Raw genomic sequence first — 104,007 nt, 5'->3', positions numbered from 1 at the left:
GTAGCTGCGGTCGTGATAGACGAGGATGTCCGACTTGCCGTCCTCGGAGACCGTGAACTGGTTGTGCCCGGGGCCGTACTGGCTGGTGACGGCGTAGCTGGCGAAGACCGGGCCTGTGCTCTTGGCTCACAACGACGCGCTCAGCAGGTCGGCCGAGGCGGACGCGGTCCGCATGCCCATGCAGTAGTTGGCGTCGGTGGCACTGGCCGAGAAGGTCATGAAGACCTTGCCGCCCCGTTGGATCACGGCCGGGCCCTCATCGACCGTCTCGCCTCCGGCGGTCTCCCACGCGGCGGTCGGCCGGCTGATCATGACCCGGTGTGCCACCTCCGGCAGCAGTAGCCCGTGGGACCTGAAAAGGTGTCGCAGTCGGTCTGGCGTTCCACCGGAGCAGGCGCGCCCCGGCTGCCGAAGCCCCGCTCGACGAAGTTCACGTCGGCCGGCCGCCCACCCGGTGGCGACCGCGCCACCAAAAGGGCGGCGTCAGGATCGGCGGCCGGACGGCCGAGCCGGCCCTGGTCTTCACCACGCTGCCCGGCGACGGCACCGCCTACCGACCTTCACCAACACCGGCGATGGCTACTACAAGATCAGGGGTGTGGGCGGCGGCAAGCTGCTGGAGGTCGCAGTACAGACCGTGGAGATGCCCGCGCCTCCACGGTCTGCCGTGCGCGCTCGAAGTCCCGGTCCCGGTGTAGGAGGGGCAGTCCCCGCAGCTTGGTCCACTGTCGGTGGGACTGCCCTCTTCCGGCCGGACGTCTGCCTGTTACGGGAGCGTGGTCCACTTCTGGTGGTTCTGGCCGTTGCAGGTCCACAGGATGACCGGGGTCCCGTTGGTGGTGCCGGCCCCGTTGACGTCGAGGCACAGCCCGGCATGGACGTTGCGGATCGACCCGTCGGAACCGACGGTCCACTTCTGGTTGTTCTGGCCGTTGCAGGGCCAGATGACGACCGGCGTGCCGTTGGTGGTGCCCTGGCCGGAGGCGTCCAGGCACTTGTCGCCGAAGACGCGGATCTCGCCTCCGGCCCACGTGGTCCACAGCTGGTTGGCGGCCGTGTGGCAGTCCCAGATCAGTGTCTTGGTCCCGGCCGCCGTGGCGGCACCGTCCACGTCCAGGCAACGGCCGGATCCGGTACCGCGCAGGCGTGCGGTGGTGGAGGCCAGCGGGCTGCCGCCGGTCACCTTGAACACGGCGACACCGTGCGCGGGGACGCCGGCCGAGATCTGCCCGGAGGTGCTGGACGTGCCGCCGGTCCACAGGTCGGTGAGGGTGAACGACCCGCCGGACAGGCCCACTTGCGCGGCCGTGGTGGTGACGGTCGCGGTGTTGCTGCCGCGGTTGAACAGGCCGACCGCGACGGAGCCGTCGGACAGGGGCTTGGCGAACACCTCGGTGTTGCCGTCGTCGCGTACCCTGCGTCCGCCCGCGCCCAGCGGGTCCTGGTTGACCGCGAGCAGGCGCGGGTTGCGCAGGATGGCGCTCACGTCGGCGGACATGGTGCGGATGTCGTTGCCGGCCATGAGCGGGGCACTCATGAGTGCCCACAGGGCGAAGTGGGAGCGGGACTCGGTCAGGGACAGGCCGGGGCGGCCGACGACCAGCATGTCGGGGTCGTTCCAGTGTCCGGGACCCGACTGCGCTGCGAGCGGGGCGGTGACGTCGAGGACGTTGCCGACGCCCATCGGGTAGCTGTTGGTGTTGCCGTTCTGCCAGATGTCGAGCAGATCCTCGGTCGTCCGCCACAGGTCGGCGACCTCGCCCCAGTTGTACTTGTCGCCGGTGGGGGAGTGGAAGCTGTTGGGGTTGATGCTGTAGACGATCGGACGGCCGGTGGCGCGCAGGGCGTCACGCATGATGGTGAACTGTGCGATCTGCTCGCTGAGGGTGCCGCTGCCGGAGCACCAGTCGTACTTGAGGTAGTCCACGCCCCAGGAGGCGAACGTGGTGGCGTCCTGGGCCTCGTGGCCCTTGCTGCCCGTGGAGCCGGGGTAGGTGCCCACGCCCTGGGCGCACGTTTTCTCGTTGGGGGCCTGGTAGATGCCGAACTTCAGGCCCTTGCTGTGGATGTAGTCACCGAGCGCCTTCATGCCGCTGGGGAACTTGGTCGGGTTGGCCCGCAGGTTGCCGGCCGCGTCACGCTGCGGGTCGAACCAGCAGTCGTCGACCACCACATACCGGTATCCGGCGTCCCGCATACCCGAGGACACCATCGCGTCGGCGGCCTCGCGGAACTGCGCCTCGGTGATCCCGCACCCGAAGCTGTTCCAGCTGTTCCACCCCAGCGGAGGGGTGAGCGCGGGACTGCCCGGCGCGGCCTCGGCGCTCGTGCCGACGGAGGCGGTGACGGTGGCGGTGAGCGTCAGTGCGGTGGCGGTGAGGAGACGCAGCAGTCGTCTGTGTAGGGGAACCATGGGAGGTCCTTCCTGGGAGGCGAAGCGGAAGCTGCTTTGCCTCCCGCAAGGGGCAAGGTCACGAGCTTGTGATCATGTGCGCGCAGGTCAGCGCTGAAGGGTGAGCAGGCCCGGCCGGTACGGCAGTCGCTGGTAGGGGGTTTCTCTTGGGACGTTGGGGTCGTAGCCCTGGTAGAGGAACTGCAGGTTGCAGGGGTCGATGGTCATGGTCTGGTCGGGGTTGGTGCGGACCAGGTCGCCGTGGCTGATGTCGTTGGTCCAGGTGGCACCGCTGTTGGCCTTGCCCGCGAAGGGGGGGCTGCTCTCGCTGCCGGCCTGGAGGGTCCACGGACCGTTCAGGCTGGAGGCGGTGAACGAGCGGAAGTAGCGGCCGCCCGCGCCCTTCGCCTCAACGATCATGAGGTACTGGTTCTGGCCCTGGACCCTGTAGACCTCCGGCGCCTCGAACAGCTTGTCCTCCGTGTCGCTCATGACCGTCGTGTATGACGAGCCGAAGCTGCTCGGGAAGTTCCCGATCGGCATGGTCGACTTGAAGATGCTGCCCTTGTCATTGGCGAAGAACAGGTACATGTTCTGGTCGTCGGCGATCATGGTCGGGTCGATCGGGCCTCCTGTGGGGAGGCTGCCGGTGAACAGCTGCTGCGGCGCGGACCAGCCGTTGGGGTTGGTGGGGTCGCTGGACGTGCGGTAGGTGAAGGGCCAGGCGGTGCCCCACCCATTGGAGACCAGCACCCATATCTTCTTGGGCGCGAAGTAGAAGAGTTTGGGCGCCACCGCGGCCCCGCTGATCCCGGTCTGGCCGGCCGAGGCCATGTCCGACCAGTTCGTGAAGGGCCGGAACGTCATCGCGCCCCACGACGACCCGTCAGAGGTGGTCGCGTAGACCAGGTGCTGGCCGTTGTACGTCACGGTGGTGAAGTCCTTGAGCGCCACCCAGCCGTTCGCCGGCTGCGCCAGCGGACCGGTCGACGTCCACCGGTATGTCGACGGAAGAGAGCACGAGTTGGGCGTCCCGGACAGGCCGGTCCACTTCTGGTTGCTGCCGCCGGTGCAGTTCCAGAGCTGCACCGCCGTGCCGTTGGCCGTAGCGCCGCCGCTGACGTCCAGACACAGCCCGGACTCCACGGCGACGATCGTGCCGTCGGCGTTCACCCGCCACTGCTGGTTCGTACCGCCGTTGCAGGACCAGATCACCGGCCGGGTACCGGCCGTGGTCGCGTGGCCCGGGACATCCAGGCACTTGTTGCCGTACACGGTCAGCTGGTTGCCGTCCGTCAGCGTCCACTGCTGGTTGGTCCCGCCGTGGCAGTCCCAGATCTGCAGGTTCGTGCCGTCGGTCTGGGCGGCACCCGGTACATCGAGACACCGGTTGGAACCGACACCGCGCACGGCGCCGGTGGTGGCCGCCTGAGCCGGATTGGCGACGAGCGTCGCCGCCGACGCGACCAGGGCCGCGAGCACCACGGACAGATGTCTGCGGCTGAAACGTAGTCTGCGCAATGCGGGCCTCATTCGTTGAGTGAGCGTTTCCGGTTCGGCCCCGTCAGAGGCTGTCCGGACTGTCGATGTGCTGCGCCTCGGCCTCTTTTGTTCTCGATATCGAACGAAGGTCGAAAGGTCGAGCGCGGTGGAGGGTGGAGACCGGCCAGGATGTGCTTCCGGGACGGGCCTCAGTTCCGCACGATGCGCCACCGGTTGTCGGCGGTGCCGTCGTCCGAGTCCTGGACTGCGAACGCGCCGACAGCGGTGGAGTTGTTCGCGATGGCGAGCAGCTTGCCGCTGTTCTCGTTGCGGATCTTGTAGGTTCCGTCTCCCTGGTCGAGCAGCGTCCATCGGTGGTCGGCGGTGCCGTTGTCCGACCACTGCAGGACGGTCGCGTCGTCTGCCGTCGACATGCCCTGGACGCCGAGCACCTTGCCGCTGTGGGCGTTGCGGAAGCGGAATCCGCTTCCATCGCTGATCATGTACCAGTCGTGGTCGGCGGTGCCGTTGTCGGACCACTGCAGAGCGCGGCCACCGTCGGCCGTGGACATGTTCTGGATGCCCAGGAGGAGACCGCTGCCCGCGTTGACGAGACGGACGCTGCCGCCGGCGTTCCAGTAGACGGTGTAGTTGTGGCCGTGCGCGTCGTGGAACGGGCCCAGGTTGACGGTGGCGCCGCCCGCGGTGGCGGTGAAGGCGAGTGAACTGCTGCTGGTCCGTGTGATCGAGGTCGTGTTCAGTGTCGGTAGGGAACTGAGCGCGGTGTCACCGTAGTTTCCGGACAGGACCACCGGGCCGTAGGTGATTGCGGCGACGTTCGGGTTGTCGTTGGCCGCTCGCATGATGACCCGCATGGGCAGGCGGACGGTGACCGTGTCGCCGGAGGTCCAGGAGCGGGTCAGGGTGGCGTAGCTGCCGGGGGTGGTGGTGATGTTCTGCCGCGTGCCGTTGACGCTGATCGTGGCCTCGGCGGTCCAGCTCGGGATGCGGATGCGCATCGCCCACGTGCCGCTGACGTTGCCGGTGACCTGCAGGGTCGTGGTGTCGCTGACGGGGTACGTCGTGGTCTGGGTGACCGTGATTCCGCGCTCCGACCAGTTGAGCACCGAGGGCACGAACAGGTTCACGATCAGCGTGTTGTCACTGCGGAAGTAGATGGAGTCCATCAGCCTGGTGTGCATCTCCAGGCCTGTGCCCTGGCAGCACCAGAAGGTGCCGTAGTCGGTGCTCCAGGTGCCGCCGCCCCACGCCGGGCCCACACCGCGGCGGCCGCCCGGATTGAGCGGGGTGAAGTAGGTGACGTGGCCGTGGTTGTCGGCCGGGTTCTGCTGGCCGATCATCTGGTTGAGCCACGCCCGCTCGTAGTAGTCGAACAGCGCGACCCGGTTCGGGTCCAGCGCGAACAGCTCCCGGGTGAGGCTGAGCATGTTGAAGGTGTTGCAGCTTTCGCACGTGTCCTTGTTCAGGTAGCCGGCGATGGCGTTCGGGGCGCGGAAGTGCTCCGCCTGGCTGTTGCCGCCGATGGCGTAGGTGTGCGCGTTGACGGTGAAGTTCCAGGCGTTGGTGGCGATGTCCCGGTAGCGGGTCGTGCCGGTGGCCTTGTACTCCCGGGCGGCCCCGATCCACTTGGGCACCTGGGTGTTGGCGTGCAGTCCGCTGAGCTGGTCCTGGCCGGACGCCAGGGGGTCGAACACCGCGGCGTGGTCGAACCGCCGGGCGACGGTGAGCCACCGCGCGTCGCCTGTCTGCTGGTAGAGGTCGGTCAGCACGGTGTTCATGCCGCCGAACTCGGTCTGCAGCATGGCCTGCATCTGCTGGCTGCTCAGCCTGCCGGTGCGCCAGTCGACCCATCCGGCCAGGGCGAGCAGCACGTCCCGGGCCTGTGTGCTGCCGATGTGGCGCCACACGTCCAGCAGGCCGGCGAGGGTCTTGTGGATGGTGTAGTACGGCACATTGCCGTTGCTCAGGGTCCGCTGTTCGAGAGCGGTGAAGTCGGACTCGGGGTAGCCCGAGAGGTACCCGGCGTTGAAACCGGCGGCGCTGTTGTTGGCCTGGCACTTGGCCAACTCCGCCACCATGTAGGTGGCCTTGTCCCGGCAGGTGGTGTCGCCGGTCACGGCGTACAGATGTGCCCAGGCCGTGAGGAAGTGCCCTTGGACGTGGGTGCGGAAGGGGAAGTTCGGTGCGTCCCAGCCGCCGGTGGCGGCGGCGCCGTTGGTGGAGAGCCGGTGGTTGGCGCGGAAGTTGTACAGCAGCCGGTTGACATCGACGAACCGCAGGTAGTTCTGCGTTCGGTTCTGGTTGTCCAGCCACCGGCTTGCGGTGAGCCGGACCTGCCCGAGTTCGAAGGGGTGCGCCAAGGCCCCTATGTCGGCCCTTGCGGGAGGAACGGCCGCCCGCGCGGGAGATGCGCCCGTGAAGGATCCCGTGGCAGATGCGGCGACCGTGGCCCCGGCTACTTGCAGCAGGCGCCGTCTGCTGACGATGGAAGACATCTTGCACCTTTCGATGACGAGGAAGCGATTGGTTGGTCGTTGACACCCGGCGAGACTTCCGCCTCCACCCCTCGGAGTCCCTAGCCGGTGACGCGATGGAAGGTCCATCGCTGGTGGGAACTGCCGACGTCGCGGTACTGGATCAGCGCGACACGTCGAGCACCTTGCCGCTGCGGACACAGGCGATCGTGTGGTAGCCGTTCCCCGTGGACTGGAAGGAAGGCCCACCGCTGGTTCGACGCGCCGGTGTCGAGCCACTGGATGACGGCGGCGCCGTCCGCGTTCGACGCACGATAGACGTCGGCGACCTTGCCGCTGCGCACGCTGACGCACGTGTAGACCCTGGTGGGCGCGATGGTGTACCGCACCGAGTCGACGTCGACGTCGACGTAGCCGGTGCCGTTCGGGTTGCAGGTGTAGGGGCCGACCCGGTCACCGCGGAATCCGCCCCAGGCGAGCTGGTAGGTGCCGCCGAACGAGGAAAAGACGTTTCCGTCGAGGCGGTAGGAGAACCGGCTGACTCCGTTGACGTCGCAGGTGGTTCGCATCCACACGGCGTTCTGCGTGATCGCCGACCGTAGGTCAGAGTGCCGCCGGCGTTGTGCGCGATCGTGGTGGTGGTCCCGGAGCGCCGGAAGCCCAACCCGGCGTAGGTGGCGGCGTAGTGGCACAGCCCGGCGTGCTGGCCGCCGGCGAGGCCGGCCAGTTCGAGGCGGACGGTCACCGTCGCGCCGCCCGCCGTGCGCAGCACCCGCTGGGTGAGGGTGTTCCCCACCTTGGCCAGGTTGTCGGCCACCAGCGGGGCGAACGCCTTCAAGCGCAGGTAGCCGGGGCGTCCGGTCAACGACCAGTGGGCCGCGCGCGGCTGGTAGTTCCACTCCCACTGCGACCCCAGGCGGGTGTCGGTGAACAGGTCGCTGGTCACCACGGGGAGACAGCGCGTCGACCGGCATACCGGGCGTGCCGCCGGCGGGCACCCGGCCGGTCCACACCATGGTGCCGATGCCGTCCGCGCCCACCTCGCCCAGGATCGGCCGGCCGTCCACCCAGGTCACCGGCAGCAGGGAGAGCACGCGCCCCTCCCAGCGTCCGGTGCCGTGGTGGGTGATCCAGTACCAGGCGCCGTCCGGAGCCTGCACCAGCCCGCCCTGGTTGGGATCGCGGTCCACCGAGGGGGAGACGTGCTGCAACTGCCGGGTCTCGAACAGGCCGTAGAGGCTGGAGCCTCGGTTCATCATGACCACCCGGCCCTCGGACTTCACCTCGCTGAACAGGTGGTAGTAGGCACCGCTGATCTTGTACAGCGAGCGCCCGAACGTGCTGGTGATGCCGTAGTAGTCGGAGCCGAGCCGGATGCAGTCCCAGTCGCGAAAGCCGCCCGGGAGGATGGGATTGACGTAGGTGCCGTCGCCCTGGTCGCCCCACGTGCCGGTCGGAGGTACGGCCGCCGCCGCCCTGCTCGGGGGCAGCAGGCCCGGCAGCACGAGCGCCCCGGCGCCGACCGCGGCGAGCTGGCCGAGCTGTCGTCTGGTGATGGCCAAGAACCGTCCTTTGTCAGAAGTCATCGCGTGGACGGGCGGTTTTCCCACGCGAAACACCGCCTGGACCTCGAGGGCGTCGAAGTCCGGTGTCCAGGCGGTGGGGTTGGGGAAGGGCTCGCGACTGGAAAGCGTGGTTCGGGGCATGGGGGGTGGGTTCCTTCGAGAGGCGGGACCGCTCTCGCACCGCGAATGGCCGATATTCCGAACGTAGGTCGAATTGCCGGACGGGGTCGGCGCCGAACGTAGAGGGTGTCCCGTACGGAAGTCAACGTGTGTGACGGTGCCGCTTCTTCGATATCCGGGCGACGTGAAATGCACCGAACGGTACTCGTCGGAAACATTGACGGAACCACGGCCCAAACCTATCTTCTGCTCGAAGTTCCGCACGCTGGTCGTTATTTCGAACAATTGCATCCCTCGTCACGGCGATCGGCCCAGCGGACTGGCCGAGCCCGGAGGAAGAGTTGAACAGAACCGTAAGAAAGCTGCTCGCCCTGCTGGGCCCGCTGCTGCTGGTCCTGATGGGCGGCGCCGTCTTTGAGGGCACCGCCTCCGCCGCCGCCCCGCCGGCCGGGCAGGCCACGCGGTACACGATGACCGCGTTCACCAACAGCAGTGAGTCGAACCTGTATGTGTACGACTCGCCGGACGCCACCGGATTCACCCTGCAGAAAGGCCCCGCCTACACCCCGCCGTCCGGGCTGATCCGGGACCCCAGCATCTTCAAGCACACCGACGGCTACTACTACCTCACTTACACCACAAACTGGACGGGGAACACGATCGGTTTCGCCCGGAGCACCGACCGGGTGAACTGGACGTTCCTGTACAACTACACGGTCCCGATCAGCGGGCTGACCCGCACCTGGGCACCTGAGTGGTTCATCGACACCGACGGCAGCGTCAACGTCATCGTGTCCCTGACGGCGGCGAGCACCGCCACCCACTTCACCGCCTACAAGATCACGGCGACCAACGCAGCGCTGACCACCTGGTCCGCACCCACCCAGCTGTCCGGTATCGGCCCGAACTACATCGACACCTTCATCGTCAAGGTCGGCTCCACCTACCACGCGTTCACCAAGAACGAGACGACGAAGTACATCGAGTACGCCACCGCCTCCAGCCTCACCGGCCCCTACACCCTGCGTAAGACGGGCGACTGGGCCGGCTTCGGCGACTGGGTCGAGGGTCCGGCCCTGGTCCAGCTCGACAACGGCGGCTGGCGCATCTACTACGACGGCTACCGCGCCGGGAAGTACTGGTACAGCGACAGCTACGACAACTTCGCCACCTGGTCCGCGCCCACCGAGGTGCCCAGGCTGTCCGGCTTCATCCGCCACGCCACCGTGCTGAAGGAGACAGTCCCCGGCGGTGTCACCCTGCCCACCAACGCCACCAGGTCGCTGCGGTCGGTCAACTACCCCGACCGGTACGCCGTGGTGCGCTCCGACAGCCTCGGCTACATCGACCCGGTGAGCACCTCCAGCAGCACCGCCGTCAAGCAGAGCGCCACCTTCACCGTCGTACCCGGCCTCGCCGACGCCAACTGCTACTCCTTCCGCGACTCCTCCGGCCGCTATCTCCGCCACTGGGACTTCCGGGTCCGCTTCGACAGCAGCAATGGCACCGACACCTTCAAGAAGGACGCCACCTACTGCGCCCGCCCGGGCAGCGCCTCCGGCTCCGTCCGCCTGGAGTCGTACAACTACCCGGGCCGCTACATCCGCCACTACAACTACGCCCTTCGCGTGGACCCTTACCAGAACACCGACACGTTCCGCGCCGACAGCTCCTTCACGGTGGTCAGCCCCTGGGCCTGACCTGTCCGGGACGTTCTCCCGGGATCTGAGCCCGGAGAGGGCTCAGATCCCGAGCTCGGGGTTCATCCGGTGGTCAGAGTGGTCCACTTCTGGTTGGAGCCGCCGTTGCAGTCCCACAGCACGAGCTGTGTGCCGTCGGTCGTGGAGGAGCCCGGAACATCGAGGCAGCGGCCGGAGGCGGGGTTGCGGTAACCGCCGTTGTAGGGCTGCCAGACCTGGTTGGCACCACTGTGGCAGGCCCAGAGCTGCACCTTGGTGCCGTTGGCGGTGGCCCCGCCGGCGGCGTCGAGGCACTTGCCCAGGGAACGCAGGGTGCCGTCGGTGTAGGCGGACCAGTACTGGTTGGCACCGTCGCCGCAGCTCCACGTCTGGACGGCGGTCCCGTCGGCGCTGTTCGCGCCGTTGACGTCCATGCACTTGCCGGCGATGCCGGAGTGCACGCGGGCGGGGGCGGGGGCGGGGTTCTTCAGCCACCCGGCGCTGTCCGCGGACTGGACACCACGGTGGAAGGCGTCGGCCATCTTCTGGTAGCCCGAGTCGTTGGGATGCAGGGGGTCGGCCAGGTCGGCCGTGGTCAGACTGCTCATGTCGACGAACGCGACGTGTTTGCCCGCGGCCTGCGCGTCGCTGACGATGTCCCGGACGGCCTGGTTGTACGTGCCCCGCCACCGCTCCTCCGAGGGGCTGGTGGACACGACCAGGGAGGCGACGAGGACGGTGGCGTCGGGGACGTCGGCGGTGATCCGGTTGACCAGCGACCTCAGCCGGGCGATGGCGCTGTCGACCTCGGAGGCTCCTTGGAGGTCGTTGGTACCGATGTGCAGCGTCACCACGTTGGGCCGGTAGCGGGTCAGCGAGGCGTCGGCGAGCGCGGCGATCTGGTCGATGCGGTACCCGGAGTGGCCTTCGTTGTCCGGATCGGACATCGAACCGTTCCGCACCGTGCCCACGAAGTCCAGCGGATGGCCGTCCGCCGCGAGCCGGTTCCACAACGGCCCCCGGTAGCCGTTGCCCGTACTGCTTCCCACGCCCCAGGTTATCGAGTCGCCCAACGGCATGACCCGCAAAGGCGTGTCGGAGGCGGCGGAGGCAGGGGCCACACCTGTCGCCGTCACCCCGAGCGCGACAGCGACAAGCGTGATCAGGGACTGAGCCCAAGGCTTTCTCATGCAGCGTCCTCTTCTGCGAGTGAGTGCTCAATCAGCGGGGATGATCGCCGTTCGTGTCAGCAGCTCGGCCGCAACGCCTTCCCTTCGGCGTCGGCGGCCGCCTGACCTACTGGCGGAACGGTCGGGTGGGGGAGCGCATACCGAGCGGGTCGGCCCGAACCCGCCGCACAAGCGCACCCGTATAGATACCACGATCCCGGCTGGAACATCCCATGAATGCAGAGAAATTAGTGATCGGTGCACGGGGCGAGTGTCACAGGGTTGGCGCCAAGAATCGCCCTGTCGTGGCCTGTTCACCTGCCGCTCCCATGCCGGTGTCGATGCGTGAACATCCCATGTATGGGCTGCTGGCTGGAGTCCGTTGATCGCACCCAACCTGTGCCTCAACATCCCTGTGACGGCTTGTGGTTAACGCCTTAATCACTCAACCTACGCAGCGACGGCCGCCGGATGAGGTAGTAATACCGCTCGACCAGCGTGCCGACCGGGGTCCTCGCGACCTCGCGGGTACCGGGCGCGACTGCGTCACATGAACAAGAGGGGAAGCGGTGGAGGCGACGATTTCAACGGTGCGGCAAAGCACCATACCTCCGGTCGTTGCGGCGCGGTGGGCGCTGTGGACGTTCGTCATCGTCAACTTGGTGATCGTCGAGGTCTTGTTCCTCGACGCAGGGACCGGCCAGAACGGAGTGCTCACGGTCGCCAAGTTCTTCGGCCTGCACGCCGCCGTGCTGATGCTGTTCCAACTGCTGCTGGTGGCCCGGCTGCCGTGGCTCGACCGCCGTATCGGCATGGACCGGTTGACGGTGTGGCACAGGTGGGTCGGCTTCACCCTGCTGTGGACCATCCTCACCCACGCCGTGCTGGTGGTGCTGGGCTTCGCGAGGCTCGATGACGCGTCGATGACCAAGACGTTCTTCGCGCTGGCCGGAGTGCCGGCCTCCCTGCTCGGGATGCTGGCCGCGGCGATCGTCGTCGCGGTCGCCGCGGTCTCCGCCCGGTATGTGAGACAGCGGCTGCGGTACGAGACCTGGCACGGACTGCACCTGCTGCTGTACCTGGCGTTGGGGCTGGCGTTCGTCCACCAACTGCAGGAGACCACGACCTTCAGCTCTTCCGCGTTCGCGAAGACCTATTGGTGGGCCCTGTGGCTGTTCGCGTTCGGTGCCCTGCTCACGGGCCGGATCATCATGCCTGTGTGGCGCAACGCCTATCACCGGTTCCGGGTCGCGGAGGTGGTGGCGGAGTCGGACGACGTGGTGTCGGTGCGCGTCACCGGCCGCCATCTCGACAGGCTGCCGGCCCGGGCCGGCCAGTTCTGCATCTGGCGGTTCCCCGGGCACGACCACTGGTGGCTGGCGAATCCGTTCTCGCTGTCGGCGGCACCCGACGGCCGTACGCTGCGTCTGACCGCCAAGGCGGTCGGCAGCACCAGCGCCGGCCTGCGACATGTCCCGGTCGGGAGCCGCGCGTTCGTCGAAGGGCCGTACGGGGCGTTCACCTCCATCCATCGAACGCGGCCCGGCGCACTGCTGATCGCCGGAGGAGTGGGGATCACCCCGGTTCGAGCCCTGCTGGAGGAGGAACCGGCCGGCGACATCGTCGTGCTCTACCGGGTGCGCAGCGAGAAGGACGCCGTGCTGATCGACGAGGTACGGGACCTGGTCGCGGACTGCGGTGGGCAGCTGCACCTGCTCACCGGCCGCACGGGGGAGGGGGGCACGTCGTTCGAGCCGGACGGTCTGCGTGCCCTGGTTCCCGACATAGCCGAACGCGACGTGTACGTCTGCGGGCCGCCCTCGATGACCTCGGCCGTGCTCGGCGCCCTGCGCGGCCTGAAGGTTCCCCACCGGCAAGTGCACGCCGAGCGGTTCGGCCTGGCCTGAGTCCCGACCGCGGCAGTATCCGGTGGCACCCGGCGACCACGGCCGACGGCCGTGGTCGCCGGTCCGGGACCACGACACTTCACGGATCATCAGCCTTCTAGCGCGCCCCGCGGCAGGCCGGGGGGCACACGCCGTGATCGATCCGAATAGCCTTCTTCTGAGTACGCCTTGGCCGTGAGTGGGGGGAGGCGGTGTACGGCCTCACTCAAACCGGGGGTGTCCGCAGCGGCAGATGATGCGACAAGGAGACGACAATGAGCGTTCTTGACGGGATCCTCGCGGGAGTTCGCGAGGACTTGGAGGAGCGTAAGCGGGTGACGCCGTTGGCAGAGCTGCGTTCCCGGACGGCGGATACGGCACCCGCGATCGACCCGCTGCCCGCGTTCCGCGCGCCGGGGGTGTCCATCATCGCCGAGGTGAAGCGGAAGAGCCCCAGCAAGGGCGCATTGGCCGACATCCCCGACCCCGCATCCCTCGCGGCCCAGTACGCGGCCGGCGGCGCCGCCGCGATCAGCGTGCTCACCGAGGGCAGGCGTTTCGGGGGCTCCCTCGCCGATCTGGACACCGTGCGTGCCCAGGTCGACGTGCCCGTCCTGCGCAAGGACTTCATCGTCGACCCCTATCAGCTGTGGGAGGCTCGCGCGCACGGCGCCGATCTCGCGCTTCTCATGGTCGTGTCGCTGGACGACGGTCAGCTCGCCGACCTGATGGGGCTGTGCAAGGAGCTGGGTCTCACGCCGCTCGTGGAGGCGCACACGGCCGACGAAGTGCGGCGCGCCGCCGCCGCGGGAGCCGAGCTCCTCGGCATCAACGCGCGGGACCTGACCACGCTGGACGTGGATCGCAAGGTGTTCGCCGACCTCGTGACAGGCATCCCCGAAGGCACAGTCAGGGTCGCGGAATCGGGAGTGGCGGGCCCGGAAGACGTCGCGGAGTACCGCGGTTGGGGAGCCGACGTCGTACTCGTCGGCGAGGCACTGGTCCGCTCGGGGGATCCGCGCGGCGCCGTTCGACAGTTCATCGAGGCCGCCGGGGTGTAACGGCGTACGGCTCGGTCAGCGGCATGTCTGGAAACGCCCGCCCAGGCTTCGGCGGCCCCGCCGCGGTGACTTCACGCCCCGCGGCGGGGCCTCGTGCCCTCGCTCACACGGAGTCGACGTCGGTGGTGGCGAGCCGGGCGTAGACGTCGGGTCGGTGGCGGCGGATCCGCACGGCAAGCGCCGCGCCGGTTGCGAAGACGAGCGGAGTGAGCGCGACCAGCGTCCAGTTGACCGCGGGTGAGGCGCCGGTGAAGAGACTGAGGCGGGTGCAGACCAGCCCGGTGATCACGGCAAGGAGCAGCGCGGCGGCCACCGGTGCGGCGACCGTGCGCAGACGTCCCGCCGAGTCGGCGCCGGGGTTGCGGCGGAAGAACACGGCCACGGCGCATGCCGCGAGTGTCTGCAGCGCCAGGATGCCGACGACACCGGGGGTGTTCACCCACAGCAGGAACTGGTTGTACGGGTGTGCCCCGATCGCGGCGAACACGGCGGTGACCCCGGCCGCCAGCACGGTCTGCGCGATGCCGGAGACCCAGGGCGAGCCGTGCCGGGGGTGGACGCGGCCCAGGCGGGCGGGGGCGGCGCCCTCGGCGGACAGCGCGTAGCCGTAGCGGGTGATGGCGTTGTGGAAGGCGAGCAGGGAGGCCAGGAGGCTGCTGACGATCAGGACGCGCTGGAGGTCGGTGGCCCAGCCGCCCACGTAGCGGGTCATGGCGGTGAAGAACATCTCGGCGGGGTTCTGTGCCGCTGCCCCGACGGCCTGGTCGTCGCCGAAGGCCTGGACGATGACCCACACGACGAACGTGTGGAAGAGGCCGAGGAAGCCGACGGCCAGGTAAGTGGCGCGGGGGACGGTGCGGTTGGGGTCGCGGGCCTCCTCGAGAGGATCGCGAGCGGGGCGATACCGGCCATGACGGTGAGCGGCGCGGCGGCCGCCACGACGAAGAAGACGATGTCGGCGACGCCGAGCGAGGCCCGCTGGAGGCGACCGGTCGGCTCCGACCCGGCGGCCACCGCGGGCTGCTGGGGAGCGGTGGAGGTGTGGGGCTCGGTCATGGAGGTCTCCGCGTGAGGCGTGAGGTCGACGGGGGAGGGGACTGTCCCTGGCACGCGGGCCCGGCCGTGACGACGCCGAGAGGCTACAGCCCTCCGGCCGGCACGGGGACGGCGATGATCCGAATCGCCCAAGGGACACGGACGCCACCGCACCGCGGCCTGACCTACCGCAGCGTCGTCCATGACGTCGGCGAAGGCGACACCCCCGCCACCGGGCGGAGCGCCGAGCGTATCCGGCACGACGTGGTGGTCATCCGCCACACACGACGTGCCCGCGGTAGGCCGACGTCAACGGTGACGCCCCAGGGCTGGGGCGCGGGGTCGGCCGCACCGCGCGAAACGGTTCAGCCGTGGATCCACGCTTCTACTGCCTCGGCCACGTGCGTGAACGACACAATGCCCCCCATGCAGGTAAGAGAGGAATGGCGATCGTCCGGCTCCTGCGCCGCCGCGTCCAGCATCTCCTGGAGGAGCGCGCGCAGCTGAGGGACCGTCACGGTCGCATTGCCGAGCGACCGCTTCAGCGACTGCGTGGCCGCCCCCAGGGGTGCATGGGCCCGCCCTGGAGGCCGGGCGTACCGGCACCAGCCAACCGCCACGGCGCCTGCCCCGGCCGCGCATCTGACATGCCGTCACTCGTCACCCGGCGACCGGTTCCCGCCACCGTCGCCCGGTACGCTGAGTGATCAAGTTCTTGACCACAAGCGGTCAAGCGGCGGTTGGAGCGCGCATGGAGAGCTCACGCGCCTGGCGGCGTCCCACACTCGGCGCCGTGGCCGCCCGGGCAGGCGTGTCCACAGCCACGGTGTCGAACGCGCTCAACGGCACCGGACGGCTCTCCGAGGCGACCAGGCAGATCGTGCTGACCGCGGCACGCGAACTCGGCTACGCCCCGGCCAGCACGGCCCGTGCCCTGGCCCGGGGCGGTACCGGAGTGCTCGGCCTGACCATGACGACGTACGGCGACCTCCCCGTCCCGTACACCGAGATTCCGTACTACGCCGACCTGACGCTGGGCGCCATGGCGGCGGCGCACGAGCGCGGCTATCTGCTGCTGGGGATGCCGAGTTCGATGTCACCGTGGATGTGGCTCAACACACCGATGGACGGCGTCATCCACGTCGCACCGCGCGCCGACGACCCGGTGCGGGCCATCCTGCGGGAGCGTGGCATACCGATGATCAGCGAAGGCCGGCCGCCCGAGCCGCATCCGTGCGACGCATGGGTGGACGCCGACTACGAAGCAGGCCTGCGCCTGCTGCTCGACCACCTGACGGAGCGCGGCGCCCGGCGCATCGGGCTCTCCCTGCCTCTTCACGACGACGCGTACCCGCACCTCATCGAGCGCGCCTACCGGTCCTGGTGCGACGAACACCGCGTGCCTGCCCTCATGGAGGAGTACGCCACGCTGCCCGACTACTTCACGGCCGAACAGGACGCGGTCAGCCGGCTGCTCGCCCGCGACCCGGGACCGGACGCCGTCATCGGCGTCTACTCCGACTCCGGCCACAACATCCTCGCCGCCGCTCGGCACCACGGTCTTCGGGTACCCAGGGATCTGCTGGTGGCGTGCGTCAGCGAGGACCCGCACTACGCGACGACCGCCCCGCCCGTCACCACCCTCAGCCTCCGCCCCGACCAGGTGGGCGCCGAAGCGGTCGACCTGCTGATCGCTGTCATCAACGCCTGCAGCGGCGTGGACCGCCGCCGACTCGTGGCACCGGTGCTGCTCCCTCGACGGTCGACACGGCGCGCGGTGCGACGGCAGAACGGCACACCGTGACCGAGTGGAGTCGGTGTCCGCTGCCCGATTGCGCCGCCGGCGTGCGGGGTGCGGCCGCTCGAGGGCGGTGTGCGGTGGCGGGATGCTGGAGGCAGGGCCCGTGAGGACGACGCGGCCCCCTGCTGAGTGGCTGCACGAACGAGGTCGGGGTGTCTCATGGACAACGATCCCGACACCACCACAGGAACCAGGGGTGCGGGAGCGCCCGAGGACTTCGCCGTCGTCATCGACGCCCGCGGAGCCGTCATGGCGTGGAGCGCGGGAGCGGGGCGCCTGCTCGGATACCGGTCCGAGGAGGTGGTCGGTCGGCCGGCCGCGTACCTGCTCGCCGCGAAGCTGCCCACCGCGCTGCGGCGCCACCTGGTCGCCGGGCAGCCGTGGACGAGCGATGTGTCGCTGCGGAAACGGGACGGAGACCGTGTCAAGGTGCAGCTTCGGGGCATGCCGCTGGCGGACGCCGACGGCGGGACCCCGTGGATTGTCACCCCGGCGGCGACGACATACGCCGCCGCGCCGACCGATACGGGGACGGCGAAGCTGTGGGACCTCACGCTCGCGCAGCTCCCGCTGCCCGTGGCCGTCTACGACGATGAGGCGCGGTTCGTGGCGTGCAACCAGGTGATGAGCCGTGCCATGGGGCTGACCCAGGAGGAGATGCGGGTCCTGACGTTGTGGGGGATCTCTCCTGTCCCGCCTCTGGACGAGATCGACCGCCTCCAGCGGCAGGTGGTGCGCACGGGTGAGATGGTCTTCCGCGAGGAGCAGCCTTTCCGGGCCTCCGGTGAGGTCCGCGATCACGCGTGGTCGGTCTATCTGTCCCCGCTGAAGGACCCGGCGGGCGCGGTGCTGGGACTGTCGGCGCTGGTGATCGACATCACCGGGCAGTACTGGGCCCGGCGCCGCCTGGCCGTGCTCAACGAGGCCGGCACGCGCATCGGCGCAGCAGCACCGCCCCGCACCTGCGGCGGGCCCGCGTCTTCGACGAGGGCGGACGCGGACTGCTGCTCGTCGCCCAGATCGCCGACCGCTGGGGCAGCCGCCACACCGCCACCGGCAAGACGATCTGGGCCGAGCAATCACTGCCCCACTGAGAGTCCCGGCGGCTCGTGCGGCACAACAACCAGTGGCTGACCCTCGCCACCACCGGCGGCCCTTCCGGCTGGGGCCCGGCGCCCCCCTGCTGACCGCCTGAACCTCGACCACCCGCGCATCCCGCCGGGCAACTCGCCCGCCGGGGTCTCGGCGCTGTGTGCCGTGGTGCCTGCCTCCCGGCTGCGCGGCGACCTCAGGCCATCGCCAGGACGGCTGAGATCAGCGCCCGCAGGCAGACACCTTCGGCCTCCTTGTCCGGGCGTGAGAGGTGCTGCATCGTCAGGCCGTCGAAGCCCGCGTGGAAGAACCTCGCGATCGTCTCGGCGGGCTGGGCGAGCTGGTGACCGGTGCGTTCGGCGGCCTCGCTGATCAGTCGCCGTCACCGCCAAGATGCCGCTGTAGTGGCTGTGCAAAGCCTCCTGGAGATGGGGCGTACGCAGGGCGGACATGGAGATCTCAGTGAGGAGCTGGTAGGACGCGGGCTGTTCGAGCATGGTGCGCCAGAGCGCCTCGGCGAGCGCGACGATCGTGTCCTCGAAGCCCGCGTCCGTGGGCGCGGCCTGCTCGACCTGGGCGACCAGGTCCTGGGTGAGCTGCTCCATCGCGGCCCGGTACAGCTCTTCCTTCGTGCCGAAGGTGTAGTGCACGGTCGCCTGGGCCACACCGAGCTCCGTCGCGATGGCGCGGGTGGTGGGCGCCTGACGGGCATTTGCCCGGGTCAGGCGCCCATTTTTTCTGCGCCTAGAAGAAGCCCAGCTTCTTCGGCGAGTACGACACCAGCAGGTTCTTCGTCTGCTGGTAGTGCTCCAGCATCATCTTGTGCGTCTCGCGGCCGATCCCGGACTGCTTGTAGCCCCCGAACGCCGCGTGCGCCGGGTAGGCGTGGTAGCAGTTCGTCCAGACGCGGCCCGCCTGGATCGCCCGGCCCGCGCGGTACGCCGTGTTGATGTCCCGCGTCCACACCCCGGCCCCGAGGCCGTACGACGTGTCGTTGGCGATCTTGATCGCGTCGTCGAAGTCGTCGAACGATGCCACCGAGACGACCGGTCCGAAGATCTCCTCCTGGAAGATCCGCATGCGGTTGTCGCCCTCGAAGATGGTCGGCTGGACGTAGTAGCCGCCCTTCAACTCGCCGTCGTACTCGGCGCGTTCGCCGCCCGTGAGGACCTTGGCGCCCTCCTGCCGGCCGATGTCGATGTAGGAGAGGATCTTCGCGAGCTGGTCGCCGGAGGCCTGGGCGCCGATCATGGTGTCGGTGTCGAGGGGGTGCCCGGGCTTGATCAGCTCGGTGCGGGCGACGGCCGCGGCCAGGAAGTCGGGGTAGTTGCCGCGCTGGATGAGGCCCCTGGACGGGCAGGTGCACACCTCGCCCTGGTTCAGCGCGAACATCGTGAAGCCCTCCAGGGCCTTGTCGCGCAGTTCGTCGTCCTTCTCCCACACGTCGTCGAAGAAGATGTTCGGCGACTTGCCGCCCAGCTCCAGGGTGACCGGCTTCAGGTTCTCCGCGGCGTACTGCATGATCAACCGGCCCGTGGACGTCTCACCCGTGAACGCGATCTTCGCCACCCGCGCGCTCGACGCGAGCGGCTTGCCCGCCTCCTCACCGAAGCCGTTGACGATGTTCACCACGCCCGGCGGCAGCAGGTCCGCCACCAGGCTCATCCAGTAGTGCAGCGAGGCCGGCGTCTGTTCGGCGGGTTTGATGACGACCGCGTTGCCCGCGGCGAGGGCCGGCGCGAGCTTCCACGTGGCCATCAGGATGGGGAAGTTCCACGGGATGATCTGCGCGACGACACCGAGCGGCTCGTGGAAGTGGTACGCCACCGTGTCGTCGTCGACCTCGCTCAGCGAACCCTCCTGCGCGCGGACCGCGCCGGCGAAGTAGCGGAAGTGGTCGATGGCCAGTGGAATGTCCGCCGTCAGCGTCTCGCGGACCGGCTTGCCGTTCTCCCAGCTCTCCGCGACCGCCAGCGGCTCCAGGTGCGCCTCCATCCGGTCCGCGATCTTCAGCAGGATGTCGGAGCGCTCGGTCGCCGACGTCCGGCCCCAGCCCGGGGCGGCCGCGTGCGCCGCGTCCAGCGCCCGCTCCACGTCCTCCGCCGTACCGCGCGCCACCTCCGTGAACGGCTCACCGTTCACCGGTGACGGGTTCTCGAAGTACTGCCCCCGGGCCGGGGGCACGTACTCGCCGCCGATGAAGTGGTCGTAGCGCGCCTGGTAGGAGACGATCGCGCCCTCGGTTCCGGGCGCCGCGTAACGGGTCATGGTGGCCTGCCTCCCTCAGCAGCGCTGCCCGCCGTTGGGCAGCTCTCCGCGGGAGGCTAGGGAAGCGGACGTTGCAGGAACGTTGCGGTGCCTGCCGGGTGCCGCCCTCCCGGCGTTCGGAAGGCGGGGTGCTGGGAGGCCGACGCGTCCATCCGGCCGGGTACCGCCAGTTCCGACTCCAGCGCGGCCAGCCGGGCCCGGACCGCCGCCGTCGGGCGGGCCGTCGCCAGCGCCCGCCACACGTCGAGGTCGTCCTCACCCCAGGGCGCGTGTGCCCAGTCCGCCAGCAGGTCCGGGTCGCCGCGGGCGATCAGCGCGGCGCGCAGGCCGTCGGCCAGGCGGTGCCTGAGCCGCACGACCGCCGGCGCCTGCGACGCCGGCAGCAGCGGTCCGGTGTACGCCGTCACGGCCGCCGTGGTCGCGCCGGCCGCCAGGCGCCGTTCGACCACGGCGACGTCCGACTCGACGGGAACGGTGAGCCGATAGGGACGCGAGGCCAGCAGCCCCGGACCCAGGACCCCGCGGAGCCGGGCGAGTTCGGCCCGCAGCGTCACCGGCGTCACCGACTCGTCCTCGTACAGCGCGCACAGCAGCTCGTCGCCGGTCAGGCCCTCCGGGTGGCGGGCCAGCAGGACCAGGATCTCGCTGTGCCGACGGCTGAGCCGGAGCCCGCGGCCACCGGTGGTCAGGTGCGCCTCGTCCCGGCCCAGCACGGTCAGCTCCGGCGTGACGGTGTCCGGCCGCTCGGGGGAGAGCAGCGCGAGGTGGGACTCGGCGGCCCGCGCGACAGCCTGGACGAATCCCAGGCTGTGCGGATGGGCCAGCCCGTCCCCGCCGGTGATGTCCACCGCGCCCAGCACGCGCCCGGTCCGCGGATCGTGCACCGGGGCCGCCGCGCACGTCCACGGCTGCACCCGACGGATGAAGTGCTCGGCCGCGAACACCTGCACCGGCCGGTCGACGGCGACCGCCGTGCCCGGTGCGTTCGTCCCGACCGCGCTCTCCGCCCACCGCGCGCCCGGCACGAAGTTCATCCGCCCCGCCTTCCGTCGCGTCGCCGGGTGGCCCTCGACCCACAGCAGCCTGCCGTGCGCGTCGCACACCGCGAGGAGATGCTCCCCGTCGGCGGCGAAGGTGCCCATGAGCTCACGGAACAGCGGCATCACCCGCGCCAGCGGATGCTCGGCCCGGTAGGCGCCGAGGTCACCGTCCATCAGCTCCACGCTCGCGGAGCCGTCGGGTCCGACGCCGGCCCGCGCCGAACGCCGCCACGAGTCCGCCACCACCGCCCGCACCGGCCGCGGCACCGTGCCCGCCGCGGTGAACGTCTCGTGCGCCCGCCGCAGTATCCGTACACGCTCGGCAGGGTCGGCCCCCGGCTCCAGGGCCACCCAGGGATCGGTCAACTCGGCCTCCCGAAGGCGATGCGGCTGGGGACATCGTCACTCCGGGTGTGTACGCCGACAACCGTTTGGACCGGAGTCCCCGAAAGGAACGAATCCGTTTGCGCCCACACGTGCGGTCAGGCGGAGGTGACGAGCCTCATGTAGCGGGCCCAGTCCCAGTTCGGGCCGGGATCGGTGTGGTCGGTGCCCGGCACCTCGTGGTGTCCGATGATGTGCGCCCGGTCCTTCGGGATGCCGTACCGGTCGCAGACCGACGCCGTCAGCCGGGCGGATTCCTCGTAGAGGGCGGAGGTGAAGTAGGCCGGCCGGTCCACCCACCCTTCGTGCTCGATGCCGATGCTGTGCCTGTTGTAGTCCCAGTTCCCCGCGTGCCAGGCGATGTCGGACTCGCGCACGCACTGCGCCACATGACCGTCGGCGGAGCGCACGACATAGTGCGCTGACACCTTCTTCCGCGGGTCCTGGAAGATGGACAGGGCCTCGGAGTAGGTGGTCTGTGTGACGTGGATGACGACGCGGTCGACGGTGTGGGTCGAGGGGCGGTTCTCCTTCGTGTAGTTGGAGGGGGTCGCCGGCTGCCAGGCGGCGACCGGATGGTCGACGGGCGCGGTCTGCGCGCCGGCCCGAGCGTCCGGGAGCAGCGCGTAGGGGATGGCGGCGAGGGCCGCGCCCCTCAGGATCCGCCGCCTGCCGGGCAGGGGTCTTGCTCGTTCCACGGGGTGGTGCCTTTCGGAGGACGGCCTTCTGGAGTGGGGCCTGCTGGAATCCGTACCGTCTCGCCGCCGGTCCTCAGCCCCGAGGCAGCGCCGCGGTCTCCCGCAGGCGTGCGTGCAGTCCGCGGTGTGTCGCGTGAGCCGGCAGCCATTCCTCGCGGAGCTTGGCCACGCACGTGTAGTTGGTGTCGTACGCATGGGCCAACGGCGACTCGACCGCCTGGGTTGCGAACTGGTACGCGTCCAGCTCGCCGAGTCCGTAGTCGCGCACCAGCCACCGCACCAGGTCCAGCTGGGATATGCGGAACGCGTCCTCCAACGGCCGGGCCGAACCGGCCGAGACGATGTGCGTGTCGGACTCGATGCGCGGCCAGGGCGTCGCCACCCCCTTGAGCGGTTCGACGTTCACCACGGTGTTCATCGCGCACTCCAGGCGTACTCGCCCGGTTCGGGGCGCACGGTCAGGACCCGGGGGTCGGTCATGCTGCACAGCTCCGTTCTGGGGGGCGGCCGTTGGAGGCGGGGACGCCGAGGCGGACGTGGGCGGTTGCGGGGATGTGTCCGGCACGACGGCGCCGGGCTGCGCCCGCGTGGATCACGTTACGGCGCCCGCCGGTGCCGCAGCAGACGACGACCGGGATCGGTGGACGACGCCGCAACTGTGGACAACTCGCTCACCCGAAGGGGGAGTTCCGGTCCCGATGACGTCCCCAGGACGGTGGTGCACCGAGCCGGACGCTCTTCCCGGCCGCCTCGACCACCACAGCCTCATGCACGACGACCTCGTCCCCGACGACACCCACCCGTCACGGCTTCATCCACGAAGGGCCCACCCCTCAGGACCTCATCCATGCGGCCCCACCCATCACGGCTTCAGTCCACGACGGCCCATCCGCACCACAGCCTCATCCACAACGGCCCGCAGCCATGACAGCTTCATTCACGACGGCCCTCACCCATCCCTCAACCACGACGGCCCTGACCCCCGACGGCCTTCGCCCATCACGGCCTCGTCAACGGCAGATTCCAGCCCCTCCCCGCCGAGGACAGGCCACCGGCAGGGCTCAGCCCCGCCCCGCCACCGCCGCCGGGTCGTCCAGTACGGCCCGCACCACGGAGTGCGCCGCCCCGAGCAACGGCCCCTCGGGGCCCAGCCGTGACACGGACACCGGGCAGGGCGGACCCGCGGTGCGCCGGGCGAGTTCGGTCTCCAGCGACGGCAGCAGCCAGGGCGCGAGGCCGGCCAGGGCGCCGCCGAGCACGACACCCTCGGGGTCCAGCAGATTGAGCGCCCCGGTCAGGGCGATACCGAGCGCCGTCCCCGCTTCGCGCAGGGCCCGACGTACGTCCTCGTCGCCGTCCGCCGCGCGGCCCGCCAGCAGGCCGACGCGGTCCTCACCCAGCTCCAGGCCGGCCGCCCGCAGGACGGCCTCCTCACCGGCGTACTGCTCCAGACAGCCACGCCCTCCGCACACGCAGCGGGGCCCGTCGGGGTGGACCGGCACATGGCCCAGCTCGCCCGCGAAGCCGCGGGTGCCGCGCAGCAGGCTGCCGTCCACGACCAGCGCGGCGCCGATGCCGATCTCCGCCGACACGTGCAGGAAGTCCCGCGGGGTGTCGGCACCGAGCCAGAGTTCGGCCAGTCCGCCGAAGTTGGCCTCGTTGTCGACGGTCAGCGGGAACGCACCGGGCAGCAGCGCACCGAGGTCGACGTCGTGCCAGTCCAGGTTCGGGGCGCGGACGACGGTGCGGGCGTCGCGGGCCACCAGACCGGGGACGGCGACGGCGAGCCCGGCCGGCCACAGCCCTTCCCCCTCCGCCTCCGCGACGACCTCGCGCACCAGGCGGGTGAGTTCCTCGACCACCGGTTCGGGAGAGCGGCCCCGGTTCGTGCCGTGCCGTTCGGCGCGCGCCCGTATCTCGCCCCGCAGGTCGACGGCGCAGACGGCGAGGTGGTCGACCCCGACCTCCGCGCCGATCCCCGCCGGACCGCGTCCGCTCACGGCGAGCGCCGAACCCGGCCGCCCCACCCGGCCGGGCCGCTCGGGGCCCAGCTCCTCCAGCAGACCGGTGCGTATGAGTTCGTCGACGAGGGTCGACACCGCTGCCCGGGTCAGACCGATGCGCGAGGCGACCGCCGCCCGCGAGAGCGGTCCCTCGGCGCTGACGGCGTGCATCACCCGGGCCAGGTTGCGGCGGCGCATGCCCTGCTGGGTGTCGGGCAGCGCCCGTCCCGGCCCGGCCGGGCGCGCCTCGTGCAGCGGTGCGGTCATGCCTCCGTCGATTCTCAGTGGGTGTCCGTGGCCCGGTCCAGGAGCGGGGCCGCGTCGGAGAGTACCCCGGCGATCCGGGCCAGGGCCGCCTCGTCCCGCTCGACGGCGTCGAGCACCGGGCCCCGCGCGGTGTTCCAGCGCCGGGCGACGGCCGCCGGGTCCTCGCCGGTCAGCAGCCCGGCCGCCTGCGCCGCCGCCCCGAGCGCGACCAGCTCCTTGGCCTCCGGGATCTGCACCGGCCGCCCGGACAGCCGGCGTACGGTTTGCTGCCAGGCCGTGCCGCGGGCGCCGCCGCCGATCAGCAGCAGCGGGGCCGAGCGGTCCGCGTCCTCGTCGAGGACGAGGTCGAGCGCGCCGAGCAGGGAGTGGACGGCGCCGTCGTAGGCGGCCTGCAGGAGCTGGCCCGCGGTGGTGTCGTGGCGCAGACCGAGCAGGAGGCCGGAGGCGTTCGGCAGGTTCGGGGTGCGTTCGCCGTCCAGGTAGGGCAGGAGGGTGAGGTCCGCCGCGGGTTCCACGGCCTCGCGGTCCAGGCCCAGCAGGGCCGCGATCCGGTCGACGGCGAGCGTGCAGTTCAGGGTGCAGGCCAGCGGCAGCCAGTCCCCGTGGGCGTCGGCGAAGCCGGCCACCGTGCCGGTCGGATCGGTGGGACGCCGCTTCGACACCGCGTACACCGTGCCCGAGGTGCCGAGGCTCAGCACCGGAGTGCCGGGGCGCAGTCCCAGACCCAGCGCGGCGGCGGCGTTGTCGCCGGTGCCCGCGGCGACCAGGGTGCCCTTGGAGAACGGCAGGTCGTGGCTGTCGCGTACGGTCCCCGCGACCTCGCCGGGCCGCACCACGCGCGGCAGCAGCGCGGGGTCGAGGCCCACATGGGCCAGGATCTCCTGGTCGTACGCCTCGGTGCCGGACGCCCACCAGCCGGTACCGGAGGCGTCACCGCGGTCGGTCGTGCCCTCGCCCGTGAGGCGCTGGGTGAGGTAGTCGTGGGGGAGCCGGACGGCCTTCGTGGCGCGCAGGGCCTCCGGCTCGTTCTCCGCCAGCCAGGCCCACTTCGTGACCGTGAAGGAGGCGGCCGGGACGGACCCGGTGCGCTCCGCCCAGAACTTCGCGCCGCCCAGTTCCCCGGTCAGTCGACGCGCCTGCGGGGCCGAGCGCACGTCGTTCCACAGCAGCGCCGGGCGCACCGGCTCGCCGTGCTCGTCCAGGGTCACGAGCCCGTGCTGCTGTCCGCCGATCGACACCGCGGCGGCCTCGTGCGCCGCGTCACCGCACTGGCGCAGCGCCTCGCACAGGGCGTCCCACCACTGGCGCGGGTCGCTCTCACGGCCGGCGCCCGAGGACACGGTGTGCGGCGCCTGGCCGCCGGCGACCACCTGGCCGGTGGCCGCGTCGACGACCAGCACCTTGGTGGACTGGGTGGACGTGTCCACGCCGACGACGAGCGGACCCTCGGCTGCTGACATCGGGCTCTCCCTAAGTTTTTCCGCGGCTCTGCGGGATCTGTCTTCCCAGAGATGCGTCCGCATACTAATTTGTAAACGGCCATGACGAAATAGTCTGCAAGCAAGGAGCCGCGGCATGAGCTACCAGCCCACCCCAGAGGACAGGTTCACCTTCGGTTTGTGGACCGTCGGCTGGCAGGGACGGGACCCGTTCGGCGACGCCACGCGGCGTGCCCTGGACCCGGTCGAGACCGTGCAGCGCCTGGCCGAGCTAGGCGCCTACGGCGTGACCTTCCACGACGACGACCTGATCCCCTTCGGGTCCTCCGACACCGAGCGCGAGGCGCACATCAAGCGGTTCCGCCAGGCGCTGGACGCCACCGGCATGACCGTGCCGATGGCCACCACCAACCTCTTCACGCACCCCGTCTTCAAGGACGGCGCGTTCACGGCGAACGACCGCGACGTGCGCCGCTACGCCCTGCGCAAGACCATCCGCAACGTCGACCTGGCCGTCGAGCTCGGCGCCAAGGTCTACGTCGCATGGGGCGGCCGTGAGGGCGCGGAGTCCGGTGCCGCCAAGGACGTGCGCGTGGCCCTGGACCGCATGAAGGAGGCCTTCGACCTGCTGGGCGAGTACGTCACCGCCCAGGGCTACGACCTGCGCTTCGCCATCGAGCCCAAGCCGAACGAGCCGCGCGGTGACATCCTGCTGCCCACCGTCGGCCACGCCCTGGCGTTCATCGACCGCCTGGAGCGCCCGGAGCTGTACGGCGTCAACCCGGAGGTCGGCCACGAGCAGATGGCGGGCCTGAACTTCCCGCACGGCATCGCTCAGGCCCTGTGGGCGGACAAGCTCTTCCACATCGATCTCAACGGGCAGTCCGGCATCAAGTACGACCAGGACCTGCGCTTCGGCGCCGGCGACCTGCGTTCGGCGTTCTGGCTGGTCGACCTGCTGGAGAGCGCCGGCTACGCGGGCCCGAAGCACTTCGACTTCAAGCCGCCGCGCACCGAGGACCTCGACGGTGTCTGGGCGTCGGCCGCGGGCTGCATGCGCAACTACCTGATCCTCAAGGAGCGTGCGGCCGCGTTCCGCAACGACCCCGAAGTCCAGGAGGCCCTGCGCGCCTCCCGGCTGGACCAGCTGGCGCAGCCCACCGCCGCCGACGGCCTGCAGGCCCTGCTGGCCGACCGCTCCGCCTTCGAGGACTTCGACGCCGAGGCGGCCGCCGCCCGCGGCATGGCTTTCGAACGCCTCGACCAGCTGGCCATGGACCACCTGCTCGGCGCCCGGGGCTGACCGCACGCGCGCGTGGGTGCGGCCCGGGGACGCGTCCCCGCACGCGCGCACTCACGCGCGCACTCACGCGCGCACTCACGAGCGTGTGAATGTGGCGTCGCGGTCGCGCGCCGTGGAGCACGCACACGCGCGTACCGTCGCTCGCACGTCGTGCCGCGATCTCCGCACCGAATACGCCGGAATCATGCGGGCCATGGCATGAGCCCGTACCGAGTTCCGTGCGGAGGTCGCGCCCCGGCCGGTCCGCGGCGACGCTGGACGGTATGGCCATGCCGCCCGTACCGCCCCAGCCGCCCGGCCCGCCGGGTGACACGCCGCCTCCGGGCGGCTTCGGACCGCCTCCCCCGGGGTTCGGCCCCGATCACGGCGCGGGAGGGGCCGGCCGGCCGCCGTCTCCGCCGCCCTCGTCGCCGTCGGATCCTTCCGGCGGTTCCGGGAGGCGCCGGAACCCCCTCTTCGCCGTGCTCGCGCTGCTGGTCGCCGCCGCAGCCGTCGCCGCCGTCGTGCTGATGGCGTCGGGGAACGACGACTCGCCGGACGAGAACCCGCCGACGGGCACCGGTTCCTCTCCCGCGCCCTCCATCAGCCTTCCGAGTGAGCTGCCCAGTGGCCTGCCGAGCGACCTGCCCTCCCAGCTCCCCAGCGAACTGCCGACCGCACTGCCGACAGAGGTGCCGACCGAGGTGCCGAGCGGCCTCGCGTCGCTTCTGCCGTCCCTGGGCGACCTGGCGCCGTAGCCGGGTTGCACTACGGCACACGCGTGTGAAGGCACGCAACGCCCGGTAGGGCTCTTCGCGCACGCGTGCAAGGGCTTCTCACCCACGCGCGCGTGTGCCGTCACGCCGGGCGGTACGTCCGCCGTGACGGACCGGTGGACGCGGAGCCGACCGGTGGCGTGCGAGGACTCCGGGCCTGCCCACTGGGAGGCAAGTGCGGTGACAGCAGCCCGAGTCGGGCCACCCGTCGAACGTCGCGCGACGGTTGGGGCACTCGTCGAACCCCGCGCCACGCCCCGGTGCACGCGCGGCGTCAACCACCCGACGGAGCGGCCCCGCACCCGACTCCCCTTTGGGGAAGCCCGGACCCGCCGTAGGACGGCCCTGGGCCACGCCCCCGACTCCCCGTTAGCGAAGCCCGGCCCCGCCGTAGGACGGCGCTTCCTCCGTCTCGGAGCGGATCGAGGCCAGGGCCGTCGCCGGGTCCAGTGCCGCGTCCCCGGCAGGCACCCAGCGGCCCCGCTCCTCGCGGTACGGCCACCAGCGCCCGTCCCGTCCCAGGCGCAGTTGGCCGGCCGCCCCGACGACGGTCCAGCGGTTGCCTCTCGCCCGCAGCGCCGGCCGTTCGTCCTCCTCCCAGGCCGAGTCCAGCGCGGCACGCGCGCGGGCGAGGGCCTCGCCCTCCACGGTCCACTCCGCCTCCAGCACGGACAGGGCGGCCGCACCTCCGAGCCGCCAGGCCCGGACGGCCAGCGCCAGCTGCTCCCGGCTGCGCCCCGATCCGGTGGCGAGCCGGTCCACCATGGGCGAGGCCGGCTCGGGGGCGCCCGGACGGCCCGCCGCCAGCCGCACCGCGTCCTCAGCCACCGTCGACCATGGTGCGAGCGGCCACCGTTCCACCCCGGGACGCAGTGCCTCCGCGAGCAGGGCGTGGGCCTCCGCGGCCGTCCGGGCGGCCAAGGCCTCCAGGGCCGTCGGGTCCACGTCCCCGGGAGGCGGGGCGTCCGTGTCCAACGACGGCGGCACGCCGGGTTCCTCCGGGAGTACCGGTACGGCGGGCAGGGGAGGCAGGACGTGCCCGGTCAGGTAGGCCTCCGCCGCGTCCACCCCTTCCTGCCGCGAGGGCGCCGTCCCGGCCGGTTCGGCTCCGCCGCGGGCCTGGAGGTCGTCCAGCAGGGCTTGTTCCGCGCGTCCCCGCAGGAGGAACAGGACGAACGGATCCTGGTCGAGCAGCCGCGCCACCTGGTAGCACAACGCCGCCGTGTGGCCGCAGTGGTCCCAGGCGCCGCAGTCGCACTCCGCCTCCAGGTCGCCCAGACCCGGCAGCAGCTCGATCCCGGCCGTCGCCGCGTCCTCGACCAGATGCGGCGGCATCTCGCGGTCGAGGAGTGCGGCGACGTGTCCGGCCCGCTCCACCGTCAGGTCGAGGAACCGGTCCCACTGCGCGTCCGTCAGGACGTCGAGCAGCACGTCGGCCCGGTGCGCCGTGCGGTCGCGGTCCTGGACGACGGCCGTGAGGCGCCCCGGACGCACCGACACCGCGCCCACGCCTCCCGCGCGCGCGAGCCTGCGGCCCGTGCGCACCTGCCCCGCGTCCAGCGCCCCGTCCTCCAGGGCCGCCAGCCAGGCCCGGCCCCACCAGGTCTGCGCGAACCCCCTCCCACGCTCGGGAGGCAACGCCGCGAACGTCCGTTCCCTGTCGCCGTCGTACCGATTCATCGCGTGCCCCCTCGCAGTTCCACCAGCTCGGCCAGTTCGGCGTCGGAGAGTTCCGTGAACCCGGCCTCACCGGCCCCGAGGACGGCGTCCGCGAGGTCGCGCTTGCGGCGCAGCATGTCGGCGATGCGGTCCTCGATCGTGCCCTCCGCGATCAGCCGGTGCACCTGCACGGGCCGGGTCTGGCCGATGCGGTACGCCCGATCGGTGGCCTGCGCCTCGACGGCCGGGTTCCACCAGCGGTCGTAGTGCACGACGTGCTCCGCGCGCGTGAGGTTGAGCCCGGTGCCGGCCGCCTTCAACGACAGCAGGAACACGGGAACCTCGCCGTCCTGGAAACGCCGGACCATCGCCTCGCGCCCGGGGACGGGCGTCCCGCCGTGCAGGAACTGCGTCGGCACGCCCCGTGCGGCCAGGTGCCGCTCGAGAACCCGCGCCATGCGCACGTACTGCGTGAACACCAGGACGCTCGTCCCCTCCGCCAGGAGGGTGTCGAGGAGTTCGTCCAGGAGCTCCAGCTTTCCGGAGCGCCCGGCGGTCCGCGGCCGCTCCTCCTTGAGGTACTGCGCCGGATGGTTGCAGATCTGCTTGAGGCCGGTCAGGAGCTTCACGACCAGCCCGCGCCGCGCCATGTCGTCGGCCTCGGCGATCGCCGCGAGCGTCTCGCGCACCACCGCCTCGTACAGACCCGCCTGCTCCGCGGTGAGGGACACCGGGCGGTCGGTCTCCGTCTTGGGCGGCAGCTCGGGGGCGATCCCCGGGTCCGACTTGCGGCGGCGCAGCAGGAACGGTCCCACGAGCCGGGCGAGCCGCTCCGCCGCGGCCGGGTCACCGCCGCCCTCGACGGCTCGCGCGTACCGCGTGCGGAAGGTGCCCAGGCGGCCCAGCAGGCCCGGTGTCGTCCAGTCGAGGATCGCCCACAGTTCCGACAGGTTGTTCTCCACCGGGGTGCCCGTGAGCGCCACGCGCGCGCGTGCGCCGATCGTGCGCAGGGCCCGCGCGGTTTCCGAGTACGGGTTCTTCACGTGCTGCGCCTCGTCCGCCACGACCATGCCCCACGGCACCTCGCCGAGCCGGCTGGCGTCCAGCCGCAGGGTGCCGTAGGTCGTGAGGACGAACTCCCCGTCGGCCAGGGTGTCCAGGGCGCGTCGCGGTCCGTGGAAGCGGCGCACGGGCGTGCCCGGTGCGAACCTCTCGATCTCGCGCTGCCAGTTGCCCATCAGGGACGTCGGACAGACCACGAGGGTCGGACCGGCGGCCGAGGGGTCCGTCTGGCGGTGCAGGTGCAGCGCGATCAGCGTGACGGTCTTGCCGAGCCCCATGTCGTCGGCGAGGCAGCAGCCGAGCCCCAGGGCCGTGGTGCGGGCCAGCCAGTCGAGGCCGCGCCGCTGGTAGTCGCGCAGCGTGGCGGCGAGCGCGGCGGGTTGCGCCACCGGCTCCTGCTCCTCGGGGCGCGTCAGACGCTCCCGCAGCGCCGCCAGCCACCCGGTGGGGCGTACGTCGACCCGGCGGCCGTCGACCTCGGTGGAGCCCGTCAGAGCGGCGCTCAGGGCGTCGATCGGCGTCACCTTGCGGTCCTGCTGCGCGCGGGCGCGGCGCAGTTCCCGCGGATCGATCAGGACCCACTGGTCGCGCAGCCGCACGAGGGGGCGGTTGGCCTCGGCGAGCCGGTCCAGCTCCTCACGCGTGAGCTGACGGTCGCCCAGCGCGAACGACCAGGTGAAGGAGAGCAGCGCGTCCGCGGACAGGAACGACGGCGTGTCCGAGGCGGTCCGGTCCGATCCCGCTCCGTCCTCCGGTGGCCCCACCACCGCGCGGGCGGTCAGAGTACGGGCCAGCTCCCTCGGCCAGTGCACCTCGACTCCCGCGCCCGCCAGTGCTCGCCCTCCCTCGCCGAGGAGCTCCGTGACCTCCTCGGCGAGCAGGTCGACGGCTTCCGGGACGGCCGCCGACAGCAAGGGCGTGAGGGCGGGCCAGGCGCGGGCCGCACGGCGCAGGGCGAGCAACGCGTCCATCCGCGCGCGCGGCCCGAACGCCTGTCCCGCGGGTTCGGTGTCCTGCCATACGGCGACGGCGTCCGCGATCAGCGCGGGATCGCTCACGCTGTGCACCTGCGGCACGGCCCGGAACCTCGCCCCCGCCCCGTCGGGAGCCGGGTCGGAGAGCCCGGACACCTCGATCCGCAGCGAGATCCGTACGCCGGCGTCGTGGCCGGCTGCCACGTCGGCGGCCCACGCGCGCAGTTCCGGCACGCGCGAGGGCTGCTGCGCCGCGTACGCCGGGCCGCCCGTCACGAGCGGGGCGGCGGGGGAGCGGGGCAGTGCGTCCGCGACCGCGTCCAGGAAGGCCCGCAGCAGCGGCTCCGGATCGGGCAGGCGCAGCGGCAGGCCGTCGTCCAGCGGCGCGGCGTGTGCCTCCGGGGGCATCGCGGCGGCCAGCCGGCGTACACGATCGACGTCGTCCGGACCCAGCGGGCCCACGCGCCAGGCGTCGTGGTCGTCCGGGGACAGACCGGGCAGCAGCAGGCCGCGCGCGACGAACTCCAGTGCGGTCAGGGCCGCCGCGCCCCAGAAGGCGACGGCCCGGTGCCCGCCGGGGACGGCACGCGCGCGTGTGAGGACGGGCAGGGCGTCGCGCACCGGAAGCTGGACGGCAGGCAGGCGCACGAGCTCCACACCGGTCTCGGTGGGCCGGACGACGGACAGGTCCGTGACGGAACCGGAGGCGAAGCGGGGAGCGTCACCGTCGGGCCGCCAGAAGGCGACGCTGCCGGTACGCGCGGGCGTGCCGGGGAGGAACAGGGCGGGGTGGTGGGCCAGTTCGGAGATCTCGGACGGCGGTTCCGCAGAAACCCTCTGCACAGAGATGAGCCTACTCCTCAAGTTTGACTACTGAGCCGGTCGCCGAGGGTACAGCACTGTCGAGCCGAACGCGCACCCGATTTCAGCGGGCCGTCCGAAGGGGGAGCGGTGGCTTCTCCGGGGCATCTAAGGGGTGTACGTCAGGGACCTCTCAGAGTCGCGGACGGAACCGCGCGCCGCGCTGTCCCGTTCTCAGAGCAGAGAGCGGCAGTGGCCGCGGAGGAGGCGACGCACATGTCGAAGAACGCGAAGATCGCCGCAGGAGGTGTGGCCGTCGGGCTCCTTCTGCTGATCTGGCTGCCCTGGTGGGCGGCTCTGCTGATCATGCTGGGGGTTCCGGCGGCGGCGTACCTCACGCTGGATCCCGCGCAGCGGCGCAGGCTGCGCCGCGTCACCCGCAAGGAACTCGGTCGCTGAAAGGGCGGGGGTCGCGGTGCGGCCCCCGTCGTCCGGCCCGGACCCGGCCGACCACCTCGCCCCCCGGGGAGGCCGGCCGCTGCCCGCGCGGAGGGTCTCAGCTCGGCCGGACCGCCATCTTGTCGAGTGCCTCCAGGAGCCCCGGCAGTTCGGGCCCCCGGCCGACCGGCAGCACCTCGCCGGGCTCGTCGTCGAGCAGCACGAAGGCGATGTCGTCGGTCCTGGCCACCAGCGACCAGCCGGGGCCGTCGGCGCGCAGCGTGCGCGCGTCGCCGGGCGCGAACGACGAGCGCACACGGCCCAGGGGAGGCGGGGAGTCCACGTAGGCGCGTGCCTCCGCGAGGACGCGCCGGATGCCGCCGTGTCCCGTCGGCGCCTGCTTCCCGGCCTCCACCGCGGCATCGGCCCGAGCCCCGTCCTGTGCGGGCGCGAACTCGGCGTCGTCGATCTGTTCGCGCCACAGGGCCCACTGGAGGGCGATCTCGTCGGCTCCCAGCCGCCGCTGGGCGGGGCCCCAGGTACTCGTGTCCGGCGGGCACAGCGCGGGGCCGTCCGCGATCTCGGGGGCGGGGTCGTGCGGAGCGGGCACACCCGGAGCCGCGACGGCCACCTCCAGGGGCCAGCCGGGCAGTGCGGCGACCACCGTGCGCTCGTCGGGCGAGAGGTCGTACTCCATGCCGCAGTCCCACGACGCGATGGCGACGGCCACCAGTGACACGTCGTCGATGACGACCGTCCACCGCGCGCCCTCACCGTCCTGGCCCAGCACCAGGCCGTAACCGTCGGCGAGCGGCGCGAGGCCGAGCGCCGCGCAGGCCTCCGGGTAGTCGTCGCCGAGCACACTCGGGAACTTCGCCGGCGTCAGCAGCACCGCCGTGAGCACATAGAGCGCATCGTCCGCGGCGGCGACGGCGTCCTCGTCCGTCCCGGCCATCCCAGCCTCCCCATCGGTTCGTCCAACGGCGCGCACCCTAGTGCGGCGGGAAGGCGCTTGTCACGACTCCCCGACACACCCGGAGCTGCAGGTTTCCGGCCGGACGGGGGCGAATCCCCCCAGCGCGCCGGCTTCGGCTCACGCGGTGGGCAGCCCCATGAGCGCCCGGGCCACCGTTCGCGGCGACTCGTCGCGCTCTCGCGCCAGCGCGATGACCGCACGGCAGGCCAGTTCGTTGACCCCGAAGGACAGTGCCTCCGGCGACACCCAGCCCGCCGCCTCCTCCATCGTGTCCTGGTCGTCCTCCGCGCAGGCCGAGACGTAGGCGGCGGCCGCCTCGAACAGGTTGTGCGTGCGCTTCCCGCCCGTGTGCTCCGTCCCGCCCGCGCTCCCGTCGGCGGACCGCTCCCCGCCCGGACGCGCGCGCGTGGCGTCGAGCATTCTTCCCCAGACCCTGCGGACCCCGTCGAACATGCCCACCACCTTCCCCTGTGTGATTCCCCCGTGCCGAGCGTTCATCTTCTGCTACTCAACGTAGAGTTGGGGTTACGGCGGCAGAAGGGGGACGGCGCGGTGAAGCGCTTCGAGCGGCTCGAACAGATCCGGCGGATGGACCCGTACGAGGACGCCTCCGAGATCTACCGGCTCACCGTGGCGTACGAGTTCCCCTGGGACTTCGCCCGAGCCCTGGAACTGGCCCTGTACCGCACCTACGCGGTGCCGAGCATCGGCGGACTGCTGGCACGCACGGCGGAGCTCACGGACCGCACGCAGAAACGCTACGACGACACCTCGCTGCTCCTGGACGCCGTCGTCGAGCACGGCTTCGACACCGAGCAGGGCCGTACGGCCGTCCGCCGCATCAACCAGATGCACCGCAGTTACGACATCGGCGACGACGACATGAGGTACGTGCTCTGCACGTTCGTCGTGATGCCCAAGCGCTGGATCGACTCCTACGGATGGCGCAGGCTGTCCCGCCACGAGATCGTCGCCTCCACCGTCCACTACCGCACCCTCGGACAGCGCATGGGCATCAAGGGCGTCCCCGAGTCCTACGAGGACTTCGAAGCCTGCCTCGACGCCTACGAGGAGGCCCACTTCGCCTGGGACGAGGGCGGGCGGCGGGTCTCGGACGCCACGCTCGCCCTGATGGCGTCCTGGTACCCGCGGCCGCTCGCCCCCTTGCTGCGCACCGCCACCCTCGCCCTGCTCGACGAGCCCCTCCTGACGGCCTTCCGTTACACGGCGCCGGACCCTGTCACCCGCGCGCTGGTCCGCACAGCGGTACGCGCGCGTGGCCGCGCCGTCCGGCTGCTGCCACCGCGCCGCGCGCCGCACTTCGCACGGCAGAACCGGGAGATCAAGGGCTACCCGACCGGCTACCGGCTGGAGGACCTGGGCACCCGCCCGGTGCCCGGCGTCCGGGGCTGCCCCGTTCGGCACGTCGACGGGCCGGCCACCCGGTGAGCTCGGCGTTCAGCCGCCCAGCGAGTCCAGTGTGTCGCGCAGCCAGGCGACCTCGGCCCGGGACGTCGCCCGAGCGATGGTGAGCACGCCACGCCGGAACGGATCGTCCAGCTCCTCGGCGCTCAGCGGCCGGTCACCGTCTTCGACGGCGGCCACGCGCGCGTGCTGGACACGGTGGGTCCGCTGTGGTGGGCGGCGACCATGCGGCTGGCCGACCCGTGAGCCCTGCACCGCAGTGCCGTCGGACTGCGGCGCGGGTCCGACCCGGTCATGCGCGACATCCTGGCGGGACTCGACATGGTCGAGCGTGTCTACCTCCAGGGTGAGCTCAGCGGTGAACTCGCGGGAGCCGACGCCCTGGAGACGGCGGGCGTGCGCGTGGTGACGGTGCCCGCCGCCGGTCACAACGTCATGTTCGACAACCCCGACGCCTTCGTGACGGCGGTCGCCGGAGCGCCGTGAGCCTCAGTCCTCGCGGGCGGCCAGGGCCAGGAAGCGGGCGTTCTCGTCGACGTACGAGGTCAGGCGCCAGCCGGAACCGGCCAGCAGCGGCCGGAGGTTCGGCTCGGCGCGCAGGTCGTCCGGGGTGATCTGCCGTCCGTGGCGTGCGGCGAGCGCCGCTCTGCCGATCGGGTGGAAGAGCGCCAGCGTGCCGCCCGGGCGCACGACGCGGGCCAGCTCCCGCAGGTTCTCCGCCGGGCGGGGCAGGTGGGAGACGAGCCCCGCCCCGAACACGGCGTCGAGTGACCCGGAGCGCAGGGGCAGCGCGGCCACGTCGGCGAGCACCAACCGCCCGTCGCGGTGCCGCCCCGCGCGTACGGCCGCCGCCAGCATGGCCGGTGTCAGATCGGCCCCGACGACCACTCCCGACGGCCCCACGGCCGCCCGCAGGGGCGTCAGGGCCCGTCCGGTGCCGCAGCCCGCGTCCAGCACGCGGTCGCCCTCGCGCAGACCGAGGGCGGCGGCCGCGGCCGCGTAGGCGGGACCGTCGTCGGGGAACCGGCTGTCCCAGTCCGCCGCGCGCGCGGTGAAGAACTCCTGGACGTGTGTGTGGTCGTCGCTCATGTGCCGCATGATCCCTCACCGGCACGGAGGACGTCGCTGTGCACATGTTCGAGCGTGAGGCGATCGGTCCGGCGCATTTCCACGTCAGATTCCGGCACCTTTCGAAATGCGCCCCCTGTGTGCTCCCGTGCCCCCACTAGCGTCCCGGAGCCATGGGACACCTGGACCACGCCACCTTCGGCTGGCTGACCCCCGTGCTGTCGTACGTGATGGCCTGCATCGGCGCCGCCCTCGGGCTGCGCTGCACCGTCCGGGCGCTCGCCGCCTCCGGGCGCTCGCGCCGCAACTGGCTCGTCACGGCGGCCTCCGCGATCGGTACCGGCATCTGGACCATGCACTTCGTGGCCATGCTCGGTTTCGGCGTCAGCGGCACCGACATCCGCTACGACGTCCCCCTGACCGTGCTCAGCCTCCTCGTCGCCATGCTCGTCGTCTGCGCCGGCGTCTTCGCCGTCGGCTACAGCCGCGACCGCACGCGCGCGTTGCTGATCGGCGGCCTCACCACCGGACTGGGCGTGGCGAGCATGCACTACCTGGGCATGGCCGCGGTCCGGCTGCACGGCGACGTGACCTACGACCCGATGCTGGTCGGACTCTCCGTCCTGATCGCCGTCGTCGCGGCGACCGCGGCTCTCTGGGCGGCGCTCAACATCAGGTCGCCGGTCGCGGTCACCCTCGCCTCGCTCGTCATGGGCGCGGCGGTGAGCAGCATGCACTACACCGCGATGTTCGCGGTGGACGTGCGCGTCACGCCTTCCGGAACAGTTCTGCCCGGGGCCACGGCGATGCAGTTCATCTTCCCCCTCGCCGTCGGCCTCGGCTCCTATCTCTTCCTGACCTCGGCCTTCGTCGCGCTGTCGCCCGGCACGGGCGAGCGCGAGGCGTCCGCCTCCGCGCAGCAGCCGGTGGAGAGCGCCGCCGGCCGTGGCCAGGCCCGCACCGCATGACGCGATCCGACGGCACGCCCACCGAACCCCTTCCGAGCGAGGAGGCCATGCGTACATCCCGGAGGACCCCCACGAACGGTCCCGAGACGCCGCCTCTCGTGCGCGGGCGCCGCGCCCACGCAGGACCGCCCGCCGACGAGGGACCGGACGAGCAGCCGGGCACACCGGCGGATGCGCCACCCGCGCGCGCGGGACGCCGGCGGATCCGGCCCCGCACCGTGCGCGCCAAGATCGTCTGCCTGCTGATGGTGCCGGTCGTCTCCCTGCTGGCCCTGTGGGCGTACGCCACCGTCAGCACCGCCCAGGACATCTCCCGGCTGCGCCAGTTGCAGCGTGTGGACTCCGAGGTGCGCACACCCGTCGCGGCCGCCGTGGCCGCGCTCCAGACCGAGCGGGCCGCCGCCGTGCGCCACGCCACCGAGCCCACCGCCGGACAGGGCGACGACCTGGAGAAACTCGCCGAAGGCACCGACCGCGCGGTGGCCGAACTGCGGCTCGGCGACGACAACACCGTCGCCGACGGCCAGGAACTGCCCACCGGAGTCGCCCAGCGCCTCGAGGCGTTCGTCTCCGGGGCCGAGGAACTCCGCCCGCTGCGGACCGCGGTGCTCGACGGCAGCGCGGGCTGGCAGGAGACGTACGGACGGTACACGAGGACGATCTCGGCCGCGTTCTCCGTCGGCGGGGCCCTCTCCGGAATCCAGGACGCCGAACTCGGCTCCGACGCGCGCGTGCTGCTCGAGTTCTCCCGCGCGGGCGAGGCACTGGCCCAGGAGGACGTCGTGCTCGACAGCGCGCGGCTGGCCGGGCGCCTCGACGGGGAGCGCCAACGGCTGTTCACCGGCGCCGTCGCCACCCGCCTCGCCCTCACCGAGTCGGCCGTGGCGGACCTGCGCGGCCCCGAACGCGCCGCCTGGCGGGGCCTGGCCGCCGGCAGCGACTACGCCGCCCTGGAAGCGGTCGAGAAGAAGGTGCTCGCCCGCGGTCCCGGAGCGAAGGCCGTCGCCGCCGCGCCGGAGGCGACCTGGGGCACGGCCCACGCGCGCGTGCAGAACGGCATGCGGACCATCGAGGCGGACGCGGCGCGCGGAGTCGCGGACCGCGCCGACCCGTTCACCCGCGGACTGCTCACCCCGGCCGGCGCGGCGGTCCTGCTGGGTCTCGCCGCCGTCGCGGCGTCACTCGTCATCTCCGTGCGCATCGGCCGCGGGCTCGTCGTGGAGTTGGTCAGCCTGCGCAACCGCGCCCTGGACATCGCCCGCCGCAAGCTGCCCGAGGCCATGCGGAAGCTGCGGGCCGGCGAGGAGATCGACGTCCGGGCCGAGGCTCCGCCCGGGCCGGCCGCCGAGGACGAGACCGGCCAGGTCGCCGAGGCCCTGGGCACCGTGCACCGCGCCGCCCTGCGCGCCGCCGTGGAGCGCGCCGAACTCGCCAGCGGCATCTCCGGGGTGTTCGTCAACCTCGCCCGCCGCAGCCAGGTCCTCGTCCACCGTCAGCTCAGCCTCCTGGACAGCATGGAGCGCCGCTCGGACGACCCGAACGAGCTGAGCGACCTCTTCCGGCTCGACCACCTCACCACCCGCATGCGGCGCCACGCGGAGAGCCTGATCATCCTTTCCGGCGCCGCCCCCGGCCGGGCCTGGCGCATGCCGGTCTCCCTGACCAACGTGGTCCGCGCGGCCGTCTCCGAAGTCGAGGACTACGCGCGCGTGGAGGTCAGGCAGCTCCCGGAGGCGTCCGTCATCGGCTCCGCCGTCGCCGACCTCACCCACCTCCTCGCCGAACTCGTCGAGAACGCCGCCCAGTTCTCGCCCCCGCACACACGCGTGCGCATCACCGGTGAGCCCGTCGGCAACGGCTACGCCGTCGAGGTCGAGGACCGCGGTCTCGGCATGGGCAAGGAGACCCTCGCCGAGGCCAACCGGCGCATCGCGCAGTCCGAGGCCCTCGACCTGTTCGACAGCGACCGGCTGGGTCTGTTCGTGGTCAGCAGGCTCGCCGCACGCCACGGCGTCAAGGTCCACCTGACCACCTCGCCCTACGGCGGCACCACGGCGGTCGTCCTGCTGCCCACCGCCCTGCTGCACAGCGGCACACCGGAACGTTCCGCCCCAGAGGTGGCGGAAGCCCGACAGCCCGCCGAACGGGAGTACGCGCGCGTGCCCGCCGCCCACCCGCACCAGGAGGCCGTCCCCGCGACCGCCGACCGGCCGGCACTGGTCGCCCCCGTCGGGGCCGCCGCCGGGCCGACGTCAGCCGACACCCCACCCCCCGGAGTCACCGCCTTGCGCCTGCACCGCCCACCGGACGACTCCGACGGATCGGACGACCTGCCGCGCCGGGTGCGGCAGGCGAGCCTCGCCCCCCAGTTGCGTCGGCAGCCGACCGAGGACCCCGCCCGGGCGCCCGGCCCGCGAAGCGACGACGGACGCACCCCCGAACTCGTACGGGACCGGATGGCCGCGTACCGGGACGGCTGGGCGCGCGGCGGCGGCAGGCATCCCGGCCGAGGGGCCACCCCGGAACCCGCACCGGGCAGCGACAGCAGCGAAGGAGACCCCGCATGATCCAGGACCCGAGCACGAGGTCGGCCCAGCGGTCCGGCGAACTCGACTGGCTGCTGGACGACTTGGTGATGCGCGTGAGCGAGGTGCGGCACGCCGTGGTGCTGTCCAACGACGGCCTCGCCGTCGGCGCGTCCACCGACCTCAGCCGCGAGGACGCCGAACACCTCGCCGCCGTCGCCTCCGGCTTCCACAGCCTCGCCAAGGGCGCGGGCCGGCACTTCGGTGCCGGCGGCGTACGCCAGACCATGGTGGAGATGGACGACGGCTTCCTGTTCGTGGCCGCCGCGGGCGACGGCTCCTGCCTCGCCGTGCTCACCGCCGTCACCGCCGACATCGGCCTGGTCGCCTACGAGATGGCACGGCTCGTCAAGCGTGTCGGAGAACACCTCTACACGCCGGCGCGCCTCTCGGCTCGGCCGCCCGCCGCCGGCTGAGGCGAGAGGGTGACCCGCACCGATGACCGAGGACACGACCGGCGCCCCGCACGAGCAGGGCAGCCAGTGGTACGACAACGAGGCCGGCCCCCTCGTGCGTCCGTACGCCATGACGGGCGGACGCACGAGACCCGGGCCCACCGGCGTGCGCTTCGACGTGATCGCCCTGGTCACCCTGGACCCGGGCGGGCCCGGCGCCGACGGTGCGGGGCTCGGGCCGGAACACCGCGCCCTCATCGCCCTGTGCCGCACGGAAACCCAGTCCGTCGCGGAACTCGCGGCGGGCTCCGACCTTCCCGTGGGTGTGGTCCGGGTGCTCCTCGGCGACCTTCTGGAACTCGGCTGCGTCACCGTCAGCCGCCCGGTCCCACCCGCCCAACTGCCCGACGAACGGATTCTGCGTGAGGTCATCGAAGGGTTGCGGGCGCTGTAGACGAAGGTCCGGACCCTCCGGGAGCGTACGGACCCGCTCCCGACCTGCCGACGTCGCATCCCTCTGCCGACGCTCCGCGCAGCCGACTTGCCGAAGCACGCGCACCTCGTCTCCCCGCCGACCGCTGCCCGCACTCCCGAGAGAAGTGATCCATGGTCTCCGAGCACTCCGACGCCACGGTCGGCGACACGGCCCCCCTGGCGTTGAAGATTCTGGTCGCCGGCGGTTTCGGCGTGGGGAAGACGACGCTGGTGGGCGCGGTCAGCGAGATCAAGCCGCTGCGCACCGAGGAACTGCTCAGCGAGGCCGGCCAGTTGGTGGACGACACCGACGGCGTGGACCAGAAGGTCACGACGACCGTCGCCATGGACTTCGGCCGGATCACCATCCGGTCCGGCCTCTCCCTGTACCTGTTCGGCACCCCCGGCCAGGACCGCTTCTGGTTCCTGTGGGACGAACTGTCCCAGGGAGCCCTGGGCGCCGTCGTCCTCGCCGACACCCGCCGTCTGGAGGACTGCTTCCCCGCGGTCGACTACTTCGAGCACCGGCACATCCCGTTCGTGGTGGCCGTCAACTGCTTCACCGGAGCGCGCAGTTACGGAGCCCCCGAGGTCTCGCGCGCCCTCGACCTCGACTCGGGCACACCCGTCGTCCTGTGCGACGCCCGCGACCGTGACTCGGGGAAGGAGGTGCTGATCCGGCTCGTCGAGTACGCCGGGCGGGTGCACACCGCCCGGCTGCTCGACTCCGTGGGCTGAGGGGTCGCCGTCCTTCCGTCAGTCCGCGACGGCCTTCTCCGCGAGCACCTTCTCGATCGTGACGCGGACGAGCAGTTCGCCCGGAACGCCGTTGCGGGCGCCGAACTCCTCGGCTCGTTCCTCGCCCATGTACCTGGCCGCTATCCGGGTTGCCCAGTGCCGTACCTCGTCGAGGTCCTCCGAGACAGCGGCGACGCCCTGCACCACCACGTAGTCGAACGGCGGCCGGTCGTCGTCCACGCAGAGGGCGACCCGGCCGTCCCGGGCCAGATTGCGCCCCTTCACGGTGTCCTTGCCCGTGTTGAAGACCACGTCGTCCCCATCGAGCAGGAACCAGACCGGTGCCACGTGCGGACGTCCGTCCGCACGCACCGTCGACAGCTTTCCGGTGCGGGTGCCGTGCGAGACGAACGCCCGCCATTCCTTGTCGGTCATCTTCTGTGCCATGCCCCCATCCTCCTTGCCCGGCGGCCGACGGTGGGGAAGGCTGACGGGCAGACCCTCCCGCCAGGCGGGGACATCACACGGGGAACGTCACACGGGGAGACGGAGCATGACGCAGAAGCAGGGGCTGGGGTGGCTGCTGGACGACCTGACCGAGCGGGTCGACCACGTTCGGCACGCACTGGTCCTGTCCAACGACGGGCTGGTGGCGGGCGCGAGCACAGGACTGCGCCGGGAGGACGCGGAACACCTCGCCGCCGTCTCCTCCGGACTGCACAGCCTGGCCAAGGGTTCCGGACGCCACTTCGGCGCCGGCCAAGTGCGCCAGACCATGGTCGAGTTCGACGATGCCGTGCTGTTCGTCACCGCGGCCGGCACCGGCAGCTGTCTGTGCGTGCTCAGTGCCGCGGAGGCCGACATGGGCCAGATCGCCTACGAGATGGCGCTGCTCGTCAACCGGGTCGGCGAGCACCTCGCGGTGGACGCCCGCCATCCCGAGAAGACCCCACCCACACACCTCTGACCTGCCCTTTTCCTTCCCCGTGGAGTTTTCCACAGGCTCGCCACGAGTTGCGCGGATCCGGCTACGGTTTTTCCCGAGGCCACCGCGGACAGCGCGGGGCCACTCGACTCCACGGGGGAGACCGACCATGGCAGGCAACACCACCACGCAACCGCACGCCCTCTTCCGCACCTTCAGCCGCGCGGCGAGGGAACTGGGTCTGAAGCGAAGCGAGTTCGACCTCGCCGTGAACCTCGGGCGGATCAGGACCGTGCTCGACGAAGGAGGCGGAGGACGTCTGGTGGCCCGCGCCGAGCTGGACCGGCTGCGCTCGGCGCCTGGCTTCCCCGAGGAGCTGTGCAAGAGCGTCGAGACCGCCGGCACCAGTGCGGGCGCGGCCGTCATGGAGGTACCGACCACCCGGTTCACGCGCCTCGCGCGGCTGGGACTGGTGGTGCCCGTGACGTTCTACCTCAATCGCTACCGGGCCGTCGTCTGGCTGTACCTCGCCGACGAGCTACGGCAGTTCGCCGCCGCCAAGGACAACGCGCCCCTGCTGACGGGCCGGACCCCCGAAGGGATGCGCAAGCTGTTGGCCGCGGGTCTGGACCTGCGCCCCCGCAACTGGCGGGGCCGCCACCTCGGTTTCCTGCTGCGGCAGGCCGACGGCCCCTGGCAGCGCGCGGGAGCCCTGGCCGGCTTCCTGGAACCCGTCCAGGTCGCGGAGATCGTCAAGGACCCGTATGAGCGCTCCTATCTGAACCGCTTCCGCCCGGGACCGCCGGCCCACGGAGTGCCCGGCTCACCGGCAGCCCGGCTCGCCGAGAAGATCATGACGGCGGACGACTCCGACGAGGTCGACTGGTTGCGCTCCGACCTGGCCCAAGCCGTGGACGAGGCCCGCGCCCACCAGCCCGCGCCACGCCCCTCGTTGAACCGCCGTCAGAAGCAGAGGCCGGACCAGAACCCGAAGCAGAGGCCGGACCAGAAGCAGAGCCACAACCAGAATCGGAGCCAGAACCAGAGCCACGACCTGAATCGGAGCCAGAAGCAGAAGCCGAACCAGAAACCGAACCAGAGGCAGAGGCCTGAGCCGAAGCCGGCCCCGGCACCGCCGCGCCCAGCGGCGAAGGAACCGCCGGGCGACCGGCTCTCCTACCGCCTCTCCGCCCGCCTCTCCGACCGGCCCGAGCGAGTCAGGAGTGGTCTGTTGGGCCGGCTGCGCCGCAGAGACGGGTGACGCAGATCGATGCACCGTCGCGCCGAGGGTCCGGTCAGAGCGCGAGGGTTCCCGTCAGGGCGTCCGTGACAGACCCGGTGCCGTGTCCTTGCCGTCGCCCTCCAACAGGCCCGGCGAGATCGCCTCGCGTGGGACGTCCGGGGCCCGGCGACGGTCTCCCCCTCGGCGGGTGCGGTACGTGCCCACGCATCGGCCGGCGAGGTAGAGGGCGAACGAGATCGTCGTGACGTAGGGGCTGATGGGGATGCTGCTCCCGAGGGCCAGCAGGATGCCACCTTCGATCGAGACCACCGCGAAGACCACGCTGAGCACCGGCAGGAGCACCGGCGACGCGGTGACCCGGGCGGCGGCCGCGGCCGGGGTGACGACCAGGGAGAGGACCAGCAGCGCGCCGACGACCTGGACCGACAGGGCGACGGCGAGGCCCAGCACGATCATGAACGCGACGGACAGGGTCCGGACCGGCACACCGCGCGCCTCGGCGACGTCCGGATCCGTGCTGGCGAAGACCAGCGGCCGCCACATCACCGCCAGGGCGACCAGCACCACGGCGGACGTGCCGAGCAGCCATGTCGTCTGCGGAGTGTCCACCGCGACGATCTGACCCGTCAGGAGACCGAACTTGTTGGCCGCCCGGCCCTTGTAGAGAGCGAGGAAGAGCACGCCGAGGCCCAGGCCGAACGGCATGAGGATGCCGATCGCCGAGTTGCGGTCGCGGGCACGCGTGCCCAGCACGCCGATCGTCGCGGCCGCGACGATCGAGCCCGTGATCGAGCCCACCACGATGTTCGTCCCCAGCAGCAGCGCCGCCGAGGCGCCCGCGAAGGACAGTTCGCTGATGCCGTGCACCGCGAAGGGAAGGTCGCGCATGATGACGAAGACCCCGGCCAGACCGCCGACCAGGCCGAGCGCGGCGCCGGCGATGAGGGAGTTGCGGACCAGGACCAGGAGTTCGCCGTAGTTGTCGAAGTCGAACAGCTGGTGCCAGATCGCGTCGGCGAGCGTCATGAACGGACTCCGTCGATCTCGTGGGCGTGGTGGGGCGGGGCGGGGGCGATCGGTTCGTCCGGTGCTCCCACGACCACGACCCGGCCGTGCACCCGGACGACGTCGACCCGGGTGCCGTACAGCCTGGACAGCGACTCGGAGGTCAGGACCTCCTCGGGGGTGCCGATCCGGTGGCCGCCGCCGGCCAGGTACAGCACCCGGTCCACCAGGTCCAGCACCGGGTTGATCTCGTGGGTCACGAAGACCACCGCCGTGTCGTGGGAGCGGCGGCGGGCGTCGATCAGTTCGGTGACGGCCCGCTGGTGGTGGAGATCGAGGGAGAGCAGTGGTTCGTCGCACAGAAGGACGCGGGGGTCGGTCGCCAGGGCCTGTCCGATGCGTACGCGCCGGCGTTCGCCGCCGGACAGCAGTGCGAGCGGGACGTCGGCGTAGGCCGAGGCTCCGACCGCCTCGAGGATCTCGTCCACTCGGCGGCGGACGGCGGCCGTGCGCAGCCGCGGGCCGAAGCGGTGCCCGTCGATCCCGAAGCGCACCAGGTCGCGGGCGCGCAGCATCGCCTGCGCGGACAGGGCGGCCTGCTGGGGGACGTAGCCGATGTCCGGGCCGGCCGCGCGGGGCGGCCGGCCGAGGACGGTCAGGGTCCCGGCGGACAGCGGCTGCCGGCCCAGCAGGGCCCGTACGAAACTGGTCTTGCCCGAGCCGTTCGGCCCGAGGACCGCCAGGAACTCCCCGGGCCGTACGTCGAGATCGACCCCCCGCCACACCGTACGGTCGCCGTAGGACAGGGCGGCGCCGCGCAGGCTGATCACCGGGCTGGACCGGGTGCCGGTGCGGCCCTGCCGGGATACCGGGGTCACTTGCCCAGCGCGCTCGCGAGCGCGTCGACGTTGGCGGTCATCCAGCCGAGGTAGTCCTTGCCCTGCGGCAGGGTCTCGGTGACGGGGACGACGGGGATGCCGGCCGCCTTCGCCGCGTTCTCGACCTTCTGCGTCTGGGGTCCGGAGGTCTGCGCGTTGTAGACCAGCGCCTTGACCTGCTTGCCGCTGTACAGCGCCAGGGTCTCCTGGAGGATCTTCGGAGACACGTCCTCGCCCTCCTCGACGGCCTCGCTGAACTCCTCGGGCGTCCTGTTCACCAGGCCGCTCGCCTCGGTCATGTACAGCGGCACGGGTTCGGTGATGCCGATGGCCTCGCCGCCGTGCTGCTTGTCGATGTCCGCTTCCCTCACCTCGAGCGGCTTCAGTTTCGCCTTGAAGGTCTCGGCGTTCTCCGTGAAGGCCGCGGCGTCCCCGGGGTCGGCCTTGCCCAGGGCGGTCGCGATGCGGTCGGCGACCTTGGCCATGGTGGGGAAGTCGTACCAGACGTGCTCGTTGAGCTCGCCGCCCTCGGGGGCGGTCCGGCCGGAGACCCTGACGGCGTTGATCACCTTGGCGGACGAGTTGCCGCCGCTCTTCAGCATCTTGTCGACGAAGTCGTCGTAGCCGCCGCCGTTCTCGATGACGACCTTCGCCTTGGACAGGGCCAACTGGTTCTGGGTGTTGGCCTCGTAGGAGTGCGGGTCCTGGTCGGGGTCGCTGATGATGGAGGTGACGTCGACCTTCGGGCCGCCGATCTGCCCGACGATGTCGCCGTACACGTTCGTCGAGGCGACCACCGGGACGGCGGCCGCGGAGACCGGGGACGCCGAGGCACTCCCGTCGCTCGCGGAGTCCGACGAACTGCCGCAGCCTGCCAGCAGGGCCAGGGAGGCGCCGGATATCAGGGCCACCAGACGCCGGGACGGATACGGGGACATGGGTCCTCCACGACAGGTCGGAACGGGTGTCGCAGCACACGCTAGGTGAAAACGAATGTCACCAGCAGGCCCCCGCCCCAGCTATATGAAAACCATTGCCAAGTGTTGACGTGGTCCCTACGAACGTGATGCGTCCAGCCCCCGGGCCAGGTCCGGTCGGCGCAGCCGCAGCAGACCGGCGCCGCTCAACTCCACGGCTACGAGGCGTCGTGCCGCGTCCCGGAGCCGGTCCGGACCCTGCCGAGACCGCAGTGCTTACCTCCTACTTGGTCATGTACGGGGGTAAAGCGGCCGGAAGATGGGAAAGGTGCTGTACGGCGAGCCGCGGGGAGTGGGAGGCCGTGCCCGGGACACCGGGTCCGACGTGCTGGGGGAGGGCCGGGTATGGGCGGGCAGCCCTTGTATCTCGCACCGCGACTGGGGGAGGCGTTGCGCTCGCTCCTGGAGTCACCCGGGATGCCGCACTCCCTCACCGACGCCCTCGGGTCCCCGCTGAACGTGGTCATCCCCGACCAACTCGCCGCGAATGTCCAGCGGTTCCGGTCGGTGTTCGGCAAACACCACCTGTCCGGGCAGGTGCTCTTCGCCCACAAGGCCAACCGGTCCCGCGCCCTGCTGCGGCGGTTGGCCGCCACCGACGCCGGCGTGGACGTCGCCTCGCTCGGCGAGTTGCGGCACGCGCTCGGCGCGGGCCTCACCCCCGACCGGATCACGGCCACCGGGCCGAAGAACCCGGAGTTCCTGTGGCTGGCCGCACGCACGTCGGTCACCGTCGGTGTCGACGGCGCACACGAGCTGGAGCAACTCGCCGACCTCGTCCGTAAGTTCACGCTGCCCCGGGTCCGCGTCCTGCTGCGGTTGTCCGGGTTCGAGACGTCCGGTGTACGGGTGCTGAGCCGGCGGAGCCGTTTCGGCACGCCCGTACGGGAGGTGGAGTCACTGCTGGAGACCGTCGAGCGGCACGGTGACGTGATCGACCTGACCGGCGTGGCCTTCCACCTGGACACGACGAGCCTCACCGAGAAGGCGACCGCGCTGGAAGGGTGTCTGGCGGCGATGGAGGAGTGCCGCAGGAGAGGGCTGCGGCCGTCGGCCGTCGACATCGGCGGCGGCTTCGGCGTCGACTACCTGGCCGACGCCGAACAGTGGGAGCGGTACACGACCGAGCTCACCGCCGCCGTCCTGGGCACCCGCCCACCCCTGACCTGGGGCGGACACGGCTACGGGCTGCGCAACGAGTCCGGCACCCTGCGCGGGACGCTCGGGCTGTACCCCGCTCACCGGCCGGTCTCCGGAGCACGCTACCTCGATGAACTCCTCGCCCACCCGGCCGCGTCCTTCGGCGGCCGCCCCCTGGCCGCACTGCTGCTGGAGCACCTGTACGACCTGCACGTCGAGCCGGGCCGGGCCCTGCTCGACCAGTGCGGCCTGACCCTGGCGAAGGTGCTGGAGGTACGCACTCAGGAACAGGGCGAGGAACTCCTCGTACGGCTCGCGGCGACGGCCGACGACGTGGCCCTGGAGGAGCACGGGGTGCTGATGGACCCCGTCCTCGTCCCCCGGAACACCTCACGTCCCGAGGAGGGGCCCGTCGCCGTCCACCTCTTCGGCAGCCTGTGCCTGGAGACCGACCTGATCACACGCAGGACGGTCTTCCTGCCGCACCGGCCCGCACCGGGCGACCTCCTGGCCTTCGTCAACACCGCCGGATACTGCATGGACTTCCACGCCACCCGTGCCCAGCGGCAGCCGGTCGCGCGCAAGGTCGCCGCCTGGCGGGAGGGCGGCGCGTGGCGCTGGTGCCTGGACGACCAGTACTGGCCGACCACCTCCATGGGGGGAGCACAGTGAGGTACGACAGCATCACCGAGGCCATCGGCAACACCCCGCTCGTACGCATCGACCCGGCCGTGCACGGACTCGCGCACATCGATCTGTACGCCAAGCTGGAACTGCTCAACCCCTTCGGATCGGTCAAGGACCGGGCCGCCTGGAACATGGCGCGCCCGCATCTCGCCGACGCGGCCGCGCGCGGCAGCCAGGTCGTCGAACTGTCCAGCGGCAACACCGCCAAGGCCCTCGCCGTCCTCGCGGGCATGCACGGGCTGACCTTCAAGAGCGTCACCAACCGGATGCGGGTCCCGGAGATCAAGGACCTGCTCCTGCTGCTCGGCGCGGAGATCGAGGAGCTGCCGGGCCAGAGCGAGTGCCTCGACCCGACCGCCACCGACGACCCGCTGACCCTCTTCCACCGCGCCCTGTCCGAGCCGGGCAGCGCCTACCTGCACACCGACCAGTACTTCAACCCGCGCAACACCGAGGCCCACCTCACCGGCACCGGACCGGAGATCCTCAAGGACCTGGACGGCCGCGCCCCCGACTGGTTCATCGCCTGCGTGGGCACCGCCGGTTCCTCCACGGGCACCGCCCGCGTCCTGCGCGAACACGACCCCGCCGTACGAGTCGTCGGACTTGTCGCGGCCAAGTCCGACTTCATCCCGGGAATCAGGACCATCGACGAGGCCCACGAGGTCGGCCTGTTCGATCCCGGCACCTACGACACCATCGACGCCGTCCGCGCCGATGACGCGATCGAGGGAATGCTGACGCTGAACCGCCGGTGCGGCATCCTGGCCGGACCCACGGGAGGTGCCGCCTACTTCGGCGCCCTACGCCAACTACAGACGGTCGACGCCGAGTTGTCGGAGCGGCAGACCGCCGTCTTCATCGTCTGCGACCGCGTCGAGAGCTATCTGAGCTACGTACGGCAGCGCCGCCCCGACCTGTTCGGCCTCCCCCGCCGCCCGAACTCCCCGCTGGACCTGACCGACGCCGAGATACGCGCGGCCCCGGCCGTCGACGTCGCCGGCGCCCGGGCGTGGATCGACACCGGCAGCCCGCTCGTCGTCGACCTGCGCAGCCCGTTCGCGTTCGCCGCCCTGCACATCGACGGCTCGGTCAACATCGTCGACGAACTGTTCGAGGAACTCCTCCACGGCGGCCTGCCCTTCAGCCGCAACCGCCCGGTGCTGCTGGCCTGCCCGGTCGGCGAGAAGTCCGCCCGCTACGCCGCGCTGCTGACCCGGATGGGACACCCCGACGTCCGCAGCCTGGCCGGCGGCATCATCGCCTGGCGCGACGCGGGCGCGCCCCTGGTCCGGGACTGAGCGACATGACCACGTTCGCCCAGGGGCCCGCCGCCATCGCGGAGTTGGGGGAGTGGCAGCGTGCGCAGCGCGCCCAGTTCCCGATCATCACCGGTCACCCGGACCTGGCCTATCTGGACAGCGCGGCCACCGCCCAGAAGCCACAGGCCGTGCTCGACGCCGTCCAGTCCTACCTCACCACGGCCAACGCCAACGCCGGTCGCGGCACGTACCCGTGGGCCAACCGCACCACCGCCCTGGTCGAGCAGACCCGCGACCGGGTCAGGCGGTTCCTGGACGATCCGGCCCCGGAGCACTCCGCCGTGCACTTCACCAGCGGCACCACCGAGGGACTGCGCACCATCGCCCGCGACTGGCTCCCGGGACTGCTCACCGACGGCGACGAGATCGTCGTACCGGTCGCCGACCACCGGGCCAACATCGAGCCGTGGCTGGAGATCCAACGCGAGACGGCCCGCCGGGGCGTCCACGTCCGTGTCCTGCCCATGCCCTACCAGCGGGCGTCCGGCGACTACGACCACACCGCCCTCGCACGCCTGGCCGGGCCGCGCACCAGATTCGTCGCCGTCACCCACGTCCACCACGTCTACGGCGGCGACATGAACATCCACCGCATCCGGCAGGCGGTCGGCCCGGACGCGGTCATCTGCCTGGACGCCGCGCAGAGCGTCGGACACCTGCCGGTGTCCGTGACCGAACTGGACGTGGACTTCGTCGTGTTCTCCGGGCACAAGGCCCTCGCGCTGCCCGGCACGGGCGCCGTCTGGGCCCGTCAGGCGCGCGGCCCGGCGTTCACCCCGGGCGGCTGGTCGGGCACTCCCAACACCGTGGGCATCGCCTCCCTGGCCGCCGCCCTGAACTGGCTCGAGGCCGCCGGCACCGACCGCGTCGAACGCTGGACGGTGGCGCTCACCGCCCGCCTCACCGAGGGGCTGCGCCACCTGGACGCCTACGAGATCCTCGGCTGCCGGGCCAGCCTGGCGGCCGACTCGCCGGTCCAGCGGCGCCAGGGCATCGTCACCTTCCGGCACCGTGAGATCAGCTCCGGTGACCTGGGCTTCATCCTCTTCAGCCACGGCCTCATGGTCCGCTCCGACCACCACTGCCAGGGCAGCGCGGGCGAGGAGAGCGAGTCGGTGCGGGTGAGCGTGCACGTGTACAACACCGCCGAGGAGATCGACCGGCTCCTGTCCGTCCTTGCCACCCCGGGGTGACGCGACCCGCAAAGCGGAATGGAAACCGTTTCCACCGGTAGAGTCCCGTCGAGAAGGAACGCAGGCGCGAAACGGCAAGGTGGCACGACCGGATGGGGCTGAGCCTGGAGACGGCCGAAAAATGGGTGGAGCGCTGGGAACTCCAGCAGCAGCGGTACGCCGTCGACCGCGAGGACCGCTTCACGGTGATCGCCGACATCGTCGAGCACATCACCGCGGACCGCACGGGCAGGCCGCTGCTCGTCGATCTGGGCTGCGGACCCGGCTCGCTGGCGGCCCGGCTGGCCCGCCGGCTGCCCGACGCGGACATCGTGGCCGTCGACCAGGACCCCCTGCTGCTCGAACTCGCCCGCACGCACCACGCCGACGCGGCCCGATACGTCGACACGGTGATCGGCGAGAACGGCTGGACGCAGGCCCTGAACCTCGACCGTCCCCTGGACGCGGCCGTTTCGACGACCGCCCTGCACTACCTGAGCGTGGACGCCCTGCGCCGCACCTACCACCACCTCGCGGCGCTGCTGCGGCCCGGCGGTGTCCTCGTCAACGGTGATCACCTGCCGCAGGACGACGCCGTGCTGGCCGAGGTCACCGGGTGCGTCGGACGCCGCCGGGCCGAGCGGCAACGGGCCCTCACCCACGAGGACTGGCACTCCTGGTGGGCGGCGGTCGCCGAGGATCCCGAACTGGCCGACCTCCTCGCCGAACGCCGAAGGCGGCAGCCGGCCGGCGGCACCGACAGCGCCGCCCGCCTGTCCCTGTCCGCTCACCTCCACCTGCTGCGCCGGGCGGGGTTCCGGCGGGCCGGCGCCGTCTGGCAGTACGGCGACAGCTGCGTCGTCGTCGCGATCCGCTGACCCTCCGACCGGCTCGGCCGTGGCGCAACTCCTGGGCGGCGAGGCCCTGGCCGGTGGCCTTCGGGGGCGTAGGCTCCCGATCCGACACCGGAGCAGCTCGCCAGGATTGTCCGCGTCGGCTGGTTCGGCAACGACCTTGCCGAGGACGCCCGGGACTACCGCATCGACGCCGAGAAAGGCGATGGGACCAATGTGGTCGGCGTCCGATACCGGGACGCCTCGGGTACGTGGCGGGTGAAGACCCTCGCGAGTGGGGAATCGGAGAACGGCGGCGGGCATTCGGAGGGAAACCTGCTGAACTTCCTCAAGCAGGAAAAGGTTCCCTCGGCGGCTACATCGAGACCCGTACCTACGTCTTCGGTGGCGTCGACTTCAGTGACCTCTCCTTCGACAAGGTCGACGGCGATGGCTTCGAGCGTCGGTGGTCGGGCAGGTCACAGAACGTCCAGCAGTCCCTGACCACACCCGTGACCGGGAAAGCGGGAGACGCGGAGGCCTGGCTGGGCGGCAACAGTCCGGGCTCGACGGCCCAAGGCCCCGGCATCCTGGAGAGGCTCGGTGACGGCGACCTTGTCGTCCGGCTGCTGGTCGCCGCCGGGTGCTGTGTCCTCCTCGCGGTCTCACTGAGGTCGGTCCACCGGTTGCGCGGCCGCCGCTCGGCCAACCGCTCCCAGCAGTGGGGGCGCTGAGCATCCCGGCGGGGCCGGCACCGCCGGGTGAGCGCGCGCCCAGCCGTACGGGAGGACGGCGGTCAGGCCGCCGGCCCCGTGCCCAACCCGGCTGGGCGCCCTCCAAGGAGCGCCCCGCCGGCCCGCGGCACGGCGGGAGGCGGCCGACGCGGGCCACGAGAACCGGGGCCGGAAACCGGTGCCGGACCGGGTCAGCCCAGCTTGCGGAAGAGTCCCTCCTGTACCACCGACACCACCAATTGGCCCTCCCGGTCGTAGATCCGGCCGCGGGCCAGGCCGCGACCGCCGACCGCGATGGGTGACTCCTGGTCGTACAGAAGCCACTCGTCCGCGCGGAACGGCCGGTGGAACCACATGGCGTGGTCCAGCGACGCCATGTCGAAGTTCCGCGGACCCCACAGAGGTTCCACCGGGAGACGGACGGCGTCCAGGAGGGTCATGTCGCTGGCGTACGTCAGCGCGCAGGTGTGCACGAGCGGGTCGTCGCCGAGCGGACCGACCGCGCGCATCCACACCGCGCTGCGCGGCTCGGCGTCCTTGACCTCCTCGGGGCTCCAGCGCAGCCCGTCCGCGTACCGGATGTCGAAGGGCTGACGGCGCGCCATCCGCTCCAACTGCTCCGGCAACCCGCCCAGATGCTTCCGCACCTCGTCCGCGACCGTCGGCAGGGACTCCGGATCCGGGACCTCACGGGCCGGCGGCAGCTGGTGCTCGAAGGGACCTTCCTCGGGCTTGTGGAAGGAGGCGGTGAGGTTGAAGATCGTGCGGCCCTGCTGCACGGCGGTGACCCGGCGCGTGGTGAACGACCGCCCGTCCCGTACCCGCTCGACCTGGTACACGATCGGCACACCCGGCCGGCCCGGGCGCAGGAAGTACGCGTGCAGCGAGTGCACCGGCCGGTCGCCTTCCGTGGTCCGGCCGGCCGCGACCAGCGCCTGGCCCGCCACCTGCCCGCCGAAGACCCGCTGCAGGGACTCCTGCGGGCTCCGGCCGCGGAAGATGTTGACCTCGATCTGCTCCAGGTCGAGCAGGTCGACGAGCCTCTCGGCGGGATTCGTCATCGGTGCGCTTCTCCTGTGCCTGCTTCTGCGCTCACAACTGGCCTACGTCGGTGACACGGACGATCGCGCGGCCCTCCGCGTCGGAGGCCGTCAGGTCGACCTCGGCGCTGATGCCCCAGTCGTGATCGTCGTTGGGGTCGTCGAAGATCTGGCGGACGCGCCACAGCCCGTTCTGCGGCTCCTCCTGGATGACGAGCAGCTTGGGACCGCGGGCGTCCGGGCCGGTGCCGAGGTCGTCGTACTCGTCCCAGTACTTGTCCATCGCCTCGCCCCACGCGTCCGCGTCCCAGCCGGAGTCGGCGTCCATCTCCCCGAGCTCGTCGACCTGGTCGAGGGCGGCGAGCTCGACGCGCCGGAACATCGCGTTGCGGACGAGGACGCGGAAAGCGCGCGCGTTGGCGGTGACCGGCTTGACCTCGTCGGCCTTCTCCTGGGCCTCCTCGGCGGTCATCTCCTCCGGGTTGGCCAGCTGCTCCCACTCGTCCAGCAGACTGGAGTCGACCTGGCGCACCATCTCGCCCAGCCACTCGATCAGGTCCTGCAGGTCCTCGGACTTGAGGTCGTCCGGGACGGTGTGGTCCAGGGCCTTGTAGGCGCTGGCCAGGTAGCGCAGCACGATGCCCTCGGTGCGGGCGAGCTCGTAGTGGGACACCAGCTCGGTGAAGGACATGGCCCGCTCGTACATGTCGCGGATCACCGACTTCGGCGACAGCGGATGGTCGCCGACCCACGGGTGGCTCTTGCGGTACGTGTTGTACGCGTGGAAGAGCAGCTCCTCCAGCGGCTTCGGGTAGGTGATGTCCTGGAGGCGTTCCATGCGCTCCTCGTACTCGACGCCGTCCGCCTTCATCGCGGCGACCGCCTCGCCGCGCGCCTTGTTCTGCTGGGCGGCGAGGATCTGACGCGGGTCGTCGAGCGTCGACTCCACGACGGAGACCATGTCGAGCGCGTAGGACGGCGACTCCGGGTCGAGCAGTTCGAACGCGGCCAGCGCGAAGGTGGACAGCGGCTGGTTGAGCGCGAAGTCCTGCTGGAGGTCCACGGTGAGGCGGACGACGCGGCCCGTGGCGTCCGGCTCGTCGAGCTTCTCCACGATCCCGCCGTCCAGCAGCGAGCGGTAGATCGCGATCGCGCGCCTGATGTGCCGCAGCTGCTGCTTGCGCGGCTCGTGGTTGTCCTCCAGCAGGTGCCGCATCGCCTCGAAGGCGTTGCCGGGGCGGGCGATCACGGACAGCAGCATCGTGTGGGTGACGCGGAAGCGGGACGTCAGCGGCTCCGGGTCGGAGTCGATGAGCTTCTCGAAGGTGTTCTCCGTCCAGCCGACGAAGCCCTCCGGCGCCTTCTTGCGCACCACCTTGCGGCGCTTCTTCGGGTCGTCGCCGGCCTTGGCGAGCGCCTTCTCGTTCTCGATGACGTGCTCGGGCGCCTGCGCGACCACGAGCCCCGCCGTGTCGAAGCCGGCCCGGCCGGCCCGGCCCGCGATCTGGTGGAACTCCCGCGCCCGCAGCGTGCGCACGCGGTTGCCGTCGTACTTGGTCAGCGCCGTGAACAGCACCGTCCGGATGGGCACGTTGACGCCGACGCCGAGCGTGTCCGTACCGCAGATCACCTTCAGCAGACCGGCCTGGGCGAGCTTCTCCACCAGGCGCCGGTACTTGGGCAGCATGCCGGCGTGGTGCACACCGATGCCGTGCCGCACGTACCGCGAGAGGTTGCGGCCGAACTTCGTGGTGAAGCGGAAGTTGCCGATCAGCTCCGCGATCTGCTCCTTCTCCTCACGCGAGCACATGTTGATGCTCATCAGCGCCTGCGCCCGCTCCACCGCCTGCGCCTGCGTGAAGTGCACGATGTAGACGGGCGCCTGCTTCGTCTCCAGCAGGTCGGTGAGGGTCTCCGTGAGCGGTGAGTACCGGTACTCGTAGGACAGCGGCACGGGCCGGGTCGCCGAGCGGACCACCGCGGTGGGGCGGCCGGTACGGCGGGTGAGGTCCTTCTCGAAGAAGGACACGTCGCCGAGCGTCGCCGACATGAGGACGAACTGCGCCTGGGGCAGTTCCAGAATCGGGATCTGCCAGGCCCAGCCGCGGTCGCCCTCCGCGTAGAAGTGGAACTCGTCCATGACGACCTGGCCGACGTCCGCGTGCTTGCCGTCGCGCAGCGCGATCGAGGCGAGCACCTCGGCGGTGCAGCAGATGACCGGGGCGTCGGCGTTGACGGAGGCGTCGCCGGTCAGCATGCCGACGTTCTCCGTGCCGAAGAGCTTGCACAGCTCGAAGAACTTCTCCGACACCAGCGCCTTGATCGGCGCCGTGTAGAAGGTGACCTCGTCCCGGGCGAGGGCCGCGAAGTGCGCACCCGCCGCGATCATGCTCTTGCCCGAGCCGGTGGGCGTCGAGACGATCACGTTCGCGCCGGAGACCGCCTCGATCAGCGCCTCCTCCTGGTGGGGGTAGAGCGTGAGACCGCGCTCCTGGGCCCAGGACTCGAAGGCGTCGTACAGGGCGTCGGGATCTGCGGTCGGCGGCAACTGATCGATGAGGGTCACGACCCCATCTTGCCTGCCCCGGCGCCCGAGGGGGGAATCGGATGCCGGCCCGAAGATCACGGCAGCTACGCTGTGTCGCCGACGGAGCGTCATCGCACCCGGTCAACTGGACAGCGGTACACGAGGAATGGGGCGGGCAACGGCCATGATGGGACCAGCACACTCACTGTCGGGCGCCGCCGCCTGGCTCGGCGTCGGTGCCGCGGCCGCCGCGGCCGGGCACACGATGCCCTGGCCGGTCCTCCTGTGCGGTGCGCTCATCTGTGCCGGCGCCGCGCTCGCTCCCGATCTCGACCACAAGGCCGCGACCATCTCCCGGGCCTTCGGTCCCGTCTCGCGCTGGCTGTGCGAGGTCGTGGACAAGCTCTCCTACGCCGTCTACAAGGGCACGAAGAAGCAGGGCGACCCACGTCGCTCCGGCGGGCACCGCACGCTGACGCACACCTGGCTGTGGGCGGTCATGATCGGCGCGGGCACCTCGGTGCTGGCGATCACCGGTGGCCGGTGGGCGGTGCTGGCGATCCTCTTCGTGCACATGGTGCTGGCGATCGAGGGCCTGCTGTGGCGGGCGACGCGCGGTTCCAGCAGCGACGTACTGGTGTGGCTGCTGGCGGCGACCAGCGCGTGGATCCTGGCCGGGGTCCTGGACAAGCCCGGCAACGGCGCGGACTGGCTGTTCACCGAGCCCGGCCAGCAGTACCTGTGGCTGGGCCTGCCGATCCTGCTGGGCGCCCTCGTGCACGACATCGGCGACGCGCTGACCGTCTCGGGCTGCCCGATACTGTGGCCCATCCCGATCGGGCGCAAGCGCTGGTACCCGGTGGGTCCGCCCAAGGCGATGCGGTTCCGGGCGGGCAGCTGGGTCGAGCTGAGGGTGCTGATGCCGGTGTTCATGGTGCTCGGGGGAGTGGGCGGCGCGGCCGCGCTCAACGTCATCTGAACCCCGCCCTCGGCCGGGGGGGGCGGCTCAGGTCGGCGTGCCCTCGCCGTAGCGGCGCGCGAAGCGGGCGATGCGGCCCTCCGTGTCCACCGTGCGGGCCTTGCCGGTGTAGAACGGGTGGCTCTCCGAGGAGATCTCCACGTCCACGACCGGGTAGGTCTCGCCGTCGTCCCACTCGATCGTCTGCGCGCTGGTCGCGGTGGACCGGGTCAGGAAGGCGTAACCGGCGGCGCGGTCACGGAAGACGACCGGGTGGTAGTCGGGGTGCTTGTCCTGCTGCATGGGTGCTCCTCGTGCGGTGGGGGAGAGCGGGCCGGACCCGGGGCGGCCGCGTCAGCCGGACACGGCCTCCTCGTCGACGATGTGCATCGCGGCCTCCTCAGCCGAGGCGGCCGCGCCGTCGATGCCCACGTCCGTGGCGACCAGGGCGCTCTCCTCGTCCTCGTGGGCTCCCTCGTCCGGTGCCACGAGCCGACCGGAGCGGACGGAGCCGACCTCGTTGTCCAGGAGTTCCCCGTCGGTGCCGTCGCAGTCACCGAGACCGTCGCCGTCGGGTACGACCGGGTCGGGCAGTTCCTCCGCCAGCCGCTGGTCGAGGGTCTCGCCCTGCCGGCGCTCGGCGGCCGTCACGCCGGTGTGCTCCACGGCCCAGGGCCGCTCAGGAGGCGACCAGCCCCGGTCCAGGGGGTCGCCGACACCGTCGTTCTCGAGCGTGTCCTCCGCGTCGAGCAGTCCCGCGTCGTCCTGGATCTCGGATGCGTCGGGCTGGTAGACGTCGTCCCCCCATCCTTCGTCGCTGTTCACGGGTACCTCCAGGAGGTGACGGGCCCGTCCTCACCGCGGTCGGCGGTGGGAGACCGCCGCACGGGGCACCGGCCGAGCGTGGCAGGTGCCGGACGGACCAGCCCCGCTGCCATCCGCGGGTGCCGCTCTCCAGCGTTCCACCCCGCTTCGGGGACGCGCAACGGCAGCGGGGGTGCGGCGGCCGAAGCGGGGCACGGGGGCGGGGCCCAGCCGCCCCCTCCGACGCCTCCCGAGTCCCGTCCAACGCCTTCCGGGGTCGGCCTCTGGCGGGCCGGAAACGGAGTCCGGCCCGCCAGAGGCCGACCCCGGCCCCGATGCCCATGCCGGCGCCTGACTCCGCACCGGCGTCGGCGTCGGCACGGGCTCTGTCCCGAGGTCCGCCCCGGCACCGGCGCCGGTACGGGCCCCGTCCCCGAGGTCCGCCCCGGCACCGGACAGAAACCGCGTCCAGGCCCAGCGTCGGCATGGGCTCCCGGTCCCGGCACCGGCCGCAGTGTCACCCCGCTCACCCGTGCCAAGACCGCCAGAGCGCCGCGTAGGCCCCGCCCGCCGCGACCAGGTCCGCATGGCTGCCGAGTTCGCTGATACGGCCCTTCTCGACGACGGCGATGACGTCGGCGTCGTGGGCGGTGTGGAGGCGGTGGGCGATGGCGATGACGGTGCGGCCGTCCAGGACGCGGGCCAGGGACCGCTCCAGGTGACGGGCGGCGCGTGGGTCGAGCAGTGAGGTCGCCTCGTCGAGGACCAGCGTGTGCGGGTCGGCCAGCACCAGCCGGGCCAGCGCGATCTGCTGGGCCTGGGCCGGGGTGAGCGCCAGCCCGCCCGAGCCGACCTCGGTGTCGAGGCCGTCGTCCAGCGCGCGGGCCCAGCCGTCCGCGTCCACCGCGGCCAGCGCGGCCCACAGCCGGGCGTCCTCCGTGTCCTCCACGTCCTCGGCGTCCTCGGCGTCCGCGGTGGACACCGCGTCCACGGCACCGATCGTGCCGTGGCCCACCGGGCCGGGGCGCTCGGGCTCCGACCCGGCCGGCACGTCCTCGGCGTCCTCCGGGGCCGGGGCGTCCTCGTCGGCCCGGAGCCGGGGGTGGGGCAGGGCGAGCCGGAGGTTGTCGCGCAGCGAGCCCACGAAGACGTGGTGCTCCTGGTTGACCAGCGCCACGTGCGAGCGGACCCGTTCGGCGGTCATGCGGGACAGTTCGGCCCCGCCGAGGGCGACCCGGCCGTCCCTCGGTGCGTAGATGCCGGCGAGGAGCCGGCCCAGTGTGGACTTGCCCGCGCCCGAGGGGCCGACCAGGGCCAGCCGGGTGCCGGGAGCGACCTCCAGCGACACCTTGCGCAGGACGTCGACGCCCTCGCGGTAGCCGAAGTGGACCCGGTCGGCGAGCACGTCACGGCCGTCCGGTTCCAGCGCGGCGTCCCCGGCGTCCGGCTCGATGTCGCGCACCCCGACGAGGCGGGCCAGCGACACCTGCGCCACCTGCAGCTCGTCGTACCAGCGCAGGATCAGGTTGACCGGGTCGACGAGCATCTGGGCCAGGAGCGCGCCCGTCGTGAGCTGGCCGACGCCGATCCAGCCCTGCAGGACGAACGCCCCGCCGAGCATGAGAACCGAGCCGAGGACGGTGACGTGCACGACGTTGATGACGGGAAAGAGCACCGACCGCAGCCACATCGTGTACCGCTCCCAGGCCGTCCACTGCCTGATCCTCAGCTCGGACAGCTCGACGCGGCGGTCGCCGAGGCGGTGAGCCTCCACGGTGCGCCCGGCGTCCACGGTCTCGGCGAGGGCGGCGGCCACGGCGGCGTACCCGGCGGCCTCCGAGCGGTAGCCGGACGGCGCCCGCCTGAAGTACCAGCGGCAGCCGGCCACCAGCAGTGGCACCGCGACCAGCACGGCCGGCGCCAGCGGCGGTGCCGTGACGACGAGCCCGCCGAGCAGCAGCGCCACCCACATCGCGCCGATCGTCAGCTGGGGGACGGCCTCGCGCATGGCGTTGGCCAGCCGGTCGATGTCCGTGGTGATGCGGGACAGCAGGTCGCCCGTCCCGGCCCGTTCCAGCACGCCCGGCGGCAGGCGGACCGACCGTACGAGGAAGTCCTCGCGCAGGTCGGCCAGCATCCGCTCGCCGAGCATCGCGCCGCGCAGCCGCACCTGCCGTACGAAGGCCGCCTGGACGAGCAGGGCGAGCAGGAACAGGGCGGCGGTCAGCTCCAGATGGAGTTCGCGCGTCCCGCCGGACAGCCGTTCCACGAGGTCGCCCAGGAGCCACGGGCCCACCATCGAGGCGACCGTGGCGACCGTGTTGACGGCGACGAGGAGCAGGAAGGCGCCCCGGTGCCGGCGCAACAGTTCCGCCACGTAGGCGCGTACGGTCGCGGGGGCGCCGACCGGCAGCGTGTTGGCCGTGGTCGGTGCCGCCGGGTCGTACGCCGGTGGCGCCACGCCGATCATGCGGTCTCCTCGATCTCTCGCAGTTCGTTGTTCTCGAGTTCCTTGAACACACCGCTCAGCGCGGCCTCTTCGTCGGTCTCCCGGGTCACCACCGCGCGGTAGCGCGGCTCGGTGCGCAGCAGGTCGCGGTGGACGCCGACCGCCGCGGTCCGGCCCTCGTCCACGAGGACGACCCGGTCCGCGCGGTCCAGGAGCAGCGGGGACGAGGTGAACACCACCGTCGTGCGCCCGGTCCGCAGCTCTCGCAGCCCCTCGGCCACCCGTGCCTCGGTGTGCGAGTCGACGGCGGAGGTGGGTTCGTCCAGGACGAGGACCTCCGGGTCGGTGAACAGCGACCGGGCCAGGGCCAGCCGCTGGCGCTGGCCGCCGGACAGGGAGCGGCCGCGTTCGGTGATGCGTGCGTCCATCGGGTCGTCGGCGTCGAGGGAGCCCTGGACGAGCGCCTCGAGCACGTCCCCGCACTGGGCGGCCGCCAGTGCCGCCGCCGCGTCGACGTCGCCCGAGGCCGGCACGTCGAGCAGGTCGCGCAGCGAACCGGACAGCAGCACCGGGTCCTTGTCCTGGACGAGGACGGCGGTGCGCGCGCAGTCCAGCGGCAGTTCGTCCAGCGGAACTCCGCCGAGCAGCACCGACGGGCCGTTCTCCGAGGGGTGTCCGCCCAGGCGTTCCGCCAGCCGCCCGGCCGCGTCGGGGTCGCCGCACACCACGGCGGTGAGGCGGCCGGCCGGTGCGAGCAGTCCGGTGGCGGGGTCGTACAGGTCGCCGGAGGGAAGGTCCGCCGCGCGTGATCCGCCGACGTCCGTGACGCGTTCCAGGGACAGCACGCGGGCGGCCCGTTTCGCCGACGGGCGGGAGAAGGAGTAGGCCATCGCGATCTCCTCGAAGTGCCTGAGGGGATAGGTCAGGACCATCACGGAGCTGTAGACGGTGACGAGTTCACCGACGGAGATCCGGCCCTCGCGGGCCAGATGGACGCCGTAGAACACGACCGCGATCAGCAGCAGGCCCGGCAGCAGTACCTGGATGGCGGTGATCAGGGACCACATGCGGGCGCTGCGCACGGCCGCGTGCCGGACTTCCTGGGAGGCGCGTCGGTAGCGGTCGAGGAACAGCTCCTCGCCGCCGATGCCGCGCAGCACCCGCAGGCCGGCCACGGTGTCCGAGGCCAGTTCGGTGGCGCGTCCGGCCTTCTCGCGCTGGAAGTCGGCCCGACGGGTCGCGCGGGGCAGCAGGGGCAGCACCGCGAACGCGACGACGGGCAGGCCCACGGCGACCACCACGCCGAGGGCCGGCTGGTAGACCACGAGGCCGACGCAGACCAGCAGGACCGTGAGGGCCGCGGCGGTGAACCGCGACACGGCCTCCACGAACCAGCCGATCTTCTCGACGTCTCCGGTGGAGACGGCCACGACCTCGCCGGCGGCGACCCGCCGACTCAGCGCGGAGCCCAGCTGCGCGGCCTTGCGTGCGAGGAGCTGCTGGATACGGGCGGCCGCGGTGATCCAGTTGGTGACCGCGGCGCGGTGCAGGAAGGTGTCCCCGATGGCGGTGGCCGCGCCGAACAGGGCCATCAGCGCGCCGGCGAGGGCGAGCCGCGAGCCGGAGCGGTCGACGACGGCCTCGACGGCGAACCCGACGCAGAACGGCTGCGCCGAGACGGCCACGAAGTGCAGCAGTCCCCAGGCCAGTGATCTGAACTGGCCGCCGAGCTGGTTGCGGCCGAGCCACCACATGAAGCGAGGCCCCGAGCGTGCGTCCGGCATACCTGGGTCGGGATACGGAAGGTCTTGGATCTGCATGACGTCCCAGTGGCTCGTGTCAGGAGTGAAAGGGGGGAGGGGGCGAGGGGACAACGGACGGTGGGGGAGTCCGCGAGGAGTGGCGGTAACAAACCGTGAAAGGTTCGCGTCGCGGGGTGGTCAAAATCAACCGGTTTTCCACGCCGGCTATTGGCAGCTTCGGATATTCAGACGTGAGGGAGAGGGCCGTGGACCGGGCGAGAGCCGCTTCTGGGCACGGAGGCTGGCCCGGGCATACTCTCCCCATGACTACTGGGTAGCGTCCCTCGGGTGAATCTTCACCTCATCAACGATGTGCCCGACGGCCTGACCCGACGAGCGCGATCCTTTGTCGGCACGCATGGCGTCAAGGTCGATGTTCGCCCCGTCGAGGGGCACAGGCAGTGGTGGCTTGAGCGGGACATCCCAGCAGCGCTGATCGATCGAATGGCGGCCTACCAAGAGCGATGGGGCGGTCTGCTCTTGCCACCCGCACCGCAGTACGACGGAGGCCCCAAGTACCTCGATCCGGACTCCCCTGAAGCAGACTGCGCAGGGTGGTGGTTCGAAGCCGGGATGCAGCGGACCGCAGTCCCCTACTCATTCATGATCAGTCCGTCTGGCGAGTTCGGAATCCAGGCAGAGAGGTGGGCACCCCTCCACGCAACCATCGAGGGCTGGGTGGAATCGCTCGCCTTGGCTCACCACGCATCTATGTGGGCAAAACAGGTCACCAAGCTCGTCGGCGATGACGTCGATGCCATCAAGCTGAACGGCTACGCGCCGGTGCGCGAGGTGATGGGCCTCGCAGACACTTGGTGGAGAGGGCCCGACTCACTGGTGGCTCTATACACCGGGGAGGCCACGTCACTCGACTTCCCCAGGGGCCGCATCGCAGTGATCTACTCCGGCCTCGATGAGTGGGGACTGCGAGGAGGCGTGGACGACGATGACTGACCTTGTCGTTAACCTCGTCTCGGTTGGGGGTAGATGTGGAGCAGTCGGTCTTTGAATCCGTCAGATACTCCGCTGTGTGCCAGGACTGCGATGCGGAGCTGGAGTGCTGGGGAGTTCAGGCCCTGGTGGATGGCCGGTTGCGCTGGGACGTTGAGTCAACCTGTATCACTTGCGGATTTGCTGTAGCCGCGTGCGGTGGCGCTGTACCGGCAGAACGGCGGGACCAGATGCTCTCCGAGCATGGACCCGCGTGGCTGCGGGTGAGCACTCCGCCGACGACGAGCGTCGCCATCATGCGCGTGCTGCGGGTCGCGCTCGGCATTGACCTGATGAACGCCAGGGCTGTGCTGCGCCGTGTGTTGGATGGTGACTATTCAGGAACGCTTCCCGAGATGGAGTACCTGGCTCGCGCGCTTCGGCAGTCCGGCATCCCTGCTGCGGCTATTCGCCCTTAAGGGTCTGATCTGGCGATCTCTGCTGCGTAGGCGTTTCTGACGGCCCCGGCCGCCCAGCGCTCGGCAGCCGAAGGGCTGATCCCCAGCAGGCGTTGGAGAACCCCTGGAGGGATCTGTGTGCAGAGGTCGAGCAAGGCCGAGCATCGTCCCGCTCCAGAAGGAAGCCCGATGCTGCGGAGTCGTCGACCGAGATTCCGGCCGGTCATCGGCCTTCCGGGCATCTGCAGCGATGGGAAGAACCAGGCACGTTGAGCTCGTTCGACATCACTGTGCGTTCGTGGTCGCGTGCGATGTCGACGAGTTGGAGAACCAGGCTGTCCATGGGCGGCTGGATCCTCAGCGGGATCTTGTTGAGACGGAGGGCGACGCCGTTCTCGTCGTGGATGACGTGGTCGACGGTCAGGCGGCAGGTCCTCGCGGGGAACTGGCCATAGAGCAGAACCATCAGCCCGGCGACGCGGTCCCTGGTCTCGATGGAGTCGTCGTTCAGGAGCCGTCTGGCGGTCGCCCAACGTTCGTCGGCGTCGAGCGGGCGGTGGAAGATCCGCTGTGGCTTGGTGGGGATGCTGATACGGGTGGCGAACTTGCTGCAGACCGCCCAGCGGACGAACGGCCTTGCATCGTAAGGGCCTTGGTGGTCTGCCGAAGTAAGCCAGAGGTCGATGAGGGGCTGCTGGCAGGTCGCCAACGTCTCCCCGTGGTCCTTGATCCAGGTCAGGAAGTTGATGGCCTTGGCGATCTGGGTCTGGACGATGTCGTTTGTTTAGGCGGAGATCGACTTGCCGCGGGCCCGTCGCCGAATGCGAGCGATGCGGTCCCAGCGGACGAACGCGGTGATCAGGCGGCGGTCCTCCAGATCCTTCGTCGTTCGCCTGCGCACCGGCGGCAGAGCCCGAAGTGGAACAGCCGCTCGACCGTTCCGCACTGCTGGCAGGGCTTTTGGGCCTCGGGGGCCTTCTCGCAGCAGTTCTCGCAGATGGGTCCCCGCGCGGTCCGGCGGTAACGCGGGAGGGGCGTCCGCAGTCGGTGCAGGGCTCCAGCTTGCGTGAGCATGCCCGGCAGCGAGGGGCGTCGGTCTTGGCGAACATGCAGCCGCGGAGCTTGCCGCAGAAGCCGCACTGGACCACCGGCGGTTTGAGGCAGACACCACAGAGCGGCCCGTCGGCGGTGCGGGCTGCGACGGCATCGAGCCGACCGCAGACACCACATTTTTCCTGGCCGGCGGGCTCCCCCCGGCGGCAGGTGATGCAGATCGGGGCTCCGTCCTCGTCGCGACCGGCGACCGGGCGATGGCGTCCGCACCACTCGCAAGGCTCGGCCTTCGCGCGGTTGTAGTAGGTCCCGCAGACCCGCATCCGCTTGATCGAGTGCGTCAGCCGGACCGCGCGGTCACAGCGCGGGCACTTCGGTGCCGGAACGCCCTCGGCTCCGGCCCGATGTAGCCGGTCGATCAGCAGCACGGTCCGCGGCGAGTAGTGGGGAGCCTGTCCCATCAAGAGGCCCGGCTCGTTCTGGACATCTGCTCCCCGGTGACCTCAGTAATCACTGTCTTGAGCAGGGCGTTGTCGAGCCCGAGGCCGGACAGGTGGCTCAGCAGGTCGGCGACCGGGGCCTCAGTGCAGTCGGACTTGAAGCAGTAGCGGCAGACCTCACGGCCGAAGCGATCCAGACCGTAGCGCGGGGTCTCGCCGTTGCCACAGGCTCTGCAGGACCAACCCTTTGCCCGCGTGCGGTAGTTGCCGCATGAAGAACAGATCCGCAGTCCGGAGTAGTGGGTGTTCGTCAGCGGCGCGAGGTTGCCGCAGAGCGCGCAGGGCGGGCGGACAACGTGGACGGCGCCGCCCTCCTGCAAGAGGCGAATCAAGCGCTCGACCGAAGCCGGGCCTTCGGCCCGGCCCGAGGTCAGCAGACTGGGATCGCCGTCGAGGACCCGGGCCAGCCGGACGGCGGCCGCTTTGGCCCGGACCAACTGGGCTATCGCGGCCTGGACGATCTCCGGCGGCAGATCCGGTTCGACCGCGGCGACCAGCTCGCCGATCACCGCCTGCGAGTCGACGGCGGTCCGGGCAGACGCGGTCACGACCGGGTGGTCCGGGCCCGCTTGGGCCGGAAGTCCTCTTTCCCGTCATGGCGAGGAGACGCGTCATCGCGGGCACCGCCGCGACCGAGACCCCGACCTCGTCACCGATCCGCCAACCCGCCGACGCGCCCGCCGAGTTCGGCACCGACCGGCACGACCCCCTCCCCGCCGCGCCGCCCGTCACCGAGCCCCACACCGTCGAGGTGTCCGTCGTGGGCGTGCCCGAGGGGCGGAGCGGTTGGAGCGCACCGGTCAACGTGCTCGTCCGGCAGGACCCGGCCCGGCAGGACGCGGCCAGGTCCGTCGTGGGCGGGCGGCTCGTCCGGCGGGAGGCGGGCGACCTCACCGACTCCCGCACCCGCACGGCCGGTTCGGAACACCGGGTGGACACCGAGGGCGGCCGGCGGAACCGTGATGTGTGGCAGGTACTGGGACTTGTGTGCGTGCGGTGTGTCACTCGAGGCGGTTTTACGCGTCGGAAACGCGGAGGTCTTCCCCGCGAGCGACTCACCCACCAGAGTGGATCTCCACGGAAACTGCTTTCCGTATCGCAGAAGTCCCGCTCGGCTTCCGTGAGTCGTCGTCCCTTCTAGGAGTGCTCGTGCCGCAGTCCGTACCGTCCCTGCCGCGACGCGCCGCACGCATGCTGCGTACCTCTCTCTTCGCGCAGGTCGCCTGCGCGCTCGTCCTCGGAGTCGTCGTCGGAAGGCTGTGGCCCGACGTGGCCACCGACCTCAAACCGCTCGGCGACGGTTTCACCCGGCTCATCAAGACGGTGATCTCGCCGCTCGTGTTCTGTGTGGTCGTCGTCGGCATCGCCAAGGCCGGTGACCTGAGGGCGTTCGGCCGGATCGGGCTCAAGGCCCTGATCTGGTTCGAGGTCGCGTCCACGGCCGCCCTGATCATCGGTCTGGTCGCTGCCAACGTTGTCCGGCCCGGCTCGGGGATGAACGTCGACCCGTCCACGCTCGACGCCTCGGCGGTCGACGCGAAGACGGGCGGCGGTTCACTGCCCTCGACGACCGAGTTCGTCGTGAACGCGCTGCCCACCAGCTTCATCGGCGCCTTCGCCGAGAACTCCCTGCTCCAGGTGCTGGTGCTGGCCTGCCTGGTGGGGGCGGCCCTGCTGCACCTCGGGCACACCAAGGTGCCGCAGGTCCTGCCCGCCGTCGAGCAGGCCCAGGAGATCATCTTCGCCGTCGTCGGCTTCGTCATGCGGCTCGCCCCGATCGCCGTCTTCGGCGCGATGGCCGTCCTGGTCGGCCAGTACGGGCTCGGCGTGATGAAGACGTACGCCAAGCTGATCATCCTGTGCTACGTGGCCGCGGCGCTGTTCATCGCGCTGCTCGCGGTCGCCCTGCGGATGGTCGCCGGGCTGAGCCTGTGGAAGTTCCTGCGCTACATCCGTGAGGAGATGCTGCTCGCGCTCGGCACCGCCTCCACCGAATCCGTCATGCCGCGGGTGATGCAGAAGCTGCGCAAGGCCGGTGCCCGCGACGACGCGGTGGGCCTGGTGCTGCCGACGGGATACTCGTTCAACCTCGACGGCGCCTCGCTCTACCTGTCCATCGGCACGCTGTTCATCGCCCAGGCCGTGGGCGTGGACCTCAGCGCGGGACAGCAGATCACCGTGATCCTGGTGCTGATGCTGACCAGCAAGGGTATGGCGGGCATCCCCGGCTCGGCCTTCCTCGCCCTGTCCGCGACCGCCTCCTCGCTGGGGGCCATCCCCGCCGGTGCCGTCGCCCTGCTGCTGGGCGTGGACCGCATCATGGACTCGATGCGTGTCGTCACGAACCTGCTCGGCAACTGCGTGGCGGTCTTCGCCGTCTCCCGCTGGGAGGGCGCGCTGGACATGGACCGGGCGAGGAAGGTGCTGGACCGGGAGATCCCGCCCGGGGAGGACGAGGACAAGGGCGGCTCCGAACCCCCGGTCGGCGAGGGGGCCCCCGCCACCCCGCCCGCTCCCGAAGAGGTCTCCGCCGCGGGCGTGCCGGCCCAGCCGACGGCCAAGGAGCCCGCATCCGGGGCGAGCTGACGCGGTCTCGGGCACACGGGTCGCGGCCACCACTGCGGCAGTACGCGGTGGTGGCCGCGGCCCGTCTCCGTTGACGGGCCAGGGGCGGCTCAGCACCGCTGTGCCGCGGTCCCGTCGATCAACGTGTCCAGCAACTCCCCGAGCACCGCCCGCTCCACGTCGGTCAGCGGAGCCAGGATCTCCCGCGCGGCCGACTGGCGCGCCCGGCGCAGCTCGCGCAGCGAGTCGCGGCCCTCGTCCGTCAGCTCGATGCGGATCACCCGGCGGTTCGTCGGATCCGGGACCCGGCGTACCTTGCCGCTCGCCTCCAGCCCGTCGACCAGCGTGGTCACCGCACGCGGAACGACCTCCAGGCGCTCGGCGAGGTCCGCCATACGGGGTGGCGCGCCGAAGTGGGCGAGAGTGCGCAGCAGGCGGGACTGGGCCGGGGTGACGCCCAGCTCGGACAGCTCCAGATGGCGCTTCTGGATGCGGTGCACCCGGCGGGTGAACCTCAGCAGCTGCTCGGCGAGCGCGCCGTCGGGATCGGGGGTGGTCATGCGGGAACAATATCAGGATGTTGTTCATTGTGAGTATAGGTAACAATGAGCTACGCTCCCTCAGTCCCGCTCACTCACCTCACCGTAGGAGCCCATGCACCCCGACCGACCGGACCCCTGGACCCCACCTGGCGACGCCGGAGAACAGCCCCGCCAGGTGCGCCGCATCCTGAAGCTCTTCCGCCCCTACCGCGGCCGGCTCGCGGTCGTCGGCCTGCTGGTCGCCGCCTCGTCGCTGGTCTCGGTCGCCACGCCGTTCCTGCTCAAGGAGATCCTCGACGTCGCCATCCCCGAGGGGCGCACGGGCCTGCTGAGCCTGCTCGCCCTCGGCATGATCCTCAGCGCCGTCCTCGCCGGCGTCTTCGGCGTCCTGCAGACCCTGATCTCCACGACGGTCGGCCAGCGCGTCATGCACGACCTGCGCACCGCCGTCTACGGCCGCCTCCAGCGCATGTCCCTCGCGTTCTTCACGCGCACGCGCACCGGCGAGGTGCAGTCCCGCATCGCCAACGACATCGGCGGCATGCAGGCGACCGTCACCTCCACCGCCACCTCCCTGGTCTCCAACTTCACCAGCGTGCTCGCCACGATCGTCGCCATGGTCGCCCTCGACTGGCGCCTGACCGTCGTCTCGCTGCTGCTCCTGCCGGTCTTCGTGTGGATCAGCCGCCGCGTCGGCGACGAACGCAGGAAGATCACCACCCGGCGCCAGAAGCAGATGGCCGCCATGGCCGCCACCGTCACCGAGTCCCTGTCGGTCAGCGGCATCCTGCTCGGCCGCACCATGGGCCGCGCCGACTCCCTCACCCGGTCCTTCGCCGACGAGTCCGAGCGGCTGGTCGACCTCGAGGTGAGGTCGAACATGGCCGGCCGGTGGCGCATGGCCGTGATCGGGATCGTCATGTCCGCCATGCCGGCCTTCATCTACTGGGCCGCGGGCATGGCACTCCAGCTCGGCGGCCCGGACGTCTCGCTCGGCACGATCGTCGCCTTCGTCTCGCTCCAGCAGGGCCTGTTCCGCCCCGCCGTCAGCCTCCTGTCGACGGGCGTGCAGATCCAGACCTCGCTCGCGCTCTTCCAGCGCATCTTCGAGTACCTCGACCTCCCCGTCGACATCACCGAGCGCCCCGACCCGGTCCGCCTCGACCGGGTCAAGGGCGAGATCCGCTTCGAGGACGTGGAGTTCCGCTACGACAACGACGACGACACGGCCCGGCCGGTCCTCGACGGCATCGACGTCACCGTCCCGGCGGGCGGCAGTCTGGCGATCGTCGGTCCGACGGGCGCCGGCAAGTCCACGCTGGGCTACCTGGTGCCGCGTCTGTACGACGTGACGGACGGCCGGGTCACCCTCGACGGCGTCGACGTCCGCGACCTCGACTTCGACACCCTCGCGCGCGCGGTCGGCGTCGTCTCGCAGGAGACGTACCTCTTCCACGCCTCGGTCGCGGAGAACCTGCGCTTCGCCAAGCCGGACGCCACCGACGAGGAGCTGTACGCGGCGGCGCGGGCGGCCCAGATCCACGATCACATCGCCGCCCTGCCCGACGGGTACGACACGGTCGTCGGCGAGCGCGGCCACCGTTTCTCCGGCGGGGAGAAGCAGCGTCTGGCCATCGCCCGCACCATCCTGCGCGATCCGCCGGTGCTGATCCTCGACGAGGCGACCAGCGCCCTGGACACCCGCACCGAGCACGCGGTCCAGGAGGCCATCGACGCGCTCTCGGCCAACCGCACCACGCTCACCATCGCCCACCGGCTGTCCACCATTCGGAGTGCCGACCAGATCGTGGTCCTGGACGCCGGCCGGGTGGCCGAACGGGGGACGCACGAGGAGTTGTTGGCGCGGGGCGGACGGTACGCGGCTCTGGTGCGCAGGGATGCCCGACTGGAGCCGACAAGATGAAGATATGCCAGGTATGCCGGTTTTATGGCGATATGCGGGTTACCGTGCCCGCATGCAGATGAACACTCCGCCACGGAACACGATTCGACTGACGCGCCGGGGCCGTCTCGCCCTCATCGCGACCGGAGCCGTCGTGGCCGGCACCGCCGTGGCGGTGCCGCTGCTGAGTCCGGACAGCCACGAGGAGAAGAAGCCGACGTCTTTGGTGATCCCGGAGGGCTGGCGCGCGAGCCAGGTCTACGCGGCCGTCGACAAGGTCCTCGCCCTGCCCGCCGGCACCACCAGGAAGGCGCTGCCGACGGCCGACCTGAGGCTGCCGATCGACGCCGAGGGCAACCCGGAGGGCTACCTCTTCCCGGCGACGTATCCGCTGGACGAGAAGCCGACGCCCCAGGCGCTGCTGAAGCAGATGGTGGACATGGCGAACAAGAAGTTCAACGGAGCGCCGATCGCCGCCGGAGCCCAGCGCAACGCGATGAACGTCTACCAGGCGGTGACCATCGCCAGCATCGTCCAGGCCGAGGCCGCCACCAAGGCGGACATGGGCAAGGTGGCCCGGGTCGTCTTCAACCGTCTGGCGCGCGGCATGCCGTTGCAGATGGACTCCACCATCAACTACGCGCTGAACCGCTCCACGGTGAAGACGACGGCGGCGGACACCCGCATCGAGAGCCCCTACAACTCCTACCAGCGCATGGGACTGCCCCCGACGCCGATCGACAATCCCGGTGAGGACGCGATGCAGGCCGCGATCAACCCGACCCCGGGTGACTGGCTGTACTTCGTCACGGTCAAGCCGGGCGACACGCGCTTCACGGCGAACTACGCGGAACACCAGCGCAACGTCGCCGAGTTCAACCGGAACCAGCGGAGCCCGAAGGTCTCGCAGAGCCCGTCGAAGTCCCGGTGACCGCGGCAGTCCCGCTGACCGCACGTCCGTACGGCCCGCCCGCCCGCACGGCCCGGTGACCGGGCGGGGCGTCAGGCGGCGGCGACCGGCTCCTCGGCGCGCCGGGCGAGCAGCCGCCTGATGTCCCGTACGGCCGCGCGGCCGGCCCGGTTGGCGCCGATGGTGCTCGCGGACGGGCCGTAGCCGACGAGGTGGACGCGCGGGTCGCCGACCGCGCGCGTGCCCTCCACCCGGATACCGCCGCCCGGCTCGCGCAGCCGCAGCGGCGTCAGGTGGTCGATGGCGGCCCGGAAGCCGGTCGCCCACAGGATGACGTCGGCGTCCACCCGCCGCCCGTCCTGCCACTCCACGCCCTCCGGGGTGATCCGGTCGAACATGGGCAGCCGGTCGAGCACCCCGTCCGCCAGCCCCTGCCGGATCGCGTCGTTGAGCGGCAGCCCCGTCACGGAGACGACGCTCTTCGGCGGCAGCCCCTGCCGTACGCGCTCCTCCACGAGGGCGACCGCGGCGCGGCCCGCGTTCTCGTCGAAGGGGCCCTCGCGGAAGACGGGCGGGCGCCGCGTCACCCAGGTGGTGGCGGCCGCGAACGGGGCGAGCTCCAGCAGGTGCTGCGTACCGGACGCTCCGCCGCCCACCACGACCACCCGCTGCCCGGCGAACGCCTCGGGTCCCGGATACTGCGCGGTGTGCAACTGCCGTCCGCGGAAGGTCTCCTGTCCGGGGTAGCGGGGCCAGAACGGCCGGTCCCAGGTGCCGGTCGCGTTGATCAGGGCCCGCGTCGACCACGTGCCGTCGGAGGTCTCCACGAGCAGCCGCCCACCGGCCCCCTCGCGCACGGCCCGCACGTCCACCGGCCGCCGCACGCGCAGGTCGAAGGCGCGTTCGTAGCGGTCGAAGTACCCGGCGACGACCTCGGACGACGGCCGCGCCGGGTCCGCGCCCGTCAGCTCCATACCGGGCAGGGCGTGCATCCCGTGCACCTTGCCGTACGTCAGTGAGGGCCACCGGTACTGCCAGGCGCCGCCCGGGCCGGGGGAGTGGTCCAGCACCACGAAGTCGCGCTCCGGCGCGAAACCGGAGCGCCGTAGGTGATAGGCGCCGGCCAGGCCCGCCTGACCGGCGCCTATGACGACCACCTCGACCTCACGTGTGTTGTTCACGCTTCCACCAACACCGCCGAGGCCGTGGATCTTCCCGCGGCCGTCCCGCGGGCCCGCCGCCACGAGAACCTGCGACGACCCACGAGGACGGCCCACGAGCAGCTACGAGGGCGGCCCACGAGCAGCTACGAGGACACGCGCGGCCGACTGGTCGAGGTGGGCAGGTCGCCGTTGTACCGCCGGTCCACGAAGTCGCCGAAGTGGACCTTCCGTGGAATGAGCCTCAACCCGGTGAGCGAGTCGGCGATCTCGTGCTCGGAGGCGACGAGGGGCTCGTCGACCGCGACCGCGACCGCGATCCGCGTGGATGGGAACGGGCGGGCGCACCTCGTCGCCGCCGCGGCACGGTCGGGAGGCGCGACCGGCGTGCGGGCAGGGTGGGCAGGGCGGGTCGAGGTGGGAACCCGGAGGTGGGAGCGGGAGTGAGAAGGCGTCAGCGGCAGCGGGAGTGAGAAGGCGTCAGCGGCCGCGGCGACACGTGGCGGAGGCCACCCGCAGCAGGTCGATGCGACCGCGCGTGGTGAGCAGGGCTGAACACGACATGCCGCCGAACGTAGTAGCCAGGTGGCGTGGCCATGATCAACGGGCGTCTCGCCCAACGGACCGCGCGTATCACGGGTCGGGCGGTCGGTCGGGTGTGGAATCCGGCGTATGGGTCAGGATGGGGGCATGGCAGATGCGTTCACCACCCGAGTACTGCACATCGCCTCCGGTTCACAGGAGAGGATCGTCGACCTCACCCGGGACTGCGAGTCCTTCCTGCGGGATGCGGCGGTCGGCCGCGACGGCCTCCTGAACGTCTTCGTCCCGCACGCCACGGCCGGCATCGCGATCATCGAGACGGGCGCCGGCAGCGACGACGACCTGCTCGCCGCCCTGCACACCCTCCTCCCCGCCGACGACCGCTGGCAGCACCGCCACGGCAGCCCCGGCCACGGCCGCGACCACGTCCTCCCGGCTTTCGTCCCGCCCCACGCGACCCTGCCGGTCGTGAACGGCAGGCTGGAGCTGGGGACATGGCAGTCGGTGTGCCTGGTGGACACCAATCGGGACAATCCCGACCGTCAGGTGCGGCTGAGCTTCCTCGGGGGTGTGTGATCCTCGGAGCGGATCCTCCTCGGCGCCGCCGGCCCGGTGTGTGCAGGCCCGGGGATCGGCGGCCTGGCGACCGGCTGCGCCGTTCCGGCCGGCACCCGGCCCGCCGGCGGGCGGCCTGAGCCGCCCCTCGTGACGACGGCTTCGCCTTCTGGCAGTCGTAAGCGGCCGATGCCGAAGCGGCTGACGCTGGTGCGCCGTGATACGCGCGCCGGTCGCGCCGACCCCCTGGTGGCGACGGCCGGCCGCCCCTCGCATCCCGGGGCGGGCCCGCGGACGACCGCGGGCCGCCGACGGCACCCGCGGTCCCGGCGGGCGCGACCCTCCGAGGCCACCGCGTGCATGTGCGAAGCTGGATCTCTGATCACGAGGACGACCCTCTTCCGTGTCACGGCGTCGACGCCGTGACGTCAGCCGGGCGCACATCCCGGAAGTCCGATCCGTGTCGCGCCCGGTGACGTCCTGCCGTCGGAGCCGTTCCGAAGCTGGGAGCGGTGAGTACGGATGAGCTCGAGTTCCGCCCATGCCCCGAATCCCCGGCCGGCCGGTACCGGCAACGGGCCTGCCGTCTCCCGCCGGGAGTTCGACGCACTCTTCGATGCGGTGCGCACGTGGGATCGCTGGTCCCCGGCCGACCGCGGTGCGTGGAACCGTGTCACCGCGGACCATGTGCGGCGGGCCGCAGCCGGAGTGCGGTCCGCGACGGTCGTCCCGCTGGCGCTGCCCTGGAACACCCGACCCGGTCCCGGCAACCGCAAGCCCGCCCTGCACCACATGACCGACCTCGGTGACGTGGAGGCGCCGGAACCCTCCACCTACAAGGACTTCCTCGCCGCCGACTACCACGGCAAGGGCATCACACATCTCGACGCGCTCTGCCACGTCGCCTACCGGGGGCGGCTCTACGGCGGCCGCACGGCACACGAGGCCGTCGACGCCGCGGGCGCCCGCTTCGGCGCGGTGTCGACGCTCGGGCCCCTCGTCACGACCGGTGTGCTCCTCGACCTCCCCGCCGTCCTCGGCATCCCCTGGCTGGAGCCGGGGCAGGCGGTGCACGCCGAGGACATCGTCGCCGCCGAGAAGGCGCTCGATGTGACGATCGGCGAGGGAGACGCGGTACTGCTGCGCTCCGGGCACGGCCGCCGACGTGCGGAACTCGGTGCCTGGGACCCCGATACGGCGAGCGCGGGCTTCCACGTGGACGCCGTACCGCTGCTGGCCGAGCGTGGCATCGCGTTGCTCGGCGGAGACGGCGACAGCGATGTACGGCCCTCGCCCGTGGACGGTGTGCACTCGCCGGTCCACGCCCTGGCCGTGGCCGCGATGGGGGTGCCGCTTCTGGACAACCTCGACCTGGAAGAGCTCTCCGCCGCCACTGCCGAGGCGGGGCGGCATGCGTTCCTGCTCGTGGTGGCGCCGCTGAACGTCCCGGGCGGGACGGGTTCGCCCGTCAACCCGGTCGCGGTCCTCTGACGGATCACGGCCCGGTCACCGCACGTGAAGAGCCATACAAATCGTGACTACCGCCTCTTTTGTCCGTATCCTCGTCAATGCTGGATATTTCCCGAAGAGTGGATTATCGAAGGCATGAGGCGGAGCGTGGATCGGTCCGGCGGCGAACCGATACGTGCGGGGCGTGCGACAGACGGCACGGGGCCCTCCCGTTTCCGTGAGCGTTTTCTCCAGGGGGAGCCGGTCGAGGCGGGTGTGCGGACGTCGATCCTGGATTCCTGGCGGCGCTGCCGGATCCTGGGTCTCTCGCCGGACCAGTCCGGCCTTCCCTTCCGGGAGGATTTCGATCCCGACGGACGGGTCGTGCGCGCCGCGGTGCCGGTGCTCGACCGGCTGCAGTACACCTTCGCCGGCACCGCGATCAACATCTCCGTCGCCGACGCGAGCGGAACCGTCCTCCTGCGCCGTTTCGGCGAGGCGTCCCTGGCCAGAGCCCTGCCGGCCATCCAGACCGTCCCGGGGTTCGTCTTCGCCGAGCAGTTCGCCGGTACCAACGGCATCGGCCTCGCCCTGGCGGAGCGCCGGCTCATCCGGGTCTACGGTGCCGAGCACTTCGCCGAGCGCTCCCAGGAAAGCGCCTGCCGCGCGCTTCCCTTCCGCGATCCGCTCAGCGGCCGCATCGAGGGCGTCCTGTGCTTCGGCTATCCGCGCAGCGCCGAGAACCCGGGGCTGGCCACGGTGATACGCAAGGCGGCCGAGGCCATCGAGCGGAGGCTGCTGGGGCAGAGTTCCGCGCGGGAGCGCGCTCTGCTGCGGACGTACCTGGACACCGGGGCCGAGGCCGCCGCAGGCCTTCACCACCGCATCCGGGTGGAGCAGCTGGCTCTGGAGCTGAACTCCCGTGACCGGGCGATCCTCATGGAGAAGGCCGCCGAGCTGATCTCCCGCGCGCAGCGGGCCGCCGTCGACGTGCCCCTGCCCGACGGCCGGCGGATCACCCTCGTGAGCCGCCCGATGACCAGCGCCTCCGGAGTGGAGGGCATCGCCATCGAGGCGGTCCTCCCCGGCCCCTCACCGCGCGAGCCCCTCGCCATCCCGCGCCAGTTCGACGAGCCGCTCCTGGGCTTCCCCGCCGGACCTGCCGGACCCGCCGTCGCCCTCGTCCTCCCGCTCTCCGGCGCCGCCCCCGCCGTCGTGCCGCCCGCGCAACCCTCCGTCACCCCGCCGCCCGCGCACCTTCCCGCCACGGCACCCGGCCGGGCAACCGCGGGCGACGCGGGCGTGACGACCACCGACGTCGACGCAGGGCCGGACGATCATGCCGACTCCCCGCCACCCGCGAGAGGGCTCGTGATGGTGGGGGAGCCGCACGTGGGGACGTACGCCCTGGCCGCGCGGCGCCGACTGGAGCTGCTGTCCGAGGCCAGCACCCGCATAGGCACCACCCTGGACGTGCGCCGCACCGCCCGGGAACTCGCCGAGACGGCGGTGCCGCGACTGGCCGACTTCGTCGTCATCGACCTGCCCGAGGCCGTCCTGCGCGGCGAGGAGTCCGCCGATCCCCGCAGTGACCTGCGCCGGACGGTGGTCCACGGCATCCGCGACGACTGTCCCTTCAGCCCGGTCGGCAAGCGGGTCGACTACGGTCCGACAGCGCCTCAGCTGCGGTGCCTGACCAGCGGGCAGGCAGTGCTGGAACCGGATCTGAAGGCCGCCGCGGGCTGGCTCGCGCAGGACGCCGAGCACTCCGGACAACTGCTGAGCCATGTCCACTCCCTCATCGCGGTGCCCCTGGTCGCCCGCGGCGTCGTGCTGGGCACCGTCGGCTTCTACCGCGCGGAGGATTCCGCCCCCTTCGGGGACGACGACCGCTCGCTGGCCCAGGAGCTCGCCAACCGCGCGGCGCTGTCCATCGACAACGCCCGGCGCTACACGCGCGAACGCACCATGGTCCTCGCCCTCCAGCGCAGCCTGCTCCCGCACGGACTGCCCGACCAGGACGCCGCCGAGGTCGCCCATCGCTACCTGCCCGCCGAATCCGACGTCGGGGGAGACTGGTACGACGTCATCCCCCTGTCCGGCACCCGCGTCGGCCTCTTCGTCGGCGACGTCGTCGGCCACGGCATGCTCTCCGCCGCCACCATGGGCCGGCTGCGTACGGCCGCACGCAGCTTCGCCGAACTCGACTTCCCCCCGGACGAGGTCCTCACCCACCTCGACAACCTCGTGGGACGCCTGGACCGCGAGGACGCCGCCGCCGAGGCCACCGGCATCATCGGCGCGACCTGTCTGTACGCCATCTACGACCCGACCTCGCAGCAGTGCACCATGGCCCGCGCCGGCCACCCCCCGCCCGCCCTGGTCCGCCCCGACGGCACCGTGTCGTTCCCCGACCTGCCCGCCGGGCCCCCGCTCGGCCTCGGGGGCCTGCCCTTCGAAGCCGCAGAGATCCACCTCCCCGAAGGCAGCCAGCTGGTGCTCTACACCGACGGGCTGATCGAGGACCGCCACCGCGACGTCGACGTGGTGCTCGACCAGCTGCGCGGGGCCCTGGCCCATCCGGAGCGCGCGCCCGACGAGACCTGCCAGGCGGTCCTCGACGCCGTGGCGCCCGCCCACCCCTGCGACGACATCGCCCTGCTCGTCGCCCGCACCCACGCCCTGGACCCCCGGCGGATCGCCACCTGGGACCTGCCCGCGGACCCGGCCCTCGTCAGCGAGGTCCGTTCCTCCGCCACCCGGCAACTGGTCGACTGGGGACTCGACGAGGCCGCGTTCGCCGCCGAACTGATGCTCAGCGAGCTGGTCACGAACGCCATCCGCCACGGTGCCGGGCCCATCCGGGTACGGCTGCTGCACGACCGCACACTGATCTGCGAGGTCTCCGACACCAGCAACACCGCCCCGCATCTGCGGCGGGCGGCCAGCACCGACGAAGGCGGTCGCGGCCTGTTCCTCGTCGCCCAGCTGGCACAGAGCTGGGGCACGCGCTACACGCCGGAGGGCAAGGTCATCTGGGCCGAATGCGGACTCGACGGCGTCTGAGGGACTGAACGGCGGGGCGGCACGCACTGGCCCGTTGGAGTCACCGAGACCGGCAAGATGCCTGAAATGCTGTGATATATCCGGCTAGGATCGCTGACACACGTCGGAAGAACTCGCCAGGCCGACCCCCCGGAGATGTCCGTGCACGACACCCACGACACCTCTGCGCAGACGGTTCCGCCCCCGGGGACGGAACCTCTGGTCCGTATCCGCGGGCTCGCCAAGCGGTTCGGCGGGACCGTGGCGCTGGCCGGAGTCGACCTCGACGTCCAGGCCGGCAGCGTCCTCGCCCTCCTCGGTCCCAACGGAGCCGGAAAGTCCACGCTCATCAAGGTGCTCGCCGGCGTCCACCACGCCGACTCGGGGCGGATCACGGTGGACGGGCACCCGCTCGGGAGCCATGCCGCGTCCCGCGGCATGTCCTTCATCCACCAGGATCTCGGTCTGGTGGAGTGGATGACGGTCGCCGAGAACATCGCCCTGAGCACCGGATATGCACGCCGCGCCGGACTGATCTCCTGGCGGCGGACCCGGGAGCGGTGCGCCGAGGCCCTGCGGATCGTCGCCGGACATCTCGATCCCGACGCACCCATCGCCCAGCTACCCCCGGCCGAGCGTTCCCTGGTCGCCATCGCACGAGCACTGGCGGCACGGGCGAAACTCATCGTCCTCGACGAGCCGACCGCCCGCCTCCCGGCCGCCGACTGCGCCCGGCTGTTCCACGTCCTGCACGCCCTGCGCGACCGCGGGCACGGCATCCTCTACGTCAGCCACCGCCTGGACGAGGTGTACGAGGTCGCCGACACCTTCGCCGTCCTGCGCGACGGCCACCTCGTCAGCCACGGCTCGCTGTCGGACCACACCCCTGCCCGCCTGGTGCACGACATCGTCGGCGAGGAACTGGCCGGCCACCGCCCCGCCACGGTCCCGGCCGGCGGCCCGGCCGTCCTGACCCTCGACGGCGCACGGACAGCCGGCGCGGGACCGGTCGACCTCGAGCTCAGGGCCGGAGAAGTCCTCGGTCTGGTCGGCCTCTCCGGCGCCGGACACATGGACCTGGGCCGCGCCCTCGCGGGTGCCGAGCCCCTGCTCGGCGGACGCGCCCTCCTCGGCGGCCGCCCGTACCGTCCCCGTACGGTCGCCGACGCCGTCGCGCTGGGTGTCGCCTTCGTCCCCGGCGACCGACAGCGGGAGGGCTGCCTCGCCGAGCTGACCGTACGGGAGAACCTCCTGGCCAACCCCCGTGCCGGCGGCCGGTCCGCGCCACGCTGGATCAGCCCCCGCCGCGAACGCGCCGAGGCCGCCACCCTCGTCGAACGGTTCGCGGTGCGTCCCCGCGACAGCGAGGCGACCATCGCCACCCTGTCCGGCGGAAACCAGCAGAAGGTCATGATCGGCCGGTGGCTCCGGGTGGGCCTGCGGCTGCTGATCCTCGAGGAGCCGACGGCGAGCGTGGACATCGGCGCCAAGGCCGCCATCCACCGACTGCTCGACGAGGCGCTGGCCGCCGGTCTCGCGGTTCTCCTCATCTCCACCGACTTCGAGGAGGTCGCGGGCGTGTGCCGACGCGCCCTGGTCTTCGTCCGCGGGTCCGTGACGGCCGAGCTGAGCGGTCCGGCCCTCACGGCCGCGGGGCTCACCAGGGCGGCTTCGGCCATGCCTCCCTCCGCGACCGCGACGAGCCCATGACCGCCCCGCCCTCCCCGCCACCGCGTCGACGGGACCTGCTGGGCCGACTCGGCCGACGGGACGGGCCGAGCCGCCCGGGCGGGCACCTCGTCGGCGCTTACGGCCTCCTGGCCCTCACCGCCCTGCTCTTCCTGATCTTCTCCCTCACGCTGCCGCGCACCTTTCCCACCCTGGACACCGTCGACTCGATCCTGTCCAACCAGTCGATCCCGGCCGTTCTCGCGCTCGCCGCCATGGTCCCCATCGTGACCGGAGCGTTCGACCTCTCCATCGGCTACGGGCTCGGCCTGGCGCACGTCATGGTGATGCAGCTCGTCGTCCACGAGGGGTGGCCCTGGCCGCTCGCCTGCCTCGTGGTGATCGTCGGAGGGGGCGTCGTCGGAGTCCTCAACGGTGTCGTCGTCGAGTTCGGGCGGATCGACTCGTTCATCGCCACTCTCGGGACCGGCAGCATGCTGTACGCGCTCACCGGCTGGATCACCGACGGCGGCCGCATCGTCCCCGGCCCGCAAGGCCTTCCGGCCGCCTTCACCGACCTCTACAACTCCACCTTCCTCGGCCTTCCGGTCCCCGCCTTCTACGTCCTCGCGCTCGCGGTCGCCCTCTGGCTGGTGCTGGAACGGCTGCCGCTCGGCCGCTACCTGTACGTCGTCGGGTCCAACCCACGCGCCGCCGACCTCGTCGGCATTCCGATCCGCAAGTACACCGTCTGCGCCTTCGCCACCTCGGGGCTGATCGTCGGCTTCGCCGGAGTGCTGCTCGCGGCCCAGCAGCAGATCGGCAATCCGAGCGTCGGCCTCGACTATCTGCTGCCCGCCTTCGTCGGCGCCCTCCTCGGCTCCACCGCGATCAAACCCGGCCGGCCCAACGCCATGGGCACCGTGGTCGCCGTCGCCGTCCTCGCCGTCGGTCTCACCGGCATCGGCCAGATGGGCGCCGATTTCTGGACGATCCCGCTGTTCCACGGCGGCACCCTGCTCCTCGCCGTCGGCCTGGCCGGTTACGCCGCTCGCCGCCGGCTGCGCACCGGCGCCGTCGCGGCCCGTGACTCGCCCGCCGTGACGCCCGAGCCGCCGCCCTCCCCGACGCGGGACGACGGCACGGCGGGCGGCACCCCATGACCCAGGCCGCGGTCATCACCACCGCGCTCGGCCACATGTCTGCGCTCATCCCCCGCGAGGAGCCTTCGTGAACGACAACCGCAAGGCCATGCCCGGCGGCTTCAAGGCCCGGTCCGCCGCCACCCTGCTGGCCGCGGCCATCCTCCTGGCCGGATGCGAACGCGGCTCGTCGAGTGACCCGGCGGACTCCACCTCGGGCCCGAGCGGCTGCCCCGCGGTCCAGGCCAGGGCCCAGGCCGCCGTCAGCCGGGCGGAGCGGACCGACGTCCCCTGGAACGGACCGACCAGCGGCCCCGGGGCGGTGGCCGGCAGGACCATCGTCTACGTCGCCCAGACCATGACCAACCCCGGAGTCGCGGGCGCGGCGAACGGCGTGCGGCAAGCCGCGCGGGTCATCGGCTGGAACGTCCGGGTGATCGACGGCGGCGGTACCCCAGCCGGCATCCAGGCGGCGATGAGCGATGCCGTGGCGCTCAGGCCCTCGGGCATCGTCATCGGAGGCTTCGACCCCAACTCGACCTCGCAGCAGGTGGCCCGGGCCAACGCGGCACGCATCCCGCTCATCGGCTGGCACGCGGTCGCTTCCCCCGGCCCCAGCCGACGGCCCCAGCTCTTCACCAACGTCACCACCGAGGTCGAGGACGTGGCCCGGGTCAGCGCGCAATGGGTCATCTCGGACTCCCACGGCACCGCGGGGGTCGTGATCTTCACCGACGCCTCGATCCCCTTCGCCAGGAACAAGTCCGAACTGATCAGGAAGGAACTCGCCACCTGCTCGGGCGTGAAGCTGCTGGCGTACCAGAACATCCCGATCCCGGACGCGAGCAGCCGCACGCCCCGGGAGGTCTCCTCGCTCCTCTCCCGCTTCCAGGACAGGTGGACCCACTCCGTCGCCATCAACGACCTGTACTTCGCCGACGCGGCCCCGGCGTTCCGCGCGGCCGGCAAGAAGGGTTCCGGCCCGCCCTTCAACATCGGCGCGGGTGACGGCGATCCCTCCGCCTTCCAGCGCATCAACAGCGAGCAGTACCAGGCGGCCACCGTGCCCGAGCCGCTGACCCTGCAGGGCTGGCAGATCGTCGACGAGTTCAACCGGGCCTTCTCCGGCCGCCCGGCCAGCGGATATGTCGCCCCCGTCCACATCACCACGGCCGGCAACAGCGACGGCGCCACGACCTGGAACCCGTCGGGGTACCAGGAGGCGTACCGGAAGATCTGGGGCAAGTGACAGCGGCGTCGGGGACTGGCGGCGGGGGAGCCGGCCGACGCCCCCCGACCGCCGTCAACAGGTGGCGGCGACGACGGGCCGGGTGGGCCGGTGGTGCGTACGGGCGTGGTGGGCGGGCCGGCGCGGGGCGGAGGCGGACGAGTCCGTGGATGCGCCCGTGGGCGTGCCCGCGCCGTCGGCGATCGCCGTGGCCATGTCCCGTCGGCCGTCCGCGAAGACGAACAGGCGGAGGACCAGGAAGCGGCCGGTGCCCGCCAGGGCGGAGGCGCCGAGGTACACGGTCTGCTGCGTGAACAGGCCGGGCGACGACTGGACCGTGTGCAGAACGACCATCGCCGAGCAGGTCACCACGTAGGCGGCCGTGGCCGAACCGGCGGACTGCAGGTGGCGGCGCCAGCCCGCGCGTCGCCCGGTGCCGAAGGTGAAGAGGGCGTGCAACTCGGTGCACAGGAGGGTGGAGGCGACCGTGATCACCGCGTTCGCCAGGGCCCAGGGCATCAGCGTGGCCAGCAGGGGTACGGCGGCCCCGGAGAGAAGGCCGACCCCGCCGCCGCAGACCACGAACCGGACGAACGATGCGAGGGCGCCCGGCTTCGACGGGGACGGCGACTCCATGACAATTTCCTTCCGGGCGGTGCACGAACCTCTGGCGGACTCGGCTGACCCCGGCCGGGCTCGTTCGGGCCTCAACCGGGCTGCACATCAACCGCGTTGAACGATGCCGTGGTCCGGCCGCCGGAACGAGGGAGTGGGCCACCGAACCGGAGGTAGGGCTGGCACCACCACGAGGGTCGGGTTATGCCGCCAACACGCCGACGTTCCGCAGCGCCGGCGATCCCCGCACGCCGGTCATCCGGCCGGAACCGCGCGACGGCGTCCCGTGCGCGCCGTTCGAGGAGGACGGGCGATGACGAACGGCGGAGGCGCCCCGGGTGGCGGGCGGCGGCGGTCGGCGGAGGCGCATGGACAGACGTGCGGCGTCGGCTGTTTGCTCGCCGGGTCCGACACGGGCCTGTTCGTGGTTCCGGTGTTCCGGCAGGGCCATGCCCTCGCCCGCCCTGCCGGCCCCGAACCCGGTGAGCAGGAGCCGACCGCTCAGCCCATGCTCTTCGCGCCGTCCAGGGACTCCCGGATGATGTCGGCGTGACCGGCGTGCTGCGCGGTCTCGCCGATGACGTGGATCAGCACCCGGCGGGCCGACCACCGCGTGCCGGGCTCGTGCCACGGGGCCGGCGGCAGCGGGTGGGACGCGTCGAGGTCGGGCAGGCTGGCGACCAACTCGTCCGTACGCCGGGCCACTTCCGCGTACGCCTCCAGCACACCGGCCAGCGTCTCGCCGGGCAGCAGCCGGAACTCGTCGGCACGCCTGGCCCAGTCGGCCTCGGTCATCTTGGTGAAGTCGCCCATCGCCGACGGGCCCTTCAGGATGAAGTCCATCCAGCCCCGCTCGACCGAGGTGACGTGCTTGATCAGGCCGGCCAGGCACAGCTCGCTCACCGTGGTCCTGCGCCCCGCCTGCTCGTCGGTGAGCTCGCGGGTGGTGAAGCGCAGGAAATGCCGGTGGTGGGCCAACGCCTCCAGCAGGTCGGCGCGCTCGCCGGTCGGGGCGAGGGGGGTCGGGGCATCGAGGGGCTTCGTCGAGTTCATCGTCTCCGGCTTCCGTCGGTGGTGTTCCGTGGACGAGCACCACGTTAGAAGTCATAGAGGTCAGATCCTGACCTAATCGGCGACCTGAACGGCCGGGAGGCCAGAAGGGGACAACGCGGCAGCGGCGCCTCCCCAGGCCGCCGCGCACAACCCCCGTTCCACCTCGTCCGTGTACAGCGCGGCGGCCAGCCAGGAGCGCGCGAAACGGTCCGTGTCCGCCGGGAGGAGGCGTCCGAAGGCGTCGCGGGAACGGTCCGCGGCGGCTGCCTCCAGCTCGTCGAGGAGATCGCCCGCCGTGGCGAGGCCGAGGCGGCGCAGACGGGCGCTGTCGCCCGACCCGCTGCCGGGGAAGGCCAGTACCCGGCGCCCCCCGGACACCGCCTGCTGGACGCGCCGACGCAGCAGGTGCAGCGGGGCCTCGTCCACCACGGGAGCGACCGCGCCCGGCGGCTGGGCCGTCTCCGGGGGCAGGTCCGCCCGCTGGAGTCGGTCCAGGCCGAGGTCCACCCGGGCGGTGGAGTCGGTGGGGTGCTCTGCGGCGAGCAGCAGGGCGCGGGGGAGCGGTCCGGGGGCCAGACGGGCGATGATCCGCAGGCGGCTGCCCGGTGCGGCGGCCAGGAGGCGGAGGTTGTCGCGGTAGGGGAGGGCGGGGTCGTCGTGGGCGGTGACCAGCCGCAGGGCCAGCCCGTCGCAGTCGGCCAGCAGGCAGTCGCCCGTCGCCTCCCGGACCGTGCCCCGGAGGGTCACGTCGAGGAAGAGCAGGTCGTGGCCGTCGTTCAGGGCCCGGGTCACCTGCTCGGCGACGGGCACGGCCCACAGCCGGTCCAGCGGCTCGCCGTGCCAGGACGCGCCGGACGCGCGGACCGCCCGTACCCCCGCCCCCGCGCCGAGCCGGCCCGTCGGGGAGACGGTCGCACCCGACACGGCGAGGCCGGCGCGCGACAGTTCACGGTGCGTCAGGGCGGTGTCGCCGATCCGTACGGCCCGGTCGGCGGCGCCGGTCGCGCGCGCCGGGCCGCCCGGTGCCACGTCGGAGACCGTGTGGAGGCGCCCCTCGGCGTCGGCGGTCCAGGTGACGGCGCCCGCGTACCCGGTCGCCGTCAGGACCGGCTCGGAGAAGAGCCCGTACAGACGCAGGGAACCGTCCGGGCGGTACGGCTGCCGTGCCGTGCCCCTCAAGTCGGCCAGGTCCGGGCCGGTGGTGTGGGGCAGGCGGTAGGTGACGCCCAGGACCTCCCGCACGGCGCTCGTGAGGTCGGCGAGGCGGTACGCGGGATCGGCGGAGCGGGCCGCGCGCACCCCGGTGACCACGGAGACCGCCGCGGCGGAGGCCCGCGGGAGGCCCGCGAGGCGTGCGGTGTGCGCGGCGCGCAGCAACTCCGCCTGGAGCACGGCGCCGGCACCGTCGGTGCCCGCATCGAGGACGGCGGACGCCGCGTCGAACACGGCCCGTGCGGCGGCGCGTTGGTCGGCGGTGGCGGTGGCGGTGGCGGTGGCGGTCTCGGCCTCCGCTTCCGTTGCCGTTCCCTGCGGGGTGTCCTCCTGGCGGGTGGTCGCGGCCGGAGCGTCGGTCGCGACCGGGGCGGCCGAGGCCGCGGCCGCACGGTGCAGGCAGTCCGGGGCCAGCAGGCAACCGCAGCGGATCGCGTCCGCGCCGGTCACCGTGCCACCGGGCGCGTGCAGTTCGAGGTCGGTGTCGTCGTCGACGGCGATCCGTACGATGTCGCCCTCACGGACCACCGGACGCGCCGCGAGTTTGGCGACGCCCGCGTCCAGCCGCTTGCGCAGCCGGGGCGAGAGCGCCCCGACGAGTTCGGCGGTGACGGACGGGTCGACCGGCGGCAGGCCCGGGCTCGTACGATCCGGGGACGGGTCCGGATTCGTGCGACCAGGAATCAGGTCCGGGCTCATGCGATCTTCTCCCCTACCCAGCGGGCGAGTTCGAGCGGACTGAGGGCGGCGACGGGCATGCCCGCCCCGACGAGCTGACCCGCGACGCCCGTGGAGTAGCGGGGCCGGCCCGTGTCGTCGAGGCTCGCGCAGCCCAGCACGTGACAGCCCGCCCCGACGAGCGCGCGGACCTCGGCGAGCAGGCCGCCCAGCGGGTAGCCCTCCTCGAAGTCGCTGACGACCACGACGAGGGTCCGCGACGGCACGGTGACCAGTTCCCGCGCGTGCCGCAGCCCCGCCGCGATGTGGGTGCCGCCGCCCACGCTGACCTCCAGCAGCAGCGACAGCGGGTCCTCGACATGCCCGGTGAGGTCGATGACCTCGGTGGAGAAGGCCAGGAAGTGCGTCGACAGGGTCGGCACCCCGGCCAGCACCGAGGCGGTCAGCGCCGCCCACACCGTGGACGCCTCCATGGACCCCGACACGTCCGTCACCAGGATCAGCCGCCAGTCGGCGGCCCGCCGCGCCCGCGCCCGGAAGACCGGGCGTTCGGGGATCACCTGGACCGTGCCGTCCGGGCCGCGGCGCGCGGTCGCCAGGTTGGCCCGCAGGGTGCGGGGCAGGTCGAGGCCGCCACCGGGCCGCCTGCTCGGCCGCGGCAGGGCCGTACCGTGCAGGGCGGGGCGCAGCCGGGTGGCCAGCTGCCGGGTCAGTGCGTCGACCAGCCGCCGTACCAGCGGACGCAGTGCCGCCAGCCGGGCCTCGGGCAGCCCCCCGGCATGCCGCAGCACGGTCCGCAGCAGGTCCACCGAGGGCCGCACACTGTCCGCGTGCAGCTCGGTGAGGACGTCCTTGCGGCCCGACGCGGCGGCCGCCGCCAGCACTTCCTCCCGGATGCCCGGCCCGAACAGCGCGGCCAGCTCCTCCGACCACTCCCGCACCCCGGGGTACGGCACCTCCCGGCCGCCTCCGGCCCCCGCCCCGGTGAGGTCGCCCCTGCTGCCCTCCCCGCGCCCGCTGCCGTACAGCTCGTCCAGCGCGGTCGCCAACGGGGCGGCGGAAGAAGGCAGCCGGTCCGTACGGCGGCCCAGGACGAGCCGCCAGCGGTCGGCGGGCGCCAGCAGGTGATCCTCGCGCCGAACCACAGCGGCCTGCGCGGTGACGTCCTCCTCGGCACGGGCCGGCGCGGGCAGCAGACCCAGCGTCCGCAGGGTGTCACGGGCGGCGAGGTCCGCCCGGGTCCAGACGGCGAGCGCGGCCGGGTCGACGCCGTCGGTGTCTGCGACGTGCGCCGCGTCGAGCCGTTCCTCGACGGCCGCCAGGAGGCGGTCGCGGGCCGCGGGACTCAGCGTGTCGAAGCCGCCCCGCAGCGCGGGAAGCCGGTCGAGGAACTCCCGGTCGGGCAGCTCGGACACCCGGTTGAGCAGGGGCTCCAGCGCGGGCGCCGCCGCCTCCAGCAGCGGGCCCGCGGCGGTCAGCAGCCCGCTGAGCCGGGCGGTGAGCGCCGCCCGGGAGTCGGGGTCGGCGGCCCCGTCGACCCAGGAGGCCACCCGGTCGCCGAAGGCCCGCGCGTCCTCCTGCCCGAGCAGCACCCGGACGGCCCCGGCGGCGCCGCGCATCAACGGCGAGCCGTCGGCGGCCAGCCGGGCCAGCGCGTCGGTGAGCCGGATGCCGCCCAACAGGTCCGCCCGGTGGGCCAGTTCGAGCAGCGCGTGCGCGTCGGCGGGGTCCTCGGACCCGGTCAGGCCGTCCACCTGCCGCACCGCCGACGAGGTGAGCAGCCCGGCCACGGCGGCCGCCCGGTCCGTACGGTCGTCGTCGGCGCCGAGTCCGGGGATGTGACCGGCACGCAGCCGGTCCAGCAGGGCCAGCCCGGCGAGGAGTTCGGGCAGGGCGCCGGCCAGGGGCAGCACCTCGGCGACGTCGTCGAGCCGCTCGTCCACGAGCGCGGGCAGACCGCACTCCGCCGCCCGCGCGAGCCCTTCCAGGCACTGCGCGGCCGTCGGCCCGCCCTCGTCCCGCTGCCTGCGCCGCCGCTCGCGCAGCACCCCCTCGGCGGCCTGCGCGGGCGTGACCCCGCGGACGCCGGCCGCGGCCAGCATGGCAGCCGTCGCGGGCGTCCAGCGGACTTCCCAGCGTGCGGTGAGGGCCTCGGCGCCGCCCGCGCCGACGACCTCCTTGGCCTCCGCATACGGCACCCCGCACACCGTCAGCCGGCGCAGCAGCAGCTCACGGCGCCGGTCGAGGTCCGACCGCAGCGGGTCGAGACGCAGGTCACGGCCCGTGCCGGGGCCGCCGGCCGCCGGGCCCGGCAGACCCAGCTCCGCCACCTCGGCCTCCACGGCAGGGGCGAGACCGCTGCGGGGCGCGTCCGGGGCGGGGCGCCCGGTGCGCGTGCCGACGAGCACCCGCTCCATGGCCCGCGCCACGGCCCGCCCCCGCCCGTACGGCTCGCCCTGCGCCAGCACCGTCTGCACGGCCTCGACCAGCTCCCCCCGGCCCGCCGCGGGCAGGCCGCGCAGCCGCGCCAGGTCCGACGCGAGCCGGCTGATCTCCCGCGCGTCGGCGGGCCCCGACGGATGCCCGAGGCTCCGCAGCTCCGCACAGATCCGTACGGCCGCCCGCGTCAGCGCCTCCTCCAGCGCCGCCGGATCACCCGCCGCGCGCAGGACCATGTCCTGCCACTCGGGATCCCGGATGCCCGCCGGATAACCGGACCGTTCGTCCAGGAGGGAGTAGGCGTACGGGATCAGCGAGGTCGTCCACACGGGACCCGCGGGGCCGTTCACACCCGGGGCGGCCCCGGTGTCCCGCGCCGCGTGCCGCCCCACCAGCGCCGGGGCGTGGAAGGCGCCGACCACCACGGCGGCCCGCTCCCCGTGCGCGGTGGCCTCGGCCAACCGGGCCCGCATCCACCGCTCCCGCCGCAGGTCCAGCTCGGGCACCCCGCCCGAGGCGGCCGCGTCCTCCCGCAGCGCCCAGCCCGTCAGCAGCGCCGCCCGGCGCAGCGCCTCGGGAGGCGAGCCCGGGGCGGTCGCCTCGACCAGCCGGTCCCACAGGTCGTCCCCGGGACGACCCGTCAGCCCGGCCCGCAGGGCGGCGGCGAGCCCGGGGCCGCCGCCGTCCTGCGCCGAGGCACGCCGCCCCTCCTCCCACGCCCGGTCCGCGAGCGGCAGATCGCAGGCGATCACCGGCACGCCGTGCCGGAAGGCCCACCGGACGGCGGCCAGTTCGGGCGAGAAGTCGGCGAACGGATAGAACGCCGGCCCCCCGCCCCCGCTCCCCTCCCCGGGTGCGGCGGCGAGCGCCACCGGGGCCCGCGTCTCCTCGTGCCCGAGCCAGGGCAGCCATTCCTGCATCTCGGCCGGCAGCTCGACGAGCAGCACGTCCGGCTTCGCGTCGTCGAGCAGCACGGGCACGGCGGCGGCCAGGGAGGGCGCGTGGTGCCGTACGCCGACGAGGTAGGGCACCGTCGGACCGGTGAGGGCGGCGAGGGCCTCGTCGGGGACGGCCGGGGAGCCGGCCACGCCTGCGGAGCCGGGCGCGCCCGGCTCGACGCCGGGCGACGCGGCCGGCTCGGGGCTGGGGGACGCGGCCGGCTCGGGGTTGGGGGAGAGGGACACCGCCGTCAGCCCTCCAGGACCGTACGCAGGTCCCACAGGGTGCGCCAGGTTGCGGAGCCCTGTTCGGCGCGGCGGCGCACCGGACCGTCCCAGTAGCCGCGCAGGCGGGCCGCGTCGGCGGGGTCGTCCTTGCGGACCACGCCGAGCAGGTGCCCCGGCAGCAGGCCGAGCACGTCACGGTCCCCGGGGAAGTACGCCGCCGCGAGAGCCAGCGCGCCCGCGACGGACACGGCCTCCGCCGTGCTCATCACCGTGGACGGCCGCTCCACCTCCCAGCCCTCCGCCGACCGGCCCTCCCGCAGGTCCCGGAAGGCGGTGACCAGGGCCTCCAGCACGGCGTCGTCGACCTGGAACGGCGCCCCCACCCGCTCCACCGACGCCCGCGCCTGGCTGCGCACCAGCGCGGTCTCCGCGTCGAGGTCCGGAATCGGGCCCACCGTCTCGAAGTTGAAGCGGCGCTTGAGGGCCGCGGACATCTCCGAGACGCCCTTGTCCCGCAGGTTGGCGGTGGCGATGAGGGTGAAGCCGGGCGCCGCGTGCGCCAGGGCGTCCTCGGTGCCCGCCAGTTCGGGCACGGCGATGCGCCGCTCCGACAGCAACGACACCAGGGAGTCCTGCACCTCGGGCAGACAGCGGGTGACCTCCTCGACCCGGGCGACGGCGCCCCGGCGCATGGCGGTCAGCACCGGCGAGGGCACCAGCGCCTGCCGGCTGGGGCCCTGCGCCAGCAACAGGGCGTAGTTCCAGCCGTACTTGAGCTGGTCCTCGGTGGTGCCCGCGGTGCCCTGCACGACCAGGCCGCTGGTGCCGCACACGGCGGCCGACAGCAGTTCCGACAGCATGGACTTGGCGGTGCCGGGCTCACCGACCAGCAGCAGACCGCGCTCGCCCGCGAGGGTCACCACACACCGCTCGACCAGGGCCCGGTCACCGACGAACTTGCCTTCCACCACCAGGCGGCGCGGCACCCCGTCGGGCACCTCGGCGCCGTCGGGCAGTTTCAGCGCCCGGCCGTCGCTGCCCATGACGAACGTGACGACCGCGCGCGGGGTGAGCCGCCAGGCCGGCGGGCGCGGCCCGTCGTCGTAGACGGCGAGGAAGGCCAGTTCGACGGCGTAGCGGTCCTCGGGCGGGACGATCTGGCGGGCCGGGGCCGGGGTCGGCACGGGGGCGGGGGAGACAGTGGTGGTCATCGGCGCGAGTTCTTCCAGGTGCGGCGGGACGGTGGTCATCGGCGGCGGCCCTTGCGGGTGGCGCGGGTGGTGAGCTCCTCGTAGACCGGGGCGTCACCGGCGCGGACACGGTCCCACGCGCGCGCGAACAGCTCCGGCACCGGGACCAGCGGTACCGCGCGGGAGTGGTCGCGGAGCGGATACAGGCCCTCCTTCCAGACCTCCACCGGCAGCGCGGGCGCCTTGAAGTCGTACCAGCCGCACGGCAGGAACAGCGTCCGCCCGGCACGCGGCCGCTTGGCCTCCACGACCAGGGCGGTGGCCGCGAGTTCGGTGCGGGCCTTCTTCAACCGCGCGGGCTTCCAGCCGGTCCAGCGGGCGCAGTCGCGGTCCGTGGGGTCGGGCAGGGCCAGCAGCTGGAGGTAGAGCGCCGCCGCGTCCTCGCCCAGGCCGTGGGCCCCGGCGACCTCCGAGACCAGCTCCGGCACGCTGACGGTCGGGTCCTGCGCGTACCCGGCGCACTCCTGGGAACCGGTGCCGGCGGCGACCGCGCGGGCGAGCTCGTCGCCGAGCACCGTCCGCAACGCCCGCAGACCCGCGCCGCGGCCCGCTCCGACCAGTCCCTCGACGAGCCCGAACACGGCGTCGTCCGGCCCGGTGAGCCCGGCGGGGCGCAGCAGGACGGCTTCCTGGTCCTGGTACCAGGGCCGCAGCACCAGTGCCTCGCCCAGCCGCGTCAGGCCGTCCGTGTCGGCACCCCCGCCGGCGGGCGGCAGCCCGTACGCCTCGCGCAGCTGGAGGGAGGTCGCTCCGCCCTTCTCCGCCCAGGAGACGTCGAGGTCGAGCAGCAGCCCCGGGTCGGCGACCCGGCGGCGCAGCGCGGCGAGGCTCTCGGGCAGGGCGGCGCGCAGCGGATGCCCGTACGGCAGGGAGTAGGCGAGCCCGGCCAGCGCGGCCACGGCACGCGTCAGGTCGTACCGCCCGGGCAGGGCGCGGGCGTCCTCCGGGACCAGGTTGCCGTCCTTGTCGGGACGCTGGACCGTGGTGCGGCTGAGCCACGGGGTGCGACCCGGGTTGAGGACCTCCTCGACGGAGCCGAGGGGCGAGCCGGCCAGGGCAAGGTTCCCGACGAGGTCCTCGGGCAGACGGACCACCCCGCCGAGCCGCTCCTCCCACACCCGGCCCGCCGCGCCCGTGTCCGGGCCGGACGTCCACAGGTCCCCGGGGTTCTCGGGCAGCAGCGCGCCGATGAGCGCCGCCCGGTCGTCGGCGCCGAGCGAGCCCAGCAGAGCGTCACCGGTCTCCTTCTGACGCGGCTTCAGCCCGGTCGCGGCGATCACCTCGTCGGTGAGCTGCGCGGGCCTGCCGGCGAGCAGCAGGGCCGCCTGGAGCGGCCCCACCCCGCCCCGGGTGGCGGCGGCCAGCGCCTCGGGCGCCTCCGCCTGCCAGGGAGCGGCGCCCTTGTCCCGGACCAGCCGGGTCACGGCGGCGAGCGCGTCGGCGGGGAACGCCGGCGCGTGCGCGGTCTCCCGCTCCAGCGTGAAGTGGGCGACCGCGCCGAACACACCGGCCGGGTCGAGGTCCAGGGCCAGCCAGTTCACGCGCCCCGTATGGTGGTCGACGTTCTGGCAGCCGAGGACGACGACGGTACGGCCCTCCCGGCGCAGCACCTGACCGACGCGCTCCTGCTTGTCGTGCGGCTCGCTCAGCACGACCTCGCGCAGCGCACCATCCGGCGCGGCCAGCGGCCCGTCGGTGATCGCCTCGAACAGCAGGAGCAGCGCCTCCCGGTGCGCGTCGGTGACGGTCGGGGAGGCGGCGCGGTAGGCGAGCGGGCGCAGCGCGTCCAGGACGGACGGCCACACCAGTCCGATGCCCGGGACGGTGAAGTCGTCGCTGCGCCATCCGTCGGCTGCGCCCGCGAGCCGGGCCTTCGCGGGCAGCGGCTTTCCGTCGGCGGGCTTCCCGGAGAGCACGTGGTTCACGGCCCGGATCTGCCGCAGGACGGTGAACCGCGCGCCGCTGCCCGACCAGCCGTGCAGGTGGGCGAAGCCGTCCACGGCCTCGCGCACCGTCTGGTCGTCGCCGTTCTCGGGGCTGTAGTCGGCGAACATGCCCTCGGCGCGCCGCCGGTCCCCCCGCGGCCGCTCCACCGGAGGCGCCACGAACGCGGCGGTCGACTCCGCGAGACGCAGCACCGCGCGCACGAGGGAGGCGACACCGGTGAGCAGGTGCGGCTCGGTGAGGGCCGGCAGGGAACGGGAGACGGCCTCCCGGAGCACCGCGTCGGCGGTCGGGACGACGGGCTTGTCGGTCGCCGTGCCCGCGGTGCCGGTGGTCGTGCCCGTGGTGCCGGTGCTCCCGGTGGTCGTGTTGCCGGTCGTCGGTTTCCCGGCGGCGGCAACCGCAGCCGAAGTGCCAGCAACCGCAGCCGAACTGCCAGCAGCCGCAGCCGAAGTGCCACCAGCCGTCGCCGAGGCCGTAGCCGCGGCCGCCGCCACCAACGCCGCCCGTTCCGCCAGCGCCCGAGCCCCCGCGTGCAGCAACTGCCCGGCCCGCTCGTCGCTCAGCGCCCGCAGCACCGCCGACGCGCCCTCGTCCCGCGGCCGCAGCGCATGCCAGAAGTCGACCGGCGGCACGAGTCGCGTACCGGCGGCGAACTCGCCGCCGCGCTCCAACGGCGTCACCCGCCCCAACTCCAGCGGGCCGGACGCCTCGTCACCCGTGTACAGGGCGACCTGCCGGTGCAGGGCGACGACCACGGGCTCGGCGCCCGGCAGCCGCAGCGCGCCGAGCGGAACGCCCGGCACCCCGCCGTGGCCGGTCGGCACGGTGACGGTCCGGCCGTCCGGTGTACCGGCGGTCGTGCGGGCCTCGGTGCCCTCGCCCTCCCTGCGCACCCAGCGGCCGAGGACCGTGCCGTCCGTGCCGAACGGGCTGTCCTCCAGGCCGGGCGGGAGCGGCAGCACCGCACAGTGCTGTTGCAGCAGGGTGGCGCCGTCGCGGATGCCGGTCCGCAGGAACGCGGGCAGCGAGGCACGCCCGTGCGTGCCCGTGGCCGGGTCGTACTCCAGCCACACCTGCTGCCGGCCCTGCCGGCCCTGACGCCAGTACGAGGTGCCGTCGCCCAGGACGGGCCGGCCGGGCGGCACGACCGTGTCACCGGCGTGCAGCGCGCGCCCGCCGGTGGCGCGGCCGCCGCCGGGCAGCGGGATCGAGGGCTCGCCGGCGTCGTTGCCGCCGTACCAGCGGGGGAGCTGCTCGCCGCCGAGCGGGAACACGTCGGACGGGCGGGCCGACCAGTAGCCGAACTGCTTGCCGTCCTGCCGCCACATGACCAGCAGTTCGCCGTCCGTGTAACGGAACGACGGACGCTGCCAGCGGTCCAGCCCGTCGGGCAGGCGCAGCTCGTGCTCCAGCAGGATCTCCTGGGGGCCGACGACGATCGCCTTGTGCCGGCGGGCGAGGATCAGCGCGGGCCAGGCCTCCGCGACGGACAGGGTGTCGTCGCGGTCGCGCCGGGTCTCGGCGTCGAGCCGCCGCAGCGCCTCGTCGAGGGCGGGCCACCCCAGCTCGTCGGGGATGCCGGCGCGCAGGGTGCGGCCGAGCAGCGGCGCGACCTCGTGCGCGGCGACCTTGGCGACGGCGGCCGGACTCACCCGGACGGCGACCGTACGGAACGGACGCAGCCGTTCCAGCGCGGTGCGCGCCGCGGGCAGGCCGGCCGCGGCGACCAGCTCGTCGGCCGAGTCGTCCAGCCACTCGCGGAGCACGTCGGCGAGGACGGGGTGCCCGGCCAGGCCCTCCAGCAGCGTGGCGTCGGGGCGGTGGCCGCTCAGGGTGCCGACGGACCGGTACAGCAGGCGGCGGTGACGCGGGTCAGCCGCGGTGGCCGTCAGATCGCGCCGGCCCGGCCGGGTGTCCTGGAGCCAGCGGTTCAGGGGCAGGAAGACGTCCTGGTCGGCGCCGGGCAGGGTCAGCGGCACGCCCTCCGCCACGCACAGGTCCAGCAGGTCGAGGTCGGCGCCGGCGTGCCAGCGGCCCGTGAAGAGGTCCACGGGGCGGCCCTGCGCGCGCAGCCGCGGCGCCATCCGCCCGACCAGCGCGAGGGTGCCCGGCGAGCGGTCGGAGACCGAGCCACCGTGCTTGCGGTACAGGGCCCAACGGCTGAGCCAGTCCGCCGCGTCGGCCACCGCCACCGCGTCCGCACCGCCGGCCGCCGCTTCGGCCTCCCCGGTCAGCAGCAGGTCGGCGCCCGTCTCGGCGAGCAGCGCCAGCCAGAACTCGTCGTCCTCGGTGGTACGGCCGAGGCCCGCCGGCATGATCTCCAGCAGCCGTGCCCGCACGGCGGGCCGCTGCTCGGCCAGGACGACGAGTGTCGCCCGGTAGGTGTTCCAGAAGGACGCCGGCGCCCGGACCGCAGCCGGCGAGCCGATCAGGTCGGCGACGAGCGCGCACTCCTCGGTGACCCGGTTCAGCCCGGCGGCCTTGATCAGTCCGCGCGCGTCCTGCGGCAGCGAGGCGTACGGCGGCATGCCGGCCGCGCAGCGCTCCACGGTCAACTGCCGGAACTGCGCCCAGGCGTCGGCCGGGCTGAGCCGTGCCGCGAGGGCCCTCACATGCTCCTTGAGCGCCTTGACGGTGAGCGCCCCGGCGAAGGCGAACTCCAGGAAGACGGCCCGCTGCCGCTCCTCGTCCACGGCCAGCGCGTGCACCCGCTCGGCCTCCCGGGCCTTGCCGAAGAAGGCGGCGGCGTACGTGGTGTTCTCGTGCTGGAGGAAGACGCGGGCGGCCTGCTCGTAGAAGGTGGGCAGGAAGTGCGGCACGGCCCGGCCGAGCCGCTCGCCGAGCGCCTCGAAGCCCTCCTTGGCGGTGCCGGGGCGGGACTTGGCCTGCCGGGCGAGCCGCTCGATGTCCTTGACCAGCGCCAGCGCGTGATGTCCGTTCGCCGGGTCGTTGACCAGTGCCCAGGCGGGGAACCCGAGCGTCTCCCGGCGCACCTGGCCGACCTCGGGGGTCTCCGGCTGCCGGGCCAGGCCGAGGAATTCGAGCGCCAGGTCCTCGGCCTCGGCGAGGGTGCCCGGCACGAGCCGGACGATCCGCCGCTCGTCCAGCGCGGGATGGGTGTACGTGCGGACGGTGAGGACGTCGGCGTCCTCCCGGTCCGTGGTGCCCGGGGGCAGGACGGCGCCGGCGTCGAGCAGCGCGGCCGCGGTGGTCCCGTCGTACGTCGTGGTGGCCGTCATGCCGCCTGCTCCTCGTCCTCGATGTCGCGCCCGGCGTACAGCGCGGCCGCCATGCGCATGCCCTCCGACCAGGCCACCGGCCCGACCTGACCGAGTTTCAGCGCCCGGCCCGCGGAGTCGGTGAACACCAGCGGGCCGGTCTCGGCCTCCTCGTAGCCCTCGTAGTCGCCGACCCACACCCGGGCCTCGACGGCGCGGCCGTCCTCCAGGACCGAGTGGACGGCGTGGCCGCCGCGCACGCGGTAGCCGAGCTGGGTGACCCTGCCGTGCAGGAAGCGCTGCTCCTTGAACGCCCCGCCCGCGTACTCCTCGACGGACGTGGCCTCCGCGTCGAGTGCGGCGGGCCGGTGCCACACCTCGCGGAAGAGCTGCTGGGCGCGCTGCTCGACGCCGAGTTCGACGGCGAACTCCCGAAGTTCCTCCAGGTCGTCGAGGAGTACGGGGTGCGGGAGGCGGACGAGGTCCGGGGTGATGCGGACGGTGTCGCCGTCGAGGTCGACCAGCCCGAGGCCGCGCTCGGCGTCGGCGTCCCGCAGGAATCCGGCCACCTCGCCGTCGGCTCCGGTGACGACGACATCGCGCAGGGCGGCCTGCCAGGCGGGGTCGGGCCACACCCGCGCGAGGACGGCGAACGGCACCGGCAGCGACCGCACCATCCACCGCTCCACGTCGGTCAGGCACCGGCGCTCGTGCCGCTCCAGCCACTCGACGAGCTGACGCAGGCCCACCACGGCCGGATCGTCGGCGATCTTGGCCGGCACGGACTTCAACCGCCGCCCGGCCGCGTTGCGGCACACCACCTTGCCGTCGTCGAGGGCGACTTCGTAGCCGCCGGCCGACACCCACCCCATGTGTGCCTCCCGCACCCGCAGTGATCAAGTGACGGGAACTCTAGATCAGGCCACTGACAACGGCCCCCGGGCGGGCGGTGACCCGGGGCAGGACGGGACGGGGACACCGTCACTGCCGTCCACGGGGGCGAGTCGGCGTCGTCGAAGTCCCTGCGGGACTCCGGGGAACACGAGGCTGTCCGTACCCGGATCACGGGGGTGGAACCCGGGTACGGACAGCCCGTGACCTCCGACAACCGGCGAGACCTCAGAACTTCGTCGGGTGAACGGCTCGGCCGCCCACCGACGCGGAGGGGAACGGCCTCGCCGTGGAGCACCGTGTCGGGTCCGGACACGGCACGGAGAAGGTATCCCCGCCCGCCGGGCGGCGGCGATCCGCTGAGCGTGGCCGATTCGCGCACACCCACTCGCGGGCGGGTCAGGGGGACTTGAGCGTCTCGGAGGGCAGTTCGCCGTAGCGCTCGCGGTACTTCTCCGCGAAGCGGCCGAGGTGCCCGAAGCCCCAGCGGAACGCCACGTCCGCCACGGTCGTGCGCGCCGGGTCGGCCTGCGCCAGCTCCTCCCGGGCCCGTGCCAGCCGGACCTCGCGCAGATACGCCATGGGCGACAGTCCGAGCTGCCGACGGAAGGCCATCTGCAGCCAGCGCGCGCCGACCCCCGCCACGGCGGCCAACTCGTCCGTGGTGAAGGGGTGTTCGGGGCGGTCGTGGACCGCGTCCAGCACCAGCCGCACCGGGCGCGTGGACGTGGCCGCGGCCGACGGGGCGTCGAGGTCCTCCCGGTACGCGTGGCCCGTGGCCAGCAGCAGACCGGTCAGCAGGGACTCCTGCACCTGCGCCGTCAGGAGCGGCTGGTGCAGCAGACCGCCGTCGTTGTCCATCTCCGCCACGACCAGCCGGGCCAGCCGCGCCCAGGTCGCGCCCGGGCCCGAGGTCGGGTCCAGTTCCGGCGCGAGACGCAGCGGGGTGCGCACCGGTCGGCCGAGCAGCCGCTCCAGATGGCGCCGGAGGGCGTCCGCCTCGATCTTCACGGCGATCAGCCGGCAGTCCGGGTGCCAGCGCTCCAGCGCCGTCCGCCCCTCCGGCTGGAACACGGCGGCGCGGGCCGGGGTGGCGAGTGCGGACTCCCGGCCCGCCTGGCTCCACTGGAGCCGGCCCGACAGGGGCAGGTCGACGTGGTAGGCGCCCAGGTCACCGAAGCGCATCCCGACCGGCGCGCCGCAGCTGAGATCGCCCACGGTCAGGGGCCCCAGCCGCACCACCTCGAACCTGGCGTCGAGTTCCCGGGCGGGGTCCAGCAGCGTCATCGAGGTGGTGTAGTACGTGGCGTCGACCGCCGAGCGCGCCTCGTCCACGTCCGTGGTGCGGAACGAGAACCTGCGCACGGCCTGGCCCGCGACGCCTCCGGGAGCCACGGTGTGCCCGGCCGGTTCCGTCAGCCCTCCACCCAGCCGTGGTTCTTCGCGAACTGCGCCAGCGAGCCGCGGACCTGGAGGATCTGCTCGGCGGTCAGCGAGGGCGCCGCCGTCAGCAGGGCCTCGGTGACGTCCCGGGTGAACTCCTCCGTGCTGAGCACATCGCACAGGACGTCGTCGTCGGCCGCCAGCGGCTTGCCGTCCGCGCCCCGCGCGAGCCGCACCCCGGACGCCTTGGGGCCGCGCTCGCCGTCCTCGATCTCGAACTCCACGACGACACCGCGCCGCACCTGCGACTCGGGCATCAGCATGTCGTTCACGTGCAGGAAGACGTCCTCCCCGCCGTCGTCGGGCGCGATGAAGCCGTAACCTCGCTGGCTGTCGAAGCGCACCACACGACCAGCAACCATCCCAACCCCCAGCAACCTCGAAACACCCACGTCGGTGAACCTGACCAGATCGTAGTCATCCCGACGGCTCCCGAGCGACTCCCGGGGGCTCACTGCGCACGGTACAGCGCTGTGAGCAGCTCCATCACGGCCTGGGTCGCCGGGTGGGGATCGTCGCGCCACCACACCAGGCGGACGGCGACCGGTTCGGCGTCACGCACCGGCCGGTAGGCGATCCCGGGCCGCGGGTATTGGTTGGCGGTCGCCTCGGCGGTCATGCCGACGCCGCGGCCGGTGGCGATCACGGTGAGCCAGTCGTCGACGTCGTGGGTCTCCTCCGTGGCCGGCCGCGCGTCCGGCGGCCACAGCTCGGGGGTGGTGGTGCCGGTACGGCGGTCGATCAGCAGCGTCCGTCCGCTGAGGTCGGCGAGCCGCACCGAGCGGCGCCGGGCCAGCGGATCATCGGCGGCCAGGGCGCACAGGCGCCGCTCCAGACCCACGAGGGCGGAGTCGAACCGCCGGTCGTCCAGGGTTCTGCGCACCACCGCCATGTCGCACGCACCCTCCGCCAGCCCGGCACTGGGCGAGTTGACGCGGACCAGCTGGAGGTCCGTCTCCGGGCGCTGCGCCGCCCACTGGCGCTGGAAGGCGAGGGTGTGACGGCCCAGCGCCGACCAGGCGTAACCGATCCGCAGACGGGTGTGGCCGGAGGAGGCCTCCCACACCAGCGAGTCCACCTCGCCCAGCACCCGCCGCGCGTGCGCCGCCACCCGCAACCCGGTCGCGGTCGGCGTCACGACCCGCGACGTACGCCTCAACAGCCGGACGCCCAGGGCGCGTTCGAGTGAGGCGAGGGTACGGGAGACGGCCGCCTGGGAGATGCCGAGCACGGCCGCGGCGTCGGTGAAGCCGCCCTCGTCGAGGATCGCGACGAGACAGCGCAGCTGCCGCAGCTCCACACCCGACCCACTGTCCATGACTCCATCGTATAGATCGCGCGGCGCATGCATTTTGCGCAACGGCGCTCGCGGAGCACGATCCCGCTATGCCAGCCGTATCCCCGCCCACCGGGGCGCCCACGACGTCCGTCCCGTCCGTGTCCTCCGAGCCGTCCGCCCCGCGGCGGCTCGCCGGAGTGGCCACCATGGTCGGCAGCGGTCTGTCCAACCAGACCGGCGCCGCGATCGGCTCCCTGGCCTTCCCCGTACTCGGTCCGGCGGGCGTGGTGGCGGTACGCCAGTACGTCGCCGCACTCGTCCTGCTCGCCGTCGGCCGCCCCCGCCTGCGGTCCTTCACCCGGCAGCAGTGGGGGCCGGTCCTGCTGCTGGCCCTGGTGTTCGGGACGATGAACCTCTCCCTTTACACGGCGATCGACCGCATCGGCCTGGGGCTGGCGGTGACCCTGGAGTTCCTCGGCCCGCTGGCCATCGCCCTGGCCGCCGCGCGCCGCCGCGTCGACGCCTGCTGCGCGGTGATCGCCGCGGCGGGGGCGGTGACGCTGATGCGCCCGCAGCCCTCCACCGACTACCTCGGGATGGGCCTCGGGCTTCTGGCCGCGGTCTGCTGGGCGTCGTACATCCTGCTCAACCGGACCGTCGGGCGGCGTGTGCCCGGGGCGCAGGGTTCGGCCGCCGCGGCCGCCGTCTCCGCCGTGCTGTTCCTGCCGGTCGGTGTCGTCCTCGTGCTCCGTCACCCGCCGACCGCCCCGGCCGTCGGCTGCGCGGTCGCCGCCGGTGTGCTGTCCTCGGCCGTGCCCTACCTCGCCGACCTGTTCACGCTGCGGCACGTGCCCCCGGCCGCGTTCGGCCTGTTCATGAGCGTCAACCCGGTGCTCGCCGCGCTGGTGGGCTGGATCGGTCTCGGGCAGGGCCTCGGTCTCGTCGACTGCTCGGCCGTCGCCGCCGTCGTCCTGGCGAACGCCCTCAGCATCCTCGCGCCGCGGCGCGGGTGAGGGGGAGGGTCAGGACTCGTCGCGAGCGGCCTTCTCGGCCTTCTCCGCCTTCTCGGCGTGGAGCTTCTTGATGCGGGCCGTCTCCTTGCGGACCTCGGCCTGGGTGGCGCGCTCCTTCTCCAGCCACTCGGGCCCGGCGTCCTTGAGGGCCTCGATCTGCTCGGTGGTGAGCGCCTCGGTGACGCCGCCGCGCGCCAGGCCCGCGATGGACACACCCAGCTTCGCCGCGACGACCGGACGGGGGTGCGGACCGTTCTCCCGCAGGGCGCGCAGCCACTCCGGCGGGTTCGCCTGGAGCTCGTTCAGCTCGGCGCGCGAGACGACACCCTCCTGGAACTCGGCGGGGGTGGCGGGGAGGTACACACCCAGCTTCTTCGCCGCGGTCGCGGGCTTCATCGTCTGGGTGCTCTGGTGCGACTTCATGCTGTCCAGACTATCGGCCGCGGACGAGACCTCCGACCACAGCCGGTAACCTGGCCGGATGACCGACTCGGCGGATTCCCCCTCGTTCCGGCTCGCCTACGTCCCCGGAGTGACGCCCGCCAAGTGGGTGCGGATCTGGCAGGAGCGCCTGCCCGGCGTCCCGCTCACCCTGCTCCAGGTGACGCCCGCCGAGGCCTCCGACGTCCTGCGGGACGGCAGCGCCGACGCGGGCCTCGTACGGCTCCCCGTCGACCGTACGGTGTTCAGCGCGATCCCCCTCTACACCGAGGCGACCGTCGTCGTCGTCCCCAAGGACCACCTGCTCACCGCGGCGGACGAGGTGACCCTGGACGACCTCGCCGACGAGGTGGTCCTGCACCCCCTCGACGACGTCCTCGGCTGGGAGCGGCCCCCGGGCGAGCCCGCCTTCGAGCGCCCGGCGACCACGGCGGACGCGATCGAGCTGGTCGCGGCGAACGTCGGCGTCCTGGTCGTGCCGCAGTCGCTGGCCCGGCTGCACCACCGCCGCGACCTCACCTACCGCACGGTCGTGGACGCCCCCCAGTCGAGCGTCGCCCTGGCGTGGCCCGAGGAGGCGACCACCGACCTGGTCGAGGACTTCATCGGCATCGTCCGCGGCCGCACGGTCAACAGCTCGCGGGGCCGCACGCAACAGCAGCCCCAGCCCAAGGGCGACAAGAAGCGCGAGCCCCGCAAGCCGGCGGCGGGCAGGACCACCGGCGGCGCCGCCCGCGGCCGGACCGGCGGCGCCAGGAGCGGTGGCGCCCAGGGCGGTGGCGCCAGGCGCGGCACGGGCAAGCCGCGCCGCCGGTCGTAGGCCCTCCCGCCGGGCACGAACGTCTACGGCACGAACGTCGCGCCCCGCGCCGTGCCCACCACCTTCTCCCCGTCGGCCTGCCCCAGCAGCCCGGCGCCCACCCAGGTGTTCACCACGCTCTGCACCCGGGTCACCAGCGCGTTCTTGTCCGCGAAGGGCGCCCCGGCCCATATCTCGTCCAGGAGCGTGGTGCCGTCGGACTTCGCCGGGTTGGCGACGCCCGAGTCGGTGTTCCCGAAGACGACCTTGGGCTCGGCACGCCGTACGTAGGCGTGGGTCGGGTCCTCGGTGCCCTCGTGGAAGGGGGCGAACTCGGTGCCGGCCAGCGTGTAGTGGAGGGGCTTGCCGGACACGGGCGTCAGCGAAGGCAGCAGGTCGCCGGAGAGCGCGGCGTTGCGGTAGAGCCCCACCTGGAGGTGGCTCGTAGCGGAGTTGCGGCCCACCAGGTTGACCGGACCGTAGAACAGGGTCTGCAGGGACGGGTCGTCGAGGGCCTTCTCGACCCGCAGCCGGAAGGGGATGGTGACGCGCACGGTGTCGCCGCTGCGCCAGGTCCGGGACACGGTGAAGTAGCTGCCCGCGGCCGGAGTGCCGCTGACGGCGCTGCCGTTGACGGTCACCTTGAAGCCGCTGGTCGCCCACGACGGCACGCGCAGCTTCAGTTCGAACGACGCGCTGCCCCCGCCGATGGTGAGGGTGGAACCCTGCTCCCTCGGGTAGTCGGTGGTCTGCGTGACGGTGACGCCCTTCTCGGACCAGGTCAGCGTGGAGGGGCTGTACAGGTTGACGTAGAGGGCGGAGTTGTCGGCCTTCTTGAAGTACACCGAGTCCTGGTACTTGGTGGCGCTCTCCATGCCGGTGCCCTCGCAGCAGGTCGTGCCCTGCTTGGGGGTGTAATCGCGCACGTGCCCGGGCGTCAGGCCGATGAAGTACGTGACGAGCGGCTTCTCCGCGTCGGCCTTGTCCTGCTTGGAGCCGAGGACCTGGTTGTACAGAGCCCGCTCGTAGTAGTCCATGTACTTCGGGTCCTGGTCGTGGAAGAACAGCATCCGGCTCAGCTTGAGCAGGTTGTACGCGCAGCAGGTCTCGGCGTTGGTGTCGCTGATCGTGCCCGCGATGAGCCCGCGGGCCTTCCAGAACTCCGCCGTGCTCGTACCGCCGATGCCGTACATGCGCTGCGGGATGACCATGCCCCAGAAGTTCTTCGCGGCGGTGAGGTAGCGGGTCTCGCCCGTCGCGTCGTACAGCCGGACGTAGCCGGTGAAGATCGGGATGTGCTGGTTGGCGTGCAGGCCGTCGAGGATGTCGGTGTTCGCGGCGCAGGCGTCGATGAGCCTGTCGAGGTCGAACAGCTTGGCCAGCGCGAGGTGTTCGGCCTTGCCGGTGATCGAGTGCAGGTCGACGATCGTCTCGACGATGCCGCCGAACTCGCCGCTGGAGAAGATGCCCCACATCCGTTGCAGGGTGGCGTCGGGCAGCTTGGACAGCCGGGAGTACATCCAGTCGCACATCCCGGACGCGAGGTCGAGCGCCCGGGCGTCGTCCGTGGCGAGATAGGCGTCCAGCAGGCCCTTGAGGATCTTGTGCGCGGTGTAGTAGGGCGCCCACACCCTCGTGTAGTCGCCGCTGGTCATCGACTCCAGCTCGATGAACTGCGTCTCCGGGTAGGCGGCCAGGAACCCGGGGTGGCTCGGCCCGCCCCAGGTGCGGCGCAGCGTGGCGGTGAGCCCGCGGCCGGAGGCGTCGGCGAAGGTGCCGCCGGTGGTGGCGAAGAAGTAGTACGACGCGAGGTTGCCCAGCCCCGCCGAGGAGGTCTTGGCCTCGTTGGTCTGGAGCGAGGTGATCTCGGCCGCGGTCAGGGCCCGTGACCAGACGTTGAACTCGTCGAAGGCGCCCGCGAACACCGGGTCCCCGGAGAAGTTGGAGCGGCCCAGCCAGTTGTTCGTCAGGGTGCCCAGGACGGACGGGTTGAGCGTCATCGAGGTGTTCTGGGCGACGGCGGTGCCGTTGACGTAGAGGGTGCCCGTGCTGCCGGAGAGGGTCACCGCCAGATGGCTCCACTGGTTCAGCGGCAGCGCGGCGGTGCCGTTGAGCCCCTGCTCCCCGCCCGGCCCGCTGGTGGTGATGGCGAACCGCGGAACTCCGCTCGCGTTGCGGGCGGCCAGGTACATGTACCGGGTGGTGTTGTTGCCGAAGTCGAAGACGCGCTGCCAGTTGGCGTTGTGGGTGGGCTTCACCCAGACCGACAGGGTGATCGCCGCCGCACCGCCGAGCACGGCGGCCGGGAGGTCGACGTACTGGTACGAGCCCCGGACGTTCTCGTGCGCGCCGCCCCACTTCCCGGTGACGGCGAGCATGCGCGGGTCGCTGCGCAGAGCCTCCCGCACCTCGGTCAGCGCACCGACCATGGCCCGGATCTTGTCGGCGTACGCCTGGTCTCCGGTGCTCGCGTACGCCTGCGACAGCATGGTCAGGAAGTGGCCGGTGTAGTGGCCGCGGAGATTGCCGTTGGCCTCTCCGTCGAGTCCCTCCCAGCCGCCGGGGGCGACCGCGTTCAGCGTGGAGAGGCCGGCGTTGGCGCGGAAGACCTGGAGCAGCCGGTTCACGTCGTAGCCGCGGGCATGGTCCAGCATCAACTGGCGCTTGCTCGCGAAGATGCCGGATCCGAGCTTCACGGTGTCCAGCGGGAAGGGCCGCAGGGCCCAGGCGGACGGGGGCGGAAGCGTCGCCGCCGAGGCCGCGGCGACCGCCCCGCCGCCTATGCCGGGGACGGCGGCCGCGAGGATCGCGCTCTGGAGAAGGGTCCGTCTGTTGAGGGGCGGGGCCATGTGCTGCTCCTCCGGGGTCCGAGTGGTCCACGTATCGTATGTTCGAAATCACGAACGGTGTGCGGATGAT

The 104,007-nt window shown here is 72.2% G+C and carries 77 protein-coding genes and 10 pseudogenes; 39 read left to right on the top strand and 48 right to left on the bottom strand.

The features are described 5' to 3' along the window. Positions 1-315 (bottom strand): annotated as a pseudogene (locus ACF1A1_RS30140) (family 43 glycosylhydrolase); the annotation flags it as partial. A gap of 161 nt (positions 316-476) precedes the next feature. On the opposite strand from ACF1A1_RS30140, the pseudogene ACF1A1_RS30135 reads away from it, so the two are divergent. Beyond that, a pseudogene (locus ACF1A1_RS30135) lies at positions 477-628 on the top strand (RICIN domain-containing protein); the annotation flags it as partial. A 138-nt stretch (positions 629-766) separates the two neighbouring features. On the opposite strand, the gene ACF1A1_RS30130 reads toward ACF1A1_RS30135, so the two are convergent. The 5 genes and pseudogenes from ACF1A1_RS30130 to ACF1A1_RS30110 all read right to left on the bottom strand — a co-directional run. Continuing rightward, complete coding sequence (locus ACF1A1_RS30130; RefSeq protein ID WP_392004160.1) at positions 767-2,413, bottom strand: glycoside hydrolase family 27 protein; 1,647 nt, start codon at positions 2,411-2,413, stop codon at positions 767-769. 87 nt (positions 2,414-2,500) lie between these two features. Beyond that, positions 2,501-3,913, bottom strand: coding sequence for a non-reducing end alpha-L-arabinofuranosidase family hydrolase (locus ACF1A1_RS30125; protein ID WP_392004159.1), 1,413 nt, complete (start codon positions 3,911-3,913; stop codon positions 2,501-2,503). A 170-nt stretch (positions 3,914-4,083) separates the two neighbouring features. Then, entirely contained in the window at positions 4,084-6,390 is a 2,307-nt protein-coding gene (locus ACF1A1_RS30120) for a beta-L-arabinofuranosidase domain-containing protein (RefSeq protein ID WP_392004158.1), read from the bottom strand. 80 nt (positions 6,391-6,470) lie between these two features. Beyond that, positions 6,471-6,938, bottom strand: a complete 468-nt coding sequence (locus ACF1A1_RS30115) for an RICIN domain-containing protein (protein ID WP_392004167.1) — start codon at positions 6,936-6,938, stop codon at positions 6,471-6,473. A gap of 128 nt (positions 6,939-7,066) precedes the next feature. Next, positions 7,067-7,315, bottom strand: a pseudogene (locus tag ACF1A1_RS30110) (hypothetical protein); the annotation flags it as partial. 1,080 nt (positions 7,316-8,395) lie between these two features. Here ACF1A1_RS30110 and ACF1A1_RS30105 point away from each other — a divergent pair. Next, positions 8,396-9,754 (top strand): glycoside hydrolase family 43 protein, encoded by a 1,359-nt coding sequence (locus ACF1A1_RS30105; RefSeq protein WP_392004157.1) that lies wholly within the window; start codon positions 8,396-8,398, stop codon positions 9,752-9,754. Between the two features lie 62 nt (positions 9,755-9,816). On the opposite strand, the gene ACF1A1_RS30100 is transcribed toward ACF1A1_RS30105, so the two are convergent. Further along, on the bottom strand, positions 9,817-10,923 hold the full coding sequence (locus ACF1A1_RS30100; protein WP_392004156.1) for a ricin-type beta-trefoil lectin domain protein: 1,107 nt from the start codon (positions 10,921-10,923) through the stop codon (positions 9,817-9,819). 560 nt (positions 10,924-11,483) lie between these two features. On the opposite strand from ACF1A1_RS30100, the gene ACF1A1_RS30095 reads away from it, so the two are divergent. Both ACF1A1_RS30095 and trpC read left to right on the top strand, forming a co-directional pair. Then, entirely contained in the window at positions 11,484-12,809 is a 1,326-nt protein-coding gene (locus tag ACF1A1_RS30095; RefSeq protein WP_392004166.1) for a ferric reductase-like transmembrane domain-containing protein, read from the top strand. A gap of 254 nt (positions 12,810-13,063) precedes the next feature. Then, positions 13,064-13,849 carry an indole-3-glycerol phosphate synthase TrpC gene (trpC, locus tag ACF1A1_RS30090; RefSeq protein ID WP_392004155.1) on the top strand — a complete coding sequence of 262 codons (786 nt, stop codon included), beginning with the start codon at positions 13,064-13,066 and terminating at the stop codon, positions 13,847-13,849. A gap of 103 nt (positions 13,850-13,952) precedes the next feature. Here the strand turns inward: trpC and ACF1A1_RS30085 are convergent. Continuing rightward, a pseudogene (locus ACF1A1_RS30085) lies at positions 13,953-14,717 on the bottom strand (APC family permease); the annotation flags it as partial. A 42-nt stretch (positions 14,718-14,759) separates the two neighbouring features. On the opposite strand from ACF1A1_RS30085, the gene ACF1A1_RS30080 reads away from it, so the two are divergent. The 3 genes from ACF1A1_RS30080 to ACF1A1_RS30070 all read left to right on the top strand — a co-directional run bounded on the left by ACF1A1_RS30080 (position 14,760) and on the right by ACF1A1_RS30070 (position 17,819). After that, entirely contained in the window at positions 14,760-14,921 is a 162-nt protein-coding gene (locus ACF1A1_RS30080; RefSeq protein ID WP_392004168.1) for a hypothetical protein, read from the top strand. Between the two features lie 714 nt (positions 14,922-15,635). Next, a complete protein-coding gene (locus ACF1A1_RS30075) occupies positions 15,636-16,688 on the top strand; it encodes a LacI family DNA-binding transcriptional regulator (RefSeq protein ID WP_392004154.1) in 1,053 nt (350 codons plus the stop codon). A 156-nt stretch (positions 16,689-16,844) separates the two neighbouring features. After that, complete coding sequence (locus ACF1A1_RS30070; RefSeq protein ID WP_392004153.1) at positions 16,845-17,819, top strand: PAS domain-containing protein; 975 nt, start codon at positions 16,845-16,847, stop codon at positions 17,817-17,819. A gap of 154 nt (positions 17,820-17,973) precedes the next feature. On the opposite strand, the pseudogene ACF1A1_RS30065 reads toward ACF1A1_RS30070, so the two are convergent. From ACF1A1_RS30065 to xylB, 7 genes and pseudogenes are all read right to left on the bottom strand, one after another. Next, a pseudogene (locus ACF1A1_RS30065) lies at positions 17,974-18,478 on the bottom strand (TetR/AcrR family transcriptional regulator); the annotation flags it as partial. Positions 18,479-18,521: 43 nt separating this feature from the next. After that, complete coding sequence (locus tag ACF1A1_RS30060; RefSeq protein ID WP_392004152.1) at positions 18,522-20,045, bottom strand: aldehyde dehydrogenase family protein; 1,524 nt, start codon at positions 20,043-20,045, stop codon at positions 18,522-18,524. A gap of 56 nt (positions 20,046-20,101) precedes the next feature. Next, positions 20,102-21,451 (bottom strand): GAF domain-containing protein, encoded by a 1,350-nt coding sequence (locus tag ACF1A1_RS30055; protein ID WP_392004151.1) that lies wholly within the window; start codon positions 21,449-21,451, stop codon positions 20,102-20,104. A 116-nt stretch (positions 21,452-21,567) separates the two neighbouring features. Beyond that, a complete protein-coding gene (locus tag ACF1A1_RS30050; protein WP_392004150.1) occupies positions 21,568-22,167 on the bottom strand; it encodes an N-acetylmuramoyl-L-alanine amidase in 600 nt (199 codons plus the stop codon). A gap of 73 nt (positions 22,168-22,240) precedes the next feature. After that, positions 22,241-22,603: pseudogene (locus ACF1A1_RS30045) on the bottom strand (acetamidase); the annotation flags it as partial. 625 nt (positions 22,604-23,228) lie between these two features. Continuing rightward, a complete protein-coding gene (locus ACF1A1_RS30040) occupies positions 23,229-24,437 on the bottom strand; it encodes an ROK family protein (RefSeq protein ID WP_392004149.1) in 1,209 nt (402 codons plus the stop codon). 14 nt (positions 24,438-24,451) lie between these two features. Beyond that, complete coding sequence (xylB, locus tag ACF1A1_RS30035) at positions 24,452-25,897, bottom strand: xylulokinase (protein WP_392004148.1); 1,446 nt, start codon at positions 25,895-25,897, stop codon at positions 24,452-24,454. 115 nt (positions 25,898-26,012) lie between these two features. Between xylB and xylA the strand changes: the two genes are divergently transcribed. Then, on the top strand, positions 26,013-27,179 hold the full coding sequence (xylA, locus tag ACF1A1_RS30030; RefSeq protein ID WP_392004147.1) for a xylose isomerase: 1,167 nt from the start codon (positions 26,013-26,015) through the stop codon (positions 27,177-27,179). A gap of 461 nt (positions 27,180-27,640) precedes the next feature. Further along, the gene (locus ACF1A1_RS30025) at positions 27,641-27,916 is read left to right on the top strand and encodes a hypothetical protein (RefSeq protein WP_392004146.1); all 276 of its coding nucleotides are present in this window, start codon (positions 27,641-27,643) and stop codon (positions 27,914-27,916) included. 387 nt (positions 27,917-28,303) lie between these two features. Here ACF1A1_RS30025 and ACF1A1_RS30020 read toward each other — a convergent pair whose 3' ends face one another. Further along, a complete protein-coding gene (locus tag ACF1A1_RS30020) occupies positions 28,304-29,614 on the bottom strand; it encodes an SWF or SNF family helicase (protein ID WP_392004145.1) in 1,311 nt (436 codons plus the stop codon). Next, positions 29,611-32,472, bottom strand: coding sequence for a DEAD/DEAH box helicase (locus ACF1A1_RS30015; protein WP_392004144.1), 2,862 nt, complete (start codon positions 32,470-32,472; stop codon positions 29,611-29,613). The genes ACF1A1_RS30020 and ACF1A1_RS30015 overlap by 4 nt, the downstream gene beginning before the upstream one ends. Before the next feature lie 234 nt (positions 32,473-32,706). On the opposite strand from ACF1A1_RS30015, the gene ACF1A1_RS30010 reads away from it, so the two are divergent. Then, entirely contained in the window at positions 32,707-32,889 is a 183-nt protein-coding gene (locus tag ACF1A1_RS30010) for a hypothetical protein (RefSeq protein WP_392004143.1), read from the top strand. A 97-nt stretch (positions 32,890-32,986) separates the two neighbouring features. On the opposite strand, the gene ACF1A1_RS30005 is transcribed toward ACF1A1_RS30010, so the two are convergent. Both ACF1A1_RS30005 and ACF1A1_RS30000 read right to left on the bottom strand, forming a co-directional pair. Next, complete coding sequence (locus ACF1A1_RS30005) at positions 32,987-33,823, bottom strand: hypothetical protein (protein ID WP_392004142.1); 837 nt, start codon at positions 33,821-33,823, stop codon at positions 32,987-32,989. Positions 33,824-33,961: 138 nt separating this feature from the next. After that, positions 33,962-34,297, bottom strand: a complete 336-nt coding sequence (locus ACF1A1_RS30000; protein ID WP_392004141.1) for a hypothetical protein — start codon at positions 34,295-34,297, stop codon at positions 33,962-33,964. A gap of 99 nt (positions 34,298-34,396) precedes the next feature. Between ACF1A1_RS30000 and ACF1A1_RS29995 the strand changes: the two genes are divergently transcribed. Beyond that, on the top strand, positions 34,397-35,293 hold the full coding sequence (locus tag ACF1A1_RS29995; RefSeq protein WP_392004140.1) for an oxygenase MpaB family protein: 897 nt from the start codon (positions 34,397-34,399) through the stop codon (positions 35,291-35,293). A gap of 9 nt (positions 35,294-35,302) precedes the next feature. On the opposite strand, the pseudogene ACF1A1_RS29990 reads toward ACF1A1_RS29995, so the two are convergent. Then, positions 35,303-35,434: pseudogene (locus ACF1A1_RS29990) on the bottom strand (PadR family transcriptional regulator); the annotation flags it as partial. A gap of 3 nt (positions 35,435-35,437) precedes the next feature. On the opposite strand from ACF1A1_RS29990, the pseudogene ACF1A1_RS29985 reads away from it, so the two are divergent. After that, positions 35,438-35,755: pseudogene (locus tag ACF1A1_RS29985) on the top strand (alpha/beta hydrolase); the annotation flags it as partial. Positions 35,756-35,758: 3 nt separating this feature from the next. Here ACF1A1_RS29985 and ACF1A1_RS29980 read toward each other — a convergent pair. After that, entirely contained in the window at positions 35,759-36,358 is a 600-nt protein-coding gene (locus ACF1A1_RS29980) for a class I SAM-dependent methyltransferase (protein ID WP_392004139.1), read from the bottom strand. A 152-nt stretch (positions 36,359-36,510) separates the two neighbouring features. Between ACF1A1_RS29980 and ACF1A1_RS29975 the strand changes: the two genes are divergently transcribed. From ACF1A1_RS29975 to ACF1A1_RS29955, 5 genes are all read left to right on the top strand, one after another. Beyond that, complete coding sequence (locus ACF1A1_RS29975; protein WP_392004138.1) at positions 36,511-37,305, top strand: MHYT domain-containing protein; 795 nt, start codon at positions 36,511-36,513, stop codon at positions 37,303-37,305. Positions 37,306-37,352: 47 nt separating this feature from the next. Then, positions 37,353-39,872, top strand: a complete 2,520-nt coding sequence (locus ACF1A1_RS29970) for a nitrate- and nitrite sensing domain-containing protein (RefSeq protein ID WP_392004137.1) — start codon at positions 37,353-37,355, stop codon at positions 39,870-39,872. Beyond that, on the top strand, positions 39,869-40,306 hold the full coding sequence (locus ACF1A1_RS29965) for a roadblock/LC7 domain-containing protein (protein ID WP_392004136.1): 438 nt from the start codon (positions 39,869-39,871) through the stop codon (positions 40,304-40,306). Before ACF1A1_RS29970 ends, ACF1A1_RS29965 begins: the two co-directional genes overlap by 4 nt. Positions 40,307-40,328: 22 nt before the next feature. Continuing rightward, positions 40,329-40,739 (top strand): DUF742 domain-containing protein, encoded by a 411-nt coding sequence (locus tag ACF1A1_RS29960; RefSeq protein WP_392004135.1) that lies wholly within the window; start codon positions 40,329-40,331, stop codon positions 40,737-40,739. Positions 40,740-40,891: 152 nt separating this feature from the next. Then, positions 40,892-41,497, top strand: coding sequence for an ATP/GTP-binding protein (locus tag ACF1A1_RS29955; protein WP_392004134.1), 606 nt, complete (start codon positions 40,892-40,894; stop codon positions 41,495-41,497). Between the two features lie 18 nt (positions 41,498-41,515). Here ACF1A1_RS29955 and ACF1A1_RS29950 read toward each other — a convergent pair whose 3' ends face one another. Beyond that, complete coding sequence (locus ACF1A1_RS29950) at positions 41,516-41,944, bottom strand: PPOX class F420-dependent oxidoreductase (protein ID WP_392004133.1); 429 nt, start codon at positions 41,942-41,944, stop codon at positions 41,516-41,518. A 106-nt stretch (positions 41,945-42,050) separates the two neighbouring features. On the opposite strand from ACF1A1_RS29950, the gene ACF1A1_RS29945 reads away from it, so the two are divergent. Next, the gene (locus tag ACF1A1_RS29945) at positions 42,051-42,464 is read left to right on the top strand and encodes a roadblock/LC7 domain-containing protein (RefSeq protein WP_392004132.1); all 414 of its coding nucleotides are present in this window, start codon (positions 42,051-42,053) and stop codon (positions 42,462-42,464) included. Positions 42,465-42,591: 127 nt separating this feature from the next. Next, the gene (locus ACF1A1_RS29940; RefSeq protein WP_392004131.1) at positions 42,592-43,683 is read left to right on the top strand and encodes a DUF6397 family protein; all 1,092 of its coding nucleotides are present in this window, start codon (positions 42,592-42,594) and stop codon (positions 43,681-43,683) included. 54 nt (positions 43,684-43,737) lie between these two features. Here the strand turns inward: ACF1A1_RS29940 and ACF1A1_RS29935 are convergent, their stop codons facing one another. Genes ACF1A1_RS29935 through ACF1A1_RS29925 form a run of 3 tightly spaced genes read right to left on the bottom strand, consistent with a single transcriptional unit; the run spans position 43,738 to position 46,486 of the window. Further along, positions 43,738-44,691, bottom strand: coding sequence for a metal ABC transporter permease (locus ACF1A1_RS29935; protein ID WP_392004130.1), 954 nt, complete (start codon positions 44,689-44,691; stop codon positions 43,738-43,740). Then, positions 44,688-45,548, bottom strand: a complete 861-nt coding sequence (locus ACF1A1_RS29930) for a metal ABC transporter ATP-binding protein (protein ID WP_392004129.1) — start codon at positions 45,546-45,548, stop codon at positions 44,688-44,690. The genes ACF1A1_RS29935 and ACF1A1_RS29930 overlap by 4 nt, the downstream gene beginning before the upstream one ends. Then, on the bottom strand, positions 45,545-46,486 hold the full coding sequence (locus ACF1A1_RS29925) for a metal ABC transporter solute-binding protein, Zn/Mn family (protein ID WP_392004128.1): 942 nt from the start codon (positions 46,484-46,486) through the stop codon (positions 45,545-45,547). The genes ACF1A1_RS29930 and ACF1A1_RS29925 overlap by 4 nt, the downstream gene beginning before the upstream one ends. 384 nt (positions 46,487-46,870) lie before the next feature. Between ACF1A1_RS29925 and ACF1A1_RS29920 the strand changes: the two genes are divergently transcribed. From ACF1A1_RS29920 to ACF1A1_RS29900, 5 genes are all read left to right on the top strand, one after another. Further along, complete coding sequence (locus tag ACF1A1_RS29920; protein WP_392004127.1) at positions 46,871-48,337, top strand: Y4yA family PLP-dependent enzyme; 1,467 nt, start codon at positions 46,871-46,873, stop codon at positions 48,335-48,337. Further along, positions 48,334-49,653 (top strand): pyridoxal-phosphate dependent enzyme, encoded by a 1,320-nt coding sequence (locus ACF1A1_RS29915; RefSeq protein ID WP_392004126.1) that lies wholly within the window; start codon positions 48,334-48,336, stop codon positions 49,651-49,653. Before ACF1A1_RS29920 ends, ACF1A1_RS29915 begins: the two co-directional genes overlap by 4 nt. A 5-nt stretch (positions 49,654-49,658) precedes the next feature. Further along, complete coding sequence (locus ACF1A1_RS29910) at positions 49,659-50,867, top strand: aminotransferase class V-fold PLP-dependent enzyme (RefSeq protein ID WP_392004125.1); 1,209 nt, start codon at positions 49,659-49,661, stop codon at positions 50,865-50,867. A gap of 92 nt (positions 50,868-50,959) precedes the next feature. Then, on the top strand, positions 50,960-51,724 hold the full coding sequence (locus ACF1A1_RS29905; RefSeq protein ID WP_392004124.1) for a class I SAM-dependent methyltransferase: 765 nt from the start codon (positions 50,960-50,962) through the stop codon (positions 51,722-51,724). Between the two features lie 227 nt (positions 51,725-51,951). Continuing rightward, entirely contained in the window at positions 51,952-52,413 is a 462-nt protein-coding gene (locus ACF1A1_RS29900; protein ID WP_392004123.1) for a hypothetical protein, read from the top strand. Positions 52,414-52,604: 191 nt separating this feature from the next. On the opposite strand, the gene ACF1A1_RS29895 is transcribed toward ACF1A1_RS29900, so the two are convergent. Both ACF1A1_RS29895 and ACF1A1_RS29890 read right to left on the bottom strand, forming a co-directional pair. Next, complete coding sequence (locus ACF1A1_RS29895) at positions 52,605-53,474, bottom strand: acyl-CoA thioesterase (RefSeq protein ID WP_392004122.1); 870 nt, start codon at positions 53,472-53,474, stop codon at positions 52,605-52,607. A 31-nt stretch (positions 53,475-53,505) separates the two neighbouring features. Beyond that, positions 53,506-56,019, bottom strand: a complete 2,514-nt coding sequence (locus ACF1A1_RS29890; protein ID WP_392004121.1) for a DEAD/DEAH box helicase — start codon at positions 56,017-56,019, stop codon at positions 53,506-53,508. 145 nt (positions 56,020-56,164) lie between these two features. On the opposite strand from ACF1A1_RS29890, the gene ACF1A1_RS29885 reads away from it, so the two are divergent. Beyond that, positions 56,165-56,959 (top strand): metal-dependent hydrolase, encoded by a 795-nt coding sequence (locus ACF1A1_RS29885; protein ID WP_392004120.1) that lies wholly within the window; start codon positions 56,165-56,167, stop codon positions 56,957-56,959. A gap of 27 nt (positions 56,960-56,986) precedes the next feature. On the opposite strand, the gene ACF1A1_RS29880 is transcribed toward ACF1A1_RS29885, so the two are convergent. The 4 genes from ACF1A1_RS29880 to ACF1A1_RS29865 all read right to left on the bottom strand — a co-directional run bounded on the left by ACF1A1_RS29880 (position 56,987) and on the right by ACF1A1_RS29865 (position 62,011). Then, the gene (locus tag ACF1A1_RS29880) at positions 56,987-57,241 is read right to left on the bottom strand and encodes a type B 50S ribosomal protein L31 (RefSeq protein ID WP_392004119.1); all 255 of its coding nucleotides are present in this window, start codon (positions 57,239-57,241) and stop codon (positions 56,987-56,989) included. Between the two features lie 51 nt (positions 57,242-57,292). Further along, a complete protein-coding gene (locus ACF1A1_RS29875; protein ID WP_392004118.1) occupies positions 57,293-57,763 on the bottom strand; it encodes a DUF5709 domain-containing protein in 471 nt (156 codons plus the stop codon). A gap of 505 nt (positions 57,764-58,268) precedes the next feature. Continuing rightward, the gene (locus ACF1A1_RS29870) at positions 58,269-60,212 is read right to left on the bottom strand and encodes an ABC transporter ATP-binding protein (protein WP_392004117.1); all 1,944 of its coding nucleotides are present in this window, start codon (positions 60,210-60,212) and stop codon (positions 58,269-58,271) included. Continuing rightward, a complete protein-coding gene (locus ACF1A1_RS29865) occupies positions 60,209-62,011 on the bottom strand; it encodes an ABC transporter transmembrane domain-containing protein (protein WP_392004116.1) in 1,803 nt (600 codons plus the stop codon). The genes ACF1A1_RS29870 and ACF1A1_RS29865 overlap by 4 nt, the downstream gene beginning before the upstream one ends. A 270-nt stretch (positions 62,012-62,281) precedes the next feature. On the opposite strand from ACF1A1_RS29865, the gene ACF1A1_RS29860 reads away from it, so the two are divergent. After that, positions 62,282-62,947, top strand: coding sequence for a hypothetical protein (locus tag ACF1A1_RS29860; protein WP_392004115.1), 666 nt, complete (start codon positions 62,282-62,284; stop codon positions 62,945-62,947). 227 nt (positions 62,948-63,174) lie between these two features. Beyond that, positions 63,175-63,402: a hypothetical protein gene (locus tag ACF1A1_RS29855; protein WP_392004114.1), complete on the top strand. Its 228-nt coding sequence runs from the start codon at positions 63,175-63,177 to the stop codon at positions 63,400-63,402. A gap of 202 nt (positions 63,403-63,604) precedes the next feature. On the opposite strand, the gene ACF1A1_RS29850 is transcribed toward ACF1A1_RS29855, so the two are convergent. Together ACF1A1_RS29850 and ACF1A1_RS29845 are read right to left on the bottom strand one after the other, a co-directional pair. Then, positions 63,605-64,090: a hypothetical protein gene (locus ACF1A1_RS29850; RefSeq protein WP_392004113.1), complete on the bottom strand. Its 486-nt coding sequence runs from the start codon at positions 64,088-64,090 to the stop codon at positions 63,605-63,607. Positions 64,091-64,894: 804 nt separating this feature from the next. Then, entirely contained in the window at positions 64,895-65,482 is a 588-nt protein-coding gene (locus ACF1A1_RS29845) for a hypothetical protein (protein ID WP_392004112.1), read from the bottom strand. 188 nt (positions 65,483-65,670) lie between these two features. Here ACF1A1_RS29845 and ACF1A1_RS29840 point away from each other — a divergent pair. After that, positions 65,671-65,889, top strand: a pseudogene (locus ACF1A1_RS29840) (peptide-N4-asparagine amidase); the annotation flags it as partial. Between the two features lie 194 nt (positions 65,890-66,083). Further along, positions 66,084-67,520 carry a cation:dicarboxylate symporter family transporter gene (locus tag ACF1A1_RS29835; protein WP_392004111.1) on the top strand — a complete coding sequence of 479 codons (1,437 nt, stop codon included), beginning with the start codon at positions 66,084-66,086 and terminating at the stop codon, positions 67,518-67,520. 89 nt (positions 67,521-67,609) lie between these two features. Here ACF1A1_RS29835 and ACF1A1_RS29830 read toward each other — a convergent pair whose 3' ends face one another. Further along, positions 67,610-68,059 carry a MarR family winged helix-turn-helix transcriptional regulator gene (locus ACF1A1_RS29830; RefSeq protein ID WP_392004110.1) on the bottom strand — a complete coding sequence of 150 codons (450 nt, stop codon included), beginning with the start codon at positions 68,057-68,059 and terminating at the stop codon, positions 67,610-67,612. 94 nt (positions 68,060-68,153) lie between these two features. On the opposite strand from ACF1A1_RS29830, the gene ACF1A1_RS29825 reads away from it, so the two are divergent. Both ACF1A1_RS29825 and mltG read left to right on the top strand, forming a co-directional pair. Then, positions 68,154-69,965: an ABC transporter ATP-binding protein gene (locus ACF1A1_RS29825; RefSeq protein ID WP_392004109.1), complete on the top strand. Its 1,812-nt coding sequence runs from the start codon at positions 68,154-68,156 to the stop codon at positions 69,963-69,965. A gap of 52 nt (positions 69,966-70,017) precedes the next feature. Beyond that, positions 70,018-70,875, top strand: a complete 858-nt coding sequence (gene mltG / locus ACF1A1_RS29820) for an endolytic transglycosylase MltG (RefSeq protein WP_392004108.1) — start codon at positions 70,018-70,020, stop codon at positions 70,873-70,875. 71 nt (positions 70,876-70,946) lie between these two features. Here mltG and ACF1A1_RS29815 read toward each other — a convergent pair whose 3' ends face one another. Together ACF1A1_RS29815 and ACF1A1_RS29810 are read right to left on the bottom strand one after the other, a co-directional pair. Next, a complete protein-coding gene (locus tag ACF1A1_RS29815; protein ID WP_392004107.1) occupies positions 70,947-72,035 on the bottom strand; it encodes an NAD(P)-binding domain-containing protein in 1,089 nt (362 codons plus the stop codon). A gap of 125 nt (positions 72,036-72,160) precedes the next feature. Continuing rightward, a pseudogene (locus tag ACF1A1_RS29810) lies at positions 72,161-72,340 on the bottom strand (ABC transporter substrate-binding protein); the annotation flags it as partial. A gap of 364 nt (positions 72,341-72,704) precedes the next feature. On the opposite strand from ACF1A1_RS29810, the gene ACF1A1_RS29805 reads away from it, so the two are divergent. The 6 genes from ACF1A1_RS29805 (at position 72,705) to ACF1A1_RS29780 (ending at position 81,665) form a co-directional block, all read left to right on the top strand. Next, positions 72,705-73,133 carry a secondary thiamine-phosphate synthase enzyme YjbQ gene (locus ACF1A1_RS29805; protein WP_392004106.1) on the top strand — a complete coding sequence of 143 codons (429 nt, stop codon included), beginning with the start codon at positions 72,705-72,707 and terminating at the stop codon, positions 73,131-73,133. Between the two features lie 501 nt (positions 73,134-73,634). Continuing rightward, complete coding sequence (locus tag ACF1A1_RS29800) at positions 73,635-74,603, top strand: cyclase family protein (protein WP_392004105.1); 969 nt, start codon at positions 73,635-73,637, stop codon at positions 74,601-74,603. Between the two features lie 114 nt (positions 74,604-74,717). Beyond that, positions 74,718-77,627, top strand: coding sequence for a SpoIIE family protein phosphatase (locus tag ACF1A1_RS29795; RefSeq protein WP_392004104.1), 2,910 nt, complete (start codon positions 74,718-74,720; stop codon positions 77,625-77,627). A 135-nt stretch (positions 77,628-77,762) separates the two neighbouring features. Continuing rightward, on the top strand, positions 77,763-79,316 hold the full coding sequence (locus ACF1A1_RS29790) for a sugar ABC transporter ATP-binding protein (protein WP_392004103.1): 1,554 nt from the start codon (positions 77,763-77,765) through the stop codon (positions 79,314-79,316). Then, positions 79,313-80,437, top strand: a complete 1,125-nt coding sequence (locus ACF1A1_RS29785) for an ABC transporter permease (RefSeq protein WP_392004102.1) — start codon at positions 79,313-79,315, stop codon at positions 80,435-80,437. The genes ACF1A1_RS29790 and ACF1A1_RS29785 overlap by 4 nt, the downstream gene beginning before the upstream one ends. An 88-nt stretch (positions 80,438-80,525) precedes the next feature. Then, positions 80,526-81,665 carry a substrate-binding domain-containing protein gene (locus ACF1A1_RS29780; RefSeq protein ID WP_392004165.1) on the top strand — a complete coding sequence of 380 codons (1,140 nt, stop codon included), beginning with the start codon at positions 80,526-80,528 and terminating at the stop codon, positions 81,663-81,665. Positions 81,666-81,719: 54 nt separating this feature from the next. Here ACF1A1_RS29780 and ACF1A1_RS29775 read toward each other — a convergent pair whose 3' ends face one another. The 10 genes from ACF1A1_RS29775 to ACF1A1_RS29730 form a co-directional block, all read right to left on the bottom strand. Continuing rightward, positions 81,720-82,280, bottom strand: a complete 561-nt coding sequence (locus ACF1A1_RS29775; protein WP_392004101.1) for a hypothetical protein — start codon at positions 82,278-82,280, stop codon at positions 81,720-81,722. Positions 82,281-82,760: 480 nt separating this feature from the next. After that, complete coding sequence (locus ACF1A1_RS29770) at positions 82,761-83,312, bottom strand: DinB family protein (RefSeq protein WP_392004100.1); 552 nt, start codon at positions 83,310-83,312, stop codon at positions 82,761-82,763. 72 nt (positions 83,313-83,384) lie between these two features. Next, positions 83,385-85,223 carry a hypothetical protein gene (locus ACF1A1_RS29765; protein WP_392004099.1) on the bottom strand — a complete coding sequence of 613 codons (1,839 nt, stop codon included), beginning with the start codon at positions 85,221-85,223 and terminating at the stop codon, positions 83,385-83,387. After that, on the bottom strand, positions 85,220-88,825 hold the full coding sequence (locus ACF1A1_RS29760) for a DUF5682 family protein (protein WP_392004098.1): 3,606 nt from the start codon (positions 88,823-88,825) through the stop codon (positions 85,220-85,222). The genes ACF1A1_RS29765 and ACF1A1_RS29760 overlap by 4 nt, the downstream gene beginning before the upstream one ends. Positions 88,826-88,830: 5 nt before the next feature. Further along, complete coding sequence (locus ACF1A1_RS29755) at positions 88,831-90,018, bottom strand: AAA family ATPase (protein ID WP_392004164.1); 1,188 nt, start codon at positions 90,016-90,018, stop codon at positions 88,831-88,833. Positions 90,019-90,053: 35 nt separating this feature from the next. Continuing rightward, positions 90,054-95,243, bottom strand: a complete 5,190-nt coding sequence (locus tag ACF1A1_RS29750) for a hypothetical protein (protein ID WP_392004097.1) — start codon at positions 95,241-95,243, stop codon at positions 90,054-90,056. Next, a complete protein-coding gene (locus ACF1A1_RS29745; protein ID WP_392004096.1) occupies positions 95,240-96,094 on the bottom strand; it encodes a DUF4132 domain-containing protein in 855 nt (284 codons plus the stop codon). The genes ACF1A1_RS29750 and ACF1A1_RS29745 overlap by 4 nt, the downstream gene beginning before the upstream one ends. Before the next feature lie 418 nt (positions 96,095-96,512). Beyond that, on the bottom strand, positions 96,513-97,478 hold the full coding sequence (locus tag ACF1A1_RS29740) for an AraC family transcriptional regulator (RefSeq protein WP_392004095.1): 966 nt from the start codon (positions 97,476-97,478) through the stop codon (positions 96,513-96,515). A gap of 50 nt (positions 97,479-97,528) precedes the next feature. Then, positions 97,529-97,918 (bottom strand): cold-shock protein, encoded by a 390-nt coding sequence (locus tag ACF1A1_RS29735; protein ID WP_389516594.1) that lies wholly within the window; start codon positions 97,916-97,918, stop codon positions 97,529-97,531. A gap of 89 nt (positions 97,919-98,007) precedes the next feature. Continuing rightward, a complete protein-coding gene (locus ACF1A1_RS29730; RefSeq protein WP_392004094.1) occupies positions 98,008-98,874 on the bottom strand; it encodes a LysR family transcriptional regulator in 867 nt (288 codons plus the stop codon). A gap of 68 nt (positions 98,875-98,942) precedes the next feature. Here ACF1A1_RS29730 and ACF1A1_RS29725 point away from each other — a divergent pair, with 68 nt between their 5' ends. Then, positions 98,943-99,848 carry a DMT family transporter gene (locus ACF1A1_RS29725; protein ID WP_392004093.1) on the top strand — a complete coding sequence of 302 codons (906 nt, stop codon included), beginning with the start codon at positions 98,943-98,945 and terminating at the stop codon, positions 99,846-99,848. Between the two features lie 9 nt (positions 99,849-99,857). Here the strand turns inward: ACF1A1_RS29725 and ACF1A1_RS29720 are convergent, their stop codons facing one another. After that, a complete protein-coding gene (locus ACF1A1_RS29720) occupies positions 99,858-100,271 on the bottom strand; it encodes a DUF5997 family protein (protein ID WP_392004092.1) in 414 nt (137 codons plus the stop codon). A gap of 58 nt (positions 100,272-100,329) precedes the next feature. Between ACF1A1_RS29720 and ACF1A1_RS29715 the strand changes: the two genes are divergently transcribed. After that, the gene (locus ACF1A1_RS29715) at positions 100,330-101,109 is read left to right on the top strand and encodes a LysR family substrate-binding domain-containing protein (protein WP_392004091.1); all 780 of its coding nucleotides are present in this window, start codon (positions 100,330-100,332) and stop codon (positions 101,107-101,109) included. Between the two features lie 23 nt (positions 101,110-101,132). Here ACF1A1_RS29715 and ACF1A1_RS29710 read toward each other — a convergent pair whose 3' ends face one another. After that, entirely contained in the window at positions 101,133-103,937 is a 2,805-nt protein-coding gene (locus ACF1A1_RS29710) for a beta-L-arabinofuranosidase domain-containing protein (RefSeq protein ID WP_392004090.1), read from the bottom strand. Positions 103,938-104,007 lie beyond the last annotated feature (70 nt).

The organism is Streptomyces sp. NPDC014995 (assembly GCF_043080745.1).
GTDB lineage: Bacteria > Actinomycetota > Actinomycetes > Streptomycetales > Streptomycetaceae > Streptomyces.
Note: the sequence above shows the minus strand (reverse complement) of the source record. Positions and strands in the feature narration are given on the sequence as shown.

What these genes read in the sequence shown, in the direction of transcription:
- ACF1A1_RS30130 (WP_392004160.1), bottom strand. Translation starts at nt 2,413, where the DNA reads ATGGTTCCCCTACACAGACGACTGCTGCGTCTCCTCACCGCCACCGCA.
- ACF1A1_RS30120 (WP_392004158.1), bottom strand. Translation starts at nt 6,390, where the DNA reads ATGTCTTCCATCGTCAGCAGACGGCGCCTGCTGCAAGTAGCCGGGGCC.
- ACF1A1_RS30115 (WP_392004167.1), bottom strand. Translation starts at nt 6,938, where the DNA reads ATGCGAACCACCTGCGACGTCAACGGAGTCAGCCGGTTCTCCTACCGC.
- ACF1A1_RS30100 (WP_392004156.1), bottom strand. Translation starts at nt 10,923, where the DNA reads ATGAGAAAGCCTTGGGCTCAGTCCCTGATCACGCTTGTCGCTGTCGCG.
- trpC (WP_392004155.1), top strand. Translation starts at nt 13,064, where the DNA reads ATGAGCGTTCTTGACGGGATCCTCGCGGGAGTTCGCGAGGACTTGGAG.
- ACF1A1_RS30080 (WP_392004168.1), top strand. Translation starts at nt 14,760, where the DNA reads ATGACGGTGAGCGGCGCGGCGGCCGCCACGACGAAGAAGACGATGTCG.
- ACF1A1_RS30075 (WP_392004154.1), top strand. Translation starts at nt 15,636, where the DNA reads ATGGAGAGCTCACGCGCCTGGCGGCGTCCCACACTCGGCGCCGTGGCC.
- ACF1A1_RS30070 (WP_392004153.1), top strand. Translation starts at nt 16,845, where the DNA reads ATGGACAACGATCCCGACACCACCACAGGAACCAGGGGTGCGGGAGCG.
- ACF1A1_RS30060 (WP_392004152.1), bottom strand. Translation starts at nt 20,045, where the DNA reads ATGACCCGTTACGCGGCGCCCGGAACCGAGGGCGCGATCGTCTCCTAC.
- ACF1A1_RS30040 (WP_392004149.1), bottom strand. Translation starts at nt 24,437, where the DNA reads ATGACCGCACCGCTGCACGAGGCGCGCCCGGCCGGGCCGGGACGGGCG.
- xylB (WP_392004148.1), bottom strand. Translation starts at nt 25,897, where the DNA reads ATGTCAGCAGCCGAGGGTCCGCTCGTCGTCGGCGTGGACACGTCCACC.
- xylA (WP_392004147.1), top strand. Translation starts at nt 26,013, where the DNA reads ATGAGCTACCAGCCCACCCCAGAGGACAGGTTCACCTTCGGTTTGTGG.
- ACF1A1_RS30020 (WP_392004145.1), bottom strand. Translation starts at nt 29,614, where the DNA reads ATGAATCGGTACGACGGCGACAGGGAACGGACGTTCGCGGCGTTGCCT.
- ACF1A1_RS30010 (WP_392004143.1), top strand. Translation starts at nt 32,707, where the DNA reads ATGTCGAAGAACGCGAAGATCGCCGCAGGAGGTGTGGCCGTCGGGCTC.
- ACF1A1_RS30005 (WP_392004142.1), bottom strand. Translation starts at nt 33,823, where the DNA reads ATGGCCGGGACGGACGAGGACGCCGTCGCCGCCGCGGACGATGCGCTC.
- ACF1A1_RS30000 (WP_392004141.1), bottom strand. Translation starts at nt 34,297, where the DNA reads ATGTTCGACGGGGTCCGCAGGGTCTGGGGAAGAATGCTCGACGCCACG.
- ACF1A1_RS29980 (WP_392004139.1), bottom strand. Translation starts at nt 36,358, where the DNA reads ATGAGCGACGACCACACACACGTCCAGGAGTTCTTCACCGCGCGCGCG.
- ACF1A1_RS29975 (WP_392004138.1), top strand. Translation starts at nt 36,511, where the DNA reads ATGGGACACCTGGACCACGCCACCTTCGGCTGGCTGACCCCCGTGCTG.
- ACF1A1_RS29970 (WP_392004137.1), top strand. Translation starts at nt 37,353, where the DNA reads ATGCGTACATCCCGGAGGACCCCCACGAACGGTCCCGAGACGCCGCCT.
- ACF1A1_RS29965 (WP_392004136.1), top strand. Translation starts at nt 39,869, where the DNA reads ATGATCCAGGACCCGAGCACGAGGTCGGCCCAGCGGTCCGGCGAACTC.
- ACF1A1_RS29960 (WP_392004135.1), top strand. Translation starts at nt 40,329, where the DNA reads ATGACCGAGGACACGACCGGCGCCCCGCACGAGCAGGGCAGCCAGTGG.
- ACF1A1_RS29955 (WP_392004134.1), top strand. Translation starts at nt 40,892, where the DNA reads ATGGTCTCCGAGCACTCCGACGCCACGGTCGGCGACACGGCCCCCCTG.
- ACF1A1_RS29950 (WP_392004133.1), bottom strand. Translation starts at nt 41,944, where the DNA reads ATGGCACAGAAGATGACCGACAAGGAATGGCGGGCGTTCGTCTCGCAC.
- ACF1A1_RS29945 (WP_392004132.1), top strand. Translation starts at nt 42,051, where the DNA reads ATGACGCAGAAGCAGGGGCTGGGGTGGCTGCTGGACGACCTGACCGAG.
- ACF1A1_RS29940 (WP_392004131.1), top strand. Translation starts at nt 42,592, where the DNA reads ATGGCAGGCAACACCACCACGCAACCGCACGCCCTCTTCCGCACCTTC.
- ACF1A1_RS29935 (WP_392004130.1), bottom strand. Translation starts at nt 44,691, where the DNA reads ATGACGCTCGCCGACGCGATCTGGCACCAGCTGTTCGACTTCGACAAC.
- ACF1A1_RS29925 (WP_392004128.1), bottom strand. Translation starts at nt 46,486, where the DNA reads ATGTCCCCGTATCCGTCCCGGCGTCTGGTGGCCCTGATATCCGGCGCC.
- ACF1A1_RS29920 (WP_392004127.1), top strand. Translation starts at nt 46,871, where the DNA reads ATGGGCGGGCAGCCCTTGTATCTCGCACCGCGACTGGGGGAGGCGTTG.
- ACF1A1_RS29910 (WP_392004125.1), top strand. Translation starts at nt 49,659, where the DNA reads ATGACCACGTTCGCCCAGGGGCCCGCCGCCATCGCGGAGTTGGGGGAG.
- ACF1A1_RS29905 (WP_392004124.1), top strand. Translation starts at nt 50,960, where the DNA reads ATGGGGCTGAGCCTGGAGACGGCCGAAAAATGGGTGGAGCGCTGGGAA.
- ACF1A1_RS29895 (WP_392004122.1), bottom strand. Translation starts at nt 53,474, where the DNA reads ATGACGAATCCCGCCGAGAGGCTCGTCGACCTGCTCGACCTGGAGCAG.
- ACF1A1_RS29885 (WP_392004120.1), top strand. Translation starts at nt 56,165, where the DNA reads ATGATGGGACCAGCACACTCACTGTCGGGCGCCGCCGCCTGGCTCGGC.
- ACF1A1_RS29880 (WP_392004119.1), bottom strand. Translation starts at nt 57,241, where the DNA reads ATGCAGCAGGACAAGCACCCCGACTACCACCCGGTCGTCTTCCGTGAC.
- ACF1A1_RS29870 (WP_392004117.1), bottom strand. Translation starts at nt 60,212, where the DNA reads ATGATCGGCGTGGCGCCACCGGCGTACGACCCGGCGGCACCGACCACG.
- ACF1A1_RS29865 (WP_392004116.1), bottom strand. Translation starts at nt 62,011, where the DNA reads ATGCAGATCCAAGACCTTCCGTATCCCGACCCAGGTATGCCGGACGCA.
- ACF1A1_RS29855 (WP_392004114.1), top strand. Translation starts at nt 63,175, where the DNA reads ATGCTCTCCGAGCATGGACCCGCGTGGCTGCGGGTGAGCACTCCGCCG.
- ACF1A1_RS29830 (WP_392004110.1), bottom strand. Translation starts at nt 68,059, where the DNA reads ATGACCACCCCCGATCCCGACGGCGCGCTCGCCGAGCAGCTGCTGAGG.
- ACF1A1_RS29825 (WP_392004109.1), top strand. Translation starts at nt 68,154, where the DNA reads ATGCACCCCGACCGACCGGACCCCTGGACCCCACCTGGCGACGCCGGA.
- mltG (WP_392004108.1), top strand. Translation starts at nt 70,018, where the DNA reads ATGCAGATGAACACTCCGCCACGGAACACGATTCGACTGACGCGCCGG.
- ACF1A1_RS29805 (WP_392004106.1), top strand. Translation starts at nt 72,705, where the DNA reads ATGGCAGATGCGTTCACCACCCGAGTACTGCACATCGCCTCCGGTTCA.
- ACF1A1_RS29800 (WP_392004105.1), top strand. Translation starts at nt 73,635, where the DNA reads ATGAGCTCGAGTTCCGCCCATGCCCCGAATCCCCGGCCGGCCGGTACC.
- ACF1A1_RS29795 (WP_392004104.1), top strand. Translation starts at nt 74,718, where the DNA reads ATGAGGCGGAGCGTGGATCGGTCCGGCGGCGAACCGATACGTGCGGGG.
- ACF1A1_RS29790 (WP_392004103.1), top strand. Translation starts at nt 77,763, where the DNA reads ATGTCCGTGCACGACACCCACGACACCTCTGCGCAGACGGTTCCGCCC.
- ACF1A1_RS29785 (WP_392004102.1), top strand. Translation starts at nt 79,313, where the DNA reads ATGACCGCCCCGCCCTCCCCGCCACCGCGTCGACGGGACCTGCTGGGC.
- ACF1A1_RS29780 (WP_392004165.1), top strand. Translation starts at nt 80,526, where the DNA reads ATGCCCGGCGGCTTCAAGGCCCGGTCCGCCGCCACCCTGCTGGCCGCG.
- ACF1A1_RS29775 (WP_392004101.1), bottom strand. Translation starts at nt 82,280, where the DNA reads ATGGAGTCGCCGTCCCCGTCGAAGCCGGGCGCCCTCGCATCGTTCGTC.
- ACF1A1_RS29770 (WP_392004100.1), bottom strand. Translation starts at nt 83,312, where the DNA reads ATGAACTCGACGAAGCCCCTCGATGCCCCGACCCCCCTCGCCCCGACC.
- ACF1A1_RS29765 (WP_392004099.1), bottom strand. Translation starts at nt 85,223, where the DNA reads ATGAGCCCGGACCTGATTCCTGGTCGCACGAATCCGGACCCGTCCCCG.
- ACF1A1_RS29755 (WP_392004164.1), bottom strand. Translation starts at nt 90,018, where the DNA reads ATGACCACCACTGTCTCCCCCGCCCCCGTGCCGACCCCGGCCCCGGCC.
- ACF1A1_RS29750 (WP_392004097.1), bottom strand. Translation starts at nt 95,243, where the DNA reads ATGACGGCCACCACGACGTACGACGGGACCACCGCGGCCGCGCTGCTC.
- ACF1A1_RS29745 (WP_392004096.1), bottom strand. Translation starts at nt 96,094, where the DNA reads ATGGGGTGGGTGTCGGCCGGCGGCTACGAAGTCGCCCTCGACGACGGC.
- ACF1A1_RS29735 (WP_389516594.1), bottom strand. Translation starts at nt 97,918, where the DNA reads ATGGTTGCTGGTCGTGTGGTGCGCTTCGACAGCCAGCGAGGTTACGGC.
- ACF1A1_RS29730 (WP_392004094.1), bottom strand. Translation starts at nt 98,874, where the DNA reads ATGGACAGTGGGTCGGGTGTGGAGCTGCGGCAGCTGCGCTGTCTCGTC.
- ACF1A1_RS29725 (WP_392004093.1), top strand. Translation starts at nt 98,943, where the DNA reads ATGCCAGCCGTATCCCCGCCCACCGGGGCGCCCACGACGTCCGTCCCG.
- ACF1A1_RS29720 (WP_392004092.1), bottom strand. Translation starts at nt 100,271, where the DNA reads ATGAAGTCGCACCAGAGCACCCAGACGATGAAGCCCGCGACCGCGGCG.
- ACF1A1_RS29715 (WP_392004091.1), top strand. Translation starts at nt 100,330, where the DNA reads ATGACCGACTCGGCGGATTCCCCCTCGTTCCGGCTCGCCTACGTCCCC.
- ACF1A1_RS29710 (WP_392004090.1), bottom strand. Translation starts at nt 103,937, where the DNA reads ATGGCCCCGCCCCTCAACAGACGGACCCTTCTCCAGAGCGCGATCCTC.